This window comes from Martinezella sp. CNPSo 3732, from assembly GCF_057784515.1.
Map to the genome: position 1 here is coordinate 57,672 of NZ_JBXSOO010000009.1, position 115,343 is coordinate 173,014.

Sequence of the window (115,343 nt, forward strand, 5' to 3'; positions counted from 1 at the left end):
CCTTGGCGGTGACCTTGAAGGTCGGTTTGCGGGGATTGAGCATGACCGAGACGACGGCCGGCAACAGGTGCACCGTCTGGACGTATTCGTAGAGTTCGGAAATCCATGGCCAGCGGAACGATCCATAAAGATAGTTCTGCATCATCAGGTTCACGAGCATATAGGCAAGCGTATAGGCGAGGAACTCGCTGCCCGATGCCGTGAAGATCTCGAGATCGAAGAAGAGATAGAAGAGTGGCGCAAACAAGAAGATGACGCGCGGAAACGGAAACAACCAGAACAGCGTCGACGACATGTAGCAGAGCCGTTGCGGCAGCGTCAGGCCGCGCTTCAAGAGCGGGAAGCGGAAACGCAGGATCTGCATCATGCCCTGCGCCCAGCGGCTGCGCTGGCCGATGAAGCTTGCGAAAGTCGCCGGCTGTAGGCCGGCAATCAGCGGCTTGTCGACATAGATGCTGTTCCAGCCGGCACCATGCAGCGCAAGCGCGGTTTCGCAGTCTTCCGTGATGCTGATGCCGCTAAAGCCATTTTGCGATTGCAGCGCCTTGCGGCTGAGCACGGCGGCCGAACCGCAGAAGAAGGCGGCATTCCACTTGTCGAGACCGCGTTGGATGATGCCGTAGAACATTTCGTTCTCGCTCGGCATGCTGTCGAACGTGCGCAGATTGCGCTCCAGCGGATCCGGATTGATGAAGAAATGCGGGGTCTGAACCAGAAAGAGCTTCGGGTCGTCCTCGAAGTAGCCGACCGTTTCGCGCAGGAAATCACGCGCCGGCGCATGGTCGGCATCGAAAACGGCGATCAATTCGCCGTTTGAATGTTCGAGGCCGTTGTTGAGGTTGCCGGCCTTGGCATGCTCATTGCGATCGCGCGTCAGATATTCGACATCGAGATCGGCGCAAAGCCGCTTGAGCTCGTCATGGCGGGCGATTGCCGCCTGCGATTCCAAAATCTTCGTCGAATTGCGCTTCTGCAACGTGCCGCCATCGTCAAGCAGCCATACCCTCAGCTTGTCGGCCGGATAGTCCAACGCCTTGGCGGAGGCGAGCGTGTTGGCCAGAAGATTGGTGTCTTCATTATAGGACGGCACGAAGACATCGACGCTCGGGAAGTTCTTGGTTTCGGAAGCACGCTTGGTGCGCGGCGGCAGAGGCGTGGCGACGATGAAGAGGCTGAGCATCAGCATCGCCACGTTGTACATTTCGGCGAGATAGAGCAGCAGGCCGGGAATGAAGTTTTCCGGCTGATTGACGGGCGGCAGCGTATAGGACGTGCGCCAATAGACATAGCGCAGAACGATCGCCGTGCCGAAGGCGAGGGCCACCAGCCGCCAAGTTCCCTGACGCTTGAGGATTTTGATGATCGCCATCAGGGTAACGACTACCGTGCTGGCAATCAGCTGCGTTTGAAGGTTGACCGGCAAGGTGATCAGCACGATCCCGCATAGCGCTATCACGGCCCATATCAAGATGCTGCGTGCAGTCTGCATCGGTGTCCCTTCAAAGGTATTGCCAGACGCCATCCTGGCGCCCCCAAGCAGCGCCGCCTGCTAGCGGCACGCCTGAGATATGCCAGTTGCCCCGTTACAGTCCGGTAAAGGCACGACGATATTGCTTGCAGTATTTGCAGGTGGCGGCGCAGCCATCGAGCTTGCACCACCTGTACCATTCGTCTGCGATTGATCGGTCTGCCCATCCGGCAGCGGTACGCGCGGGCCGATCATCGGCGGCAGAGCTGGCGCCGCCTGTGGCTGGGGCTGTATCATGACCGGTCGGCGCACGACCGTAGGACGCGGTGCGACGGGGCGGTTCTGATAACCGATGCTGATGGGTGCGGTACGATAAGGGGTGGCGTCTGGATAGACCGGTTCGCCGGGCTTACCGAGGACGGCATCCGCGCCGCGCGGCGCGCCAAAAGGGTTGAGTGCGGCGCCGGCAAAATGGCCGGCAATCGTATAGCCATAGACCGTGCTCAACAGCTGGCGCTCGCTCGCGTGAGCGTCACAGAGCCGGATGCGCACCTGTACCATGCCGAAATTGCGCTGCTCCTGGGTTGGCGCAAAGCCGGCCTTCACCTGCTGCCAGGCGTAAAGACATGTATCGCCGGCCCGGCTCTGGCCCGAGGCATAGCCGAACGGGCCGTAATTGTTCTGGACGAAGGTTGCCGAGCGTGCGAGCCGAACGCCGGGTACTGCGGTCGCCATTTCGCGAGCGATCACACGGTCGCTGATCGTATCGAACGGCCGACTTCCGAGTCCGGGATTGGAACCCGTTAGTCCAAGAAACTGAACCTTGAGGAAGTTTTGGCCTGAGACGGAAGACGAGGTGGAAAGCGCGATCGTCTGCTCGACATCCTTGGCATGCCTGCGCTCGACCACGTTTATGATCGCCGGTCCGCCGGGTGGCGGAAAAGCCAGCGCCTTGTCGTTTGTGACCGTTTCCACGCCGATCGATTGGCGAACCTGGCCGGTTGTGGAGCAACCAGCGCCCATGCAGGCCAGTATCATCAACGCTATCGTCTTTGAAAAATGCATCTCTTAGATCGCGGCAATCCTGTGTGGTCACATTCATCGGCAAATTGCGCGACGATCGTTGGAATCAAGTCCTTGTATTCACTATAGCAAATAAAGGTGGTTATGGTTAACCGATGGTTAATTTTGGCCGATTGTGGTGCCGTAAGAGGCCAGAAATGCACATAGAATACGCCCCTCGCGCTGAATGCACGAAAGGCGATGCCTAATCGGAGATTAAGCTGCAACTTTAGGCCGCAAGCCTATGAATATCAGATCGATTTCTTTCTTCGAAATGCGATCTGGACGGCCCGGTTCAGCGCGACCGGGAGGACCGACATGTGATTCTCTCCGGCATATTCCTCAAAGGTGATTGTTCCTGTGGATGACGCCAGTTTGGCCCATCTTTCCGCCATGTCGCGGGCGAGTTCTATCGTGCGTGTTTCCTTTGCCCGTTCCTGTCGTTTTTGCTCTTCGGGGGTGCCTTTATGGAAGGGCGCGAGGATTTCGCCTTCATACTGGCCGGCGGAAAGATGCAGTTCCGTATCGAGCGGCTCTTTGTGTCTGTCGAGGAATTCTCTCTCCATCGAAAGAATAGCGGCATCTTCCCAGTAGATTGCCGGGCTTGCTGAAATCCAGCGGCTGAAGGCATCGGGCTTGTAAAACAGGGCGTACAGCGTGAACAGGCCGCCGAACGAGTGGCCGAAAAGCGTCTGGCGTGAGCGGTCGACCGGGACCTGCCGCCCTATCCACGGCTTGAGCTCGTTTTCGATGAGCGCCAGAAAACGTTCGCCGCCGCCGGTCTTCACATCCGGCGTATCGGGGAAAAATGGCGGATAGACGCGCCCGGGCGGTGGGCTCAAATCCCATGAGCGGCGGAGCGGGTCATATGGCTCGTCCGTGGGATAGCCGATGGCAACAATGACCCCTTCCGCGACATCGGTCCCGTTGGGATAGCTCGCCTGTACTTTCAGCGCGTCGACGGCGGTCGCAAAACAGGCGTTTCCGTCGGTCAGGTATAGGATCGGCCAACCCTCCGCCGGTGCCGGTTTGTCCGGGCGATAAAGAAAGATCCTGTGCGGATGATCGGCATTGTCAAACTTCAGGTCAATGAATGTGCAGCCGGGAAGGGTGGCCGGCGCCAGAATGGAAGCGGCATTGTGTGATGATGTATGAGACATGGCCTCTCCGGCTGACCGATTATGGGGCGCTGGAACAACACGCCGATATTTGCAGAAAGATGATTAAAACTCTCATATTATTGGTGGCGCCATCTGGCAAGCGGGCCAAAAGCTTTGCTAAGCGTAATTTCGGGTGTCTTCCGCAATCCGGTTTTCGGCCACCGGAGCCATTCTGCAACATGAGAGTGGAAACGAATAAAAAATATGACTCTTGTACTCATGTATTCTTGACGCCGGCTGCGCCTGCGAACTAATTTGCGCCATCTTTTTCCGAAACGGGCAGGCGCGAAGGGCTTATGAAGCAGAAATCCCATAACTATATCAGCAATTTGACACGAAAGAGGTTCCATCTTGCAAGCGGCGCCACCGCACTTGCGACAGTGTTTGCTTTAGGTGGAAATGCCTTCGCGCAAGATGCTGCGGCCGATGCGAACAATGGAAATGCCACCCAGCTTGCGCCGATCGTCGTCAGTGGCCAATCGAGTGACGCAAGCGACAATACGACCGTAGCGGCAAAGAAGAGCCAGGGCGCCACCAAGATCAATACGGCCCTCATCGAAACCCCTCGCTCGGTTTCGGTGGTGACCAGGAAGGAATTGGAAGAGCGCGGTGCGCAGGACATTACCGAGGCGGTGCGTTATTCGGCTGGCGTCCAGACCGGCTCCTATGGCTTCGATCCGCGTTTCGACCAGATCTATATTCGCGGCAATGATGTTACGACCGACGGCGATTACCGAGACGGGTTGCGGCAGCCCTACATGAATTATGCGATGTTCCGGACCGATCCCTACGCACTTGATCGCGTCGAGATCATCAAGGGGCCGGTGTCCGTGCTCTATGGCGCCGGATCGCCTGGTGGCATCGTCAACAAAATATCGAAACTGCCGACGGAAGAGACGATCCGAGAGGTCGGTGTTCTCTATGGAACGTCGGATCGTGCCCAGACGATGTTCGATTTTGGCGGCCGGGTCAATCAAGACGATGACAGCATGCTGTATCGCATTGTCGGCTTAGCGCGAAAGGGTGACACCAATTTCGATATCGGCGACGATCGTTATCTGATCCAGCCGTCCTTCACCTGGAAGCCGGACGATACGACGAAAATCACGATCTATGGCTCGGCGCAATCCACGGAAACGGATGCCAATGTCGGCGCAATGATCGGCCCCGACGGCAATGTTCTCGACTATCGCGACAGCGACCCGGATTACGATTATCAAAGGACCAAGCAGCAGCAGGTCGGCTATCAGTTCGAGCACGAGTTCGATGGCGGCTTCACCTTCCGCCAGAACCTTCGCTTCTCGCATCTTGATCTGAAGTCGCGCTATCTCAGCACCTACAGCTGGGTCGGAGACGTCGCCCAGCGCGGTGCGACCGCGATCGGCGACAAGATGAATGTCTTCCAGATCGACAACCAGCTTGAATCCAAATTCGATACCGGCCCGGCAGCCCACACCATGCTGTTTGGTCTCGACTACACCCGTATGAGCGATTCCTTCGCATACGGGATGGATGCGACGACCAGCCCCGCCTATGATTTCGATATAAGCAATCCGACCTATGGAGTATCGGGTCCGACGCCGGCCTATAATTTCAGCCGGGTTGACGCCAGCCTGCAGCAGTTCGGCGCCTACGCCATGGATCAGATCGAACTCGACAAGTGGCGCTTCACGCTCGGCGGCCGTCAGACCTGGGTGAAGCAGTCGACCGACACCACCATTGTCTCCACTGATACGACAACCAAAGACAGCTTCAACAAGAATGCATTTTCTTACCAGGCTGGTGCGCTCTATCTCTTCGACAATGGCATTGCACCCTTCACCAGCTATTCCACCTCCTTCAACCCGGTCACACAGCGGTCTGCTTCCGGCAGTATCCTCGATCCGACCAAGGGCGAACAATACGAACTTGGCGTAAAATACCAGCCGCCAGGCACCGACATTTTGCTTTCGGCCGTCGCCTATCATCTGGTGGAGAAGAACAAGCCGGTTCTCGTCGATCCGCTGTTGGGCATTTATGCCTCGCTCGGTGAAGTGACCAATAAGGGGATCGAACTGGAAGCCAGGGCAAACATCACCGATGGCTGGGATGTGGTTGCCGCCTATGCCTATAACCACTCCGAAATCACGCGTGGTGACAATGCCGGAAATGCACCGGCGGTGACGCCCCAAAACATTGCCAGCCTGTGGTCGAACTATACGTTCCAGGATGATTCGGCCGCAAAGGGCCTGACCGTCGGCGCCGGCATTCGCTATACCGGCGAGACCTATACCAGTACGGCCAACACCGACAAGAATGATGCAAGCGTCTACCTGGATGCGGCCGTGTCCTACGACTTCGGAGCGGTCGATCAGAAATATAAGGGCCTGATCGCATCCGTCGATGTCCGCAACATCGCCAACCGTCGCCTGACGGTCTGCAACGAGGGCTATTGCTACCTCGGACAGGGCCGCAACATCACGGCATCGTTGAAATATCGCTGGTAAGCCTACCGCGGGCGCTGCGTTTTGCGCGGCGCCCGCTCCGCCCGATAGCCTCCTTTCGTCGGCCGAATTCGACCTTACTGTAAGCAACGCTACCTTGCAGCCCGAGGCTATCGCGTAGGATATCCACATTCTTGCCGATGCGGCGATGAGGCTGTAGCCTGGCAGAAAATGTGCCCGACCATCCCATAGGAAGGTTCCGTATGGCCGAGGTCCTTTTGTTCCACCACGCACAGGGATTGACCCCGGGTGTGCGCGCGTTCGCTGATGTGTTGCGGGGCGCCGGTCACATCGTGCACACGCCTGACCTATTCGACGGGCGCACTTTCCAGAGCATCGAAGACGGGCTCGCTTATATCGAGGGGATTGGATTCGACGATATGCGGGAGCGCGGCGCCGGCGTTGCCGACGAGCTGCCTCCTGCGCTCGTCTACGCCGGGTTCTCGTTCGGCGTGCTACCTGCCCAGAAGCTGGCCCAGACACGGCGCGGAGCCCGAGGAGCTCTCTTCTTCCATTCCTGCCTGCCGATCAGTGGCGAATGGGCTTTCGGACCTTGGCCGGATGGAGTCCCTGTCCAGATTCACGGAATGGAAAACGATCTGATCTTCGTAGGCGAGGGTGATATCGATGCCGCCCGAGAGATTGTGGCGAAGGTCGAGGACGCGAAGCTTTTTCTTTATCCCGGCGATCAGCACTATTTCGCCGACAGCTCGCTCCCGTCGTATGATGCGGGTGCAACCGCACTGTTGACGAGCCGAGTGCTTGAGTTCCTGGATCGCGTCTGATCGAGGCCAGTGTTTTGGTTTGAGCTTGGTTCCTAAAAGAGGTCGTGCAGCACCACAAGCACACTGCCCGCTTTCGGCTAGCAAGCATCCCGTTTGCATATATGTCGCGCTCCGGGAGCGTCTGCTACGTCAGACTATGCTGTTCTGCGCCGCTTCATCAACAATATCAGCAGCAGCGGGGCGCCGACGAGGGCGGAAACCAGGCCGGCGGGCATCTGGTAGGGAAAGGCGATCATTCGGCCGAACCAGTCTGCGAGCACCATGAGGCCGCCGCCGGCGAGCGCCGCGCCGGTAAGCTGGGGTGCAGCGCGCCGCAGGCCAAGTTCGCGTGCCAGATGCGGCCCCATGAGGCCGATGAAGCTCAAAGGCCCGACGACGAGGGTAGCGGCTGCGGTCATGGCTGCGGCAAGCGCAAAGAGGCAGGCCCGCGCGAAGTTGACGCGAATGCCGATTGCCTGCGCCGCTTGGGTTCCAAGCGGCAGCAGGTCGAGCCAGCGATGGGCCAGAAAGGCAAGCGCAAGGCCTGTTATTGCCGCCATCATCGCAGAGGTTGCCTTTGGTGTATCAACGAGATAAGTCGATCCGCTCATCCACTGCATCACGATGATTGCGCGCGGATCGCCGCTCGCGGCCAGCACGCTGATGAAGGCATCCAGCATGGCACCGAGCGCGATGCCTGTCAGAAGTACCCGTTCCGGCGCGAAACCGGACCGGATGCCGAACAGGAAGATGGCGATGAGCACGGCGAAGGCGCCGATACCGCCGAAGCCCAGTTGAGCGGCCATGCCGGGAGCAGGCAGAAGAAAGAGAGCGGCGGTGACGCCGAGCGTGGCGCCTGCCGAAATACCCAGAACCTCCGGACTTGCCATCTCGTTGCCGCTGAGCCGCTGCAGGATAGCGCCCACGACGCCAAGCATGACACCCGCAGCAAAGGCGCCGACGATGCGAGGAAGACGATAGGGCAGCACGTCGGGCCAATGGAGATAGGCAAGCAGCGTCCATGTTCCATCCGGTGCGCGCCCGAAGAGGACCGCTGCGGCCAGGAGAAGGACGAGCGCCGGAACTGATGCAAGCAAGAGTACGCGCGGCGTATGCAAGGCGCGGTTCGCATTCTGAGAGGGAGACGGCGCGCTGCGCTGAACGGTCTTCAAACGCGGCAGCATCAGGAGTAGCAACGGCGCGCCCAAGAGCGCTGTGATGGCACCCGTCGGCAGGAAGGTCGAAGAGGCCCCGGAAAGCAGCACCAGGGCTTCATCGGTCAGCAGCAGCAATCCTGCGCCGATGAGAGGTGACCAGACGAGTTGGCTCTTCATCTGTCGGGCGCCGGCAAGCTGGGCGATGCGCGGCGCGATGAGGCCGATAAAGCCGATAACGCCCACGGCACTGGTGACGATCGCGGCAAGTGCAATTGCAATGCAAACGGCAGCAATGCGCGTGCGCTTGACCGATAGGCCAAGTCCGCTCGCGCCGCTATCGCCAAGTTCCATGAGTGCAAGCGGCCGCGCCATCAGCAAGGCCGCGGCAGACAGGATGGCGATTTTCGGGAGAAGGGATAGCGGAATGGTCCAGCTTTGCTGCGCCAGCGATCCGGCGCCCCAGATGAAAAGGCCGGAGAGATAGCGATCGTTCATCAAGATGAGAATGGCAGCAAGCGCTCCGCTCCAGACGCCGACGATCAAGCCGGCGAGCACCAGCGCCAACGGCGAAAAGCCGCGTCTTGCGCCGATCAGGAAGACGACTGCCGCCGCGGCGGCACTCCCGAACAGGGCAACTGCGTCGCGGCTGAGGCCCTGAAGAGCGGGAAAGGCAAGCATGACGGCAACAAGCGCAAGATTGGCGCCTGCGGAAATGCCAAGTGTGGAGGGCGAGGCAAGCGGATTGCGCAGCACCTGCTGCAGCAGGCTTCCCGACAGCGAGAGTGCGGTACCGGCCAGCAAAGCGGTGACGATTCTCGGGAGGGTCGAATAGACAAGCAGTAGGCGCTGCGGATCGTAACCTGCTCCCTGCTCGAACAAGCGTGAGAGATCGGGCGCCAGTTGATGCCAGGCAAGCAGGCTGGCGAGCGCGAACAGCGTCAGAGCCACGGCTGGAGCACCGAGGACGTTATTTGCTTCGGTGCGGATCATGCGAATGTTTCCAGATGGTCAAACAATATGCGCGCGAAACGCTGCGCCTCCTGCACCATGCCGAACATCAAGGTGCCCGGCAGCACTGATACCCGCCCGGCTCGGACAAAGGGAAGGCTGGTCCATAGCGGACTATCCTGCAGATTGTCGAGCACGTTGGGCGGAAGCAGCGGTTCGAATGCGATCAGACGCAAGCTTTGATCGAGCGTCGCCAATTGTTCCAGCCCGATCGTCTCGAAGCCCCAGTAATCGCCCGGCCTGGTCCAGGCGTTTTTGAGGCCGATCCTGGTCATGACGTTCTGGTAGAGGCCTGCGCCGCAATAGATGCGGGCATGGCGCCCGTCGACAAAATTGATGAGCGCCAAGGGCGGAGGGTTGAGCTTTTTGACGCGGTTTGCGCAGTCATCGAAGAATTGGTCCGACCGGGCAAGGAATTCTTCCGCCTGTCGCTGCCGGCCGATGGCGTCGGCCAGCCGACGCGTCGCCTCGATGGAGCGTGACAAAGCCTCGCCGCCTTCGGCATAGATCGTCAGTTCCAGGACCGGCGAAATTGCCTCCAGTTGCGGCTTCAAAGGCGCGAGATAGGGCGTGGTCAGGATCAGTGCCGGCTTGACGCTTGCCAGGACCTCAAGATTGATCTCGCTGGTGGTGCCGAGATCGATGACACCTCCAGGCATTTTCGGTTCGACGACCCATGTGTCCCAATCCGCAAGAGAGGCAATAGCGGCCGGCGTGACGCCGAGCGCCAGCAATGTCGAGGCCAGGCCATAATCGAGGGAAACGATCGGGCCGGATATAGTTTCTGCGGCTACTCCCACTTGCGGAATGGCAAAAAGTGCCGCCGCGGCAAGCAGCGTGCGCCGGGAAAGCATCAGGGTCTCGAAGCTGCTTTCAGATGACATAGGCAAGCGGCGTTCCATGCACGGGATGGGCGGTGACGCCCATATTGGTGCCGTAGATCGTATTGAGCGTTTCGGCCTTCATGAGGCTCGGCGACGGGCCTGCCGCAATGAGGCGCCCTTGCTTCAGCGCATGCAGATGATCGCAGAAATGTGCCGCGACATTGATATCGTGCAGAACGAGAATGACGCTCAGATCCTTCGTCCGGCAAAGCTCGCGCACCAGGCCGAGAATTTCCATCTGGTGGGCTATGTCGAGTGCCGATGTCGGCTCGTCGAGCAGCAGGCAGCGGCTGTCCTGAGCGACGAGCATGGCAATCCAGACACGCTGACGCTCGCCGCCGGAGAGCGTATCCACCATCCGGCCTGCCAGCGTATCGACATGCGTGAGCTTCATCGCGGTCTCGACTTTTTCCCGATCGATATCGGTGAACCGCCCGAGCGCGCCATGCCAGGGATAACGCCCGCAGGCGACAAGCTCCTCGACGGTCATGCCGGCAGCGGAACTGGTGTCCTGCGGCAGATAGGCGACGGCGCGGGCAAAGGTGCGCATGTCATAAGAACTGGCGGCCACGCCATCGAACAGGACGCGCCCGCCGGTCGGCTGAATCTGTCGGGCCAGCAGTTTGATCAGCGTGGATTTGCCGGAGCCGTTATGGCCGATCAGACCGGAAATCTCGCCCGCCTTGAAGCTGATATCGAGCGGGTGAAGAATGGTTTTGCCATCGACCTCGAAACGCAGGCCTTCCGTCGTGAAGACTGTTGCGTGATTGTGACCGTTTCCGGTGATCGTTTCGTCTTTCATGATCATTATCATTCCTGCTGAAGCATGCTCGCTTCGTGAAATTCCGATGGCCCGCAGCTGGCCGGGTTAGTTTAGCGAGGTCAATGGCTTGACGAAGAACAGGCACGGATCGCTTTCACGCCAGAGGGTCGGGAATATCTCGGCGCGGATGAAGCCGTTTCTATCGTAGAAGGCGCGGGTTTTTTCATATTGCGGTTCGTCCCTGCCGCGCGGCGCAAGCGTCTTGACCGTTAGGAGCTTGCAATCGGAAGAGCGGGCAAAGGTCTCGGCTGCGGCCAGCAATCGCCTGCCCACGCCGCTGCGATGGTGCCGGCGCCTGGTTGCTATCACAAGAATCTCCATGGCGGCCGGCGGATGGGCGCGCAGCGCAACGAAGCCGGCAACGGTATCCGCCTCGACGCAGCCGAACATCGGCAGGGTCTCCACGGCACCCGCGCAGGCTTCGATGACATCGGGGTCGGTAAACCAGTCGGTCAATTCCGACATGATGTCACGACAGATGACGCCTTTGGATTTGGTTATCTCGATGGCTTCCTGCATCTATTCTTCCCTTTCCTGGCGGTGGGGCGCGGCTCGCGGGGGATGGTGGCGAACCACCATCAGGCCCGTATCTCCCGCACCCGTGTTGTTCGGTTTCGTCTGTGGCCGCTGCCGGCGGCGCAAGCATGATCGGCCTCGAGCGAAATTGCGGCGAGACACCGCGAATGCGCCTCTCGCAGAAGGCCGCAAACGAGGGCGCAGGACACGCCAGCCTCCTTGGCAATGATGTTCTGAGGGATATCGTCGAAGTAATGCTCCTCGTAGAATTTTCGGGTTCTAGCGGGCATGGATTCGACCGTGCAGCGGAAGGCCTTATAGGCTTCGGCTTCGTGAAGGTGTTCCTCGGGACTTCCATAGGCGGAGGTATTGCCGCCGACTTCCTCTTCGACGAACAGGCCGCGCTCATATTGCCGGCGCCGCATATGATCGGTCGCCAGATTGCGCACCATGCGCATCACATAGGGCGTGGGAGCCGCTATATCCTCCTTCAGCGGCTTTGAGACCAGCTGCAGGAGAACTTCCTGCACGACATCCTCTGCCAAGCTCATGCAGCCGGTGATCCTGCGTGCGACGGAGAGGAGCTTCGGATAGGCATGAAGTGCTGTTTGGAGTTGCTCATTGGAAGTCGACTGCGAATGGTTGGCAATCATGTCGGGCTCTCGCTGAAATCCAAAGTTGCATTTCTGTGTGCCCCTCTTTTTGAGAGGGAACCTATAAAACATGACAATGATAGTCAAGATAGCGGAGTCGAAAAGTGAAGCATGTCCTAAATCGAGGCTTATCCGACTGATTTTATTTTAATTTTTTTGCCGATCTAGAAGAAAATCCCGCTTTTGTGATGCTGCCATTTTGGTCTTGCTGTAGCCCTTGATGTCGCGATAGCCCATTGAAAATCCCTGCTTTCTCCATTGCTGATCCGGCCGGAATGGATGAAAAATGCTTCGCCCGACATCTGACTTTTGCTTTCAAAGGTTGTATCTCCTGGCATCAATATCACGCTTTGCGGGTCGGCCAGAAAACCCTGGCCGAAGCATTTCAACGCAGCCTCTTTCTGGACCCAACAGGCGAGAAAAACATCGCGGCGATGTCGCTCATCCAATTGATGCACCTGATTGAGCTCTTGTTCGGAAAGGATCATCGGCATGATCTCGGAAGCCTCCTTCTCCGAAAATGCGTCGAGGCGCTCGATATCGATGCCGATGCGGCCGCCGCGACAGATCGCGAGCGCTACGTGGTCTTTCGTATGTGACAGATTGAAGTCGATGTCGGGGTAGTCACGCAGGTAGGGTCTGCCGGAAGGGGTAATCGCAAGACAAAGTGCTTGCGGGGCGCAGCCAAGCAGATTGGCGATAATGCTTCGGCACAGGACCCGTCCGGCAACGAAAAGACGCCGCGCTGAGCATGATCTGAATGCTGCGGCACGGCCTTTTTCTGCCTCGCTCAAAATCGAGTCCGGTACGGGAAGGCCGTCAGTCAGGTACAGGCTATGAAGCTCTACCTGCGCCGTCTCTTCCCCCGATTGGCCCGTCTTCACCTATTCCGCTGCCTGTCCCATGTGAGAGGGCAGGTTCGAGGGCTGTCCGTGCGTTTCCCACTGTACGATGGGATCGAGCTGATCGAGATCGAAATGCTGGCGGCCGAGCAACGCGTTGGCGATGACCGCGCTGCGCCATGCGGCAAGGCTGAGCTGCGGCTCGGCAATACCGTGGCTATGGCGTCCGGCATTGAGAACGAAGATGCGGTTGTCACGCGGCCCGTCCCATGCCAGCGAGAAGTCGCTTTCCAGCACCGGTTCACCGATGGAGTTGAGTTCGATGCGATTTTCGAGCGAATGCAGGAATTTCGGAAGCACAAAGCGATAGCCGGTTGCAAAGACGATCATGTCGACAACAAGCGTTTCGATGCTGTCATCGAAACCGTTGCGCATAGTCAGCGTGATTTCGGGACCATCCTGCTCGGCTGCGATGACGTTGCGGAAGGGGCGCAGCGATATGCCGTGATCGGGGTGGCCGCCTGCATCGAGCTTTCGCTCGTAGAGCCGGCGATAGAGCTTTTTCAAGGTGGAGGCGGAAACGCCGTCGCTCGCCAGCACCTGCCGGCGCGTGTGAGTGAGCCGAAGCTCCTCGGGCAGTCCGTGGAAGCGCTCCATATAGCCCGGCGTGAAGAGCTCATTGGTGAATGGCGTCGCATCGAGCGGCTCGAAATTTGGCCGGCGGCTGATCCAGTGAATGGACGAAACGGCGTTCAGGTCCAGGAGCGCATCGACGATCTCGGCGCCGCTTTGGCCGCCGCCGATAACGGCTAGACGGGGCGCTTTGATATCACCGATACGTTGCGTCGCTTCACTGCTATGGAAGGTCATGGATTTGGGCAGCTGTTCGGCCCAGGCCGGACGGGACGCAATCTTGCCGACGCCGACGGAAAGATTGCGGGCGCTGATAGCGCCATCGTCGGTGGCGATGGAGAAAAAACCGTCATTGGCATGGACCTCTCGGACGCTTGCGCCGAAGCGGAGCGAGGTCAGCCCGCGCGCGACCCATCCGAGATAGTCTGCGAATTCCTTGCGCGGAACGGCTTCATATTCCGCATTGAGAAACTGATAAAAACGTTTGTGCGCAACAAGATAGGAGAGAAAGCTCCAGCGGCTTGTCGGGTTGGTGGCCGTCACCAGATCCTTCAGAATGGATGTCTGCATTTCCGCGCCCGGCAGCATCATTCCCGGATGCCATGCGAAGGATGGGCGCCGCTCGAAGAAGCGGACGGAAAGTTGCGGTATGGAATCGAGCTGAGCGGCAAGGCTGAGGTTGAAGGGACCGATACCGGCCCCGGCGAGGTCGAGCACGTGCGATGTCATGATGCAGCTCCAGAATGATGTCGAAGAGGGGGTTACTTGACGGTGTCTTTGGATAGCGGCGCCGGCGCAAAGGCATGGTCGAGCCGCCGGGCGAAGCGCTGGTGGAAGGGCGTCTTGCCGATGATCGTCAAATGGTTTGTGCCTGTGACGATCTCGGATGCCGTGGCATTCGGTGAATAGCGTCGCCAGTCGATGACGTTGAGGGCGCGCGTGAGAGAATCCTCGGCCGCAAAGGCATGGATGCGGAAATCGGATTGCTCCAGGCGGTAGTTTCGGAAGATCATCGCATTGTCGATGAGGATCCAGAACGTATGCTCTTCCGAGCCGATATCGGGACCATCCGTCGGCAGTTTGACATTATGCTTGACGACATGGTGGAGGAACTGTTCGTAAACCTCCTCGTTCATGGCGGCGAACAGCCTTTTCCAATCCTCGCGCATCGGCGTGGTGGCAAGCCAGCTCTGTACGGCAGCATGAGTGCGATCTCGGATGCCGTCTTCGAAGCGCGGCATGATGCCGACGGTGAACTCCTCATCCATGTCGCAGACATCGACCATGCCGATCATGCGCAGATCGATGTCGTTGCCGAGCTGCCGGGCGGCTTCATAGGCGAGCAGCCCGCCCCACGACCAGCCGAGGAAGGCGCAAGGCCGGCCATTGGCCTTTTTGCGTACCGCTTCGGCGTAGCGCGCCGTGATATCTTCGACGCGGGTACTCAGCGTCTTGGTTTCTGTCAGCGAATAGCAGATGAAGCCGGTCGCCGGCTGTTCCGGGCCGAGATAGTCGACGAGCCGCATATATTCGCGTGTGCTGACAAGAAGGCCCGGGAAGCAATAGAGCACCGGCCGGTCGCCGTTGCGTCTGAGATAGACGACATCGACGCCGGCCTCGTCGCGGTTGCCGTCGATGGCGAGCGCAAGATCGCGCACGGTAGGGTGATTGAACATATCGGCGATCGACAGCGGCCATTCGGAATGGCGCATCTTCAGGCGCGAGACGATGCGCACGGCCATCAGAGACTGTCCGCCAATATCGAAGAAATTCTCCGTCACGCCGATATCGCCGATGTCGAGGATATCCTTCCAGACACCCAGGATCGCTTTTTCCTTGTCGTTGGCAGGTAGCGCCATTTCGCGTTCGATGCGCGGTGCGGGCAGGGCGGCACGATCGAGCTTGCTGTTCGGCCCCATCGGCAGCCTGTCGATCAGCATGATGGTCTGTGGCACCATGTAATCGGGCAGGGCCGTCATGGCGGTCCGGCGCAGCTCCGTTACACTGAGGCTTTCACCCTCGCGCGGCACCACATAGGCGACGAGCGAGCTGCGACCGCCTTCATTGTGCAGCAGGATGACGGCCTCCGCGACACGCTGATCGGAGCGCAGCACGGCTTCGATTTCGCCCGGCTCGATGCGGAAACCGCGCAATTTGATCTGGTGATCGACGCGGCCCGCGAATTCGACGATGCCGTCTTCGCGCCAGCGGCCGAGATCGCCTGACTTGTAGAGCCTGCCGCCTTGCGAGAAGGGATCGGGAATGAAGCGATCCGCCGTCAGCTCCGGTTGGCCGAGATAGCCGCGTGCCAGGCCGCTGCCGCCGATATAGATTTCGCCGATCACGCCGACCGGAACGGGCGCGAGGTCGGCATCGAGCACATAGATGCGCCGATCGCCCACGCCGCGCCCGATCGGCGCGACGGTCCCCTCGAAGCGGGTCCCGGCAGGGATCTTCCAGATCATCGGCGTCATGATCGTTTCGGTCGGGCCGTAGCCGTTGATCAACAGCTGCGCCTTTAAGTTCTCGGTGATCATATCGAACACCGCCTGCGACAGCGCCTCGCCGCCGAAGGAATAGAGCCGTAGCCGCGGGATTTCGGTGTTCTCGCCGGCATATTCCGCAAGGCCGCGGACATAGCTCGTCGGAAGGCTGGCATTGTTGACGCCGTGCCGCTTCATGGCCGCAAAGGCATCTTCGGGCGTGGCAAGCTTGTCCTGCGTCAGCACCACACCGCCGCCTGCCATCAGCGGCACCATCCAGCGCTCATGGCCGCCGTCCGAGGTGAAGGGAAGCACGGGATATTCGCAGGACTCCTCGCTCATTTCATAAATGCGCAGAGTCGCCTTGCAATGATGCGCAAGCGGACCGTGCTCGACCGCCACTCCCTTCGGCACGCCCGTCGAGCCCGACGTGTAGATCACATAGGCAAGCTGTTGTGGGGCAATGATCGTTGCCGGCGCGTCGGCGCTCTCCGTGGACAGGTCGATGACATCGAGATTGAGATAGGGTGTCGCGATATCGCTCGGCAGGTTGGCGATATGCTTTGCGCGGGAAATGACGAGCGAGAGGCCCGGGGCCGTTAGGATGTGACGATTGCGCGCTTCAGGATGATCCGGCTCGACCGGAGTGAATGCGCCGCCGGCCTTCAGCACGGCGAGAATGGCGATGATGGCGTCGATCGATTTTTCAAGGGCGATGGCAACGCGCTTTTCCGGGCCGATCCCCATCGCGATCAATCGATGAGCCAGCCGGTTGGCGGCAGCTTCGAGTTCGCCATGCGTCACGGATTTCTCACCCTGTGCGACGGCAAAGGCGTTCGGTCGCCGTCTCGCCTGTGCGGAGATGACCTCGTGGATAGGCGTGCCGTCGTCGGGCTCCGGTGCGTCGGGATAGGGTGCGGAAAGCCTGTCCAGCACTTCCGGTAACACGAAGGGAATATGTTTGACCTGCGTGCCAGGATTGGCATTCAACTGCGCAAGCGCAATGGCAAGATCGTCGGCGAAGCGTATGATCTGCTTTCGATCATGCTTCTGCGGGTCGAAGCCGATGCCGATACGCAGTTTGCCGACGGATGCCGGTGAAACGGTGACGACCAGATCGGCATCGCGGCGCGCCGGCGGCTCGACAGAGTTGCGCACCGCGATCTCATTCGAAGTCGCTTGCAGGAGACGCAGGGGCGGACGCACATCGAGGAGCGTCTTGACGAGGCCGGTGGTGTCGAAGGATTCGTCCCGTCTTATCAGCGCATCGGCAAGGGCCTCGAAGGGTAGGGATTGCCTGATAGCCGTATCGATTTCCTTGGCGAACGCGTTACGAACGTCCTTGAGCGTCATGGTGCCGCCAAGTTCCGGCGTCAGGATCAACACGTCCTCGCAGCGGGCGGCGACTTTCTGCCTTTCCGGACGTGTGACCAGGCCGATCCTTTGAGCGCCGTATCCGGTATGGCGTCGCAGGGCGATCCCGAGGGCGGCAAGCATGTCGTCGGAGGCGTCAGCGGACGACTGTGCCGGCACTTCAAGCATATGCTCGAACCAGGCCTCGTCGACCGCGTTCTTTCCCGCGGATGTTTGCGGCGGGAGTGACGCAATGTTCTCCTGAGCCGTCAGCCGCTGGAACCAGAAGTCGACCAGTTCCGGTGCCGCAAGGCGCGGTGCGCCATTGGCAATCATCCATGAAGCGGCGTCGGGCAGTACGGTCTCTGCGATATCCGCCGGGTCATGACCGTCGATGTTGTGAAGGAAATCCGTCGCAAGCAGGTCGAGCGCCGCAGCGTCGGCAAGGATGGCGTGGAGGGAGAATAGTGCGCCCACCACTCGCGCTTCTTGCGTCAGGAGAATGAAGCGGGCCGGATTGCCATCGGTAAGGTCGATCGGGCGGGCCTGTTCTGCCGTGGCAGCCGCGGTCAGCGCGTCGTCCAGGTTTTCGCCCGTAGTCAATTTCGTCTCGATGATCTCGACGAAACGGCCGTTCCTCAGGATCTGCTGGACGGCGCCGCCTGCCCGTGCCTCGAATTCCGAGGTGATGAGGGGATGTTGCCGTGAAAGCTTTGACAGGCTCTGATGCGCGACAGCAAGAGGGACGGGAGGAAACGCGATGGCGAGTATTTGTCGCCCGTAGACGACTTCGTTACCAGTCTCGGACAAGAGCCAGATACGTGACTGTGTCGGCGACAGGGAGCATTTGGCGAGATAATCCGTATCGTTTGCTGCCTTGGCGTTGCGATCGTGGATAGTCATTTCTTCGCCGCTCTCCCTGTATGTATTGAAATACATATCCAATCGATCGAAATACAATAACGTATACTTCTCAATATCTATAAGAGATATTAAGTTCAATCGATCGATATTCATGTCTTATGGCGTCGATAAACTCGAATGTTCCAAAAATTACGTCGACGTAGCTGCATAACGAATGGGGTTTCGGGAAATTCAGATGTTTTTCGAAAAATATTTTTTGGAAAATATTTTGAATTTTTACTGACGTCGTTCGTCACCGCAGAATTAGCGCTGTGTTTAGTCTGCAGTATCAACCGGCGTGGTTCCGAAGACATGGAGATGAAAGATGGATGCTTCCCTGGCGATCAGGAGCGATGGGACGGCGGAGAAATCCTTTGATCTGTGCCTGCCAGCTTCGGGCTTCGAGAGCAGCGCGCTTGCCTGCGGCCAGCCGCTCATCATATCGGCAGGGCATGCACCGGGGAGTTTCCGCGTCGAGCACTACGGGGTGAAGGTGGCCTCAGGTCATCTATCGGGTCCGGCCACCAATCTCCTCGTCTTCGATACAATCTCCACCGCGGTCCCGCCGCTTTCTGACGAGGATATCGTCAACGCCGTGTCGGAAGCCGTTCTGGCATGCAATCCGCATCTGATTTGCTTCGAGATCGCGCTTGCGGATGAGGATCTTGCAAGGCGACTGCTGGAAACCGGCGCGATCGAACGGCGCGGCGAGCGCCTGATCGTGCGGCCGGAATCCTTTTTCCAGCAGGCAAGATCCTGGCTCGGACGTGCGCCCAAGGCCTATCCGGAATTGCCGACCCTGACCAATGGTGCCCTTCATCCGCAGCGGCCGCCGAAGCCCGCCGGTCGTGTCTATAGCCGCTTCATTCCCTGGCTGAATACCCAGCTTGGCTTCCATGTCGCCGATATAGAGGCTGATCTTCCGCATTTCCATCGCTGGATGAACGATCCGAGGGTCGCCGCCATATGGGAAGATAGCGGCGATCTTTCCTATCATCGCGATTTCATCGCCGGTCGTCTTGCCGATCCCCGCACGCTGCCGCTAATCGGGACCTTCGGCGGCGTGCCCTTCGGTTACTTCGAACTCTATTGGGCGAAGGAAGACAGGATCGGACCGCATTACGACGCCGACGGCTATGACCGCGGCTGGCATGTGGCGATCGGCGAGGACGATTTCCGCGGGAAAGCCTTCGTCAGCGCCTGGCTTCCGTCGCTGATGCACTACATGTTCCTGGCCGATCCGCGCACGCGACGTATCGTCGGCGAACCGATTCATCATCACACCCAACAGATCCGCAATCTCGACCGTTCCGGCTTCGCCAAGGTCAAGCATATTCAGTTCCCGCACAAGAAGGCGCTGCTGGTCATGCTCCTGCGCGAGCGCTTCTTCATGGATCGGCTGCTGCTGCCGGATCTTACCGGCTTGCCCACTGAGGATGGGCAGCCTGTCCTTGGCTCGCTGGCGCGGGGCGCCTGATGAAAACAGCCGTCGATATGAACGATCCGCGCGTCAAGCGGCTCGTTCTGGCGGTCGCGCTTCCGGCCGTGGCAGGACTTGCCGCCAGTGCCGGCCATCATGCGATCAATGCGATCTTTCTGGGAGCGCTTGGTTCGGACGCGCTGGCGGGCACCAGTTTGGTTATGCCGCTGTTTCTGCTTGTCGCGGCCGCCGGTCAGGGGCTGGGTATCGGGCTTGCGACGCTGCTTGCGCGTCACCTTGGTGAAGGAAATCTCAAAGCTGCGGCCTCGGTTGCAACGACAGCGCTCGCGGCGACGATCCCGCTCGGTATTTTCTTGTCGATTCTGATCTATCTCGGCCTGCCGGATTTTGTCGGCGCACTCGGCGCCAGCGACAATCTCCTCGCTCCTGGGCTCGATTATGGGCAGCTGCTTGCTTTTGGTCTGACACTCGGGCTTTTGCAGGCTATCTGCGATTTCGTAGCGATCGCCGAGGGCAATTCACGCTTCTCGATGATCGTGCTGATCGCGAGCTTCGCCTTGAACGCGGTTCTCGACCCGGTCTTTATCTTCCTCTTCAAGCTCGGCGCGTCCGGCGCGGCCCTGGCGACCATTGTGTCGTCCATTGCAGCCCTTGCATGCTATGCCGTCTACTTTCTGCGCCGATGGGGAACGGTGAGCGTAACCGGCGGGGCGATATGCTGGCAACTGCTTTGGCCGATCGCGCGGATCGGCCTTCCCGCTGCTGCAACAAGCATTGTCACGGGCCTCGGCTTTCTGGTCCTGATGCGGGAGGCCGCTGTGCATGGCGGCGATAAAGGTGTCGCGGCAACGGCGATTGCCATCCGTCTGATGACCTTAGGACAGCTTCCGTTGTTCGGCTTTTGCCTCGGTGCCCAGAGTGTCGTCAGTCACGCCTTTGGCGCCGGCGATGCCGAGCGGCTTAAAGCCGTTATCCGGTTCATGCTGGCTGTGACGATACCGGTCGCATTGCTCTATTCTATTCTGCTGTTCTTGGCTGCCGAGCCGATCGCACGCCTGTTTACGGATAGCCAGGAGGTCGTGGATGAGGCCGTCGCCTGGCTCCGGTCTCTTTTTCCGATCTTTCCGCTTGCGGCCTTTCAATCCGTCCTGCTCGTCATGCTGCAATCGCGGGGCAGGGCGGGTCTGTCCGCGCTCGTGGGGCTTGCGCCGCAGGGCTATCTGCTGATCCCGCTTCTGCTCCTGCTGCCGCTTTGGATGGGCTTTGCCGGCGTTTCAGCCGCCGTGGCTACCGCTGCCATCCTTGCTGCCATGCTCGGCGGTTTTGTCTGCTGGCGGGAATGGCTCGCCATTCTGCCGGTCGATGCACCCGGCCGCCTTGCTGACCAATCGATACTTCACTCCTGACTCAAGAGGAACGCCATGAACGAGACGCCGAGATTCGATGCCTACCGCCACGCCATTCCAGACGCGCTGATGCCGCCGCGCGATGATCCCTTCGATGCCGCCGTGCCGCCGATCTATCAGACATCGCTCTTCCTGTTCGATAGTTACAAGGAGCTCGAGGACGTGTTCGCCGGGCGTTCGAAGAAGCCGATCTATTCGCGCGGCGACAATCCGACCGTGCGGCTTCTGGAGCGCAAGATCGCCGAGATGGAAGGTGCGGAAGAGGCACGCGCCTTTTCGAGCGGCATGGGTGCAATTGCTGCTGCAGTTCTCGCCTTCGTCGGACCCGGTGACCGTATCGTCACCGTGCGGCACGTCTATAGCGATGCTTTCCGCTTCTTCGAAAAAGTCCTGAAGCGCTTTGGCGTTGTCATCGACTATATCGACGGTACCGATACGCAAGCCATGCTTGCCGCGCTTCCGGGTGCCAAGCTTGCCTATCTCGAAAACCCGACCTCGATGGTTTTCGAGCTGCAGGATCTGACCGCGATCGCCGAAGCCGCTCGCCGCCATGACGTTATAACGATGGTCGATAATTCCTGGGCAACGCCGCTCTTTCAGAAGCCTCTCTCCGTCGGTATCGATATCGTCATTCACGCCGCCTCGAAATATCTCGGCGGACAGAGCGACACGGTGGCAGGTTTGGTTACTGGCTCGAAAGCGCATATTGGCCGGATCAACAGCGAAATCTATCCCTACACCGGAGCGAAGCTCGCGCCGTTCGAAGCATGGCTCGTCCTGCGTAATTTAGAGACACTGCCATTCCGCATGCGCCATCATCATGAAGCCGGGCTCGAAGTGGCGTCCTGGCTCGATGCCCATGCGGATGTGACCAACGTCATGCATCCGGCACTCGGCGATCATCTGGGAAAACGTACTTTCAGCGGCTTCGGTGGGCTGTTTTCCTTCGAGGTCTCGGACCACGTCGATGTGGCCGATTTCGTCGATGCGTTGCGCCTCATTCGCATCGGTGTCAGCTGGGGCGGACCGGAAAGCCTCGTGGTGCCGGCAAAGGCAGCACTCAGCATCTCGCCGGAGACCAACGTCTTCGCGCGCTTCGGTGTCAGCGACCGAACGATCCGCCTGAACGTCGGACTGCACTCAGCCAAGGAGATCATTGCCGATCTCGAGCAGGCCCTTGCCGCCGCGGGGCGCTAGCCAGCTGCAGCACTCTTGTATTCAGAAAGGGGTGGAGTGACACGGTCGCTCCACCCATACTATTATTCATTGTTGATCCATTCCCGCCCCGCCCTGACCCGATCGAGACAAGATGACCATCCCTTCCAACGAAACGCTGAGCGCGCTTGCCGCCGAATATGGAACGCCGCTCTGGATCTATGATGCTGCCGCGATCCGCCGCCGCATCGCGCAACTCTCCGCCTTCGACGTCATTCGCTATGCGCAGAAGGCCTGTTCGAACATTCATATCCTGAAAGAGATGCGCAAAGCAGGCGTGCGGGTCGATGCTGTTTCGCTTGGCGAGATCGAGCGGGCGATGCGGGCGGGTTTTTCTGCCGGCAATGCGTCGGGAGATGCGGAGATCGTCTTCACCGCCGACGTCTTCGACCGACCGACGTTGGAACGCGTCATTGCCGACAAGGTCGAGGTGAATATCGGTTCCATCGATATGCTGCATCAGCTGGGTGAGCGTTCGCCGGGGCATCGTGTGTGGCTGCGCATCAATCCCGGTTTCGGGCATGGCCACAGCAAAAAGACCAACACCGGCGGCGAAACCAGCAAGCACGGAATCTGGTTCGAGCAATTGCTGGAGGCCGTAGCGTTGACGCGGCAATATTCGCTGAAGCTCGTCGGGTTGCACATGCATATCGGTTCCGGCGTCGATTATGGGCACCTACAGCGTGTCTGCGGTGCGATGATCGGCTTCTGCCGAGCGCTGGATGTCGATATCGAGGCCATCTCGGCCGGCGGCGGTCTGTCTGTGCCGTACAGGGAAGGTGAGGAAGAGATCGACCCTGCTCATTACTTTTCGCTCTGGGACAAGGCCCGGCGCGAGATCGAGACTCATTTCGGCCATCCGATCCGACTGGAGATCGAGCCGGGCCGCTTCCTGACCGCCGATTCCGGCCTATTGCTTGCTGAAGTCAGGGCCGTCAAGATGATGGGCCGCAACCGCTTCGTCCTTGTCGATGCGGGTTTCAGCGATCTCGCCAGACCGGCCATGTATGGTAGCTACCATCACATCTCCGTCATTCCTGGCAAGACGCCTCGCGATGCTGCCGGAACACTCTTCCCAACCGTCGTCGCAGGCCCGCTTTGTGAATCGGGAGATGTTTTCACGCAGACGGACAATGGCACGGTAGAAACGCGCGATCTGCCCGAAACCCATGTCGGCGACTATCTCGTGTTTCATGGCGCCGGTGCTTACGGCGCAACCATGTCATCGAACTACAATAGCCGTCTCTATGCGCCAGAAGTGCTGATCGACGGCGAGACGCATCGATTGATCCGCAGGCGCCAGACATTGGATGAGCTGTTCGTGCTGGAAGCAATCTAGGCGCAGCCGATTTCAACGCGAAGGAAGAGACTCCACTTCGGCCAAGCAGGGGCTTTTCCGCGATTGCGAAATGAATATAGTGGCCACGTTCATGTGTCGTGTCCGACTGCTCTCTTATCATCTCTGGCCGCAAGGCGCGAAAGTTCTGCACCGCTATGCTGGCCTGGCTTGATCAGAAAACCGAAATCGTCGAACACGCCGTTCAATCCTCGCGATATTTCGAGCCGGCTCACGCAGCTTATTATAACGGGAAACCCGGCCAGCCGTTGAAGCTGATGCTGCAGGCGCGCAGCGACTTCCTGTCGATCTGGCGCCGCGCCGATTATCGCGAGCATGTGGCGGAGTTCAAGCTTCTGGGCCGCCAGCTCATCATCGTCAATTCGCCTGAAGCCATCCGTTATGTCGTGGCCAAACGCCATGAGAATTTCGAGCGTAAGACGCCGCAGATGCGCCGCGCGCTGGAATATCTTTTGGGCGACGGCTTGTTCATTTCCGACAAGGAAACCTGGAAACAACGTCGGCCGCTGGTCTCCGATATAGTGCATAAAAACCGCGTGCCGGCCTTTGGCGCGATCATGCAGAGCACAGCAAGCGAGCTTGCCGATAGATGGCAGAGCCTGGGTGAAGGCGCTGAAGTCAACGCCCTGTTCGAGATGGCGGGACTGACGGCGGAGATCATCTCTCGTAGCGTCTTCGGCAATGATCTTGGCGAGGAGAGCGCCAATGCGGTCACCGAAGGCTTTGCAAGCTACCAGTCGCTGGTCGATTCGGTCAATTTCGGCTATTTTCTAGGATTCGATGAGGGTTTGCCGATCATCAGGACGCCGAGCTTGAGCCGATCGGTGAAACGCATTCATCGGATCATCGATCAGGTGATAGAAGATCATGTGGCCGGCAAGGGTGACAACAGTTCCATGGTCGAACTGTTGATCCGTCGTCAGCAACGCAATCCCGAGCTGAAACTCGATGTGGTGGCGCTTCGCAACGAGGCTGCCACCATCTTTATGGCGGGCCACGAAACCACGGCGGCGACCCTGACCTGGGCCTGGTATCTGCTTGCAGGTGCGCCCTGGGTAGAGGAGGCGGTTCATGCGGAAATCGAGGCTGTCTGTGGCGATCTGGTCCCCTCGATCGATGATGTTGCAAAGCTCGACTGGTGCCGCGCGGTCATCGAAGAGACGTTGCGCCTCTATCCCCCGGTACCGATCCTGGCACGCCAGGCCGCCGAGCCGGACCAGATCGGCGACGTGAGGGTCCGCAAGGCGGCGCTAGTTCTGATCGTGCCATGGATCCTGCATCGTACGGAGTCGCTCTTCCCCGAGCCGCATCGCTTTTATCCGGAGCGTTTCCTCGGCGAGGCACGGCCGGCGCCCTACAGCTATATTCCCTTCGCCGCCGGCCCACGCGTATGCCCCGGTCTGCAATTCGGCCTCACCGAAGCGATCCTCTGCCTGGCGATCCTGGCCCAGCGTTTTCGCGTTCGGATCAGGGATGGGCATAAGGTCCAGCCACAATGCCGTCTGACGCTTCGTCCCCGTGACGGCATGCCCGTGACATTGCATAGGCGCCGGGGATGACGACCGAGACCGATAAAAAAGTCGTCGCCGGCAAGCGCAAGGCGTGGACCTATGAGCCTCCGAAAGCTCCGCCCCTTGCCGATTTCGCCGCTGGCCGGGACCGGCGCAAGGCATTTCTGCGCTATTGGCTTTACGAGAATGTCCACAACGCCATAGATCTCATCCTCTATTTTGCCTTCATGCTATTGCCGGCGAGCCTCTGCTCCGACCTTGGCGGTTGGCTCGGACGCATGCTGGCACCCCGCTTCCACAAGGGTGCTTACGCGCGCGCTACAGCCAATCTCAAGATGATAAGGCCCGAGCTTGGCGATGCAGAGATCGAGAAGCTTCTCAGGGCTTATGCCGATTCTCAAGGGCGGCAGATGGCGGAATATTCAGTCGTGCCGAGACTGGCACGGCGGCACGTCCGCATGATTGGCACCGAAGGATTAGTTGAGTGTTGCAGCAAAGGGCCGGTGATCTTCATCGCGCCCCATATTAGTAACTGGGAGGTACTCTGGCATTGCCTTCTCGACATGGGGCTCGACGTCACCATGAATTACGACCCGCCCAAACGCCGCTCACGCCATTATATCGTCAACCGGCTGCGCAAGGGGGCGGGCCTTGGAATCTTGAAACCCGGCCGCAGCTTCGTGCGCCCAGCCTTGAGAATCCTGGAGAACGGCGGCAATCTGCTGATGTTCTGTGACGAGGGTTTCAACGGGTACATCCGGGCGCCTTTTTTCGGAAGGCCCGCGCATCTTGAAGGCAATTATGCTCTCGTCGCCCGCATGGCGCGGAGGACGAATGCATTGATCTATCCGGTTTATATTGTTCGGGAGAAGGGTGCAGATTTCACGCTCCGAGTAATCGAGCCGTTCGTATGGCTCGAAGCAGAGGAAACGCAGGGTCAGCTCATTGAGGATGTAAATCGTTTGAACCAGATGATCGAACCGATTGTGCACAAATATCCGGAGCAATGGTATTTCGTGGACAACCGATTGCAATGAATGTCGCTGACGGAGAGGCATCGATCCAGTGAATCGGTTGCCTGTCGAACGGTCTCTCGACTAAGATGGTGCGCCTGCGTGGACGGGCACTTTGTCGTCCAGACCTAATTGGATGCTTTGCTCCGACGGACGTCATCATGTAGCCCCAGCCAAAGGATAGCGTTTCGCTATCTGCCGCAGCATGGGCATGCCTGACGCAGTACCCCCCTTGTCTGCCCAATCCAGGAAGGCGTGGATGCGGCGGGCGACCTTTTCGGGGTGGTGCTGGCTGATGTCGGCGATTCGATGGTCTAGAAAGGGATTGAGGAAGCGGTCGAGTGTCGTTGCGACATAGGCCTTCGCCTCATCGCTCATGCCGTTTGCGGCAAAGCCGGGCAGCACTTCGCTTTCATAGAGAGTATCGAGCCTGGCCCTTATGTCTTTGTCGGCCAGTATGGCGCGCACGGTTTCGTCCGCCGGCCGATTTTCGCGTTGCCAGATTTCGGCAAGGAAGGTGTGGCCCAGATTGAGGATATGCAGTTTCAGGCGCTCATAAGGGGCAAGATCGTCGGTCAGCACGATGCTTGCGTGGTGGCATGGTGCGCGAACACCCGGCGCGCGCTTGATCGCCCACAGCGCATAAGGTTCCGCGACGGCGCCGATCGGCTCAATCGGCTCGGAAACGATGCGATCGACCAGGGTCTCAGCGAAGGCGATGTGGCCGTCGAGCCACGTATAAAATTCAGCCGGCACATCGTTGAGCCGGGCGCAATCGATGACCGTCTGTTTCAGAACGCGGCCGTTGCCCGTCATCAGTTCGCAAGGAAGGATGACCATGGGGCGCCCGGTGGCTCGCCAGCGTCTGACGAGGAGCGCGGCAAGCTTGGCGGGGAAGGATCGCGGAACCTGATCGTTTGTGCCGAAGCGGTCTTCCTCCGGCCATATCTTGTAACCGGTTTCGCCGGTGTTGGAGATGACGAATTCGGTATCCTCGGCAAAGAGCCTTGACAGCTCCTCCCAGTGTTCGACTGCAGAGAGACCGCGATCGACGCTGGTGACCTGCACGGTGCGATCGACGGCATGCCCGTCCGACATGCCGCGGATGATGACGGGATAGCCTTCTGGATTGCCGAAGGCAGCAACGCGCCCGCTGCGGCTGCTGGCGCCTGAGACCTGAACGACGGCAATGGGGCCGGCATCCTGGCCGGATTGTCGTGCCTCGTGCACGAAGAATGCCGCATGCGCCTGCAAGAACCGGCTGGTGCCAAACTGGATGATCCGCGAGCTCACGCCACTTTCCTCCCATATTCGATGTTGATGAATAGGATCGTCTGGCTGAGGCAACATGCAACCTTCATACATCCGTCCAATTCTGTTTTTTATCCATAGAAAACAGCGAAACCTTGGGCAGTCAATGTTTTTATGCAGGTCGGGATGCAGCAGCAGTTCGAGGAGCGCGGACTCGATCGCATTCTTCGATTGCTTATTCAAGGAGCCATCATGCCTCGCTGTTGGCGTCAAATTGACGATGGGTTGGGTGCCGAGGGGCCGTCTGATCTCTCCCGCAGATACAGCAATCTCTGCCCTTGCACTCTCGACTGAGCTCCTTTTGTAAAATCGAAGAAAATATCACAAAAACTGTGATTTCGTCATTATTTGTTGTTATATTTGCGATTGAGGATGCTTTACTGCAAATGGCAACATCCACGCGATCTTAGCCGCCCATCATGACCCAGGGAAGAGTTGAATGGCACGTATCACCTTAAGGCAGTTACTCGATCACGCCGCTGAAAACGGCTACGGCGTTCCGGCTTTCAACATCAACAATATGGAACAGGCGCTTTCCATTATGGAAGCGGCCGATGCGGTCAACGCGCCCGTAATCATGCAGGCGTCGAGAGGCGCGAGAGCCTATGCCAACGATATCATGCTGAAACACATGATGGACGCAGTCGTGGAAATCTATCCGCATATCCCCGTCTGCGTGCATTTGGACCACGGCAATGATCCCTCGAGCTGCATGACGGCGATCCAGGCCGGCTTCACCTCGGTCATGATGGATGGATCTCTGAAGGCGGATGCCAAGACGCCGGCAGATTGGGACTACAATGTCGGCGTGACCAAGACGGTGACCGACATGGCGCATCTTGGCGGTATTTCCGTCGAGGGCGAGCTTGGCGTGCTCGGGTCGCTGGAAACCGGCATAGGCGAGGCTGAGGACGGTCATGGGGCGGAAGGCAAGCTGTCTCATGATCAGTTGCTTACCGACCCGGACGAGGCGGTGAAATTCGTGCGCGAGACCAAGGTGGACGCACTGGCGATCGCCATGGGCACTTCGCATGGCGCCTATAAGTTCACCCGCAAACCGGATGGCTCGGTGCTTGCGATGAGCTTGATCGAAGAGATCCATCGCAAGCTGCCCAATACCCACCTTGTCATGCATGGCTCCTCCTCGGTGCCTGAGGAATTGCAGGAGATCATCAACACATATGGCGGCCAGATGAAGCCGACCTGGGGCGTGCCGATCGAAGAGATCCAGCGCGGCATCAAGAATGGCGTGCGCAAGATCAACATCGATACCGATGGCCGCATGGCGATGACGGGTCAGATCCGCCGCGTGCTGCAGGAAGATCCGAGCGAGTTCGACCCTCGTAAATATATGAAGCCCGCCATGGCGGCGCTCACCAAGCTCTGCAAGGAGCGCTTCGAACAGTTTGGCACGGCCGGTCACGCTTTGCGCATCCAGCCGCTCTCCGTTGCCGAAATGGCCAAACGTTACAAGTCCGGTTCCCTCGACCCGGTTTTCTCCTGAATTAGATGATCAGCGCGCTGCCGGGCTTGCTGCACGGCGCACGCTTTCTTCGCTCAGGGTTTGACCGTGGAATTTCGATAGCGATGCAACGACATCGTCGATCTCCTTGGCCAGTCGCTGTGCGTCCCACTGCAGGGCTGCTGCGGCGATGGCGCCGATTTCGCGCAAGCCCTGGATCGTCAGCAGGCCCTCGATCGCCATGGTCGTACGCCGGAAGACGATGTCGGAGAGATGCACGACCATCTCCTGCCGCGCGATCCAATCGATCTCAAGCGCGCTATAACGCTGCGCGCCACTGATGCGCTGGCTGTCGCTATAGGTTGAAGGATAGGCGAGGATTGCCGCTGCCGTCGTACCGTATCGGCCGAGCAGCTCATCCGCTCTGCTGGCCTCGACGCCAGCCTTTGCCGCGACGGACTTGATCCACCTCGCACGCTCGTTGGCGTCTACCGGGAAATCTCGGCCGCCGCCGATCGCAAGCCGCTCCGTGGACGTCTTGCGGCGGATTTGAAGGCGAGCCAGCACGGTATCGGAAACCTCTTCGGCAAAGCCGCGGAATGTGGTCCATTTGCCGCCAACCAGCGAGATGATCGGGAAGGGGCGGCCTGGCTGCGGCTCGAAGACGGGTGCGGAGTGATCGCGGCTGATCAGGCCCGGCGACGAGGCGTCCGAGGCGGGCAGGGGGCGGATGCCGCTATAGCTGTAGGTTACCTGATCGCGGTCGAAGCGCAGGCTCGGCAGAAGTGACCTGACGCTGTCGATGAAATAGTCGATCTCCGGCTCTTCGCAGCGAACATTGTCTGGATCGTCGCAAGGAATATCGGTCGATCCCACAAGCACCTGGCCGAGATAGCCATAGACCAGACAGATGCGGCCATCATCAGCTTCGAAATAGATCATATGGCCGTTCAGGCTGCGCACCAGTTCCGGATGATCGAGCAGGATATGCGATCCCTTGGTGCCGCCGATCAGATGGGCCGGCGCACCGAGGGCAGCGTTGACGTGATCGATCCATGGGCCGGCAGCATTGACCACGAGCTTCGGCTTGACCGAAAAGGCATAGCCATCCGCACGCTGGAAGGTCAGCAGGCCATCGGCAGCGGAAACCAGCCGGGTCGAATTTGCCGCCAAGGAAGCCTTGTTCGCCTCCAGTCCGTCATTGACCAGTTCATAGACCAGCCGTTCCGGCCGGCTGATCTTGGCATCGTAATAGATACCGCCGGCGACGATCTCAGGCGTGACATGCGGCATTTCCTTCAGCGCCCGGCGCTTCAAAAGGAACCGGTGGCGCGGCATGACGCGGTTGCGCGAACCGAAGAAATCGTAAAGTGCGAGCCCGATCTTGATAAGCAAAGCGCCGCGGCTGCGCGGGGCGGTTGTCGAACCTGTCAACGTACGCAGGGCCGCCCAGATGCCGCGTGTCCATGAGAAGATCGGCACGAAGGTCGGCAGTGCTTCGACATAATGCGGGGCGTTCTTGAGCAGAAGGTTTCGCTCAAGTGCCGACTGTGCGACCAGGCCGAATTCGCCGGTTTCGAGATATTTGAGGCCACCATGGATCAGCCTGGATGGCGCTGCACTCGTTCCGGAGCCGAAATCCGATTTATCGATGATCAGGCAGTTGACGCCTTGCAGTGACAGATCGCGAAACAGCCCCGCGCCATTGACGCCCGCGCCGAGGATGACGACATCGATGTCTCCGTCTTGAAGTTGCGAGAAGCGTTGTTTCAGATCGGCGGCCATATCGGTCATAACATCATTGTCCTGGTGAACTGCCGCGATAGCCCTGGCTTCGCGACGCAAGTGGCGGTCTAGCCTTGGGAGTGCTGGGTTGAGAGATTGCCGATCCGCGGCCAGAGCGGCGTCATCGCTTCAGCGATGTCGCGGAAGAGGTCGTAGCGGATGCGGTAGTCTGCGCTGCGGGCGGGATCCGGAGAATAGGTTCGGGCGATCTTGCCGACATCGCGCGGATCGCTTTGCGGATCGGCATAGACGCCAATCCCGGCACCGGCGCAAAGGGCTGCCCCCCAGGCGGCGGCTTCATCGGTTTCCGTCACGGTAACGGGCATGCCGAGCACGTCGGCAAACATCTGCACGACGATCGGATTGCGCGAGACACCGCCTGCCAGCCTTGCCTGATTGAAGGAAAAACCGTCGCTTAGCGCATCGACATGGATCTTATGGTTGAAGGCAATGCCTTCCAGAACGGCGCGCAGCATGTCGCCGCGATCATGCCAGCCGCCAAGCCCGAAGAAGCTGGCGCTTGCCTTAGCGCCATAGGGCGAGCCGAAGAGATAGGGGTGGAACAGCGCGCTCGATGGTCGATTGAACGCTGCCTCGATCTCGGGACCGAGCACGGCATGGATCGACTGGTCCGCTGCTTCGGCGCTTGCAATTTCACTCGCGCAGAGCTTGTCGAGGAACCATTCATAATTCGCCGACGATGCAGGCGAGATCGACATATTGTTCCATTGGCCTGGTGTAATCGCATTGCGGCAGAACCAGCGGCCGTCGACGCGCGGTTCCGACGAGAGCGTCTCGTTGATCGAATAGGTGCCGGCGATGATGGCGACGACACCGGACGCATAGCCGCCGGCACCAAGGGCTGAGGCGGTCACGTCATGCAGACCGGCAACGACAGGCGTGCCTTCGGCAAGGCCGGTGCGCTCTGCGACGGCTTCTGTCACGTATCCTACGATTTCGTCGGATCGCGAGGCCCGCGGCAAAGCGCCGGTGATTTCATCGACCCCAAAGAGCCTTAGTGCATCCGGCGCATAATCCTGGGTCGTGACATTGGTAAACGACGTGCTCGCCTCGGTCCGGTCAGTGCCGGCAATGCCGGTCAGGCAGAAGCGCAGCCAGTCCTTGCAACTTAGGATATGGCCGATCTCAGCAAAGCGTTCGGGCTCATTGGCTTTAATCCATGCAAGCAAAGCCGATGGGGCCGAGACATGCGGCAACTGGCCGGTCAGCTTCAAAGATGCTTCGGCAACATGGCTCTCCAGCCATTGTTCGACGATTGATCCGGCGCGGCTGTCGAGCGAAAGAATGGCGCGTCCGAGCGGCTTCTTTGCCTTGTCGAGCAGATAGATGCCGTCGCCATGAGCGGTTGCGGCAATCGCCTGGATATCGCTTGCAGGGCGGTTGCTGAGCTTGATTGCCTCGGCAATGGCGTCGGCCGTCTGGTTCCAGAGTTCGTCCATGTCCCGCTCGACATGACGTGCCTTCGGCATGAACTGGGTCACCCGACGGCGCGCAACGGCAAGCGGCGTTCCGTCAATGTCGAAGATGACGGCTTTGGTGACGGTCAAACCGCTGTCAATTCCGAGCAGACTCGGCATTCCCGTGACTCCTGATCATGAACGAAAAGAGGTGGCCGTTGCCGGCTTCAGCCTCAGGACCGCTCCTTGTCGCCTTTGGCGACGACCACGTTGATATTCTTGTTGCGCATACGCTCCAGATGGGCGGCGGGTGTCTTCTCATCGACGATGACGACATCGAATTCGCTCAGATGCGCAAAACTATGCAGCGCCCGCCGTTCGAATTTCGTATGATCCATCAGCAAGATGCGCTTGGCGGCGCTTTCGAACATCGCGCGCTTGATATCGACGATCTCGGGCGACTGATGGAAAACCACGTCGTCGATGATGGCCGACATCGAGATGAAGGTCACATCCGCCCGCAAGCGATTGATTTCGTTGATCGTCATCCGCCCCATGAAGGCGTTGCACCAATTATAATATTGCCCGCCGAGCGCCAGAAGCGTCACGTCGTGCATGTCCTTCAGCGCATTCATCAGAGTTAGCGAATTGGTGATCGCCGTCAGCGGAACCTTGGCCGGCAGCTGCGACGCCATCTGCAGGACGGTGGTGGAATCATCGAGGAAAATTGCCTGGCCAGGCTCGATGAACTGCATGGCAGCCGCGGCGATCATCATCTTTTCGCTTGCCTGCCGGTTGGCGCGATAGACGTCGCTCGATTCGATCAGGCTGGTCGCTGCGGCCGATACGATGCCGCGCGTCTTGCGGAACAGGCCTCGGCTGACCAGTTCGTCGACATCGCGATGAGCCGTCATCAGGCTAATGCCGAAGCGATCGGTGAGATCCTCGATGCGCATCGAACCTTCCGCCATCACGGCTTCGGCGATCATCTGGCGCCTGGCGATCTGGCGCGAATGCCGGCTGTCGCTCGGCAGCTCGTCTTGCAGGAATGATACGGGGCTTGTCTTGTCTGTCACTTTGGCCTCTGACACTGAGCCTTGCGGAGATTAACTTGCTGCAGCGAACGTCACGCTATGGAAAAAAGTATAAAGAACAGTTCGCTATCAGGATTTCTGCAAGTTCTGTCTTATGTGCAGCCAGGGTGCCGCCCATTGCGGCCAAGGGATGGGGGCGCCGGTTTGCGGCGCCCCCAGATCATTACTCGGACAGAACGAAGGGTGCCGTGTACTTGTCGACATTATCCTTGGTGATCAGGATGCAATCGAAAAGCTGCTTTTCGCTCTTGGCACCGGTCTTGCCGGTCTTGATGAAGCTGTCGGCCTGCTTGACGGCTTCTTCGGAGAAGACGGCAACCGGCTGCAGAACAGTGTACTGAAGCTCACCGGCCTTGATGGCGGCAACAGCATCCGGCGAGCCGTCGAAGCCGCCGACCTTGACATTGGCAAGCTTGCCGGCTTCCTTGAGAGCGGCAATCGCACCAAGCGCCATTTCGTCATTGCCGGAGATCACGCCGGTAATGTCCGGGTGAGCCTGCAGTATCGACTGCATCTTGTTGTGGCCCTGAGTGCGGTCCCAGTTGGCGACTTCCTTGGCAACCTTCTTCAGGTCGGGATACTGGGTCAGGACGGTTTCGTAGCCGTTCGAGCGCGTAGCGGCATTGTTGTCGGAAGGCGAGCCGAAGAGTTCGGCATAATTGCCCTTGTCACCAACGGCTTCGACCCACTGCTGAGCGCCGATCGCTGCACCCTGGGCATTGTTGGAAACGAGCTGAGCCTTGGCAAGGCCTTCCTGGTTGATTTCAGCGTTGACGAGGAAGACCGGGATGCCAGCGGCAACAGCCTTCTTGACCGCGCCGACGGAACCGTCAGCGTTTGCCGGATCGAGGATGATGGCGACCGACTTGTTGGTGATGGCCGTGTCGATCAGGTTGCTTTCGGTGTTGGTGTCGCCCTTATGCGCACCGACTGTTGCCGTATAGCCGAGCTTCTCAGCGGTCGCTTTGGCGATATTGCCTTCCGTCAGCCAGTAGGGGTTGGACGGATCGTTGACGATGACGGTGATCTGGCCGGCGGCCCATGCGGCCCCAGTCAGAAGCGGTGCCACAGCAACTGCTGCCATGACGATGCGCAAGCCTTTTTTGAACATTAGTCTCTCTCCCTTTTGATGAGCTCTGGTAATGCCGGCGAACCGGCGGTCCTTTCTCCGATCGGTATCTCACCGACCGGGGACAAGTCTTGATGCAACGTCAGCCGGATTTGGTCCGACGTCCGTACTGGATGCTGTTCATGAGCACGGCGAGCACGATGACTGCGCCGGTAAAGACCGTCTGCCAGTAGGCCGAGACGCCGATGATGACGAGGCCATCCGCCAGAAAGCCGATGACGAATGCGCCAAGCATGGTGCCGCGCACCGTGCCGCGGCCGCCGGTCAATGCGGCACCGCCAATGACGACGGCGGCAATTGCGGTCAGCTCGTAGCTGGTGCCGGCGTTCGGGCCGGCCGAGGTCAGCTGCGAGGACAGGACGAGGCCGGCGATGGCTGCACAAATGCCCGAAAGCACATAGACTGCGATCTTGACCTGCTTGACCGGAACGCCGGAAAGATCGGCGGCGCGTTCGTTGCCGCCCGAGGCATAAAGCCAGCGGCCGAAGGCGGTGCGGCTGAGCACGATGCCACAGATTATCGCAAGCACGGCAAGGACGATGACGCCGATCGGAACGCCAGCGAGGCGATTGAAGCCCAGCCAGTTGAAACCGGTATTGCCGAGTTCGGGGCGGCCGCCGAGATTGTTGTAGGTCAGGCCGTTGGTCATCAGCAAGGCGATGCCGCGGGCGACATAGAGGACACCCAGCGAGGCGACGAAGGCTGGAACGCGCAGGTAGGCGATGAGCACGCCATTGACCGCACCAACCACGCCGCCGAGAATGCAGGTCAGCACGACGACGGCCCAGACCGGCGGATAGAGAATGACGCCGAAGCTCGACAGCGTGACGCCCTGCATCAGGAAACCGGCGATACAGCCGGCAAGGCCGAGTGTCGAGCCAACGGAAAGATCGATGCCGCCATTGAGGATGACCAGCAGCATGCCGATGGCAAGGATGCCGAAAATCGCCACATGCGAGGCCATGGTCAGGAAGTTGCTGAGCGAGAAGTAGTAGGGCGACAGGAAGGAGAAGACCGCGATGATGACGATCAGCGCAAAGAAGGCGCGTCCCTCCAGGATCAGCCGCACGAGACTGAAATTCCGCCGCTGTCCGTTGGATACTGGTTTCTTATCTGTAATGTTCGTGACTGACATAATCAGTGCTCCATGAATGCGGCTAGTGCCCGACCACTGCTTCGCCCGAGGCGGCCATGATCTTTTCCTTGGTGACATCAGGACCGAATTCGGCAGAAATCTTGCCGCGGTGCATGACGATGATGCGATGGGCGATGCTCAGGCACTCGGCGACTTCCGACGTCGAATAGATCACCGCCAGCCCCTCCTTGGCGCGCTCGGCGAGCAGCTTGAAGACCTCAGCCTTCGCGCCGATGTCGATACCGCGGCTCGGCTCATCGAGCAGGATCACGCGAGGATCGGTTGCCAGCATCTTGCCGATGACGACCTTCTGCTGGTTGCCGCCAGACAGCGAACCGATTGCCGCATCGCCGCCGTCGGTCTTGATATGAACCTTGCGGATGGAGTCGCTGACCAGCGACCGCTCGCGGCCGCTCGAGGTGAAAAGACCCTTGGTGAAAGCGCCGATGCTCGCAAGCGACAGGTTCGAGCCGACGGTCATCGTCTGAACGAGACCGTCGCGCTGGCGATCTTCCGGCACCAGCACCAGCCCCTGCGCGATGCGTCCGGCAATGGACAGACCGCCGACATCCGTGTTGCCGAGGAGGACGCGGCCGCCGCTCGACCGAAGCCGGCCCGCCACACATTCGAGCAGTTCGGTACGGCCGGCGCCCATCAGACCGTAGATGCAGACGATCTCGCCGGCGCGAACCGCAAGCGACAGACGGTCGACGGCGTTATATGCGGCGCCCGACGGACCGGGAACGGTGAGATTGTCGATCGTCAGCGCCACATCGCCCATTTTATGGCCTGCCGGCGGGCTGCCGAGGTCGAAATTATCGCCGACCATGTTGCGCACGATCCATTCAAGATTGATGTCCTTGCGTTCGGCATAGGCGGTCATGTTGCCGTCGCGTAGAACGACGGCGTGATGGGTGATCTGCAGCGCCTCTTCCAAATGATGCGAGATATAGACGATCGACACGCCGCGGTTCGTCAGGTCGCGAATGACCTTGAACAGGACTTCGACCTCGCTGGCGCTGAGCGCCGAGGTCGGCTCGTCCATGATCAAGATGCGAGAATTGACCGACAAGGCGCGAGCGATTTCGACGATCTGCTGCTGGCCGAGGCGCAGATCCTCGACGGGCGTGAGCGGATCGATATTTTCTTCCAGCTCCTCCATCAGCGCCCGGGTCTGGCGCTCTTCCTCGGCAAAATCGACCACGCCGCCCTTCATGATCTCGCGGCCCATGAAGATGTTGTCGCGGACGCTGAGGTTTGGCGCCAGGCTCAATTCCTGATGGATGATGGAAATGCCGCAGGCGCGCGCATGGGTGGAGGAGGCGAAGGAAATCGGTGCGCCATCGAGAATGATCTCGCCCGATGTCGGCTGGATGACGCCGGACAGGATCTTCATCAGCGTCGATTTGCCGGCGCCGTTTTCACCGAAAAGAGTGGTGACTTCGCCGCGGCGAATATCGAAATTGACACCCTTCAGCGCATGAACACTGCCATAGGATTTGGCGACGTTGCGGGCGGCGAGAACGACTTCGCCCGTGGTAGCGCCATTGTGCTGGACCTGGCTCATTTCACATCGACCTTTACCGGGGTGACGAGCCAGTTCTTGGGATTGATGAGCTTGAACACCCCAACGACCGTCGCCGTCTTGCCCGTCAGCTTCTCCGGATCCAGGCTGCCAAGCGTCGCCTTCTTCATCTCATTGTTGATGGCGGAGCCGGCATCCTGATATTCGATCTGATTGGTGAACTGGCCGAATTCGATCTTGCCGGTGGCATCGCGAAGATCGGTGCCGTTGATCGCGGGGCCTGTTTGTACCCGTATGGTGACGCCGTCAGGCAGGCCGTTGACCTTGAACTCGTTGAGATTGGCCTTGCGCTCGCCGAAGGTGCCGGTCAAGGAGACGGGAAGGACGGGTCCGGTGGTGGTGGCAACGCCGTATTTTGCGCCAGCGGCCTTCTTGTCGGCCAGAACCGCATTGGCGAGCGTCACCGCATCGACGGCGCGCTTTTCGACATCGGCCTGCACCTTCGGGAATTCTTCGGCGCCATAGGTCTCCGGCTGGAAACCTTGTTCGCGCACATCGTGCTCGGAGCCGATCTTGACCACCTTGGTATCGGCAGCGATGGCGCCGATGACGATCACCACCGCGGCGATGCCGGCGACGATCTTGAGCTTGGAGCCCGTCGGCTTGGCAGTTGCATATTGAGCTTGCGTATTCATGTTCAAACGACCTTGGGCATGTCAGCCGGAGTGCCTGATGGAGAAAGGGAGAAAAGTGCCGCGATCCGGCTTAACGGAAGCGGGGCTTGCGCGTTCGCGCCTTTGAGCGCTCCGCTTGGCTTCCGGCTGCGCCGTCACCGGAAAGGAAATTCAACATCAGGAGCCTCCTCAATGTGCGGACGGCTGTCTCCTCCAGTCGCCCATCTTGGGTTCACAATTGCCGCATCCATGCGACATTTGTGATATAAGTATGTTAATTTCTGCATTTTATATGTTATAAATATTTAAGCGTGTCAACCATGATTTAACAAACCCTTTATTCGACCGGCCTCCGTGGGCCTCAGCACTTCCAGCCTTTTCACACTCGAAGCTTTCGCTTTAGGGGCTTTATTCCGAGCTTAGCCGACCGGCATCATTTTGGTCGACTTGGCATTAAAGCTTTTTGATAATAAATTGATATATATAAGTATTGTAAGGAGATCGTGAGACGCCTCCCAACAGCCTCCCTGATTCGATCCGGGAGGGCTAGGTTGTTGATTCGTATTCCTCCAATGCGTTGCTGCAGTCCTTTCTTGCCACGGCCTACCCTTCAATCACATCCATTTTATATGAAAAAAATTACAACACCAGAAAAATATTACTGTAACAACGATATGATTATGTTATAAAGCCGCGAGCTGATTGATGGGTCGCAGCTATGCTTGGGATCCATTGCGTGGCTGATGTCGGGTGCGCGCCGGTGCTTCGTTCGCGATCCTTCCCTTGGAGTGGGGAGTACGATGGCGACGATAGATGCGACCTGGCGTAGAATTATGCCCTTGGCCGCGTGAGGAGGAATGAAAATGTTTGTGATGGTTGCCGATGCTCCTGCCGCAGGGTGTCGTATGGTGGAGCTGGCGTGCAATGTCTAAAGGCGACAGGATCATCATCGGGATCGATGCGGGTACCTCGGTTTTGAAGGCGGTTGCCTTCGAGCTGTCCGGGCGGCAGATCGCTTCAGCTTCAGCGCGCAATCGCTATGAGACGGGAGAAGACGGATCGGTCACCCAATCGCTCGGCCAGACGTGGTCGGATTGTCTCAGTGCATTGCGCGGCCTTGGTGAGAAGGTCGGCAATCTTGCCGCCCGAACGGCAGCGATCGCGGTTACCGGCCAAGGCGACGGCACCTGGCTTGTCGGCTCCGGCAATGCTCCGGTCGGCGATGCCTGGCTGTGGCTTGACGCCCGCGCGGCACCGACCGTCACGCGCCTGAGCGCCGCGGCCGGCAACCGCGCCCGTTTCGAGGCGACGGGCACGGGGCTCAATACCTGCCAGCAGGGTGCGCAGCTCGCCCATATGGAACGCTTCATGCCCGAGCTTCTCGATCGGGCCGAGACGGCGCTGCATTGCAAGGACTGGCTCTACCTGAATCTCACCGGCATACGGGCAACCGATCCATCGGAAGCGAGCTTCACCTTCGGTAATTTCCGCAATCGGCAATATGATCCTGTTGTCATCGATGCGCTCGGCCTTGCCCGCCGGCGCTCGCTTCTGCCCGAGATTGTCGACGGAACCGAGATCAGCCACCCTCTGACGGAGGCCGCGGCCAAGGCCGCCGGTTTACGTGCCGGAACGCCGGTCTGCCTGGGTTACGTCGATATGGTCATGACCGCACTTGGCGCCGGCGTTCGCACTGGCGGCCAGAACGCCGCCTGCTCGACGATCGGATCGACCGGCGTACATATGCGCGCCAAGGCCGTGCCCGATGTCCAACTCAACGAAGAGGGGACGGGATATGTCATCGCCTTGCCGATCCCCGGTATCGTCACCCAGGTTCAGACGAACATGGGCGCAACCATCAATATCGATTGGATTCTCAAGGTTGCGGCGGATTTGATGTCCGCAGGCGGCAGCGAGGTTTCCTATTCCGACCTTATTCCGCGCATCGATGCCTGGTTTGCCGAATCGCGTCCGACGAACCTTCTCTATCATCCCTATATTTCCGAGGCCGGCGAGCGCGGTCCCTTTGTCAATGCACATGCGCGTGCCGGCTTTACCGGACTTTCGACCCGGCACGGCTTTACCGACATGCTGAGGGCCGTGGTCGAGGGGCTCGGCATGGCAACGCGCGATTGCTACGCGGCCATGGGCGACATGCCTTCGGAGCTGCGCATCACCGGAGGGGCTGCTCGCTCGCGTGCGCTGCGTGGTTCGCTGTCGGCCGCCGTCAAGGCGCCGGTGCGCATTTCCGACCGCGAGGAGGCGGGGGCTGCCGGTGTCGCGATGATGGCCGCCGTCGCGATCGGCGCCTATCCGGACATGGACAGCTGCATTGTCGACTGGGTGACGCCGTTGCTGGGCGAGGCCGAGGCGCCCGATCCCGCAAATGTCGAACGCTATGACCGCCTGTTCGATGCCTACAAGGACGTGCGTCAGGCGCTCGCGCCCGCCTGGGACAAGCTGGCCTGGCACTAGCCGATACAAAGGCGGCGGGCGAGCGCCGCTCTTGAAGATTGAATTGATGATGCCCACAGCATTCGAACAAGGGCATCCTTAGGAGCATGACATGATGGAACCGGAAATCTTTGATCTTTTCGTGATCGGCGGAGGCATCAATGGTGCCGGTATTGCGCGCGATGCAGCCGGCCGCGGCCTTTCGGTTATCATGTGCGAGAAGGGGGATCTCGCTGAGGGTACGTCCTCGCGCTCCGGCAAGCTGGTGCATGGCGGCCTGCGCTATCTTGAATATTACGAATTCCGCCTGGTACGTGAAGCCCTGATCGAGCGCGAGGTGCTGCTCAATTCGGCAAGCCACATCATCTGGCCGATGCGCTTCGTACTGCCGCATAGCCCGACGGATCGTCCCGCATGGCTGGTGCGTCTTGGCCTCTTCCTCTACGATCATCTCGGCGGCCGCAAGAAGCTACCGGGTACCCGCTCGCTCGATCTTCATCGCGATCCGGAAGGGGCGCCGATCCTGGACCAATATTCCAAGGGTTTCGAATATTCCGACTGTTGGGTCGATGATGCCCGACTCGTCATTCTCAACGCTCTCGATGCTTCCGCCAAGGGCGCGCGGATACTGACGCGCACGGTTTGCGTCAGCGCGCGACGCGATCAGGGGAACTGGGTCGTCCAGATGCGCGACGAGCGCTCCGGCGAGGTGCGGACCGTCCGCGCCCGCGTGCTGGTCAATGCTGCCGGCCCCTGGGTCAACGACATTATCGGCCGTGTCGTCGGCTCGAACAGCCAGCGCAGTGTCCGGCTCGTCAAGGGCAGCCACATCATCGTTCCGAAATTCTGGGCCGGCCAGCAGGCCTATCTCGTCCAGAACCACGACAAGCGCGTGATCTTCATCAACCCTTATGAAGGTGACAAGGCGCTGATCGGCACGACCGACATTCCCTACGAAGGCAAGCCGGAAGAGGTGAAGGCCGACGAGAAGGAAATCGATTATCTGATCACGGCGGTCAATCGCTACTTCAAGGAGAAGCTGCGCAGGTCCGACGTGCTCGAGAGTTTCTCCGGCGTCCGCCCGCTGTTCGACGATGGCAAGGGCAACCCGTCTGCTGTCACGCGCGACTATGTCTTCGATCTCGACGAGACTGGCGGTGCGCCGCTCCTGAGCGTCTTCGGCGGCAAGATCACCACCTTCCGCAAGCTTTCCGAGCACGCGATGCAGCGGCTTGCAAAATTCTTTCCGAAGATGGGCGGCGACTGGACGCGGGGTGCCACGCTTCCGGGCGGCGAGATTCCGAATGGCGATTACGTTGCCTTTGCCGATACCCTGCGGGCGGCCTATCCCTGGATGCCGCGAGCGCTCGTCAATCACTACGGCCATCTTTATGGCGCCCGCACCAGGCAGATCGTCGGCAATGCGACGTCGCTCGCAGAACTCGGTCGCCATTTCGGCGGCAATCTCTATGAGGCTGAGGTTCGCTATCTCGTGGCTTCTGAATGGGCGCAGGCGGCCGAAGACGTGCTGATGCGCCGCACCAAGGAGGGTCTGCGCATGACGGCCGAAGAGAAGGCGGATTTCGCGGCATGGTTCGACGCCGAGTTGGCGCTGGCCGCCTGACCCAACAGACCTTGCCGGGAGACCTAAAATGCCCTTGACGCTTTCACTCAACACCAACCCGCTTGTCAATCGCTTTGCCGAGCCGGCCGACCTGATCGAGACGGTTGCGCGCGATCTGCGCATCCGCGATCTGCAGTTGACGCATGAATTCATCAATCCGAGCTGGCAGGCGCCGGTCATTCGCCGGCTGACGCGGGACATGCAGGCGGCATTGAAGCGCACCGGCGTTCGCGTAACCTCAGGCATGACCGGTCCCTATGGCCGTCTCAACCATTTCGGCCATCCCGACAAGGATGTCCGCCGCTATTATGTCGACTGGTTCAAGACCTTTGCCGATATCACCGCAGATCTCGGCGGTCATTCCGTCGGCACGCAGTTCGCAATCTTCACTTACAAGGATTATGACGACCAGGTCCGGCGCGAGGAGTTGATCGAGATCGCGATCGAGTGTTGGGACGAGGTGGCCGAACATGCCCGGGCTGCCGGCCTCTCCTACATCTTCTGGGAGCCGATGAGCATCGGCCGCGAATTCGGCGAGACGATCGATGCCTGCCTTTCCCTGCAGGACAGGCTGACGAAGGCGCCGTTCGCCATTCCGATGTGGATGATGGCCGACATCGATCACGGCGATGTCACCTCGGCCAATCCCGACGATTATGATCCCTATGCCTGGGCGCGCGCCGTGCCGAAGGTATCTCCGATCATCCATATCAAGCAGAGCCTGATGGACAAGGGCGGGCACCGTCCCTTCACGGCGGAGTTCAATGCCAAAGGCCGCATCCAGCCCGAACCATTGCTCAAGGCGTTTGCCGAAGGTGGTGCCAAGGACAACGAAATCTGCCTGGAATTGTCGTTCAAGGAGCGTGAGCCCAACGATCGTCAGGTTCTCGCGCAGATCGCCGAAAGTATTGCCTTCTGGGCGCCTCATATCGACACGGGCGCCAACGACTTGCATATCTAGCCGGTGGAGCGGCCGAGTCCCGATTCATCAGGCACCAAATTCTTTCGAGGAGGTAGCCGGATCGGAGCGTTATGGCCGGAGAGAGCAGGCGAGGGAATATGCGGAACGAAGTGAAAAGGAACGGACGATGACGGATGCGGATGCTTCGCTCGCCGTGCGGGCGGCATGGTTGCACTATGCCGGCGGATTGACCCAGTCCGAAGTGGCAAAGCGTCTCGGCGTTCCCTCGGTAAAGGCACATCGCCTGATCGCGCGCGCGGTTGCCGAAGGCGTCGTCAAGGTGACGATCGACGGCGATATCGTCGAATGCGTCGAACTTGAGGCGCAGCTTTCGGCACGCTTCGGGCTACAATATTGCGAGGTCGCGCCCGATCTCGGCGAGGAAGGCTTCGAGTTTCGCGCGCTCGGCCAGGCGGGCGCCGGCTTCCTGCGGCGTGAGATCGAAGGCGGCAGCAACAAGGTAATCGGCCTCGGCCACGGGCGAACGCTCTCCTCTGCCGTGCATCACATGGCGCGCGTCAGCGCCAAGGACTTACGCTTCGTCTCGCTGCTCGGCGGGCTTACCAGAAACTACGCAGCCAACCCCTATGACGTCATGCATCGCATCGCGGAGAAGACCGGCATGCAATCGCATGTGATGCCGGTACCGTTCTTCGCCAATACCCGCGAAGACCGCGACGTGCTGCTTGCCCAGCGCGGCGTGAAGGAAGTCTTCGATCTTGCAAACGGCGCCGATCTTAAGCTGGTCGGTCTCGGCACGGTCGACACCGATGCGCAGCTCGTCTTGTCGGGGATGGTGGAGCCGAAGGAGATCAAGGAGATCACTGCGGCCGGTGGCGTCGGCGAAATTCTCGGCCATTTCTTCGATGCCGACGGCAATATCCTTGAGACCACGCTGACGTCTCGCACATTGTCTGCCTCCTTGCCGCGCACGAAGAGCGAGCGGCTGGTGGCACTATCAGGCGGATTACCGAAGGTCGAGGCCATCCGCGCGGTCCTAAAGAGCCGCTGTCTCTACGGGTTGATCACGGACGAGAAAACAGCGCAGGCACTGTTGAAGAGCGAGGAGTGATACTGCCTGTGAGAACATGAATTTACCTCAATGTAACAATAAAAATGTTGAATTGTTAGATCTTGATGTTATATTTCTCGAAGTTCCATTTCGGACCAACGGTCGGAGTGCAAGGTGAAACGGGAAGAGCGCCAGCAATCGATCATCAATCTGCTCATCGAGCATAAGACCGTCGATCTCGACGATCTGGCGGATCGGTTCGTCGTATCGAAGATGACGATCCACCGCGATCTCGATGATCTCGAGCAGGCCGGCGTGCTGCGCAAGGTTCGCGGCGGCGCGACCATCGATGCCGGCACGCAGTTCGAAAGCGATTTCCGTTTCCGCGAGCGCCAGGGCCATGACGAAAAGCTCGCCATGGCGCGCGCTGCACTCGATCTGGTCGAGCCCGGCATGACCGTCATGATCAATGACGGGTCCATGGCCGCCGTTTTAGGCGAGATGCTGTTGCAGAAGCGGCCGCTGACGCTCATCACTAACAATGCCGCGATCATAGACCGCATGAAGAACGAAAGCGGCATTACGCTGATCGCGCTCGGCGGCGTCTATTCCGCGAAGTTCAACGCCTTTCTCGGCGTCGTCACCGAGGAGGCGCTGTCGCGGCTGAGGGCCGATATCGCCTTCCTGTCGACGCCAGCCGTTTCCGGTAGGCTCGCCTATCATATGGACGACAACGTCGTGCGCACGAAGCGGGCGATGATTGCGTCGGCGGCAAAAAGCTGCCTCCTCGTCAGCCATCAGCGCATTGGGCATACGGCCCTGCATGTGATGGCCGATCTGAGCGATTTCGATGCCGTGATTACCGATCACATGCCTGACGCCGCCATTGTCGAGCAATTTCGCCGCGACGGCATCGCCCTTACCATCGCCTCGAACCAGGATATGACATGACAGAGAAGCCTCGCTATTGGATCGGCACGAGCTGGAAGATGAACAAGACGCTGGCGGAGGCACGCGCTTTCGCCGAGGCGCTGCGTGTTGCCGATACCCTGCGCGATGATCGCATTCAGCGTTTCATCATTCCGCCGTTCACGGCCGTGCGCGAGGTCAAGTCGATCCTGTCGGAAAGCTCCGTGAAGGTCGGTGCCCAAAACATGCATTGGGCCGATCAGGGTGCCTGGACGGGGGAAATCTCGCCGCTGATGCTGAAGGATTGCAATCTCGACATTGTCGAGCTCGGCCATTCGGAGCGTCGCGAGTATTTTGGCGAGACCAACGAAACCGTCGGTCTCAAGACCGAGGCGGCTGTCCGTCATGGCCTGATCCCGCTGATTTGCATCGGTGAGACGCTGGCTGATCGCGAAAGCGGCCGTGCAACGGAGATCCTAAGCGAGCAGGTCGTCGGTGCTCTGTCGAAGCTCTCCGACGCCCAGAAGCAGACTGAAATCCTGCTGGCCTACGAGCCGGTCTGGGCGATCGGCGAAAAGGGGATCCCCGCCGAGCCTTCCTATGCCGATGCGCGCCAGGCCGAGATCATTGCGATCGCGCAAAAGGTGCTCGGCCGAAAGATTCCATGCCTCTACGGCGGATCCGTCAATCCGCAAAACTGTGAAGAACTCATATCCTGCCCGAATGTAGACGGGCTTTTCATCGGCCGCTCCGCCTGGAACGTCGAAGGCTATCTCGACATCCTCGCCAAGTGCGCCGCCAAACTCTGAGGAGACATATCATGAAGCTTGCTATTGCTGGTGACAGCGCCGGTGAAGGTCTCGCCAAGATTCTCGCCGATCATCTGAAGGAGCGTTTCGAGGTGAGCGAAGTCTCGCGCACCGATGAAGGCCCCGATGCGTTTTACGCCAATCTCGCTGACCGCGTCGCCTCCGGCGTCATCGACGGCACCTATGACAAGGCGATCCTCGTCTGCGGCACCGGCATCGGCGTCTGCATCTCGGCCAACAAGGTGCCGGGCATTCGTGCTGCTTTGACCCATGACACCTATTCGGCAGAACGCGCAGCGCTCTCGAACAACGCCCAGATCATCACCATGGGCGCCCGCGTCATCGGCACCGAACTCGCCAAAGCAATCGCCGACGCCTTCCTGGCGCAGACCTTTGACGAGAACGGCCGTTCGGCCGGTAACGTCAAGGCCATGAACGAGGTCGATGCGAAGTACAACGCCCGTTAAGGGTGATTTCAAGTGAGGTCATGCCACGCGGATGGCCGTCTCCCAGCCGGATCGAGCTCAAACGACAGGCGAAGGCGCTTAAAGCGCCTTCGCCTGATTGGTTTCGTCATCCGGTGAGGAGATTGTGGATCGCGATAGGCGAGTTGCCTTGTCACAGCCTGTCAGGCAGCTGGTGCCAGTGATTGCGTGGCCGCCTGGTGGCGCGCCCAGGCGATACCGTCTTCGAGCGAGGTCGCGCGGTAGGCGAGATCGGTGCCACCGGAAAATGCCGCCATGAACCGACGTATCTTGCCGTAGCTATTGTCCAGCACGGCATGCGGGCGTCCAAGCAGGATCGAGCAGATGTGGACATGCAGCCGGTCTGTGACGATCGCGCGCCCGCGGGAGATCTGGCGGATGCCGCGCCGCAACCGGTTATGCGCGGCAGCGTCGAGTTTGCGCAGCCGTATCTCGGCCGGCTTGAGGGCGAGCAAAGCCGTTGCCGCACCAAACGCCTTGGAGATGCGTACACGCTTGGCGGATTCGGTCGTCCAATCCTCTTTCGGAATATCAGGATAGGCCGAAAGGTTGGCATCTCCGACCTTCTCGAGATCCGATCTCAACATGGCAAGGACGTCAAACTCCGGTTCATCCGGCCGGATCGGACCGATGCTGAAGGCCATGTCCGGGCAAAGGCGCACCTCGCAATCGAAGTGCTTATGGGCAAACTCTTTCGATTCTTCGTCGCGCACCAGCAATACGAAATGCTTATGGCGTCCGATGACGCGGGCGCTTTCCTCGATCCGTGCTTGGGACTTGTAATGGATGGATTGCGGGAACTGGATCACCTGCCGATTGGGGAATCGTTCCAGAACCCGTTCGCGAAAGTCCTGATGCGCATCCCAGATGTCGCCGAAATTGCCGCCGCCATGAATGAAGATCGGGCCGGTCGGCATGGTGCGCTCGAGTTGCTCGGGCGAGAAGTCATCGATTCGCGAGACATAGGTCGGCCGCTTGCCATATCGCCGGTTGAGATAGGCCATTTCGCCGAGCCAAATGGCTGAGTCACCGCAATTGCGGATGTCAGGAAAATCGAGGATCGCCAGCGGCTCATCTTTGCTGATGTAATCCTTCAGGCAATCGTGGATCATGTTGTCCAGTTTCGCGATCAGCTGTTGATTTGATTGTAACGTCATTTCCCCATTCCCCCGTTTAGATGACAGGTCAGTCTCCGGCCGACATCGGCCGCGCGTTTTCAGGCAGGAAGAAGTCTCGGCAGCACTTTGCCGAGTATGTTTCGAACCTCCGTTTCCGGGCCGGCCGGCCGCCTCATCAACGTCCACAGCAGGAGCGTCGAACCGCAATAGAGCAGGCCGCCAAGCAGGATCAGGATGGCGAGGTGCGTCACGAGCACGAGCTTGTCGTCCGTGTAGGCAAGATGGCTCGAGGCGAGCGACACGCCTGCTGCCATCACGGCGACGCTTGCAAGTGCCCGAAGGTTCACCGTCAATTGCTTGGCGACGCTGATGCCGGTGAAGCGCCGCACGAGCATCATGTTGACGGCCGTGCTGAATAGGCCGGTGAATACCCGGCCGGCGATGACGCCTGGAAGTCCGTAGAGGATCAGACCACCGATCATGATCGGCACGCGCAGGCAGAACATCTGCGTGTCCCGGACGAAGAGCACACGCGTCTCGCCCTTCGCCATGCCGAGCGGCTGCACCAGCGAGCCCAGTGTCTGGAGTGCAAAGACGGAGGCCAGCGACTGGATGATGAAGATGACAGGCGCCCATTTGTCGCCGAGCGCGAGCCTCACCAACGGATCGGCGGTCACGGCAACCCCGATGCCGGCTGGAAGGGCGACGGCGGCAACCAGCGCCTGCACGCGCTGATAAGCGGCAGCGAGCCTGCCTGGATCGTTGTGAATGCCAGCAAAAGCCGGATAGATGGTCTGGGTAAGGGGCGCGGTCGCCTCCCGCGTCGGCATCATGGCGAGGTTGCTGCCGACCGAATAATAGCCGAGCTGGATGCCGCCAAGCATCTTGCCGACAAGCAGATAGTCGAAGCGCCAGTTGAGCGTGCTGACGATCTGGCCTGCGGTCAGCCAGGCGGAGAAGGAGAAGAACTCCCGCATATGCTGGAAAGTGATCCTGGGCCGGAACGGCAGCACAAGATAGGAGACGATGACATTCGTCGCCTGGCTGATCAGCGTGCCGACGATTAGTGCCCAATAGCTTTGATAGATGACGGCGATCGCAACCGAGGCGACGAAGCCCGCGAACTTCTGCGAAACGGCGAGCACGAACTCCTGCCAGAAGATCAGATCGCGCTGCAGCATGATGCGCCGCGGATTTGTAAGGCCGCCCATCAGCATGCTGATTCCAAGAGCGAACATGACACCCGTCAGCCTCGGCTCATTGAACAGGGCGGCCGCCGGATAGGCAAAGATCGCAAACAGGATGCAGATCGCCAGCCCGCGTGCGGCATTCAGCGTCCAGGCAGCACTGAAATGGGATTCATCCGGTGCATCGTGGCGGATCAGCGCCTCGGAAAGGGAAAGCTCGGTAACAGTCGTGACGATCATGAGGATCGTCATGCCCAAAGCAACCACGCCGAAGTCGGCGGGCGCCAGATAGCGGGCCAGTACGAAGGTGCTGAGGGTTGCAAGCCCGTTCACGATGGTTCGAGACAGGCTTAACCACATGCTTCCCTTGACGAGCCGTCCCGTGATGCTGCTCATGCGATACTGAAGTCCCACTGCGCTATGAGGCGACCTCTTAACCGCACGAATATTCCTTGCCATAACAGCGTCTTAACCGCTGGAATGGCTGCACAGGATTATACAGGATCATATGGTCGCTATGGATGGGGCGGACCCCGGCGTATGAGCGGGAACTAGTTCAGCGAATCCTTAAGTCAACATTTCCAATTCATTTTCACGTCAGTTTTAGTTCATTTTCGCATCATTTTCTTTGCGGTGCAGCATTTGCCCTTCATAGGACCAAAATTGGTAAGGTTGATGCTGAGAAACGCCCCCTCTCTGCAGGCACGAAGGCTTCGCTTTAGATTGCTCACAGCGCCGGAGGACGCAAAAGCCCGGGCGATGAGAAACCGCCCGGGCTTCTTGTCTGCGCGTTAAGCCGAAGGGGCTTTATTTGCCGCTTCTGGTCGCGAGCCACTGCTTGAATTCGACATTCGTGTCTGTCTGGATGGCGCCGACGCCGGCGTCAACGAGTGCTCCCCATACGCCTTCAGGGTCGCTAAGCGCCCGGCTATCGTTGAAGTCGAGATTGTAGGAGACATCGAGCGTATTGATCCAGAGCCGGATATTTTGACGCTCCAGTTCCTCGCGCCCGGCGGCAAGATCGGCAATGTCGGTAAATTTCACTTCGACCATCGGCGCCTTGAGCGGTTCGATCATTCTGAGGTCTTCGATGAATTTTCCGGGCCGGACAGGAAACATCGGCATATGCGGGATCGAGCCGAACCAATCGGCGTCCAGCACCGGGAAACGGCCGCTTTGCGGCTCGACATCCGACTTGATGATGACGTGATCCTCAGCACCCAGCCGCCGCACTGCAGCGATAACCTGCGGCAGTTCGCGGGGGAATTTCGTGTCGATATTGACGAAGACGCGTCCGCGCGCCTCCTCCAGCGCTTCTTCGAGCGTGGGAACGCGTTCATCCGTCAATGCTGCCATCTCTCCGCCGGCGCCGGTGCGCAGTCGGGCCGCGCGGATTGTGGCAAAGCTGCTCGCTCCGACGACACCCCCGGCGGAGGTGGTGCGGTCCAGCGTCTTGTCGTGAATGACGACGAGATGGCCGTCGGCAGTCGCCTGTGTGTCGATTTCGACGAATTCCACGCCAAGCTCGGCTGCCGCACGGATTGCCGCCAATGAATTTTCGGGAGCTGCCGACCAAAGCCCACGATGGGCAATCGTCAGAATGTTTGGATTGGACCGGGAGAGGAGGTCGTAAATATCGGCATTGCGGGTTGAGGGCGAGATGGCGGTCTGGCTATGCATGAGAAAAGCTTTCGTGAGCTGTCGGTTTTCAGGCGGAATGAGCGGATGCGAGGTTTGATGTCGAATGTGAACACCAATGGCTATGGCCGACGCGGTGTATTGGCGCCGATCGCTGCTATGGCTATTAATACACATAAAGTGTAATATTTATGACGAGCAGCCGCGAGTAGGTGGGGATTCGGATTGTGCCCGGACAGGCGAGCGGCTAGGTCGGAATCATAGTATCGGGATTGCAGTCATGGCAGCGCTGGAAAAATCCCCACTGGCAAGCGAGAACGAGCGCCTCATTCTCGATATTGTCCGCAGCTGCGAGCCGATCCCGCGCGCGACCATTACTGCCTATACCAATTTGACGCAGCAATCCGTGCATCGTCTCGTCGAGGCGCTAATGGCTCGCGGCTTGCTTCGCGCCGGTGCGCCGTTCAAGGGCGCACGCGGGCAGCCGAGCCCGACGATCGAATTGGAACGGCAGGCGGTCTATTCGGTCGGTATTTCCGTCAATACCGATGCCGTGACGCTGTCGCTCGCCGATTTCGGCTGCGACGTCGTCGATCAGGAGGTGTTGGGGGGCGTGCCCGCCGATCGCAAGGCAACGCTGGCAATCCTTGCCGAGAAACTGGGGTCGATCCTGGCGCGCCGTGAAATATCGCGTGCAAATCTCATCGGACTTGGCTTTGCCATGTCGGGCTTCTTTGTCGGCGATGATCGTCGCTTCAATGCTCCGGAGCCGCTGCGCGACTGGTCTTTAGTCGATCTGCAGCCGGAGCTCGAGCAAGTGTTCGCATTGCCGGCCTGGTTGGAAAACAACGCAACGACGGGCGCAATCGGTGAGAGCCTGCGCGGTGTGGGGCGCTGGTGCAAGACCTTCGCATACCTGTCCTTCAATTATGGATTTGGCGGCGGTCTTGTTCTGGAGGGAAGGCCTTATTTGGGCTTCCACGGCAATGCTGGGGAATTCAGCGTCATCTACGATCCGGACGAAATGCTGCGCCGGCCAGCTTTGCAATATCTCATCGCCACATTGCGGGAGAGGGGCGTCGAGATAGGCTCCATCGAGGAACTGAAACAGAATTTCGACCCTTCCTGGCCCGGCGTCGAGAGCTGGCTTTCCGAGACCATGCCGATGCTCGACCGTCTGATCGCCGCGCTTGCCGGGGTGATCGATCCGCAAGCCATTGTCTTCGGTGGCCAGTTGCCGCCCGAGCTTGGACGAATGATGATCGCGCGCGCCCGCCTACCGTCGCAGCGTCCGCACCGTTATGGCGCCGCACCGCCGGGACCGCGGCTGGTTCTCAGCGAAACCAAAGGTGACGCCAGCGCGATCGGCGCGGCTCTGCTGCCGTTGAAGTTCCGGTATTTCTTGTGAGCGTGCCGAGCGCCTGTCATGCGGGATTACCGGATGACACCGGTATTTGCCAGCTTTCCGGCAAGTCGGTAAAATAACCCCACGAGGCCCAGGAGAGATCATCTCTGTTGCTTGGTCGCGTCGCCAGCCGCCATTCCGGGGGATCGGGGAAACCGTGCCAAATCAGCCGCATCAAAAGCATGTCCTCACCGTCGCACGTCGCATAAAATTCGGCATCTAAGCTGCGAAGGTCGCTTGCTTCAATGCCGAATACCGAATGGTCGGCATTGAATATGGAAGCCCAGATAATCGTCTTTGCAGCTCTCTTCTGAAATCCAGCCAACTGTAAGTCCGCCACCTCGTCGGGGGCATCCCATGGGTCAGCTTCCCAATCGTTCGACGTCGAGTTCATGCGATCCAATTGCTTCATAGACTGTCCATTCGATCCGCTTCTCGGCCTTGAGAGGCGATAGTCTATGGCGACATGACGTGGTCTGCCAGCAAAGCTTCTCTCATTGTCGTTCCCCTGTGCAGATGCCGCCAAATACGCCTGTTGGCAAACGGATCAAATTCGCCCAGAGCACGGAAACGGTTGGTCGACGGATTTCAGTTCCGCATCATCCACGGTTCAGTGCTTTGTCAGAACCGCTTGCTAATGCACGGCCCATATTTTCTGGACGACCGTATTGGCGCGTAAAACTGCAATCATTGTCGGCAACGGAAAGCTGGAACGCGATATCGCCGGTATCGTGGACGAGGCGCAATTCGTCATGCGTTTCAATGAGCCGGTCCTTTCCGGAGGCATGAGCGGCGAGCGCACTGACATGATCATGCTGGCCGCCTCGAGCAAGATCTTGTATCGGCGGCTTTTGGATCCAAGTTTCATGGATAACGCCGCGCTCAAGGCCGCAAAGGTCTTCATGCTGGCCTATCACCCCGATATCATCCGCAAATATCACCCCCGACCCAACATCTTCCAGCGTCTGCAGGGTCGAAAGGCTGACTGGACGATGCAGGCAATCGAGTTGCTGGGCAGGGCCGGCAAGGAGATCCGCATCATGCCACCGCAGACCTATATGGATGGCTGCGGCGAGCTCCGCATTTCCGGGCGTCACATGCACAAGGTCTTTCCCAGCACCGGCTTCCTTGGCATCCGTTATGTCCTCGCAAGGTTTCCCGCGTCCGAATGGGACATCAAGCTATGCGGCTTCAGCTGGGAAGGGTGGAAGCGGCATGATTGGCAGAGCGAGCGCAGCTGGGTCGAAAACAAGATTGCCAATGATCGCGTCAGCCTGATCGCCTGATCAAACCGGTGTTCTTCATGGATAAAGTCTGGCGGCTTACTGGCTATTGTCGCTGCCGAGCAGCCCACGAAGCTCCGGCAATTTGTCGTTGACCAGCCAGCCATAATAATTTTCTTCCGGCAGTTTCTTACTGCCCGAAGCATCCGCCGCTTGCCGCAAGGCAGCCGCACGGCGGCGCGGTTGGCCGACATTGTAAAGCGTCGCGGTCAGGCCGGGATTGTCGGTGATGTCGAAGCCTTCCGCACGATAGGCGTCGATGGCATCCTTTACGATGGCGGCGATATAGATCACGCTGCGATCGGGGTCCATGATGTCGCGATAGATCGCCTGCGGATCGTCGACGGACAGCTTCGGCAGGCCGCTGGTCGCATGGACGAGATCGGTGACTTCAAGGGCGGTCAAAGGGCTGATCTGTCCAAGGCCGAAGGTCTGGCCGGCAAAGAAAGGCTGGAAGAAGGCGCGCTGGAACGTCATGTTTTCGTAAGCGACGCCGTCGACGACCTTGCCTCGGAAATTCTTGTCCCAGGTCTCGTCACGGCATTCCCACAATTCGGCGCTGCCGGTGAAGGCATTGCAATGGGCGAATTCCGGCTTCTTCAGGAAGGCCTGGACCGTCACGTCCTTGTAGGCGAACTTGAAATCGGACTGCGAATAGGCGAGCGCCTTGACGTAGTAGGACTTCACCCTGTTGACGATCGTGATGTTGTAGGTGTGTTCGCCGACAAGGGCGCCAACGATGTGGATGGGGTCGATCTGATAGGTCTGCCCGGCCTTCCTGATCGAGGCCATCAGCTCCTTATCGTCGCGAAGCACGCCGATGATCTTCTGATATTTCTCGTCGTAGGTGGTGTTGAAGGCCTTAGCCCGCAGTACCGAGGTATTGGGTATGGGCGGCTGAACGCTGTTGCGATTGCCTGGCGGCACGCGCACGAGCTCACGCGCAGAAACCGCGTTCGTCAATGCAAAGATAAAAAGAAGACCGAGTGCCGGGAGTATCGACAGGCGTGTTCGCATTCGCAAAGTGGCTTTCCAAAAATATTCCCCTGCGCGGGACGATCTTGATACGCGATCGCTATCCGAAGGCAAGAGCGCAAGCTTCTTCCGTCTCACGAATCACAATAAACTTCGATCAAAGCAGCTCTCGGCTGTAGAGGCATAGGGGATGTGGCCGTCCAGGGTTGCGTTCCGTGGTCCGGGCTTTCGAAAGGATGTCGATGCAACATCTCGTGATCGCAGGGAGCATCTTGCTTGCAGCGGCCCCCGGCGAAGCCTTGCCGACGATGGCGGATGTTCCGGCGCTGGCCAAGGCGGCGGTCGCGCGGCGCATAGAGGTGCCGCCCTCAGCCATCCATATTCTGGCAGCCAAGCCAAGCGAACGAATGCCGGGCTTCGTCGTTTGCGGCCGTGTCGATACGGGAACCATAACTGACGGCGCCGGCGCGGAAGGCGGAGAACGCTTCTTCGTCGTCATTCCCGGCAATTTTGCCATCCTGGACCAGGACGGCAAAGGTCTGGTCGACAGCTATTGGGCCGCCAATCACTGCGAGTGAGACGCCAGTGCCTTGCTGATCATGGCAAGCTCTTCGGGTGTGCGACCGGATTCCAGCCGAACCCAATCGTTCGGATTATCGGCCGTTTGACGCTTGATGAAAGTGTAGCCCGTTCCGCTCCAGTTTTTAACTGCATCGGTGAGATTGTCTAGGATGAGGTCGCCGTCATTCGTGCGCGCCATCAGGACAAGATGTCCCTCGTTATGGGTGTCGAGGACGACTGTCAGCAGCAGAGCAGATCGTGGCCAACCTGCTTCGACGAGCAATTTCTTCTTTAAGAGAACATAGTCATTGCAGTTGCCGGCACCGTCATCGGGATAGGTCCACCAGTTGATGATGCCGAGCTTGTAGATGCCGTAATGATCGTTGTCGCCGACACCCTCGATCTCATGATTGACGAGACTGTTGATCTGCTGCAGCTGCTCCCAGCGGTCATGATCGAGATCCGCGAACTCCACGCTCTTTTGGCCGGCCACGCATTCGGCTGGCTGCGCCTTACAGAAGCTCGTCCAGCCGACGGGCACGCTCGCTTCCGTCACCTCACGCGCAAACTGATGTGCGTGTGCCGCGGCGGTATTGGCCACGGGTTTTGCCGTTGTCGCTGTCGAAAACAGCAGGCCGGCGACGAAGAGAAAGCTTGCAGCGACGAGAAGTGAACGCATACTCGGCTCCATGAGTTGGGCTCATGAAATCCGACGCGGTCAAATTTATTCGGAAAAAGATTATTCGCATTTTATCGAACCGGCGCTTTTGACCGGTACGGCAATCGAGGACGTCCATTCCTGTGCCGAACTTATGATTTCTGATCGGTTACGAAGCGTGCCCATAGCGGGTACGACCGGAATGTCGGCAAAAAAGATATGGAATTTCATTCACATATCCCACTATCGGAAGAACATCTGGCGTGTTTATGATTTGTTTGTCTTAAATGCGAATCTCCATCGCGGATGGACGATGGAACAGCCACGGAATTGCTCGGGAGGCCTTTATGATCGACGATATTCTCGACCGGATGACGCTTGAAGAACAGGCTTCGCTGCTGTCCGGCGCTGATTTCTGGACCACGGTGCCGGTCGAGCGCCTTGGTGTCCCGAAGATCAAGATCACGGATGGGCCGAACGGAGCCCGTGGTGCCGGCTCGCTGGTTGCCGGCGTCAATGCGGCCTGTTTTCCCGTCGCGATCGCGCTTGGTGCGACATGGAATCCGGCCCTTGTCGAACGAATGGGCGTGGCACTCGCCGGCCAGGCCAAGAGCAAGGGCGCCTCGGTGCTGTTGGCGCCGACGGTCAACATTCACCGCTCCGGCCTGAATGGCCGCAATTTCGAATGCTATTCGGAAGATCCGACACTGACGGCCGCGCTTGCCGTTGCCTATATCCAGGGTGTGCAAAGCCAGGGTATTGCCGCCACGATCAAGCATTTTGCAGGCAACGAATCCGAGATCGAGCGCCAGACGATGTCGTCGGATATCGACGAGCGTGCTCTTCGCGAAATCTATCTGCCGCCGTTCGAGCAGGCCGTGAAGAAGGCCGGCGTCATGGCCGTCATGTCCTCCTATAACAGGCTGAACGGCACCTATACGAGCGAGCATCCTTGGCTGCTGACCAAAGTCTTGCGACAGGAGTGGGGTTTCGACGGCATCGTCATGTCGGACTGGTTCGGTTCGCATTCGACGGCGGCGACCATCAATGCCGGGCTCGATCTCGAAATGCCCGGTCCGACGCGCGATCGTGGCGAAAAGCTGGTGGCGGCGGTGCACAATGGCGAGGTCAAGCCGGAAACGGTGCGCGAAGCCGCCCGCCGCATTCTGACATTGCTTGAGCGGGTCGGCGCCTTCGAGAAGACGCCCGATTTGAGCGAACACGCGCTTGATCTGCCTGAGGATCGCGCGCTGATCCGCAAGCTCGGAGCCGAGGGTTCCGTGCTCTTGAAGAATGACGGCATTCTGCCGCTGCAGAAGGCAGGCCTTGGGCATGTGGCTGTTATCGGGCCGAATGCCGCCGAAGCCCGGGTCATGGGCGGCGGCAGCGCCCAGATCGCCGCCCACTACAGGGTCAGCCCCTTGGAAGGCATCCGGCAGGCACTGTCGAATGCCAACAGCATTCACCATGCCGTCGGCTGCCGCAACAATCGCCTGATCAGCGTCTTCGCCGGCGAGATGCAGGTGGACTATTTTAAAGGCCGCAAGCTTGCAGGACCGGTGATCGCCACCGAAACGGCAAGCAAGGGCGAATTCTTCTGGTTCGACCTGCCATCTTCGGAACTCGATCCCAATGAGTTCTCCGCCCGCATGACAGCCTCCTATATGCCGACGGAGAGCGGCGAGCATGTATTCGGCATGACGAATGCAGGCCTTGCCAGGCTCTTTGTCGACGGCAAGCTCGTCGTGAATGGCTATGACGGCTGGGCTCGAGGAGACAATTATTTCGGCACGGCCAATGCCGAGCAGCGGCAAAGCATCCATCTGGAAGCCGGACAGAGCTACAAGGTGGTGGTGGAGTATTGCTCTTCCGCGACGACCGAGGAGGGGATCAATCTGACGGCGGTACGCTTCGGCGTGGAGAAGCCGCTCGGTGAAGAGGCCATGCTGGATGCCGTTGAGAAGGCAAGGAATGCGGATGTCGTTCTGCTCTTTGTAGGCCGCGAGGGCGAATGGGATACGGAAGGCCTTGATCTGCCCGACATGCGTCTGCCGGGCCGGCAAGAGGAATTGATCGACCGGGTGGCGGCCGCCAATGCCAATACGATTGTCGTGCTGCAGACCGGTGGCCCCATCGAGATGCCGTGGCTCGACAAGGTGCGGGCCGTGTTGCAGATGTGGTATCCCGGCCAGGAACTCGGCCACGCCGTTGCCGATGTGCTCTGCGGCGATGTCGAGCCCGGCGGGCGCCTGCCGCAGACCTTTCCGAAACACCTGTCGGATAATTCCGCAATCGTTGGCGACGCATCCGTCTATCCTGGCAAGGACGGGCATGTGCGCTACGCCGAGGGCGTTTTCGTCGGATATCGCCATCACGACACGCGCGATATCGAGCCCTTGTTTCCCTTCGGCTTCGGTCTTGGCTATACGCGATTTTCTTGGGGCGAGGCGCAGGCTTCGGCAACAAGGATGGGCGCGGAGGGTGTCACCGTAACGGTCGAGGTCACCAATACCGGCGATAGAACCGGTTCCGAACTCGTGCAGCTTTACGTGCGGGCGCTTGCTTCCACTATCGAGCGGCCGGACAAGGAGTTGCGCGCCTTTGCCAAGCTTCGGCTGATGCCGGGTGAAAAAGGCATCGCCTCGCTTGTCGTTCGTCCGCGCGATCTGAGCTATTTCGACGAGCGGATCGGAGCATTTCGAGCCATCGCCGGTCGCTATGAGTTTCTCGTGGCCGCCAACGCCCTCGATATCCGCTCAGCTGTGACGGTCGAGCTTGCAAGCGAATGGATCGGCGAGGTTTCGGATCGTTCGATCTGATATTGCGAACGGCAGCAGCTGACGAAATCGAGCATAAAAAAGGAGGGCGCAGGTCTGCGCCCACAATTGCCGTAGATATCGCCTCGACGCGGGGTGGAATTTCCTAGCGACGGCGCATGCGATGGGGCGGAAGCCGGCCGGAAAAAGCCGATGCCTCGTCGTCCTCTGCCGATGCTTCTACTTGAAAGATTTGCCCGACGGGCTTCGGCCGGCCGAGGAAGAAGCCCTGCGCCTCGTCGCAGCCCTCGACCCGGAGGATTTCGAGCTGATGGTTGGTCTCGACGCCTTCCGCGAGCACAGGGATATCCAGGCTCTTGCCGAGCGTGAGCACGGCGCGAACGATCGCCTTTGCCTGAATGCTGTGATCCACTTCGCTCATGAACGAGCGATCGAGCTTGATCTTGTCGAAGGGGAAGGAGCGGAGCGTATCGAGCGACGAATATCCTGTTCCGAAATCGTCGATGGCAACGGTCACGCCAAGAGCCCGGATTTGCCGCAGCACATGCAGTGTTCGGCTCTTGTCCGCAATGATGGTGGATTCGGTAATTTCCAGCTCCAATCTCGACGGCGACAGGCCGGTTTCGAGAAGGATCGTGTGGACGAGCTTGGCAAGGTCGGCGTGAGCGAACTGTACGGGCGAAAGGTTGACGGCGATCTTGTAGGGTTGGTCCCATGATGCCGCCTCCTTGCAGGCGGTGCGCAATACCCATTCGCCGATGACAAGGATCGTACCGCTTTCTTCGGCAATGGGGATGAATTCCGAAGGGGGCACCGAGCCACGCTCGGGATGATGCCAGCGGACGAGGACTTCGTAGCCGCAGATCTGCCCGGTGCGAACGGAGGTCTGCACCTGATAGTGCAGGTCGAGCTGGTCCAGCTCGACAGCGCGGCGCAGGTCCTGCGCGAGCGTATGGCGGGCACGGGCCGCTTCATCCATCTTGGATTCATAAAAGCAGACGGCGCGGCCAATATCGGCTTTGGCGCGATACATCGCGAGATCGGCATTGCTGACGAGACGCTCCTGGTCGACGCCATCGTCGGGGTAGACGGCGACACCGATGCTGGCGCCTGTCACCGTCTCGAAATCGTCGATCCGGATGGGCTCAAACAGGACTTTCTCCAGCCGGGCTACGAAATCCAGCAGCTCGCTTTGTTCGCGAAAGCGCTTAGCGGCCGCGAACTCGTCACCACCGACACGGGCGACGAACTCGCCGTCCCTGACGAGGCGCAGCAGGCGGCGTCCGATCGCCTTCAGTGCCTGGTCGCCGGCCTTATGTCCTCGCAGGTCGTTGATTTCCTTGAAGCGATCGAGGTCGATACCGATGACTGCAAGCTTTACGCCGTCTTCCTTGGCATGTCCCATCTCGCGCTGCAGATGGTCGGCGAAACTGCTGCGGTTGGGCAGGCCCGTCAGCAGGTCGTTGAGGGCCATATGCTGAAGCTTCTCGATGGATTCGCGCGAGGCGCGCTCGTCGATCATGTAGCTTGCCACGCCTGTACCGATAATAAGCAATCCGCCGCCGGCAACGGCAACCGCCATGGCCTTCAGTGCATAGGTGTCCGCGATCGCAGCGCCAGTTGCAAGCGGCGTGACCGATACGGCCGTCATTGCTGTAAAGTGAAGCGAGACCACAGCGATGACGAAGAGAGCGAGTCCGGCGGCCGGGGAGAACTGCCAAGGCCGGCGTACCGCCTGATTGAGGGCAAGCGCTGCAAAAATCACGGAAAGGGCGATGGAGCCGACAACATAACCCTGATTCCATTCAACGATGCCATCGACGTGGTAAGCCAGCATACCGGTATAGTGCATGGTGCTGATGGCAAGGCCGACGACGGCTCCGCCGAATTCCGGTGCGATGCGCGGCAGGCGCGACAAGGCGGTCGCAAAACCGCCGGCACAGCCGATGGCGGCCAAAAGAAAGGAGGCCATCGTCAGGATGGGATCGAAGGTGACCGGCGCGCCGACCTCATAGGCCAGCATGGCAATGAAATGCGTGCACCAGATCGACGAACCGGCAGCCACGGCGGTCAGGAAGATCCAGCCGCCACGTTGAAAGTCGCGCGTTTTTTCGGCTCGTCGGAGCAGGTTCAGGGTGATCCATCCGCCGCTGACGCAGACGAACGCTGCGAGAAGAACGAGCCACAGATTGTGTTCCGTGAAGATGCAGGAAAGAACGCGCACGCAAAGATCCCAACTATAGCTATCAGGGCGCCATGCTTAACATGGGCAGCTGAACCCGACATCGATGGCTGCTGCTTTCACAGGTAAACACTGAAAATCAAGTAAAGATACTTTGCGCGAAATTGCAATTTCTGCAACCGCCGGCTTCGTGCCGGCTAGGTGTCTTCTTTGTGAAGTATCTGATTGTGCGCGTCTTTCTCGTTTGTGGATGCGAGAATTCATCGCCTTCGATTTCCACCCAGTGATTGCATTGTCCACGGATATATTACGAATTCTTGGTAAATTTCTCCTGAATATTGTAAGTATAAATGGGAAACCCTCTCTTATGAGAATCTCAATATTTATTGAATATAATATACATAAGTATATTTGAAAGTGATAATACTTTCGTTTGACGAATGTTTTGATGCTGCAACTTTAAATGTAGAGAGCTTGCTTGTGAAGAGATTTACAATTTCGCCAAAGTCGCTCGATGTCGTGCGCACGATCGCGGGACGGCTGTTTCTGGACCGATCGGGCAATTTCGGGATCACCACGGCATTGATTGCCGTTCCGTTGATCGCGGTGGGAGGCTTGGCGCTCGATGTCACCAATGCGATGCTCGTCAGAACGGAATTGCAAAACGCCGCCGATGCGGCTGCGGTCGGTGCAATCGCAGATTCATCTCCGGCGGTTGCGGCTGCCATGGCCATGACGAGCGACGGCACCATCAATATCGGTCAAAGCGATGCCAACAAGCTTTTTCTCGGCCAGGCGTCGAGCGATCTCCAGAACATACCGGTCAGCGTCAGCGCGGCGGTAACGCGCACGGGAAATATCGTCTCATCGACGGTCAATTTTTCCACGAACGTGCCGACGACGCTGAGCCAGGTTATCGGAAAAACATCCATCCCCGTCAGCGGTTCGGCATCCGCGCAGTATCAGACGGCGAATTTCATGGATTTCTATATGCTGCTGGACAATACACCTTCCATGGGTATTGTCGCGACCTTGGACGATATCAAAACGATGGTGTCGAAGACGCCCGATAGCTGCGCCTTTGCATGCCATATTCAAAATTCAACGAACGACTATTACAATCTTGCGAAGAATGTACTGAAGATCAATACGCGTATCGACGTCGTCCGCCAGGCAACGCAGTCGCTGACCGATACTGCCGTGCACAACCGAGTAACACCTGATCAATACAGAATGGCCGTCTATACCTTCGGTCCCGACGCCGACCATATTGGCTTGACCAACGTATCGCCGCTCTTATCCGATATGACGCAGGTTAGCAAAGCCACCAGTGCGGTAGACCTGATGGCTGTTCCCAAACAAGGCTATAACAACGACCAGGATACGAGTTTCGATACGATGCTGACGCAGCTCGCGCCGATCATCGGCAACGGCGGCAGCGGAAAAACCAGCTCCGATCGTCAGAAGGTTCTCTTCCTTGTCACTGACGGCGTCGGCGACAGCAACAAGCCCACCACTTGTACCAAGCCGACCACCGGCGGGCGCTGTCAGGAGCCGCTCGACACTACCTTCTGTCAGCCGTTGAAAAACCAGAACATCAAGATCGCAATCCTCTATACGACCTATTTTCCCCTGCCGACAAATGGCTGGTACAACCAATGGATCGCACCGTTCCAATCGCAAATCGGCACCAATTTGCAGACTTGCGCCTCACCTGGCCTCTATTTCGAGGTGAGCCCGACACAAGGCATCACCGACGCAATGAACGCCTTGTTCCTCAAGGTCATTCGTACGCCGCGCATTACAAGCTGACAGCCAAGCATTGAATTGTCTGGGCAATGAAGGCCGAAGCGGTTTGGCGTTTCACGGAACCGCCAAACCGCTTCATCACTGTGTTCGTAAATTCGGACGGAAAGCTGCCGCGCACTTATTCCGGAGTTGCTCTAAGTCAAGGCCAGCGACTTGAGCAGGCCGACGATCTTCTGGCGGGTCCTCACATCCTTGATCTTTGCAAAGGCTCGGTTGAGCTCGATACCTTCTTCGGACGAAATGAAGCCGACGAGGTCGTTGCGGATCACTCTTGCTTCCTCGGTCGAAAGAGGATTGTCGAAGACTGCATTATCGAAGAAGTGCGAGATCGGGACACTAAGACAGTCGGCAACATGTTGCAGTCGACTTGCGCCGACACGATTGGCGCCTTTTTCGTATTTCTGAACCTGCTGAAAGGTCAGGCCTAGTTTTTCGGCAAGTGCCGATTGGCTCATGCCCAGCAGGCGCCGTTGCGCGCGGATGCGTTTGCCGACTTCGATATCGATGGGGCTTGGCTGCTTTCTCTTCGAAATATCTTGCACGAGTTCCTCTTTCAGACGGGGAAGCTGCCACTCGAACCGACGGGAGGTGAGGATGAATGCCCCGACCCCCGCGCGCCTCTCATTGGCGAGCTTTCCGTCTATGACTGCCGGGTGAGGTGGGAGACGGCAATCGCGATTCACCTGGATCACGATCCAGCGCTGCATTTCATGCGTATTCGGTACAATGGCTGCGCGATTTGACCATTCGTTAGCATGTCGAAGGAAAGCAAATGGCGCTTTTTGCCCAGACGAGGGGCCGACTCAGCGATTGAGCTGTCGCACCGTGTCGATGAAAGCCCTGAGCTTCGGGGCCAGCTCGGCACGACGCGGAAAGTAGAGAAAAAGGCCTGCTTCCGTTACAGCATAGTCGCTTAGAAGGTGGACAAGCCTGCCGGATGCGATCTCCGCCTTCACCAGCGGTTCGAAGACATAGGCCAATCCCACGCCTGCAATGGCCAACTCTATAGCCGAATGCGATTCGGTGACGATCGCCTGGCCATTCACCGCCACCGCGACATCCCGCCCATCCTCGACGAATTCCCACTGATAGAGGCCTCCGGAGCGGAGCAGGCGGTAGCCGATACAATTGTGGTCGGAGAGATCCGCAAGCGTGTTTGGACGCCCGAAACGCCCGATATATGCGGGCGAGGCGACGACGACGGATCGGAAAGGAGGGGTCAGGCGAACGGCAACCATGTCCTGCGCGATCATTTCGCCGACGCGAATGCCGGCGTCGAAACCCTCGGAGATGATATCGGTCAGCCTTTCATCGGAGAAGATTTCCACTTCGACTTCGGGATAGCGTTCGGCCATCGCTGCGATCACGCGGGTGAGTGCCAGCGGCAGGCTGATGCGCGATGCGTTGATTCGCAACAGGCCGCTTGGTCTGCCCTTGACGGCCTTGATGCGCTCGATGCGGTCGTGAATGTCCTGCAGCGCTGGAGTAATGGTGCCGATCAGGCTCCTGCCGGCCTCGGTCAACGCCACACTGCGCGTCGTGCGGGCAAAGAGGGGTTGGCCGAGCCGTTCTTCCACGAGCCGAACGGCGTGGCTAACGGCCGATGCGCTCATACCCAGTTCGCTTGCCGCGGCGGCAAATCCTCCGCGGCGGGCGACGGCGGCGACTATGGGCAAATGTGTCAGCAGATCGCGATCCATTGCTGCACCATATCGCATAATGCATGCGAATTATATGGCCTTATCGAATGGCTCGAAAACAGCGACTCTGGGCGCATCACACATTGCCGGGCCGGTCGTCGAGACGCCGGGTTAGCTAAAGAGGAGCATAGCGATGAGCATGGAATTTTATACGCTGGGCAATAGCGGATTGAAGGTAACACGGCTCGCCCTTGGCACCATGACCTTCGGAACGGAATGGGGTTGGGGGGCAGACAAGGAGACGGCACGGGCGATCTTCAATGGCTATGTCGATGCCGGCGGCAATTTCTTCGACACGGCCGATGCCTATACGGGCGGAACGTCTGAGGCTTGGCTCGGTGAGTTCATCGCCGAGCGTGGCTTTCGCGACGACGCCGTCATCGCAACCAAGTTCACCATGAATCTTACCGCCCAAACGCCGAATGCTGCCGGCAATGGCCGTAAGAATATCCTGCGGGCCGTCGAAGGGTCGTTGAAACGGCTCAACACGGATTACCTCGATCTCTATCTCATGCATTGCTGGGATCGCCTGACGCCGCCCGAGGAGGTGATGCGAACCTTCGATGACCTCGTCCGCTCCGGCAAGGTGCGGCATGTCGGCTTGTCCGATGTTCCGGCATGGTACGCCAGCAGAGCCCAGGCGGTCGCCGAACATCGCGGCTACGAGCCGATCTCCGCACTTCAGCTCGAATATTCGCTGGTCGAACGCAACATCGAAAATGAATTCGTGCCGTTCGGAACGCGTTACGGCGCCGGCATCATGGCCTGGAGCCCGCTTGCGAGCGGTCTGCTGAGTGGCAAATATCGGCCGAGCAGTGAGGGGCAGACCGCCGGCCGGCTCGAAACCGTGCGTGGTACGACCAATCCAGGCTTCCAGAAATTCAACGAGCGCAACTGGGCGATCGTAGCCGAGCTGGAGAAGGTGGCGACCGAGCTCTGCCGCAGCATGGCGCAGGTGGCCGTCAATTGGGCGATGACCCAACCTGGCCTTGCCTCGATCATCATCGGTGCCACGAAACTGGAACAGTTAAAGGACAATCTTGGTGCCCTTGAGTTCACGATACCGAACGAACTACGGCGGCGCCTGAACGAGGTCAGCGCCCTGCAGGCGACTTTCCCCTATTCCTTCTTCGGGTCCGAGATCCAGGGCAGCCTGACGGGCGGCCAAACGGTCGGCAGCAAGCCGGCAGGTTACTATCCCGATCTGAATATTTCGGGGAAGTTTGCGGGTGTCAGCTGACGGCCTCGCGAAAGACGCAGCGTGCCGGTAGGCGCCGGCGCGTTGCGTTGCCATGAAATGTTGCGGAGTGCCTTGTTTCCTCCCGGTTCTGCTGCTACGGAGCCGGCCGCGGCTTTGAAGAGCCATGAAATCCGGTCGCAGCCCACCCGGTCAAAACAAGGGATCATACATTATGAAGACTATCGTGATCTGCTCCGGCGGATTGGACTCTGTTTCGCTCGCCCATAAGGTCGCGGCCGAACATCACCTTATCGGACTCGTCTCCTTCGACTACGGCCAGCGACATCGCAAGGAGCTGGAATTCGCCAGCGCCTGCGCCAAGCGTCTCAGTGTGCCGCATGAGATCATCGACATCACCGCCATCGGCAAGCATTTGACCGGATCGGCTCTGACGGATGATGTCGAGGTGCCGGACGGGCACTATGCCGAGGAAACCATGAAGGCGACGGTCGTGCCGAACCGTAACGCGATCATGCTGGCGATCGCCTTCGGGCTTGCGGCGGCGCAGAAGGCGGATGCCGTTGCCGTTGCGGTTCATGGCGGCGATCATTTCATCTATCCCGACTGTCGCCCGGGTTTCATCGACGCCTTCCAGCAGATGCAGAACCAAGCACTCGACGGCTATGCCAGCGTTTCACTCTACGCGCCCTATGTGACGATTTCCAAGGCGGATATCGTTGCCGATGGCGCCCGGCATAAAACCCCCTTTGCCGAAACCTGGTCCTGCTACAAGGGCGGAGAGCGCCATTGCGGCCGCTGCGGCACCTGTGTGGAGCGGCGCGAAGCCTTCCATCTCGCCGGTATCGCAGATCCCACGGAATATGACGATGCCGATTTCTGGGTTGCCGCGACATCGGGCTTTTCGGCCGAAGAGGTGAAGTGATGTATCGCATCACCAAGGAATTCCATTTCTCCGCCTCGCATCAACTCTCGCATCTGCCCGATGATCATCAGTGCGCGCGCATGCACGGGCATAATTACATTGTCGTGGTGGAGCTCTCGGCCGCCGAACTAGATCAGAATGGCTTCGTGCGAGACTATCATGAGCTACAGCCGTTAAAGCGTTATATCGATGAAACCTTCGATCATCGTCATCTAAACGATGTCTTCGGACACGATCGCGTCACATCCGAATATCTCGCCAAGCATTTCTACGACTGGTGCAAGGAACGATTGCCGGAAGCATCCGCTGTGCGGGTCAGCGAGACGCCGAAGACCTGGGCGGAATACCGGCCATGAGCGAAGCGCGCATTCGCGTCAGCGAGATCTTCGGGCCGACGATCCAGGGCGAGGGGATCCTGATCGGCCTTCCGACGATTTTCGTTCGCACCGGCGGCTGCGACTATCGCTGTTCCTGGTGCGATACGCTGCATGCCGTCGACAGCGATTATCGCGATCAATGGCGGCCGATGTCGGTCGATGAAATCTGGCAGGAGGTGACGAGGCTTTCCGGTGACAAGCCGCTCACCATCTCGCTCTCCGGCGGCAATCCCGCGATCCACCCGCTCGGCCCGCTGATTGCGCGCGGTCATGCGGAGGGATATCGCTTCGCGCTGGAGACTCAAGGGAGCCTGGCCAAGGAGTGGTTTGCCGAACTCGATGTGCTGGTGCTCAGTCCGAAGCCGCCTTCGAGTGGCATGACGACGAACTGGATGGCCTTCGACGACTGTCTGCGCATGGCAGGCGACGGACCGCAAATCGCTTTGAAGATCGTCATATTCGACGATCTCGATTATAAATATGCGCAGGAAGCGGCCGCTCGCTATCCTCAATTGCCCGTCTATCTGCAACCCGGCAATCACACGCCGCCGCCAGCCGATGCGGAAGATGCCATTGTCGATATTGACGGCATCGTCGAGCGGATGCGCTGGCTCGTGGAAAAGGTCGGCAATGATCGATGGTTCGAGGCGAGGGTGCTGCCGCAACTGCATGTGATCATCTGGGGAAACAGGCGCGGCGTTTGAGCAACCGCAATCGGGCCATAGCGTGCCTGCGCCATCCGTCGACATCCGAAACTCGCATTTGGTGGCCGAAGCCGGCAAAGCCGCATCGGCCCTATGTCATGGGTTTTTGTCGTGATCGTCGTTGTCGCCGGTCTTTCGCGCCGCCGGTTTGAGTTCGGCATCGAAAATCCCGGCAAGCGTCTTCAGGATCTGCAGGACGCCCGGATGATCGCAGGTATAATATCTGAACTGCGCCTGACGGCGCACTTTCACGATACCGGAATGATGGAGGCGGGTCAGATGCTGGCTGAGCGCCGATTGCGATATTCCCAGCTTCTTGGCCAGGCTGTTCACATCTTCCTCATGGCCGGATAGATGAATACAGACCTCCAGGCGCTTGGGATTGGAGAGCTGGCTGAGAAGATCTGCATGATAGATGAGACGCTCGTCTTCTGTGGACTGATCTGAGTACATCGCGCGGCCAATCGTTGGTGTTACACTATAGAGCCGCCAGCATCGCGAGACTATAAACGCAAAAGTTGCAAAATTATGGTCTAAATTATTGCAAAAACGTTGCGCCTTCGCGGAGCAAACGGCCCTCCCACTTAAGGCTGATCGCAATTGATCAACCCTTCCTCAGCCGACAACTAGGGTCCTATTGTATTTTGGGAATATGTCCCTCCGTTCGATTTGCAATGAATCTGTAACAAAATTGAACGAACTGCCTTGTTTTTGTCCGGCTTTTGACATCGCACTGCTAATTAAACGGTCTATCTTCTGCGATAACGAACAGGAGGTAACCATGACCCAAAGGGACTTGACGATCGCCGAAGTTCTCAAAGATCCGCTGATCCGCCAGGTCATGCGCGCAGATCGCATATCCGTAACGCGGATGGCGGACCTGCTGCAGGATGCTGCACGCAGGCAAGAACGCGCCTTATCCGCCAATCTCGCGTCGATCACGCATGCGGCGGTATGTTCCGTACCGCAAGCCGACTTGCGCTGACATCCCATCATCCGACAGCGACAATCGCCAGATGATCCCGGCGATTGTCGCTGCAGCATTTCCTTTTATAAACCTCTCTACCGGTGTCCATGCAGCGCAGGATCGCTGGCTTTTTTTGGGCCTCGATAAGACTGCCCCAGTTGCTGCGCCGCTCTACGGATCGCTTCGTAATGCGGTCCCAGCCTGGCGTTAAAGTGCGCCGCTTCTGTTGAGCGAGATCGAATAGACGCTGGTCGTCGCCGTCATGAACAGCTTGTGCTTGCCGCGCCCGCCGAAGCAAAGGTTGGACACTGTTTCCGGTACCAGGATCTTGCCCATGAGATGGCCGTCGGGCGCGATGCAATGCACGCCGTCGGCTGCCGAAGACCAGAGATTGCCGTCGCTGTCGAAGCGCATGCCGTCAGCACAGCCCGGCGAAATCGCATGAAATACCTCGCCGCCGGAGAGCTGCCAGTTTTCGCCGACGTTGAAGACCCGGATATGTTGCGGATCGTTGCCATGCATGCGACCAGTATCAGCGACATAAAGCTTCGTCTCGTCAGGACTGAAGGCAAGCCCGTTCGGGCAATTGAAATCTGTCAGCACGGCCCGCATGGAGCCGTCGGGATCGACGCGATAGACATTGCAGGGCAGCTCCTGCTCACTCCTGTATCCTTCGTAGTCCGTCGCGATGCCGTAGTGGGGATCGGTGAACCAGATGGCGCCGTCAGAAGCAACGATCACGTCGTTGGGTGAATTCAGGCGCTTGCCCTGGTAGCGATCCGCGATGACCGTGATGGAGCCGTCATATTCGGTGCGCGTGACGCGTCTGCCGCCATGCTCACAGCTGACGAGCCGGCCTTGCCGGTCACGGCTATGGCCGTTCGAAAAATTCGAAGGCTCGCGAAAGACGCTGGTGCCGAGCCCCGGTATCCAGCGCATGATGCGGTTGTTGGGAATATCGGAGAAAAGCAGGCAGTTCAGATCTCCGAACCAGACTGGGCCTTCCACCCAGTCGAAACCGGTGGCGATCTGCTTGACGGGAGCATTGCCAAGAACAAATTTCCCAAAGGCCGGGTCGATGATTTCGAAGAACGACATTGTGACAATACCTCCCGTAGTGCTAAATCGCGCATTGATCTGTTATCGATAACATATCTCAATGAGTCCGCAATGAGGAGGATAGTGCATGAGCCACGTTCTGACGTCGAGCGTCTTGAGTGACGAAGGTGTGATGACCTTGTTGAACGCCGCCATTTCAGCGGCGACCGCGATGGGCCAGCCACAATGCATCGTCATCGTCGATCAATCCGGCGTGACGCTCGGCTGCTTCCGCATGCGCGGTTCGCGTTTTCAGTCGCTGAAAAGCGCCACTGCCAAGGCCCAGACGGCTGCTTCGATTGGCGGCGCCAGCCATTCGCTGCCGGAACATGCGCGCGTGCCGCTGGCAATCGCGACTCATGGCGGTATGACGGGTTTGCGCGGGGGCTTGCCAATCCGTGTCGGCGGCACGCTTGTCGGCGGTATCGGTGTCGGTTCGGGGTCCGGCGAGCAAGACGAGCAAGTTGCCCGCGCCGCCCTCAACGCGATCGGCGCCGATCTTGATTGAACGAATGGTCGCGAAATCCATCTTCACTTTCGATCGAGTGGATTTCGCGCCGCTTCCGTTCAGCTGAAGGCGATCTGCGCCTTCATGGCCTGGCTTCGATCGGACGCGATCTCGAAAGCGCCGATCGCGTCGGCAAGCGGTACCGTGTGGGTAATGAGCGGCCGTACGTCGATGAGGCGCTTGCGCATCAGATCGACGCCGACGGCAAACTCCTCGTGAAAGCGGAAGGAACCCCTAAGTTCCAGCTCCTTGGCCGTGATCGCCAACATTGGCAAGCTCATGTCGCCGCCGATACCAAGCTGGACGATGATCCCTCGCGGTCTCAGCGCGGCAATGCCGCCGGCGAGGGCAGCTGCAGCGCCCGAGCATTCGTAGAGCACATCGAAAGTGCCCTTGTCGGCGGAATAGGCGGCAAGCGCTTCGGGCTCGTCCTTCGTATTGATGACCCTGTCGGCACCCGCTTGCCTGGCAAGCGACAAGGTGAAATCCGAAAGGTCGGTCGCCACGATCTCGACGGCACCTGCGCGGCGTGCGGCCAGGATCGAGAGGACGCCGATCGGACCGCAGCCGGTCACGAGAACGCGTTTGCCGAGCATCTCGCCCGCCCGGCGCGTGGCATGCAAGGTCACGGCCAAAGGTTCCGCCATGGCCGCTTCACCCGCGGTTAGGCCATCGGCCGGCACGCATTGGATGGCATCGGCCACCAGCGTCTCGCGGAAGGCACCCTGGATGTGCGGGAACGGCATGGCGCTGCCATAGAAGCGCATGTTGAGGCATTGATTGGGCAATCCCTGCAGGCAGTAGCGGCAGGCTCGGCAGGGGCGCGAGGGGGAAACGGCAACAAGCTGGCCGACCTCGAGCCCCTGCACGCCCGGGCCGAGCGCGGTTACCGTCGCACTGACCTCGTGCCCGAGGATCATCGGTTCCTTCAGACGCACGGTGCCGAAGCCGCCGTGATGATAATAATGCAGATCGCTGCCGCAGACGCCGCCGGTTGCGAGCCTCAGCTTCACTTCTCCCGCACCCGGTTCTTCCTCAGGATAATCCTCGATCCGCACATCCTTGGCGGCGTGGGCGATGATGGCCTTCATGTCTTCCTCCTCAAAGAACGGGTGTCGGCAGCGCCCGGCCGGCGAAATGAGCGACGAGATTGTTGCGAACCAGCTGACCCATGGCCTTGCGCGTCTCAACCGTGCCGGAGGCATGGTGGGGCTGCAGCAGCACATTGTCGAGTGTCAGGAAGCGCGGATTGAGCTTTGGCTCGCCTTCGAAGACGTCAAGGGCTGCCGATCCGAGCCTGCCGGTTTCCAACGCGTCGAGTAGTGCCTCTTCGTCTATATTGGACGCGCGGGAGATGTTGATCAACATCCCTTCCGGGCCAAGCGCCTCGATCACCTTATGACCGACAATATGCCGCGTTGCCGCTGAAGCTGCGAGCGTGACGAACAGGAAATCCGATTGTGTCGCGAGCTCGACGGGATCGGCGACAAAGGTCATGTCTGATGCGTAAGATTTCGCCTCGACGTCCGAATAGGCAATCTGCATATCGAAGCCCTTTAGGCGCTTGGCGACCTCGAAACCGATGCGGCCGAGGCCGAGCACGCCGGCACGCCGTCCCCAGACGCGGCGTTTGAGGGGATAAAGCCCCTTCTCGGCCCAGCTGCCGTCACGCACCCACGTTTCGGCACCGATCATGCCGCGCGACAGGCAGAGCATCATCGCGATTCCCAAATCCGCGACATCATTGGTCAGGACGTCGGGCGTGTTGGTGACACGAATGCCGCGCTCGCGGCAGGCTTGCAAATCAACGGCATCGAAGCCCACGCCATAGACCGAAATGATCTCCAGTTTGGGGCAGGCCTCGATCATGGCGCGGTTGGCACCGAGTTCGCCGCGTGTCGCAATACCCCTGACCGATGGTCCGACCTCGGCGAGCAATTTGTCCTTGTCGGCAGCCTCGAAATAGCGATGAACCTGAAACGCTGCGTCGAGCGGCTCTTGATCCCATTGCGGGTAGGGGCCAATCTGCAGGATCGGTGGCTTGTTCATCTTATGCATCCTCCCTTGACATCAAATGTTATCGATAACATAAACGGGGGAGGCGACCAATGTCGAGTAAAAAAACGGAGGAAACGATGTCTCTCGGTCTTTTCGATCTGAAAGGGCGGCGCGCCCTAGTGACGGGTTCTTCCCAAGGTATCGGGCTTGCGCTCGCAAAGGGCCTGGCGGCTGCCGGCGCTGAGTTGGTGCTCAACGGGCGCGACAAGGAAAAGCTTGTCAAGGCGGCTGACGGTTTCGCGGGCAAGGTGCATGTGTTGCCGTTCGACGCCACCGATCATGACGCCTCGCGTCAGGCCGTCGATGCCTTCGAGGCGGATATCGGGGCGATCGATATTCTCGTCAACAATGCCGGCATGCAGTTTCGCACGCCGCTGGAGGATTTTCCCGCCGATGCCTTCGAGCGGCTGCTGCGGACGAACATCTCGAGCGTCTTCAATGTCGGCCAGGCGGTCGCCCGTCACATGATCAAGCGCGGCGCCGGAAAGATCATCAATATCGCCAGCGTGCAGACGGCGCTGGCGCGTCCCTCGATTGCTCCCTACACGGCAACCAAGGGTGCCGTTGGCAATCTCACCAAGGGCATGGCGACGGATTGGGCGAAGTACGGGCTGCAATGCAACGCCATCGCGCCAGGCTATTTCGACACGCCGTTGAACGCAGCTCTCGTTGCCGATGCCGATTTCTCGGCGTGGCTGGAAAAGCGTACGCCGGCCGGCCGGTGGGGTCGTGTCGATGAATTGGTCGGCGCCTGCATCTTCCTCGCTTCCGATGCCTCCTCCTTCGTCAACGGTCATGTGCTCTATGTCGACGGCGGCATCACGGCTTCGCTTTGATGGCGCTTTGCCGTGCCGCTTCGTCATCATGGGTGTCAGCGGCTGTGGGAAGTCGTCGGTCGGGTCGGCGCTGGCCGCTCGCCTTGGAGGCATCTATGCCGATGGTGATGATCTTCATCCTACGGCAAACGTCGCCAAGATGAGTGCCGGCATACCGTTGACCGACGCCGATCGCTGGCCTTGGCTCGACGAAGTCGGTCAATACCTGGCTTTGGCGCAGGATACGGCACTGATCGGATGTTCGGCGCTGAAACGCATCTATCGCGACCGGATCCGTGAGGTCGTCGGTGCGCCCGTTTCCTTTATCCATCTGGCCGGTTCAAAGGAAACGATCCTGAGGCGTCTGCAGGCAAGGCGCGATCACTTCATGCCTACAGCTTTGCTCGGCAGTCAATTTGCCGCGCTCGAGCTGCCAGGCACCGACGAGCAGGCGATCACCGTCGATATCGATCAGCCGCTGGATCAAGTCGTAGCGGCCATCATCATTGCATTGGAGGAGACGCAATCATGAGCAACAAGGTGGCGCTGATCGGCGCCGGCGCAATGGGCGGAGCGATCGGCGCCCGCCTGACGGAGACCGGCAATGAGTTGACGGTCTTCGATCTCGACAAGGAGAAGGTTGCGGTGCTGACTGCAAAAGGCGCTACGGCAGCGCCGAGTGCAGCGGCAGCGGCTGCCGTTTCTGATTTTATCGTCCTCAGTCTCAATTCGCCGAAGATCGTCCATGCCGCTGTTTTCGGACCCGAAGGTGTTGCCGCGGGTGCAAGAGCGGGCACGCTGATCATCGATATGTCGTCGATCGATCCCGATGCCACCAAGGCACTTGCTACTCAAGCGGCAGAAAAGGGGCTGCGCTGGGTGGATAGCCCACTATCCGGCGGAGCACCGAAGGCCCTGATCGGGCAGTTGACGCTGATGGCCGGTGGCAGCGAGCAGGACGTCGCGGATGCGCATCAGGTCCTGCGCCATGTGGCCTCGAACTATACGCATATGGGTCCTGTCGGTGCTGGCCAGACCACGAAGCTCATCAATCAGGTTCTTTGCGCGTTGAACTTCCTTGCGGTCGCGGAAGCAACGCAACTGGCGCTCGATGCCGGCGTCGATGCCGCGAAAATCCCGCAGGCGCTGAAGGGCGGGCGGGCCGACAGCGCCATTCTGCAGGAATATATGTCGCGCTACGTCGCCAGGGATTATCGCCGCACCGGCCGCATCGACAATATGGTCAAGGATCTGAACGGTGCTCAGGATCTCGCCCGCAGGACCAATACCGCCATGCCACTGACGGCGGTCTGCGCCGAGATACACCGCATGCTGACGGCTTCCGGGCTTGGCGGCGAGGATCAGGCGGTACTGATGGAATTCTTCAAGGGGCCGAACAAGGAGATCGCCGGATGATTACCCGATACGCATTATTCGAGGGCAAGGTCAAAGACGGGGAGGCGGAGGCGTTTCGAACGGCCGTCATGGAAACCATTCTGCCGAAGTGGAAGCAGTTTCCGGGTGCCCTCGACGTGCGGGTGACCTTTGCCGAGGCGCGCGATGAAGGCGCCCCGGAGTTCCCGATGATTTTGGCCGTGAACTATCCGGATATGGCCGCCGTGGAGAAAGCTCTTGCGAGCCCGGTGCGCACCGAGGCACGTGCGGCGACGGAAGCGGTGCTCTCGCGCTTTTTCGAGGGGCGCATCCATCATCATGTGACGCTCGCCCATGAGTTTGAGCTGTAGACTGCCATCGCAGGACGCTTTCGGATGCGCAGCGGCAGTGGCGTCTTGCTCGCATGGCGGGATAGCTGAAAGCGCCTCTTGCCATTCTGGGAGGAGGCATACTACTCTGATGGTAACGATAACATAGGCCATTGATGAGTAACGATCGCAAAACGCCGACCATGGCAGACATAGCCCGCGTCATGGGAGTTTCTCCCATGACCGTGTCGCGTGCTTTCAAGGCCGATAGCCTGGTCAGCCCGGAGACGCGCGAGGCGATCCTGCGAACGGCGGAGGAGTTGGGCTATGTCTTTGACAGCACGGCGTCCAACCTGCGTTCGCAAAAGTCCGGCTTTGTTGCTGTCACCATTCCTTCCATTAACAATGCCAACTTCGCCGATACGGTTGGCGGCCTCTCGGACACCTTGTCCAAGCGGGACATGCAGATCCTGCTTGGTTACACGAACTACGATGTCGAAGAGGAGGAGCGGCTGATCGAGCAGCTGCTGCGCCGCAAGCCGCAGGCGATCGTCGTGACCGGCGGCACGCATACGGAGCGAGCGCGTAAACTTCTGCAGACCGTCGCGATCCCGGTGATCGAGACCTGGGATATCCCGACCGATCCGATCGGCCACTATGTCGGCTTTTCCAACAGGGCCGTCATGCGCGATATGGTCGATCATTTCGTCGCGCTCGGCTGTCGCCGCATCGCGTTCATCGGTGGTGATGTCCAGCGAGATTCGCGCGGCAGCGAACGCCGGCTCGGCTTCATTGCTGCCATGCAGGCGCATGGGCTCGACGCTACCAGGCTGATCGCAGCCGGATCGCCGCCGATCTCGATGCGGGAGGGCGCCAATGCCATGGCGAAGCTGATCGAGCTCTATCCCGATACGGAAGCCGTCGTCTGCGTCTCGGATCTCGCCGCCTATGGTGCACTCACCGAATGTCGGCGGCTAGGAATTCCGGTGCCGGAACGCTTTTCCATCGGCGGTTTCGGCAATTATGAAATCGGCGAGGTCTGCGTGCCGACCTTGACGACGATCAACGCCTTCGCGCGTGAGATCGGCGAGCGGACTGCGCAACTGATCCTGGATATTCTCGATGGCACGCAGCCGGTTCCCGATGTCAGGATTTTGCCTGAACTGATTGCGCGCGATAGCAGCCGCCAGGCTTAGTGCTGTTGTCGAATGACGTGGCCCGGCCTTAAGCCAGGCCACCTCCCGTTACTGGTATCACTTACCCCAGATCTTCTTATACTCGTCCTTGTAACCGTTGTCCGGATCGAAGGTGTTCTTCGGACCACCGTCGGATTGGATATTGTCTGCCGTCACGACATGCAGCGGCGAGAGATAGCCGGACCATTTTTCGCCGGCGAAGGCACGATTGAGCTCGTCCACCAGCTGCCAGCCCTGGAGATTAAGGGGTTCGGCAACCGTGACCTTCTGGAATTGACCGGCGCGGATGCGCTCGTAGGCCGATTGCGAACCGTCGCCGGCGGCGACATTGATCGGCGCATCGGTGCCGCCCTTGCCGGCCGAGGCAAGCGAAGGACCCATGAAGTCGAAATAAAGGTCGTTGATCGCAAGCGAATGCGTCCAGCTGTCACCGTATTTCTGCAGGAGGGATGTCGTGAGCTGCGGCATGCGCTGTGATGTCTCGGCGATCGGCGTATCGACATATTCGAGCACCTTGCCGCCCAGCCTTTCGATCTCCTGCTTCATCTTGTCCGCCTTGGCAATGGCGATCGCATAGGTGGAGTCGGTGAAGATGATGACGCCCGGCTTGCCCTTGGCATCGACGAATGCCCAATCGGCGGCGGCTTTCGAGACTTCCATGGCGTCGGTGCTGACATTGGCAAAAAGACCGTTCTTGTCATCCGGGCCGATGGTCGGGCCGGCATGCCAGGCGACCAGTGGGATCTTGGCGGCCTTTGCCTGTTCCAGTGCCGGGGCCTGTTCGACAGCATCGAAGCCATCGATGATGATGCCGGCAGGCTGCAAGGCTATCGCCTGGCCGAAAGCTGCCGTGCGGCCGCCGATGGAACCAGCGCCATCGAGAACCTTCACCTCCCAACCGATCGCCTTTGCCGCTTCCTCGACACCGTTGCTGACGCCCAGAATGCCGCCGTTCTTAAGATCGCCTGCTAACACGACGATGGTCTTACCTGCCTGCGCCTTCGGCCCCGTGGTCGGTCCGTCCCATTTGGTGACGGGCGTCGCATATTTGTCGACGACGGCCTTCGCATCCGCCAACGGATCGGCATAGGCCTGGCCGGCACATAGCACCAGGACCGCTGTCGTGGCCTGCAGGAATTGTCTACGATTCATGTCTTCTCCTCCCTTTGGACATTCGAACTTCAGATAATTTTCACTTTTCCGCCGGCTTGGCGGAAAGTTGCGGTGCCTGGGCCGGCGCCATGCGTCCGGCATGACTGCGGCGGCGCTGCGCGTAACCGGCAATGCCGATGGCAACCAGCAAGGTGACGCCGTTGAAAAGGGGCTCGACATAGAAGGAGCCGCCGAACTGCTGGATGCCGGCAATGCCGACGGCGAGGATGATGACGCCGATCATCGTGCCCCAGACGTTGACGCGGCCGGGCTTGATGGTGGTCGATCCGAGGAAGGCGCCAACCAGTGCTGGCAGAAGATATTCAAGCCCGACGCTTGCCTGACCGATGCGCAGCTTGGAGGCGAGCAGGACGCCGGCGATGGCGGCAAGCGTTCCCGAGGTGACGAAGGCGCCGATGACGAAGCGGCGGACGGGAATGCCGTTGAGCGCGGCCGCTTTCGGATTGGCGCCGATTGCATAGATGTAGCGGCCAATCGGCAGATATTCGAGGACGATCCACATGACGAAGGCAAGTGCCAGAACGTAGATGCCGGTGATCGGCAGGCCGAAGACCATCGTGCCGTTCAGCGCATAAAATCCTTGCGGCAACATGCCCACAACCTGCCGCCCGCCGGTATGCCAGAGCGCGATGGCGTAGAGGACCGTGCCCGTGCCGAGCGTTGCGATGAAGCTGTCGATCTTGGCGATCTCCACCAGAAGACCGTTCAGGAAGCCGGTGAGCGCACCAAGCGCGATGACGATCAGGACGGCAACCGGCCAGGGCAGCCCGAACATCGTCTGAAGGCTGATCGCCAGCACGTGCCAGAGCACGATGCCATAGCCGATCGTCAGGTCGATGCGCCCTGCCGCCATCGGGATCATGGCCGCGAGCGACAGGATGGCGATGATCGTCTTGTCGGAAATGATCGAACGCAGGTTGAGCATGGTCGGAAACGTCTGCGGCAACAGAATAGAGAAAAGCAGGATCAGGAAGACCGTCAGGATGACGAGGCCATAGACAGGCAGCAGGCGTTGGATCTTCTGGCCGAAGCTCATGGCCGAAAGCTCGGCGCGGGTCGGCTCAAGCGCGTTGGATTCGATCGATTGCATAGTGTTCTCCTCCGATTCAGGCCGCTTCGGATGCAGATGCGGCGGCGATGACCGCCGGTGTTGTGAGGTCGGCACCGCTGAGTTCGCGCACGATCCTCCCGCGCGAAAACACAAGGGCACGATGGCAGATGTGAGCGATTTCCTCGAAATCCGTGGAGACGACGAGCACGGCAAGGCCTGCCTCGACCGCCTCGGCGATCAGGCGATAAATGTCGGCCTTGGCGCCGACATCGACGCCGGCAGTCGGATCCTCGGCGATCAGCAATTTGCGGCCCGTCGCCAGCCATCGTCCCACGACGACCTTCTGCTGATTGCCGCCGGATAGGGCTTCGATGGCAAGGCTCTGATCGTTGGGCCTGAGGCCGACACGGTTGCCGAGGGAATAGGCGGCTTCAGCTTCGCTGCGCGGAGACAGGAACGAAAACAGGCTTCTGCCGGAAGCACCGGGATTGAGGAAGGTATTTTCGCGCAGGCTGAGTGACATGGCGACGGATTCTTCGGTGCGGTCGCGGGCGATCAGTCCGATTCCCGAGGCCATTGCCGCAACAGTGCTGGAAAGATCGGGTGTCGCCTCATTCAAGCGAACGCTGCCGTGTGACGGCTCGCAGCCGAAGAGTGCGCGTCCGATCAGTTCCTGGCCGGCACCGCGCAGGCCAACGAGACCGAGCAGTTCGCCCTGTCTGATATCGAAGGACACGGGTCCTGCGCCGCGGCAAGAAAGCTCTTTTACGGAAACGATGACAGGGCCTGCGCTTCTTTCCGCCTTGACGAACAGCTGATCCGCTTTGCGCCCTACGATCATGCGGATGAGCTCATCCGGCGTCGTCTCGGAGACTGGCTTCTGGCCGACCAGCTGACCGTCACGCAAGACGGCAACGCGGTCGGCGATACGGAAGATCTCGTCGAGCCGGTGCGAGACGTAGATCATCGCCACGCCGCGCTCTTTCAGCGGGCGGATGGCGGCAAAAAGCTTCTCGACCTCATCGGCGGGCAGGCTGGCGGTGGGTTCATCAAGCACCAACACATCCGCTTCGACGGCCAGCGCGCGGGCGATGGCGACCAGCGACTTTTCCGTGCGGGTCAGCTCCTGGACGCGGGTCGACGGATCGAAATCGCAGCCGACGAGCTTCAGTGCCTCGGCGGTACGCCGCTCCGTGGCGCGCCAGTCGATCAATTTGCCGCGCAGGGAATAGCCCTGCGCAAGCCCGACATTCTCGCCCACCGTCATCCATTCGATCAGTCCGAGATCCTGATGGATGAAGGCGACCGGCTGGCGCTGGTTGGGTTGTGGCGGGCGGTGATGATAGGGCTTGCCGCGAAACAGGATCTGCCCGCCATCCGGCTTGTAGATGCCAGCCAATGTCTTGATGAGCGTCGATTTGCCCGCGCCATTCTCCCCGAGAAGCGCGAGAATTTCGCCGCGCTGCAGGTCGAGAGATACATTCGACAGCGCGCGTGTTCCGCCAAATTCCTTGGTGATATCGGAAAATTCGAGCAGCTTTCCGTCGTCCATCCTGCTCCTCCCAAAGCTTCGATAGGAGGAGGCTATGTTATCGATAACATTCCGTCAAGAGGCTCAAAGGTGCCTGAGGAATGCCGGGGGCACTTGGCGCCGACTTGTACCAAAGTTGACGTATTAACCGAGAAATTGGTTTATGTATAAAATATATTCCTGAAGGTCGGATCATATTATGAAATAATATAAGTATAATCAAAATGTATATAGCCATGATATGCTTATATATCCATATGGTTGCAATTGTAATATTTATTGTCTAGCGAATTGATTTTGTTTATCATCCGCGATTAGTTCAGGCGGGGATGTGAGCGGTGATTTACTTTCAGGGATATAATTGAAGTCTGAAAGATGATCCGCTGCTGCAGCACATAAGAGGATTATTTGACCTACGCGACGCTCTCGGCGTTCAAAGTCGATAAGGCCGATGCCGAGGAGATGACGGCGCATTATGCGAGAACCCTGTTTCCCGCCATTGTCGAGCCTCTCAATGGCCGCGGCACAATTTCGGTGGCGGATCGTCACTACACGATCGGTTCCTGCAGCATCTGGCGTGGCAAATGTCATTCCGGCATGAGCGTCAAATTGTCCGGCGGTCCCGATTCCTACGGCCTTTATCTGCCGACCGCTGGCAAGATGCTGATCGACACGGAGGGGCGGCAGCTGGAGTCGCTGCCGGGCAGGGGCCTGCTGGCCGATATGGCATCTTTTGACCATCTGACATTGTTCGAACAGCGCGGCCATATGGGTATCGCATTCGAAAAGCCGGCTATGGTCCGGCAGCTCAGCGAATTGCTTGACGCACCGGTTCGAGATGATCTGAAATTTACCAGCCCGGTCGATCTGATGTCGGGGCGAGGGATGCAGATCGCAGCGCTTGCAAATCTCATTTGGCAGGATCTCGCGGCAGGCGGCGCGGAACGATCCTCGGCCGCATTCATCGAAAGCCTCCTGCAGACGATGATGATCGCTTTGCTTGAAACCGTCCCCCACAACTATTCGGCACAATTGCTGCGACCGGCGTCACCGGCCATCCCGAGGCAGTTGAAACGCGCAATGGAATATATGCATGCCAACGCCGGCGCAGACATCAGGATGGCCGATATTGCTCGGGAGACCGGAACGAGCGTACGGTCCTTGCAGGCGGCGTTTCAGCAGTTCAAGAACACAACGCCTCTTGGCTACTTGCGGAACATACGGCTGCAAGGTGCACGCAAAAGCCTGATGGATTCGGGCCCTTCGCGGCTGGTTGCCGACGTCGCACGCGATTGGGGATTTTCTCATATGGGCCGCTTCGCAGCGCTTTACCATCAATCCTTCGGCGAGATGCCGTCCGAGACCGTCAGGCAACCTCGGCGCGGGAATGAATAGCGCTGTGATCGGTTTGCGCGAGGAAGCAAGGACCCGCAAAGGTAGAAGATTTCGACGAAAAAATTGTTATGCGCGCCTTATAGAAGTGGCGTCGGCGGAAGCAGGATGACACGCTCGAATTGCAATGAGGTTCGCGCGTTTTCTTTCTGTATTGCCTATCGATGCGGTCGTCCATGATTCGCGTCGGCGCTGATATTTCGGTGCAGGACAGCCTCTCAACCGCCATTGAAGAAGCCGCGTTTTGGCGCTCGGGACCGCAATCGGTTGCCATTTGGACACAATGGTAAACAACCGAACTGTCACAATTCATTATTTATTAGCTCCGCATATTGCCTCCCGCCTTATGGTTGATATTTCTCCCTGGCTTCTAACATCCGAAGGAGATTCCGGAATGCGGAAATGGGCGGCGATTTTACCCTTGGTTGTCCTCAGCGCCTGTGCAGGGCCGTCTGATGGGCCAAGCGCGCTCAATATCCGCAATGCGAGGATGCCCGATACGCAGCGGAAGATTCCGGTCGTGCCGCTCTCCGAAGCTCCGATGGGTGCACAGGTTGTTGCACCGTCCTATTCGCCCACCGATCAGGGGCTTACGAGCCTGCGCTCTGGCGGCTTTTCGGATGCCCGTCTGCGTCCGGGCGACGTATTCGACGTAACGGTGCTGGATACCGGCGAGGATGGATTGCTGTCTGCCACGCAGAGCAAATCGCTCAATCTCGGCCGCTTCACCGTGGATTCCCGCGGTTTCGTCACCATGCCCTATGTCGGCAAACAGCGCGTCATCGATTCGACCCCGGAAGGGTTGCAGTCGAAGATCGTCACGGCCCTCAAAGGCTCATCGGTCAACCCTCAGGCCGTCGTGACGGTCGTCGACAAGCCATCCAGCGCCGTAACGGTCGATGGCAAGGTTCGTTCTGCCGGCCGCTTCCCGTTGACGGCGCGCGGAGAGCGCGTGCTTGACGTCCTCGCCCTTGCCGGCGGTGCATCCTCCGCACCGGCCAACACGACCGTGACGCTGACCCGAGGATCGCAAAGGGCGAGCGCGCCGCTGGATCGCATCCTTCAGGATAGCAAGCAGAACGTGCGCCTCCTGCCGGGCGATCAGCTGTTCGTCAATGGTACGTCGCAGACCTTCACGGCACTTGGCGCCTTCAAGAGCGTCGGCGAGTTCCCGCTGGAACCCGGCCAGACCACCTTGGCGCAGGCGCTTGCCCGCGCTGGCGGCATGCTCGATGACCGCGCGGACTCCCGCAACTTCTATCTTTTCCGGAACCAGAAGATCTATTCGCAGGTTGCGTCGAGCCAAACCAAGAGTGCCGGTGCGCCGACTGTCGTTTCGGTCAAGCCGGTCATCTACAGCGTCAACCTTAAGCAAGTCTCAAATTTCGTGCTGATGCAGCAGTTCAAGATGCAGGATGGCGACACGATTTTCGCCAGCAATGCCGACACGGTCGATTTTGCCAAGCTGTTGACCGTCTATCAGAAGAGCGCGCCGACGGCTGCCGCCCCGCTGCCGGGCAGTTCATCGGCGAACTGACGGGGTTCGAACTAGACTGTTTCTATCAAAGCAAGGGCCGCCACTGTGTTTGGCGGCCTCCGGGAAGGAGCGGGCTCTGCCAGACGCCGGGCGGCTGCCTTTATCGCGGCAATCGATTGTCCGGTCTCGTGGCAATGTTCCAGAAGCAGGTTCATGACGCGTCCGGCCGAAAAGAGATCGGCGCTGAATTGCATGGCGGCATCGCCTGAGACTTCTGGCGCGGTGAAGCCTGGCGTTACCGCCTTGGCGATATCGAGATCGCTGTATCGGCCTCCGCACTCGACCGTCGTGCCGAAATCGGCGATTTTCAGCTGGTTGAGATCACCATTTCCAAGCAGAAGATTGGCCGGCGAAATATCTCCATGGACATAACCGGCCTGATGGATCGCACTCAGTCCGACGAGCATGGATTTCGCCGCCGCCCGGACATCCGCCGCCGACAGTGAACCTTCCGCCAATCGTTCCGACAAGGATGGCCCGACCCATTCCATGATGAACGCCGGGCGCCCATCGGACAGACGGATGGCGCACTGGGCAGAGGCAAGGTCGCTACAGCGAAGCGTCATGCCGATGCTTGCCTCACGCAGCAACAGGGCTTTGGCGGTTGCCTCGCTTGATCGATCCGCCGGGATGGTTTTCATGGCGTGGAGCGTGCCGAGATCGCGATGGCGCAATCGACTGATTTCCGTCCGTTCGCTATTGTGCGTAACCGCCTCGACGAGAAAGGTATTGGCGATGAAAGCCGGCTCACTATCGGGCAGGGAAGGCAGGCGCCGGTCCAATGCATCGCGCAATCGATCGATCAGCAAATCGCGCATTCCCTTCGGCCGTTCGACGTCGCCATCATGGGTGAGAAGATGCTGCAGCTCAGCAAAGCTGGCCGCAATCCTTTTCATACCCTCGTCGTTCGTATCGCCACTCATGTCGCGCCGATGACGATCGCGCTGACATTCTCGCGGCAGTTCGCGATGAGCGCTTCCTGGATCAGCGCCGCGGCCGCTTGTTCCAGCGGCGTCTCGATCAGGATTTCGGCGATGACGCGATCGGTAAGCGTGCGCGAAAGCGGACCGCTTGCAAGCAGGAGCCGGTCGCCGGTTTGAAGCCGGTCGCCAATGGCTTCCGAGACAAATTGATCCTTCAGCCCCAGGGCTCGGCCAAGCGTTCGCCGCAACCCTATGTCGATATGGTCATGGGTCAACAGCCGCATCATCCCATCGCGAAGCAGATAGCAGCGTGCATCTCCCGCCCATATCGCTGCAAACTCGCCATCCAGCACTATTGCGGTTACGACGCTGGCGACAGGAGGCTCGCGTTCGGCGGTGGCGGCCTTGGCGCGCAGGATCGCATGGGCATGGCTGAGCTTGCTCTTGATATCCTGTACCAGCAGCTGCAGCGCTTCACGCTGCGGAATGCCGGCGAGGATTCCCGTGGTGATTCGCGCCGCCTCGATGGCGCCGATGCCATCGCCGACGCCATCCGCAATAGCGTAGAGATGCGGTGCTGCACTTACAAGGAGTGCATCGGCATTCATTGATAGACGTGTTCCGGCGTGGCTGGCATGGCTGTGTGCTATCACAAATTCCAGCGACGCCGCCTTCGGTGTTTGCGGCGCCTCGATCGGAGTGGAGGCAACAACCGGGTGCGCTGGCGGTTCCGCAGTCTCAGCCGCCTTGTGAACGTCTGCCGTGACAAGCCTGACGAAATCCTGCGCCGTAGGGGCAGTTACGGTACGAAATCCCTTGCCGTGGCGGGTACCGGGATTGATGCGCCACCATAGAGACGCAGGCGCCGAGGTATTGCCGATGGTCGCGAGCTGTGTCGTCGTCGATTGCTTGTCGATGAATGGCGGGCGAAGCCGCTTGATGCCCTCGACGAAACGTTGCATCTCAAAATCGGCTTTGTCAGAGGTCTCCGCCAAGGCTTCGGCAGCGGTAAACCAGCTATCGTCTTCGCACAGATCACGCAGCTGTCCGGAGAAGCGCTGCAATTGAGCGGCGATAATCAGAGGAAAACTTCGGCCGACGCGGTCACGGCTCGGCAGAAGGACGCCTGCGACAGCAGACGGCGCCCAGACGCCCTTGCCGACGACGAAGCGCCAGGCGGTCGTCGCATGAAACAGCTGGCGCCAATCCGATCCCAATGTTGCTTCCAGTGCGATCAGGCCATTGTGAACCCATTGGTCGAGTTCGCTCTGGAGACGCGAGCCGAGCGCGGCGGAAACGAAATCTCCATGCGTCGGCAACTTTCCGAAAAAGCCGATCGTGTCGGCTTGCATCGGCGATTGAGTGCGGGCGAGCGGTTCGTTCATTGGCGGACCGTCAGAATTGCGCCGGGCAGCTGAAATCGGACAATGCCTGCAGCCGGAAGGGATTGAGCACCGAACCGAACTGCACGTCGAATTCGGCTTCTCGGCCTTGGTCTTCAAATCTCGCCCGGAAGAGATCGGGAGCCTGAACCGTCACCTCGGCGGCATCGAACAAGCGGAAAGGCGACCAGTCTCCGCTTTGGGCTATAGCCGGCTGGAAGTCTCCGGGAAAGAACCTGACTTCGGATTGGCTGTCCGTGGTGGCTGCCGGCCAGGCGATCGATTTCGGCACTACTCGGCTGCGATTATAGAAAACACGCTCGCCCGCGATGGCTATCATTACGGCATTGGCCGAATCCGATAGCGTTACGGGCTTAACATTGATCGATATCGCCGGCTTCTCACTGCCGGCCGGAAAGAAAGCGTGCTCGATCTTGCTGGCATTTTCAAACTGGGCGATAGCTTGACTGGGAATGCTGTCACCGCCGAACGTGCCTCGCCAGCCCCACGGTTGGGCGCTCGTGTCCACAAATGCGTCAAGCCGGTTTTTGAAGAAAGACTGAAACAGACCTTGCGGTCCGAACAATCGGACGAAATCCGCCATGGCGATATCCTGGCTGGATTTTCGGTCGAACGGGTAGCGACCGGTAACGATGCGAGCGCAGAGATCCGCACCCTCAGCAGCCCAAAGGTCGTTGATGCGAGCGCGGGCTGTCTTGACCGCCAGCGAGCCGATATCGGCGGCAACCGCCACCATCCATGCATCGGCAGGTGCCGGCAGCCCGCGGGCTTGCTGTAGCAAATCCTGATTGGCATTGGCGAGCTGGCCACCGGCGTCGAAGACGCGCGCCACTTCTGCCGTCGAGTTCGCTGCGCGTGACAACTGGCCATAGATATTCTGGAGGATCGGCTGGAGACTCTGAATCTGGGAGCGCGGCTTGTCGCTGCCATTGGCCTTACCGTCCTGGGACGTCGGTTGCGCATTGGCGGCATTCGCCTCGAGCGCGGCCCGCAACGGACCGTAAGGATCGGGCGCGCTGACCGCGCCTGTGGTGGCGGCAGTCAGTGCTGCATCCGGAATATCGTCAAGCGCGGCAATTTCGGCGCCTGCCGCAGGCCGCAGGTCGGTGGCGGCTGCTATGGATTTCAGCGCCATCTCCACGGGGCTTGGATTGGCCGCCAGGATGCGCGCCGTCTCGGTGGCATCGGCAAGATTGCTCGACGGGCGTACCTGAAGGTCGGCCAGCAACGAAGACCATTGCTGCTGGAATGCGTCGAAATAAAGCTGCAGTGTCGCCTGGGAAATCGCGTCCGCGGTCATTCCCGAAGGAGCCGCACCGCTGTCGCCGCGAACCCATTGCTCCTTGAGCGCTTCCGAGGCTGCGGTCGTGACCATCGGCAGCACCACGTCACGATAACCTTTGCCTGTGAAAATTCCCGGAATGCCCTCCCGCAGCGTTGATTTAGATTTGCGTTGGAAAATCTGGGCTCCGAGCGGACCCAATGCGTCGGTAGGGAGCCAGGGATCAAGCTGGCGAGCCTGCCGGGAATGGATGAGGATATCATAGGCTCGGGCTGCAAGACTTTGCGAGTGGATCGTTTCCCGTGCCTTGGCAATCAGGGCATTGTCAAGCTCGATTGCGGGCAGGCTGCCCGCTGCCATGGCCTCTACGTGGGCAGCCAGCGCTTTGCGCGTGGCCGAGCGCCCTTCACCGGGGTAAAGTGCTGCAAACATGTCTTCCGATTGCTGCGAGACGAAATCCCTGTCGGATGGCCCCAATCCACCCAGCATGCCGTACAGTTTCAAGGCGTCGAAAGTCTTCTGAACGTCTGATGTCTGCTTAAGCTCATTTTGAAGTGCCACGAGCATGCGAGGCAGAAGAAGCGCGTTCAAGGCGCGCTGATAGGCTCCGCGTTGACGGCTGGCGATCTTATCCCCCTGGTCGAGGCCGAAACTCGTCGGCCAGACGCGCGCCTCGTCGAAGCCGCTGGTGACTGCGCGCAGATTGTCGAGCGCCGGCAGGATCCGCAGGAAATCCGCATCGGTCACGTCGCGGACTTGAATGCCGCTTGCGAGTTTCTCGTAGTTGTCGATGCGCCGCTCGGCTGCGGCGATCGCGCGCGAGTTCTGAAAATAGGTTGCCGTCCAGCCGGTGAAGACGATCGCAAGAGCGATGGCGGCAGCGCCATAGGCGATCCGCCTGATCATGGCTTGCCTGCCGGACAGGCGCCTGTCACGAGCAACCAGCGACGCTTCGCCGAAGATCACCTCCTTGAACAGGCGCGACAGGAAATAGCTGCGCCGGGTGCGCGGAGTATCCGTCCCACGGCTCTGTGTGCCGGAGGCGAAATAGACGCCGCGAACGAGGGGGGATTCGATGAGGCTGGAAGATGCGCAGAGCTCGGTCAACAACTCCTGCAGACGCTCTCCCAAGGAGGCAAGCTCTGCCGGGAAACGGAAAATGCGGCCGCGAACCTCAACATTCGGCTCCTGCTGCAGGCGTTCGATCAGCATGGCATCGACCCGCTGCTGCAACAGCGCGAATTCTTCCATGAAACGCTCAGGCAGATTCTCGCCCTTATAGCTTTCGTCGAGATTAAAGGTCGTGCCCCAGACCTGCTCACGGTCGGTTTTGGCAAGACCATCGAAGAACTCGACAAAGCCGGTCAAGAGATCGGCCTTCGTCAGGACGACATAGACGGGCACGCGCGCATGCAGGAACTCGTCGAGCTCCGACAAGCGTTTGCGAATGGAACGCACTTCCTCAAGCTGTACCTCGTGATCACGGCCGAGAAGGTCGCCGATCGAGAGGGTGACGAGCGCGCCGTTGATCGGTTGCGAGCGGCGGTATTTGCGCAAGAGCCCGAGAAAGCCTTCCCATCCCGCCTTGGATGCACCGTTCAAATCGTCCTGCGTGGTGTATCGGCCGGCGGTGTCGATCAGGATCGCCTCGTCGGCAAACCACCAATTGCAGTTGCGGGTGCCGCCAGCGCCCTGCACGGAATTGCTTCCCATCGCATCGCCGAGCGGGAACTTCAGCCCCGAATTGGTCAGCGCCGTCGTCTTTCCCGATCCCGGCGCGCCGAAGATGACGTACCAGGGCAGTTCGTAGATATAGCCGAAACGCTTCTTGCTGATACGGCGCAGAAGGAGCAGGGCTTCTTTCAGACGGCTATGAATTTCGCCCACTTCCGCCTGTTGGCTGGCGGCATCGTCGGCAATGCCGTCCACCAGCGCCTTGTCGCGCCTGCGGGCGCGCAGCGTTGTTACCAGCAGATAGATTAGCCAGCCGGCAATGATAACGCCGATCGCGATCATCCGTGCAGTGGCGCTCGCCAGCGGCTTGAAGCTGCCATAGCCGGCCATATAGCCATAGAACCAGATAACGACGCAGATCGCCGCAACCCAGATCAATGATATGAAGCGCTGGCCGAGGAGGCCGGCATAGGCCGAAACGTACGAGCGAAGCGTATAAAACGCGCCAAGCGGATTCATCGGGCTCCTCCCGTCGTCGCAGATGTCGCCGGTGCATTCGCACTTGGCGTTTGCGGCGTTGCTTGCGGATTAAGGGCGGCATCGCCGAGGCGTTGTGTCGGATCGGTCAGCACCAGGATCTCCGTCCGGCGGTTAGCCTCGCGTCCTTCCGCCGTGTCGTTGCTTGCGAGCGGATCGCTGTCGGCGCGCCCCTCGGTCAGGATGGCATCTTTGCCGGTATAGGCAGCAAGGATATCGCCGACGGCGCGGGCCCGGGCCTCGGAAAGGTGCCAGTTCGACGGGAACTGAGCTGTGCGGATCGGCACATTATCGGTATAACCGACGACGACTGCGCGGAATTTTTCCGAAGCCAACGCTCCGCCGATACGCTGAAGGAGATCGCGGAATTTATCGCTGACTTCGGCGCTGCCCGTGTCGAACAGGCCGGAATTGTTGATGCGCACCAGCAGCCTGCCATTGGAATTCGATAGCGTGACCAGCTTGCGGTCGACTTCCGGCTGCAGGAAGGCGAGCAGATTGTCGAGCGGCGTCGGTTGCGCCTTGACCGGAGGCGGTGTCTCCGGCTGCTTCCTCACAGGCGGCGGCGTTTGTGCGACTTCTTTCGGCTTGGGCGCGTCGATCAGAACGCTCGGCATATCGCGCGGCGGCAGATTGGCCAGGCGCTCGAATGTTGCGTCGGAGGCGTTGTTGAGCGACAGCGTGAAGAACATGTAGCCGAGCGCAAACAGAAGCGCGAGGACGGAAAGGATCGTCCAAAGCGCAACAGCCGTGCGCAACGGTTTGTGGCGCGCCGAAACGCCGCGCCAATGCGGCGATAGCTCGCGTTCGAAAACCCCATATTGGCCCAACAAGGTCTTATAGAGGCTGTCACGGATGCGCCCGAGTTCCAGCGATCCACGCGGCGAAACGCGCGTGCGGCCTTCGAAGGCGAGCGACAGGCAGAGATAGATGAGAAGCAGCAGGTCCTTGTTGGTGCCCGGGCTCTGCTGGAAATGATCGAGTAGATCGAAAACCCGATCGCCGCCGGTTACGTCCATGTGGAAGGTCGAGACCAGGCCGGATCGCGCCCAGCCGGCGCGCACGCCCCAAGGCTTGCTTAAAACGACATCGTCGATCGTCGCACAGATGACATAGTGCGCCGCGCGTGCCCGTTCCGGGCTGATGCGCGCGCTTGCAAGATCGCGCTCGTAACGTCCGACCGCGTCGATCGTCACGCGCCTGAGTTCGGCAATGTCGGGCTGTTCTTCGGCGTTGCGCAGGCTGTGGGCGAGATTGAGCAATGGTGCGGCGGAACGCACGATGGTTGGAACATCATCACCGCCGAAACGAAAGCCGCGGATCAAGGCATCGACGGACCAGCCGCCGGCTGCATTGCCCGATTTGTCGTTTGGCTGCTTATCCAGCTCTTCATCGAGAATATCGGCCATCTTGCGGGCGGCTTCGTTCTTGCGCGCGCCGTCCTCGGTCAGCTCGATGATTGTTGGCAGCTCGTGCCAGGGTGTTGAGCGCGTTGTGTTCATTCTCTGAGAGCCCACAGTTCCATCTCAAGGCCAGGGAAGTCGCCCGCAAGATGCAGCGCGATCGCACCGGAGGTATCAAGCTGTTTCCAAAGCGGATTCTTCGTATCGAGTTCGAAGTAGATCGTGCCGGACCGGTACGGCAACTGCCGCGGCAATACGGGAAGCGGCCGGACGGGAATGCCGGGCAGCGCGACATTGACGAGCTCGGCAATCCGCTCCACAGGTCCGATCTTGATCTGCGCGGGCAGCTTGCGTCGCACATCCTCGGCCGACATCTCGGCGCGAACCGCAAGCACGAAGCCGGCATCCTTGAGCAACGAACGGTCGTTGATGGTCCCGACGCGCACGTCGTGACGGCGTTCGATGAGTTCGATTGCAACGGCTGCCTGCTCGAGCACTGCGGAAAGAGACGCGCGCAGATCGTTGAAAACAGCTGCAAATGTCGCTTTCAGATCATCATGGCGATAGGGCGGAAAGTCGCTGGCGCGCTTGCGGTCAGTGGTGAAAGTGGCAAGCTCGCCTGCGAGCTGGATGCATTCCTCATAAAAGCTTATCGGATGCATGCGCGAAGCATTTGCCGCAATGTGGCGTAGCATGGGGTCGGCGCGATTGAGAATATGCAGCAGAAAATAATCGCCCACTTCCGCAGTGCCGCGTACCGCGGGATCGCCGATGCGTTCGGCGATCGCCTCGGCCCGGTGGCGGACGATGCCGAGCAATTCGGTGATGAGTTCGTTCAGCCGCGCTTCGGCCGCACAATTCAGCGAAGGGGCGATGTAGTCCGGATCGAGAATGACCGCCCGGTCAGAGCGAACCTCGATGATGCGGGCAAGGCCGATAAGATCATAGCCGGCGAGTTCGTCACCGGTCTTGAGATAACGCAGGCTCAGGCGGCCAACATCGATCGGCGCCATGAAGTCGGTCTCCAGATTGGCATCCGGTGCCTCATATTGCGAGGCGGTGATGCGCACGCTGTTGCGCATGGCGCTGCCGTTCATGGCGACATCGGCTCTGCCAGGCTGACGGCTGGGCAGGGCCAGATAGACGATAGCGTTCTTCGTTGAATCGTCGAGTTCCAAAGGGGGCGGTAGATCCGCATCAACAGGCGCTTCGAAAGGCGTGCCGTCGGGCAGGATGCCGCGCAGGTTCGACAGTGCAAACTGGCCGATCGCGAGCGCGCTGCGATCGATGCCGATCTCTGCAATGCCCCAGGGGTAAGGCGCAAGCCCTCGCGCGGTCGTTCGGACCAGCCGCTCCGTCCAGCGGTCGGCCTGCTGAAAATGCTGCACGCGAAGGAACATACCCTCGCTCCAAGCCACGCGATTTTCGTTCTTCATCGGGTGTTGCCCGTCCTCTCTGCCAAACTGGTGGTATCGTCTTCATCGCGGCCATCGGCGGAGGCGCTGAACGCCTCGGCCAGCAGATCACGGACTGAAATGCTTTTGCCGCCCCTTTCGAATTGCGCGCGGTAGGCCTTCCAATAATCGCCGTCGCCGCGCCAAAGCGCCTTGCGTCGGGAAGCATCGACATGCGTCTCGACCATACGAGGCTCGAACATCCGGTTGGCCTCACGAACGAGGTTTTCAAGGCCGGCGTTAAGTGTGGATTGCCTCGAAATGAGCGACCGAAGGCGATCGGCGAGTTGCTCCGTCCGTTCGCGGCTGAACAGCGAAGCGGATGAGTGAGTCCGGCTGTCTTCAATTCCGAAGATGGACGCTTCGTCGTCGAGTGTCTGCTCCAGTGTCGAGACGAGCGCTTCAAGCTGTCGCAATGGATCGAATTGCAGCGCAAAGCTCGTATCGTCCGCGCCTTGATCCGCATCGTCGGCGACACGCATATCGTTGGCCGGGATGATCGCTTTGGCAGTCTCGGCCGCCTCCGATCCGGAACTGCGGGCAACGGCCACGGAAACATGTGTCGCTGCGCCGTGTTCCAGCTGGCTGCCCAGCTCGAATTCTGAGTTCCAATCGTCCGGAAGTACCGGCTTGATGCCGTTGACATCGGGCGGGCCATTCCAGCCGACATCGACGTTCCTGCTTGGCGACTTGCGCTTTTTTGACGATTGCGGCAGCGCTCCAATCCAGTCGTCGCCGCTGCGCTGGCCGAGCACGCCAGTTGCGGCGCTGCCGCCGGGCGCGACGTCGGCCAGGATGGACGAGATCGTCATGGTTTCATCGCTGAGACGGAGGTCGTCTGCCGGATCCTCGATATCGCGGTCGGCTTCCCCGGTGATGACGACGTTGAAGGCGATATTGCCGAATGCGATTTTGGATTTATCCGCAAGCCTTGCCGTCTCGCCTTCCAGAATGGTTATACCGTCCACACGAGTTCCATTGGCGCTCTGGTCGCGCAGGAGGAAGCCGGCACGATCGCGTTCGATCACGCAGTGAACCTTCGAGATCGACCGCTGTTGATCGGTAACCTGCCAGTCGCAATCCGGCGACCGCCCAAGCGTGCGCTTGCCACGCTCGAAGAACCATCCTTTGCTGGAACCTTCGCCAGATGTTTGCCGCAGTTCAAGCCGCATGCAGGCCTCCCTGGTCGGATTGCCCTTGCGCCTTACGTGGCTCTGCGACGATGGCATCGCCGCTGTCGCGGTCGGCCATGGCAACGCGTGCCCAGCTGTTCCATCCAAGCCTCGGCGGGTCACCGCTTTCGCCGAGCCGGCAGAAGGGGATATACTCCTTCTTCAGAACCACTTGAATGTCGAACTCGAGCGAGGGATCGACATAAAGCCGCGTCAGGGCAAACAGCGCATCGATATTGGCGCTGCCCGGGGACAGAGATCGGTAATCCTCATAGTCGACAGGCCCGATCACGACGCGAAAGCTGCCGCCGAAATCATGGATTGCAGCACCCGCCATTGAATTGATGCCGAGCTGCACACCTTGCGGCTGCCCCATGCGGCTGCGCTCGCTTTCGGGAATGGTAAGCCATCTGCCCTTGAACAATTCGATCGCGACCGGCAGCCCGCTGAACTCCTGCAGCATGGCCTGCAGGTTGACCGCATTGCGGGTCCGTGCCGCAAAGAAACCGGAAAATCTGAGGACCAGCTCGTCGTCGGGGCGAACCTTTTCCTTCAGCCGCGCCGTGCCGAAGCCCGCCAGCGAGAACAGCGTCTTGATGAAGGCATTGCCGTTCCTGTCCGGGCTCCATCGCAGCCGCCGGGCAAGGCGATATTTCTCGCTTGCATCGACGAAGAGCTCGGCGAGGCGGCTTGTGAAGAGATCGAAGAAGCTCGAGAGGCCATGAGCCCGATTGCGCTGTTCGCGGATGACCAGCTCGTTGTAACTTGGGGGCATTGCGCCAAGCGGGCCGAGCAAGCCAGCCATGCTGGCCTTGACCGATCCTGTCGCGCCCTTCCTCTTGAAATCGCTGACGGCAAGCGGAACCGGCGAAACGCCGACGGGTGAGGACACTGTCAAATGATCGCCAGCTGCGTGCTGGGCAACGCGAAACGCCGTCGACGGTTCGAAACGACCGGGGTCGCGTTCGAGCAGCGCAGCAAGCATTTCGCTATTACTTGGCCGGAACTGGTCCATCGCTTGCGATCACCTCTTCGTCACAACAAGGGCCGTTCAGCGGCGCGGGCCGGCCAGACAGCTATTGGTTTCGATTGCCCCTTCATCGAGATGGAAAGGCGGGTGAAACTGTTGATCGAGGTGTAAAGCCCGAAGAACCGGTCGAGGACACCGCCGAAGAGATAAGCCGAGGGCCTGTCGATGGCGGCCGGATCGAATTCCAGCCGGATATCTGTGCCCGTCACCATCCCGCCGCTGCCAAGTCGCGTCATCGAGCTTTTGGCTTCGACCTGAACGAGAGCGTCGGCAAGCAGCCTGGTTTCGCGGCTGTCTCTGAAGGCATAGAGCGCCAGAATATCCTTCAGCGCGGCACCATCATTGTCGAAGATGGAAAGATGATTGAGCTGGAGATGCGACATGAGCCGCCAGTTGCGTCCTTGCTGCTCATTCATCCGCACCGACGGCGTAGGCGCCATCAAGGCTTCGACCGAGCCGACGGCTTCGCTGCCAGAGGCCAGCTGCAGATAGGGGTGACCGCCGCCAAAAGGCAGTTGCTCCGGCAGTTCGCGGTTGAGGCACAGCGCGTCGATGCTGGCGATCTTGTCGAGGGGACCGCTTGCCCGGCGGGCACGGTCTACGAAGGTGATTTCCATATCCGAGGTATGGTCGTCGGCATCGAAACGGCGCGTGCACTGCCAGAAAAGCGATGAAGCTCCGCCTTTCAGGCTGCGGCCGAAGAAGGGTTGGCACTGTTCCTCCTCCCCGGTGCGCGCGGATACGACCACTTTCTCGATCGCATAGATCTCACGCGTCTTCTGCCGCCTGGCGTCCGGTAGCACGCGATATTCCGTGCGTGTGCCGTCGAGCGCAATCGGTTCGCAGTTTTGGCGAAACAGGTTGACGATCGGAGTGGCGTTCAAGACGAAATCACGGGCGGAAATGGCGCGCTCCAGCTTGGTGCTGGTTTCATCGAGATAGATGAAGATTTCCAGCGTTTCGCCGCGCCAGGCCTTCAGGCCAACGATATCGATGAACAGGAATTTCTGCGGCAAGGCAAAGAATTCCGTCAGCAGACGATAGCCGGTAAAGCTCGAGCTTGGATAGGGCAGGATCGCTTCATCCGGCTCGAAACCCACAGCCTGCAATGCCTTGGCCGGCAGCATGATCGGGGCACGGTCGTCGGCGTGGTGGGCAAGAGCAACGCCGAGCGTGTGATTGACGATAAGCTCGTGGATGGCGACGGCCTGCTGCCAGGACGAACCGATATGAAGCCGCAGCCTGTCGAGGCCGATCTCACTGAGAGGCTTGTTGGCATCCCGCGCCCGGATCGACAGGCGCAGACAACCGGCAGCACCTGTATAAGGAGACGGCGGCGCGCTGATCGGGTGGCCGGTCAGCGAAGCCGAGACGATCTCGATCGGCGCGACCTGCGTATCCTGTGTCGTACGGAAACGGCAGCTCTCGCCGCCGATCGGCTCTGCGAAGATTTCGGTGTGACGCGGCACGATCTGGACGGATGCCAATGTGCTGCTTGGCGTGAAGCGCACGATGCTCATCGAGGGCAGCGGCGCCAGATAATGCGGATAGAGCGTTTCCAGCAGCCCGTCCGTCAATTCCGGAAATTCGTCGTCGAGCTTCTGGCGCACGCGGGCCGCCGAATAGGCAAAGCTCTGGATGAGGCGCTCGACATGCGGATCGTCCGCGACCTCGCCGGTAACGCGCAGACGGCCGGCAATTTTTGGGAAGGCATCGGCAAAACGCGCGGCACGCCGACGGATCGCGGCCAGTTCGTCATTATACCGCTGCAGGAAGCCATCAGCCATTATTGGCCTCCACGAGGAAGCGCTGCGTCGAGGGATCGATCGTCGATTCAAAACTGATCGGCGGCATTCCCTCATGCACGCGGAATGTCGCGTGGATGCGTAGCCTCAGCGCGCGCTCGCCGCTCCCGCGGCTTCGGAGAATGCTCACCTGCACGTCGGAAAGCCGTGTTTCGAACAGCGCGATGCGTCGCTCGATCAAACGAGCGAGACGGCTCTTGGCTTCATCGGTGACGAGGTTTGCCGAGACCATGCCATCGACGCCGAAGGACACCAGCGCATCACCCAGTTCATCGTAGATCGCGGGCGGTGCGGTCGGGCGGCGGCGCGTGTTGAGCAGAGCCTCAAGATCGCGGCGAATGCATTCGCGCAGTTCGCGCAGCTGTTCGGCCGGTGTCAGCGGCGGATCCTGGAGGCGATCGGGATCCTCGTCGATCAGTCGATCGATAATCGACCTCGCGACGATCCTTTCCCGCGGCCTATAGCGCTCCAACGGATCAGCCATGCGCGGCACGCCTCGTCTCGGCAGAGGTTGGAGCGACTTCGAGCGACTTCAGATCGTGGAAGGAAACCAGATCGTCGCCCGCCAGGAAACATTTCTGGCCGCGGCCCGTCGTAATGCCTGTCGCCTCGTCGACCCATTCGGTCTCGCGGCCAAGCAGCAGCTTGGCGCCTGTCGTGCCGTGATAGATCGCAGGCAGGAGCACGGGGGCGCTTGCACCGTCCACGAGTTCGAGCTCGGCCCTGCGGAAGGCGAGATCGCGGGGGCGGGCGATCGGTTCGATACGGAGGGTCGCAATCCTGGAAAAGTCGATCCACAGATAGGAGCCGCCGGTCATGATGACTTCGAGAGCATGCGGAATGCGATCATCAAGATCGCGAAGGTCCGAAACGAGCTTGCCATTCCACCGCATCGACCGTTCGCCTCTGATCTCCTCCAGGGATTGCAATGCCGCGGCCGCATCCGAAGCATGGTCGCGGTGGGCGATCGCTATCTTCAGTGCCGCTTGGTCGAGGGCTGTCGGTCCATTCGGGAAGTCCGGAGCGGCCGCCGCGTCAAACCAGGCCGAACGCGCCGCCATCGCCCGCAGTTGATTGCGCAGCATGGCGAAGCCCATCATATCTTCCGGCGCGAATGTCGTCGCAAGGTTGCACTGCGCGTCGGCGCGAGCGTAGTCGCCGGCGAGGATCAAGAGATCGATCAGAATATGCCTGCCGTCCTTATCCGTCGGCGCTGCTTTGACATGTGCCTTCGCCTGCTCGATCGCATCATCGAGCGCGTTTTCGCTAAGAGCTTCGGCGATCTTGGCGGAGAGCGTCATGCAGACATCCTTTGCGGCGGATTGGCGGAGTGGGAGAACGCATAAGTCGCATTCGCTGTCTCCGCGATGAGATGAAAACTTGTCGAGACGTCGTCGAGCTGAAAATGCGGTTGCAGCCGCACATTGCAGGCGAACATGCCGGGCTTGCCGGGAATTTCATCGACGTTGATGCCAGCCGAACGCAGCGGGAAACGCGTGCGCAGCGACAGGTCGGCGTCGTCATTGCCGAGCGTATAGGTCGACAGCCAGTCATTCAATTTGCGTTCGATCGATGTTCTATCGGCCAATTTGCCGATGTCATCGCGCATGATGACCTTGAGGTAGTGCGAGAAGCGCGAGGCGCAGAGCACATACTGCAGCATCGCCGCGATGCGGGCATTCTGCCGGGCGTGCTCGCTTGAATAATGGGGCGGAGCATGCAGCGACTGATTGGAATTGAAGATCGCCGAGGAAGAGAGGTAGGTGGTCGCTACGGGCACGATACCGAGTTCACAGAGCTGCTGCTCTTGCCCGCTGGTCAGCCGTATCTCGACGGGAGCCTGCTGCGACAACCCGTTGCTTTCGATGCCGAGATCATAGGGCGCAAGTTCCTCCGTGCTCAGCATGCCGCCATCGATCGTATCCTGCGTCACGCCGCGAATATCGGCGAACCAGCCGGATTCGATGAAATTGCGGATGACGATCATCGCGAAGGCGAAGGCGCCATTGCCCCAAAGCAGGGTGCTGCCGTCGGCAGCGATGCTTTCGCGGAACGGGAACCGATCGTCGCGCCTACGGGAAAACGCCTGATAGGGCGCACGCATCAGGATGCGCGGGGCGACCAGGCCCAAAAAACGGGAATCCTCTCGGGCACGGAGCCCGTTCCAGCGGATGCGGGTGGGATCATAGGCAAGCCAGGAAAAATCCTGGACGCGATTGAGCTCGTCAAAATCTTGCAGGCCGATGGCCTGTGGTGCCGCGGCGGCTACGAACGGGCAGAAAGCAGCAGCGGCGGCCATGCCGATCTGCGTGAGCGCGCCGACCGTATCCCCGCCGGTCCGATCTTGTGGAGAAAGCTCGTAGTCGCCGATCAGCAGACCGAAGGGCTCTCCACCGGGCATGCCGAACTCGCGGCTGTAGATCAGCTCGAAGAGATGGCTCTGGTCGAAATCCGTCGTCCGCTCGAGATGCCGCGTCAATTGCGCCCAGCTGACGCTGAGGATCTTGACTTTCACTTCTTCCGATCGGCCGGTGTGGCGCATAAGCATGGCAAGCCCGCGCCACCGCGATTCCATTGCCTGGAACTCGGGGTGGTGCAGGATGGCATTGACCTGCCTGTTGAGCGCATCGTCGATCATGGCGATCACGCGATGCACCTGACGCGGCCAGGCTGCTCTCGGTTCCGTCGTTGTCGCGGTCATGGCGCTGACTAAAGGTGCGCGGCGAGGAGATCGCCGCGCTACCTCTCCTAGTTCTTGCTCGGAATACGGGCGACCATGCGGAGCGAAGTGGTCAGCTCTTCCATCTGCAGCCAGGGGCGCATCCAGGCGACGGCGTTGTAGGAGCCCGGCTTGCCCGGAACTTCCTGGACGGTCACCTTGGCATCGCGCAGCGGATATTTGGCGCGGGATTCCTCGCCGGCATCGTCATTGGCGTTGACGTAGTTGGCGATCCAGCGGTTGAGCCAGTTTTCGCAGTCCTGCGCTTCCATGAAGGAGCCGATCTTGTCGCGGCCCATGACCTTCAGATAATGGGCGAAACGCGAGGTAGCCATCATGTAGGGTAGGCGCGCGGATACCGCGGCGTTGGCCGTCGCTTCGGGCTTGTCGTAAAGCTTCGGCTTATGCGTCGTCTGTGCGCCGAAGAACACGGCATAGTCGGTGTTCTTGTAGTGGCAGAGCGGCAGGAAACCGAGCTTGCCGAGCTCGGCGTCGCGACGGTCGGTAATGCCGACTTCGGTCGGGCACTTGAGGTCGAGGTCGCCATCGTCGCTCGAGAAGATGTGCATCGGCAGGTTTTCGACCTTGCCGCCGTTTTCCGCGCCGCGGATCGCCGTGCACCAGCCGCTCTGGGCAAAGGCATCCGTCAGCCGTGTTCCCATCACGTAGGCTGCATTCATCCAGCAGTAGGCGTTGTGGTCGAGCTCGCCGGTCTTCGAATGATCGGTTTCGTCGAAAGCAAAGTCGTCGATGGGATTGGTCTTCGGGCCATAGGGCATTCGGGCAAGCACGCGGGGAAGGGCGAGCGTGACGAAGCGCGAATCCTCGCTTTCGCGCAGGCTGCGCCACTTGGCGTATTCGACCGTTTCGAAGATCTTTTCCAGGTCGCGCGGGCGGGCAAGCTCGCGATAGTCGTCAAAGCCGAACATGCGCGGGCTGGCAGCCGAAATGAACGGCGCGAAGGCCGCGGCCGCAATCGACGAAATCGACTGTAGCGTCTGCACGTCGTCGAAGGAATTGTCGAATTCATAGTCACCGATCAGCGCGCCCATGGGTTCGCCACCCGGCGTGCCGAACTCGTCTTCGTAGATCGACTTGAAGAGTCGCGACTGGTCGAACTCCACAGCCTTTGCGAGATCCTTGGAGATGTCGCGCTTGGAGGCGTTCAGCACACGGATCTTCAGATTGACGCTGGTTTCGCTGTTCTTGACGAGATATTGCAGGCCGCGCCAGCTGCCTTCCAGCTTGGCGAATTCAGGTGACTGCATGATCGCGGCAAGCTGACGCGAGATTTTCCGGTCAAGCTCGGCAATCGCCTTGTTGAGCGTGACGGTCAGGTTGCGGTCATAGGTGACCGTGCCCTTCAACGCCTGGTCGGTCAGCGTTCTCAAGAGATCCTGGGCACGATCGGGTTCGGTTTGCCGGGTTGCGGCCACGATCTGCGACAGCAGATTTTCCTCAGGCGCAAACTCGGCCTCTTTGGTCTTCAGTTGGCTTTCAGCGCTCATTTTTCGATCCTTGCGGAAAATGCGGGCGATATCGTTGGAGCTTGAAATCCGTCGCTACCGGCCGCTTGAAACGGGTTTGGGCGATCGGCAGTGGCTGATCGCCGACGACGATCAGCTTGCGGCGGGCTTTTCGGCCAATCCGAGCTCCGACATCAGCTTGGACAAATCGGCCTTGTTCTGTAGGACGTCTTCGAGCAGTCGCTCCAACTCTTCCGAGCGATCCGCCTTGCTCATGAGGTCGCGAAGCTGGTTGCGCGCATCGAGAAGCGCCTTGAGCGCCGGGACCTGGCTGACGACGGAGCCGGGCTCGAAATCTTGCATGCTTTCGAATTTCAGGGAGACGGGAAGCTGCGAGCCGTCGCCCTCGAGCGTGTTTTCGACCGAGATGTTCAGGCCCGGCGTCATGCGGCGCATCACGTCGTCGAAATTGTCGCGGTCGATCTGAACGAACTTGCGCTCGCCGAACGGTTTCAGCGGTTGTGTCGGATTGCCCGAGAAATCGCCGAGAACGCCGACGACGAACGGCAATTCCTTCACGACCATGGCGCCTTCGGTTTCCACTTCGTACTTGATGTGGACCCTGGGCTTGCGCACTCGCTCCAGCTTTTCGTGAACACTCGCCATAAAATCTCTCCTTCAATGCCAGCGGCAAATTCGCTCTTCACATGTGGCGCAACTCGACTTTGGAAAGGGCCGGTTGCAAAAAGTTCGAAAGATCGGTTGTATTTCTCACCCGCTCTTGTTCGATTTCAGCTGAATGCCGGCCGCCGTCAGCACGGCATTGCGCGCCTGCTGTTCGGGCAGTAATTCGGCCAGTAGTTCTGAAAAATCCATTCGGCCGCGCCTGACCATCGTCTCGATCGACATCGAGATCGGCGAGTGCGGTTCGGTGCGGCGGAAGTAACGCGCGACGGCAAGCAACAGCTCGAAGGCTTCCTCGCGCGAGCCGATCTGTTCGGCGCTCAAGGGCCGGGGACGGCCTTGCGTCTGCTCGCCCGCACCCTCCTGCTGTTGGGGCTCCGCCACGCTCTCAATTGTCTGCGATTCGATGCCAGCAAGAGTGCGCAGCGCCAAAACAGCCTCCTGCAGGACGTTGTGCGTATTGGAACTCGGCGGCGCCATCGGTCCGCACCGCTCGTTCAGAACGGACACGAGCCGGTCAAAAGCGGCAAGGCAACCATTGACCATTTCGAGATGCGAACTCATCGCGGCCATACCGGCTTCAAGGGCCGCCTGACTCAGCTCGTCACGCCGTTTCACCTCGTTGGGACGTTGCGACAATTGAAAATCCCAGAGGGAAAACTGGCCGAATTTCGCGCCCGGAACGAGTGGCGACAGCCTGATCGCCTGGATGATGGTTCCCTCGCCGCCTATGCCATTGAGACCGGAAAGCGGCGCGAGGCGCTCTTCGATATCGTCAGCGCCGACGGAATGAAATTTCTCCCAATGCTTGTCCAAAAGCGACGCGATTGCATAGTAGACATCCCGCAACCCTTCGAAACCGCGCAGACGTAATTCCGCCTCAGCCAGCCACGCTAATACTTCGAGATCCTTACTTTTCGAAGAAATAATCTGCAATCCGAGATTGCTAACATCTGTCCAAAGCGGAGAAAGGCCAATATTTTCGCCTGGCGATATACCTCGTTCTGCAGCGCGAGCCTGGTTTCTTGCATCCTTTATTCTATAGTATATTTCGCGCGTAGAAGTATTGTCGCGAACATTTTCTCCGCATGGCGCGTTTTCTTCGAGTGGAGTTTCTATGTCGCGAACGTTCAGCAGGGGATTAACTCCATATCATGAACTACATCATTAGAGGGCGTGATAGTTAGGTCGATATATTCCTTTGTCAACCATGTCTATTCTGCAACAGAATTATGACGATCCCAATTTTTGACCACATGAAAAAATCTTTGTAGTCCATCTGGACGTGTGGGAATAACCGCCCTAGTTGTTGCCGCGATTTGGAGGGTGTAGTTGAAATGAAACCACAAGGAGGAAACTTCTAGGTGTCGAACATCGATCTCAATCGTCTGATCAGAACGCTTGAGCCCGCATTGCGCGTCGGTCTCGAGGCTGCGGCGTCGCTCGCAGCACGTGATCGTCATGCAAATGTCGATGTCGCACATTGGATACTATCATTGCTGGATGTATCTGAAGTTTGCTCTTTGTTTGAAGAACTTAGCGTTCCCTCTGCGGCGCTCCGCACGGAGCTTGATAGCGCCATCGCAGACTTGCCGAGGGGCGATGGTGCCGCGTTGGTGCTCTCTCAAAACTTGCTTGCTCTGATGCGCGAGGCGTGGCTTGTCGCGTCGCTTCAATGTGGGCGGAACAGCATCACCCTCGCGGATCTTCTGACCGCGCTGAGCGATGACCAGTCGCTGCGAATCATGGCGCGAGGCATGGCACCTTCGCTGCGTAACATTGATCGCACCACGCTCGAAAAAAAGTTGAATGCGGTTTCCACTGCGAACGGCGCATCCTCGCCGTCACAGAATTCCGAAGCCGCTACCGCTGCCGGTGAGAATGAATTCCTGCGCCTGTACACGCGGGATATGACGGCGGATGCAAGGCTCGGTCGTGTTGATCCGGTCATCGGTCGTGATCGTGAGCTGCGCCAGGTCATCGATATCCTCATGCGCCGCCGTCAGAACAATCCGATGCTGGTCGGCGAGGCAGGTGTCGGCAAGACTGCCGTTGCCGAGGCGCTGGCACTGGAGATTGCCGCCGGCAACGTGCCGGATATGCTGAAGCCGGTACGGATTCTCCTTCTGGATCTCAGCCTGCTGCAGGCTGGCGCCGGTGTGAAAGGCGAATTCGAGCGTCGCTTGCACGGCGTTGTCGCGGCCGTGCGGGCCTCTGTGGAACCGATCATCCTGTTTATCGACGAGGCGCATGGTCTGATCGGTGCCGGCGGACAGGCTGGGCAGGGCGACGCCGCCAATATTTTGAAGCCGGCGCTGGCGCGCGGTGAGCTCAGGACGATCGCGGCGACAACCTGGAGCGAATACAAACGCTACATCGAGAAGGATGCGGCGCTAACCCGACGCTTCCAGGTCGTTCAGGTGCTCGAGCCCGACGAAGAAACGGCAATCCGCATGTTGCGCGGTGTGGTTGGCAGCTTCAAGGCACATCACAAGGTGCGCATTCGCGACGAGGCGCTGGCGGCCGCAGTTCGCCTTTCGGCTCGCTATATTCCGGCGCGGCAATTGCCCGACAAGGCAATCAGCCTCATTGATACCGCAGCAGCCGCTGTCTCTCTGGCGCGCCAGACCGTTCCTGAAGCGCTGAAAGGATTGCGCAACGAGCAGGAGATGCTGGAGGTCGAAGCCGCCGCACTTTCCGCCGAGCCGCCAACATCGGATATCCTCGAGCGCCTTGCCGTCATCAAGAGCGAAAAGCACGAAGTGGCAAGCGAGATCGAGCGGTTGCAGGCCAAGCTCGATGCTGAAATCAGGCTGTCGGCCGAAGCCGATCGCATCGAAGCCACGCTCGCCGATCCCAATGCTCCGCAAGCCGAAGATGGCGCTCGCCCGCGCGGTGACAATGTCGCTCTCTTCCCGCCCAACGGCTCGTCCGTTGACGTCGCTCGCGCAGCCCTCATGCAGGCCGAGCGCAGCCTTGCCGACGTTGCCGGTGAAACGCCGCTGGTGCCGCGCGTGGTCGACAAGGAAGTGATCGCCGGGATCGTTGCGCGCTGGACCGGCATTCCAGTCGGCAAACTGCTGTCCGATCAGGTCGAGACCGTCAAGACGCTCGATGCAAGGCTGAAGGAGCGTGTGCTCGGACAGGATAATGCAATCGCGCGGATTTCGGCCGCGATGCGGTCTGCACGCGCCGGCCTTTCCGATCCGCGCCGCCCGCCTGCCGTCTTCCTGCTCGTCGGCATGTCAGGAACCGGGAAGACCGAGACGGCGCTTTCGCTGGCCGATCTTCTTTATGGCGGCAGCCAGTATCTGACGACCATCAACATGTCCGAGTTCAAGGAGGAGCATAAGGTTTCGCTGCTGCTCGGATCGCCGCCCGGCTATGTCGGCTATGGCGAGGGGGGCGTGTTGACCGAGGCTGTCCGCCGTCGCCCCTATGGGGTGTTGCTACTGGATGAGATCGACAAGGCGCATCCGGGCGTCCAGGAAGTGTTTTACCAGGTTTTCGACAAGGGAACGCTGCGTGACGGCGAAGGCCGCGACATCGATTTCAAGAACACCACGATCGTGATGACCGCAAATACCGGCTCGGAACTCCTGGCAGCCCTGGCAGCCGATCCGGAAACCATGCCTGAGGGCGAGGCGCTGGAAGCACTGCTGCTTCCCGAATTGCAGAAGCACTTCAAGCCCGCCTTTGTCGGCCGCACGACCGTTCTGCCCTTCATGCCGTTGAATGGCGAGACGCTGAGCGGGATCGTCGACATTCAGATCGGCCGCATCCGTGATCGCGTCGCCGCCTCCTATGGCACGAGCGTTTCGCTTGCTTCCGAAGCCCGCGAGGCGCTGGTCGGCCGCGCCAAGGCGAGCGAGATGGGCGCGCGTGCCATCGAAACCATGATTGGCCGCGATCTTCTGCCAGAGCTTTCGACCTTTTTCCTCGATGCGGTTGCGACGGGGCGCAAGGTTGGCGGCATCACCATCAGCTTTCACGATCACCGCTTTCTCATCGAGGAGAATCCGGTGGGCGATCATGAATTCGCTGGCCCCGAGGAAGGCGGCACGGCGAATAAAGCAGCCCCGGACGAACACAGCGCCCGGATGCGGCATTAGACGGAAGGGTAACCCCGCCCTGCAGCGACAGGGCGAATTCAAATCTCAACAGGAGAGTTCAGAGCATGCCGATTTATCTGCAGATCGACGGAATTCAGGGCGATGCAACCCACGAGCAGCACAAGAAGTGGATGGATATCGAAGTCATCCACTGGAATGTTTCGCGTAACATGAAGACGTCAGCCGGTTCGGCTGCGAACCGCGAAGCTTCCGAGCCGACCGTTTCGGAAGTTATCCTGACCAAGGTCAGCGATTCCTCGTCGACGAAGCTGTTCCAGGAAGCATGCTCGGGCCGCACCGGCAAGCAGGCCGTGATTCATCTGGTAACGACCGGCAACCCGGGCGACACCTACATTGAGTACACGCTCACCAACACGCTGATCGCCAGCTACTCGGTCGATTCCAACGGCGACCGCCCGGTCGAAACGATCAAGCTCAACTTCACCAAGATGGAAGTGAAGTACACGCCTTACGACGACTCGCAGACCCCGCAGTCGCCGATGATTGCGTCTTACGATCTGGCAACCACCAAGGCTGCCTAACATTAGCATCGCATTCCGGCGCGTTGGCATCAGCGCGCCGGAATCGTGTCCGGTACCAGATCGCTGTGGTGGCAGCGATTGTCATGTGCCGGCAAACGCCCATTAATCGAGGTCGCCATGGTAGATTTTTCAGTTTCGTCGCCGGCGCTGCAGATGGAGCCGGTCAAGCAGGCCGATCTTCCGCCCGTTCGCCGTGCGGGCCGCGGCCCATCCTATGATTATTTTTCCTATCAGAGCGGTCCGCGCGAATTCGCGGCACGCGGCCAGGCCGTGGGTGCCGCCGCATCGCTTTTCCGGATGTTCTCCGAAAAAGCCAACGAGATGTCGCTGACGCATTGGCTCCAGAGATGGCTGCGCAACAATGAAGCGCACATCATCCGCGAAATGGATACCAACCATCATTCGGTGTTCGTTGCGCAATTCAATTATTCCGTCAGCGATGGCGAAACGCGCGTCCTGATGGCGCGCGGCGCCTATCTGCTCGGGACGGTGCCGAACCGCGCCGATATCGGCAAGATCCTGACCCCGCAGGTACTCTATGGCCCGGGCATGCACGAGACGTTGCCGAACGGCACCCTGTTCCAAATCGTCTATCTGGTTGGCGGTCGCAAACAGCAGATCGGCAGTACCGGCACCGTAGGGTCGGGAAGCTCACTGGTAGGATAAGCGCAGATGAACGATCAGCCCTCGGCCAATGATTTCATCCAGGCAACCCGAAATCTGAGGGTTTCCTCACCGCTTGGAACGGACCAGCTCCTGCCGGAGCGAGTGATGATCACGGAAGGCGTTTCGTCGCTTTTCGACATCCGACTCTCCGTCCGCGCCAAGCGTGAAGTCATCAAGCCGGAGGAGCTGATCGGTCGACTGATCGATATATCCCTGGAAGTCCAGCAGGATGAAGACGGTGGAGATGGCGTTCGCCGCCCGTTCAACGGCCTGGTCACCGCACTTCAGGAAGGACCGCCAATTACGCGCGGGCTGCGTTCCTACTCGATGGTGATTAAGCCGCAGATGTGGCTGCTGTCGCAGCGCTCGGACTGCCGCATCTGGATGGACAAGACCAGCATCGATATCGTCGAGACGCTGTTTTCCGAACACGGCATTCCGGCTCCGGATGTTTCCGGTGTCGTGACGCCACCGCCACCGCAGCATTATTCCGTGCAGTGGAACGAGACGGATCTGGATTACCTGACCCGCCGCTTCGAGGAAGATGGTCTCTTTTACTGGTTTTCGCATGAGGAGGGCAGCCACCGGCTGCATGTTGCCGACGGTGCCAACTCATGGGCCGGCCCGTCTCCTTCTGCGCAGGGAGAGGGGCGTGTGCGCCTTGCCCAAGGCTCGACAGACCGCAATCATATCAGCGATTGGACGAAGCATTACGCCTATGTTCCAGGCCAGCGCGCCGGCGCGGACTGGAATTTCGAGACGCCGCAGATGGTGCCGGGCACAACCACGCCTTCGCTGGTGCAGATGCCGGGGGCGATGAAGCGGGAGCTTTACGAGTATCCAGCCCGCATTTCCTCCGTGGCTGAGGCAGAGCGGGCGCAGAAGCTGCGCATGCAGGCAAGCGAGGCCGATCACAATCGTGTCTTGGGACGATCGTCATCGCGCATATTGGAGGCCGGCCGGCGGTTCACGCCCTATGAGGTGGCGCATCCCGAACATGTCTATGAAGAACATGTGATCATTCGCGCCACCCATTATGCGGTCGATCCCTCCTATGAAACCAATGCGGATCAGCCGGAATATATCAACGAATTCGAAGCCGTGCCGTCACGCGTCGCGATGACGCCGCATCGCAAGACCGAACGGCCACGCATCCGCGGCACGCAGGTGGCGATCGTTGCCGGCCCCTCCGGAGAAGAAATCCATCCGGACCAGTATGGCCGCATCAAGCTCTGGTATCCCTGGGACCGCCGCGCCAAGAAGGATGGATCTGATACCTGCTGGGTGCGCGTCGCCCAGAGCTGGGCTGGCGGCACATGGGGCGGCCAGGTCATCCCCCGCATCGGCATGGAAGTCATGGTCGCCTTCATCGACGGCGATCCGGACCGGCCGCTGGTGACGGGCGTGGTGCCGAACCCGAGCAACGGCGTGCCCTACGACCTTCCCGCCAACAAGACCCGCATGGTCCTGCGCTCCAATACGCATAAGGGCACCGGCTTCAACGAGATGACCTTCGAGGACGATGCCGGCCGCGAGAACATGTTCTTCCACGCGCAGAAGGACCAGACGACGCGCGTACGCAACGACCGCACCAAACGCGTCGACCGCCACGAGATCGCCTCCATCGGCGGCAATCGCGCCGTCGAGGTGAGCGGCAACCAGAAGCACGAGATCGGCGGCTCCGTGAATACGGTGGTCGGCGGTACGGGGCCGATGGCCATGGCGCTGATGGGTGCGGTGCAGGGACTTTCGGGGCAGACGGCCGGATTGCTTTCACAGGCAGGTCAGATCGCGGGCGGGGGTGGGGAGGGACTTGCTGCATTCGCCGGCACTATTGCCTCCTCCGCCTTGGGCTTCCTTGGATTGGGTGGGCTTGGCAGCCGAGACGGCGTGGTCTCGGGGCCAAATCCGAGGGCGGATGCAGGAACGAATCTATCTGGTTCCGGCAGTGGGTTGGGCGAAGCGGCAAGCAGCCTCTTTCCACTTCCGGGCATCATGAACACCGTCGTCGGGTCGTTCAAATCGGACACCATCGGCATTGCAAGAGCCGAGCAGATCGGCGTCAGCAAGGTTACGCATGTCGGTCAGACGTCACTCGAAAAGGTCGGAAAATTCAAGAAAGTGATCGTGGGCGACGAATTCGTCATAGAATGCGGCGCGTCCAAATTCATCATGCGCCAGGACGGCACAGTCATCATCCTGGGGACGCATTTCAACTTCACCGCATCCGGGCCGACGCAGATCAACGGCAAAGTCGTCGATCTCAACAAGCCCGGCGGCGGCTTCGCCGAAGCTTCGCCGACATCGTCTGATACGACAGCACAGGGCTGAGGCGCCATGTCGGTCGACAATCGCACACCTTTTCCGGCACTCGCTTTCCGGCAATATAATTTGGCGGGGGATTTGCTAGGGGTTGTTGTCGCCAGAGGCACGTTCAAACTGGCAAGTGACGGTCCGCTGGTCTTAGACGACAATCAGCAACCATTGGTCATGTCGGATGTCTATGACGGCGATCCGCATGAGACACCGCAGATGGCCTGCACCGATCTGGCGCCATTCAAGCCAGGTACGGATGTAACTTTTGTCGGAGCTGCCTTTGCGCCAGGCCGCGTCGAGGCGTCTTCCTGGACCTGCGGCCTGAAAGTTGGGTCCGTGCAGAAGCGCCTGCGCGTCCATGGGCCTCGTGTCTGGCGGGCGAAGACTCGCAAGACGTGGCGTGGACTGATCGACAAGGAGAAAGAGGATGCGCTTGACGGGTGGGATCTGACCACGGGAGAGCCTGTGACTTATGTGCCCATTGATTGGCGATTAGCGTTCGGCGGCAGGATCGAGAACGGCGAGATATTCGAACGGAACCCCCTTGGGATCGGGCTTGTCGATCAGGACCAATACCGTGAAAGATCGGAATGGCCGGCGCCGCAGATTGAGGATGCAAACGAACCGGTTCGCTCCGTCGACGATAGGCCGGCGCCGGCAGGTCTTGGTCCGCTTTCGCCATTCTGGGAGGATCGGATACGGAAAGCCGGAACCTATGACGAAGCCTGGCTAAACGAAAGGCATCCTCTGCTCCCCCATGACTTCGATTTCTCCTTCTGGCAGGCCGCGCATCCGGACTTGGTGGCAAATCCCTGGCTGCGGGGCGACGAAGCCTTTGAGCTGGATCACCTCCTGCCGGGATTAGAGATGTTCCATGGCCGCCTGCCTGGCGTTGGTCTTCAGATTGAAATCGATCGGGGTACAGGCCCGGCGCGTGGCCCCATGGTGCTCGACGGCGTCCATTTCGACATGAGGCCCGGTGTGGGGCGCGTTTTCCTGACCTGGCGGATCGGCTTTCCCTGGCCGGAGCGTCGCGGGCTGCCCAGGATGACTGCTGTCAATCTTTCTGAAGGTGTCAGCTAATGGCCGGCAATCAGCCTGCAGAAGCGCCCCCAGAGCCAGAGCCTCTGGAGTATGTACGGATCGATCCCAATAGTAGTTTGCTGTTGGACAACGGCAAGCAAGCCACGAAAGGCCCTCGAATAAGCCCTACGGCAGCCGTTCCACCGCCCCCGGAATTCATTCCCGATGACAGCTCCGCGATTGCGGTTTGCCTGTCGCCGGATGTTTGTCGTTCACCAACTGCACCCGTGCCCTACATGGTATGGGGCAAGGCCGACGATAAACAGAATTACTCCCCGGATGTGAAATCCAACGGGAAGGTTATCAAGCGCTCTAATTCACAATTCACAGCGACTTATGGAGATCAGCCTGGAACGGGACTGGGTGTAAAATCAGGCACCGTGGGAAATGTCGTAACGCCGGTGACCTCGTCTAACATCGTGCGAGCAAACGGCGTACCGGTACAGCGTCATACAGATCGTTGCACATTGAACAATGGCAACTGCCCTGGCGAGTATGTTTATGTTCAGTCGACCGAGACTGACAAGGCGCCGGATGCCACGGATAAACAGAACCAGAGCTCCGGGAAGACGCAGGACACACGTAGCACCGGCGAAAAATTTGCCGATGGTTTTACCGAAAACGCCAGCGAAACCTGGGACGGTGTCAAGAAAGTCAGCTCAAATCTCTGGGACGGTACGAAGAATCTGGCGTCCGACCTTTGGAATGATCCTGGCGGGACGGTCGCCGCGGGCGCTGAAAGTGTCAAGGATGGCGCAGTCGGGGCCGCTAATTGGACCGCCGAAGTTGGGCAGAACCTATATGACAACCCGGGTGCAACTCTGGCCCGAGGATGGGATAATACTACCAACACCGCGAGTTCAATATGGCATGGTGTGGCTGACCCTTACAGCGAAGCCTATGCAAAGGGTGGTCTGGCACAGGCCGCTGGTCATGGTACTTTTGACGTTGTAAAATTAGCTGTGGAAGCTCTCGCGACCAAAGGTGCTGTCACGGTTGCTGGCAAAACGGCTTCTGTTGGGGCTAGCGTTTTCGCGAAAGCTCATCGCGCGGAAGAAGTTGCGGAAACGGTAAATGATGCGCGGCGTATTGAGGGGAAGATTGAAGACGGCGCACAGGGTGCGAGGAGTACGAAGTTAGACCCAGAGAAATCGCCGAAAAAGAAGCTCTCGAAAGAAGAGTACGATAAACTTAGAAAGAAGACGCCATCTCAGGCTATGCGAGATAAGGTCAATGAGGGACAGCCCGTTGCCACGCCCGAGAATCCAGTTGATGATCCTTGGCTGCCGGGCAAACAACGTACTGGACCCTTGGAGGCAGATCATATTGTTTCCATGAAAAATATCACTGAGATGGACGGATTTGCAGATTTGAGCACTGAGAATCAGCTTAAAGTCCTAAATAATCCTGATAACTTCACAGGGCTTAGCAAATCGGCAAACTCCTCAAAGGGGGCGAAGTCCTTCGAAGACTGGATTTATTATGGGCAAGGCGACGATAGAATCGCGGTTAATTCGACTCTTCGGCAGCAAATGATCGAGCGCTCAAACCAAATTAGGCCTCAGTTGCAGCAGCAAATTAACGATCTATCTTCTGGAAGATAAGCACCATTCATGAGGTTTTGAATGAACGACACCTATCTTTCACGCTTTTGGGGGAGTGATTATCAGGTCATTCTCAATGTGGCAGATATCGGCCGTTCGCTGCCGCCTTTTTGGGTGGACATTGCGACTGCGGATCAAAGCCGGAGATTGGAGGCCTTTAGGGCGCTTGTGCGCCAAGTCTTCATTCATATGCCAGAAACGAGCAGTCTTCTTCTGGAGAGAACGACCGATGCCTATCTCGTCAAAGTACGAGACGATGTGGCGCTAGTTGCCGACCGGCAGGCGGACGATCAGGTCTTATCATACAGGGGATTTGCACCGACTGATAAATCCATGTTCGGAGGAAGCGTTGGGGCTTTCTACAAAGCGCTCGACGGCTTCTGCGACTTCCATTCTATGGGCGGTTTACTCCCAGAAAGAGAAATCCGTCCGATAGGCAAGGATGGCAACGAGTATTGGACGGAGCCTTCCTCGAAACTATTCGAGACGGTCAAATCGAAGGACTATTTTCACATATTCAACAGCGGTGGAAAGGGGCAGGGCTATATCAGCCTTCACAGCACCCTCGTTGATGACCCGGAGGGATTGCTTCTCTGGGTTGATGATGACGAGCCCATGACGAACATGGACTTCTGGGATCTTTTCGACAATTGGACCTCCATAGCAATGGAAGACAATTAATCGACGCGGTGTTTTCGAAGCAATCGGAATCAAGCCGCCTTGAGTGGAAGAATTTTACCCTGGAAGCGATAAATCAATTACGGGAGTGGATCAAAGAGAGGAGCAATAGCAGAAACACACAAGGCGAGGCGATCTTTGTCAGATGCACGCAGACTTATGATCCACCGGTTGACACCGATCCCGTGTCCGGGTCGCTGCGAAGCCAGCAAAGGCCAATTCAATTAGCCTTTGACGCTAGCTCCCCCGAAGGTCAGCAATTGCTGAAGCAATTTATGGCTGATGCGTTGAAGGAAGCGCCCCAAATACCAAAACCGCCAATCTCATCATCATCGAGAGCCGTCTCTGTCCTCGAGCGGCTTGGGATGTTTGGCAAGGTCGTCGGGAAAATTGCTGGTCCGCTTGCAATCGTCACTGGCGGAACCGATGAGTTGGACAATGCAATTCTCGCGAATAACGCCGCCGAGGCTGAGCTAAAGAACATTCATCCCATGGGAGCGGATGAAAACGCGCTTTATGATCAGACAAAGAAGCGCATTGCCGATCACATTTACAGCAGGTACGGCACCTTTGTCGGAGCCGATGAAGACTACATTGCCAAAGAACGCAATTATCTCAAAACCATTCTGAAGATCGAGAGATCGAAGAAGCTCGAATTGGCGATGAAGCAGGGCGTGCGGGTCGACACCTCGGATAAAGACGAGTGGCCCTGTGTCGTCGGCCCATACAAGTATGTCAATATGGTCTGCCCGGGTGAGGCGCACCATATCATTCGCGATATGGTCTATCGTCTTGGCTCGGCTCCAAATAGCGAGGCGGAAAAAAACTCCACCGAAGGGCGGATACCAAATTCGCCCGCTTATAATGAAGGACAGGCGATTTGCCTTTCGGAAGGGATGCACCGTACAGATGACGATGCAGTACACTCGTCTCTCAATCCGGCGCTTACGGCGCTGGGAAAGACTTACAATCCACAAGGGACCGCGCCACTTGGGAAAATCAGGGACGAGGCGCACAAGGCTTAGATCAGGTAGAAAGCCTTCCAGAAAAATGTAGGAAAATGGCGAAGCAAGCTGCTGACATGCAAGTAGCAGGCAAAAGGGAACAGCCTGGTCGCACGACAATGCGTCCGCCCAAAATGCCGCGAAATGAAGACGTGATCAAAGTCCTTAACGCAGGGAATATCCGTGATGAAGCCCTTCGACCCATATCGCCTCTATGCCGCCGTTGCCTTGGATCGGAGCACGTTCGCGATCAGCTTCAGCAACAAGGACTATGAGGACATGTACTCATACGTGCTCGTTTATGAGGGGCAATTCGAGCAACCGTGGACGCGATTCGATATGCCGCGCAATATTACCGGCCTGACGGCGCAGCGTGGTTCCGACGGACGACCAGTCGTCCACGCGCTCAGTGACGAGGGAGACGTCTATACCCTGCCTGCTGGCAATCAGAAGCCCTCGAAACTCAAGATCGGCGGTGCGGGCGTCTATTCTGAAGACGCGACCGACCTGGGATACGTCAATGCGATGACGCAGATTGACGATACGTTTCTCGTTACCGGTCATCACTCGCAACTCTACCGAATCGCCGACGACCGCTGGGACTGGTTCCATAAGGACAAGCTGCCTCGAGCGCCCGAAACCTATGACTATCTGAATTTCGGATGCCTGACAGGTACGACGGATACTGACCTATATATGAGCGTCAGCTATTATCCGAAGAATGAGAGGCGGAAGCTTACCGAGGAAGAAAATGCCCGCCATCAAGAACTCGTAAAACAGGGGCGTTACGAAGAGGCATTGGATCTGGAAGAGGCCGCTAAGAAAGCTCCAACACGCGTTATTGAGGGCCGGCTTTACCACTGGGATGGCCAGGATTGGCAGGTTGTCGCCATGCCTCGATCTGGAAAATTCTATCCAGAACCGGCAACGCTCGCCGATATCTTCATTGAGAGCAAAGACAAAGTCTGGGCCGTCGGCGACAATGGTGTGATTCTGGTCGGGAACGCCGACCGTGGATTTCAGGACGTTTCTTTCAAAGGAGATAGTGAAAAGCTCATTTCGATCACCAAGTTCAAAGACCGCATGGTGCTCGCCTCAGACTATGGCCTTCATTGGTTCGACGGACATCTTTTGTCTCCTCTCAAGCCAGTCCTTGATCCGACAGTCAACAAGAACATTCCGACGCCCATCAAAGTTCAGACCGTCGATGATATGCTTTATTACTTCGACGCAAAACACGGTGTGCATAGCTTCGATGGCGAGCGCTGGACCGAAATCGACATTCCATCGGAACTACTGCAGCGTGATTTCAAAGGTTTGTCATCGAAACCGTGAGAAAACTCTCTGTGTAGGTCCATGCGCTGGCGTAAAGGGAGGTACCCATGGGGACGCCTCATGTGACGAAATGGAGTTCCATAAATATCCGGCCGGTGTTTTCTCAAGCGACGGAAACTTTAACCAAGGCTGATATATTGGACGATGAGGACAACTTCGAAGAGCTTTATGGCGAATGGAATCCGAAGCTCTGCGGTGCAGCCATGGCCGACGATGGTCGCTATTTCGCGGCTCTTGTTGGCGGTCCGCGTTGGGACGATCCCTATACCATTATCCTAATGCGTGACGTTGTCGGACAAACCTTCTCTCGCTCAGACGTTCGACGGGAGCTCCGTGATATCCAAGTGCTGCCTGCGACGGATAAGGATGGCGCGCCGTCCTATGTGGCGATCAGCCTCAACGGCGACATATATGTTGTGGGTCCTCAAGGGTCGGAACATTCAGTCATTCCAGGCACCCGGGCCGAATCTGAGGCTGCGCCGGACATCGAATTCAACTCGATCCTTCCATTTGACAATCGTTGGTTAGTGGCAGGCAGTGACGGTTTTCTGAAGCTCGGCAAGGATGCGCTCTGGGAAGAGGCGGCCCCGCCCTTGAAATCGGAGTATCCCTACCGGGAGCCGAAATGGTCGATTCTTGGAGTCAGCGGCGAGGGCGATATTTTCGTGGCTGCAACTCAGGCCGCGGATACACGGTATTTTAATCTCTATCCCGGCCATCCCCTCTATCGCAAGGACATGACGGGAGATGAAGTGCTCGCGCTTCAGAGAAAGCTGTCGGCCGAGCGAAATGCCTTTCCGCAACTGACGACGCTCTTCAGCGGCAAACCTGATGCGTGGAAACAGCATAAATTGCCGCAGCGTATAGCCAGTGCAATATCCGACTACCCGTATGTCGCGAGTTTCGTAAGCGGAGTGAACGGTAGTGACTACGTCATAGGTTCGGACGGACTTGTAATGGAGGGTGTCCCTCCAAGAGGTCTTTCGGAGATTTCGTCAGTTCCCGATCGAGAAAAAAACTTTTTTGGCGGGGCGTTCTGGCAAGGCAACTTAGTTCTTATCGCTGATTCCGAAATATTCCAATTTGATGGTCATCTCGCGAAGACCTTCGCACCGAAGGTAAAGATCAAGCTAGGGTCTCAGAGAGTTCAGCCGTCTGCTGTCTTTTCCCGCAATGAAAGGCTCTATGTCTTCGACTACGGTCTTCGTTACTTCATTTTTGACGGCCAAGAATGGGTGCAACGCGATATACCGGCGGATCTGTCACAGCGACCTTTTAAAGGGAGTAGATAGAGGCAGCGGCGTCGGTGCCGGGGGAGCGAATTCAAAATAATGAGCGAGAAGCTAAAGATCGAATTTACCCGCGCCTGCGCTCGGTCCGAAAATATCGTGATTGTCAACGCAGTGCAGGAGATATCAGACACTTATGATCCCGATTGCCGAATTTACCGCTTTGAGCATGACGGTAAAGTTGGCGAACAATGGTATTATGACAGCTTTAATTTCCACATGCAGGACATAACGTTGTTCCGCAATCCGGATATCGATGATGCGACTGACTATCTGACCTACATGTCTTCGGAGGGCGACGTATACCACGCATGGTGGAAGGGCAATTTTCGCGAGAAAATAAAAGGGGCTGGGACTTGGGTCGATGACGCCAAGGGCTATGTCGCATGTTTGCTATCTCACAGATAGGAAATAGGCTTTATGCGGCGGGGGATGGCGGGCAATTCTACGTGCGCCATGGGCGAGACGGCTGGCGTTTTGTGACGGAGAGCTTGCTCTTCGATCCTGTGAAGTATCGAGAGCAACGCAAAAATCGTCCGAAGACGGATGATCCGGATTATTTGTCCTGGTTGATGGAATCCAAGAAAAGCAAGCCGCGCAACGTTTTATTTAATGGTGTCAAAGGTATCGACGAAGACGCGATCTATTTATGTGGAGAAGAGGGTACCAAACCAATTCTATGCTTCTGGGATGGCGATACGCTTCATGAACTGAATACCCACCTTTCGGAGGCAGCTCTCACCGGCATATATATAGAGAGCCCTGACAGCATCTGGATCTGTGGTCGAGAAGGCGTATTGCTGCACGGCAGCTATGCTCGCGGCTTTACGCCGGTTTCATTGCGATCGCAGCATAATCTTTTTCATATGACTGCACCCTATCGAGGCAAATTGGTCTTGCCATCGAGCACGCGTCCGGGCGGGCTCTTCGAGGTCGATCCGAAGACTTCTGACCTGAAAAGATTTTCTCCGTCGTTGCCGAAATTGCGTGGCGACTACATCTTTTACGCGGGCTGCATTGGCAATATTCTCTGGGTTGTCGGTCAGAAGGACATTTTCCGTTTCGATGGAGCCGAGTGGGAACGGATCGAACATCCAGATCTCTGGAGTATTTGCCGGAAACGGCGGCGCTACGGGGACACATTCGAAAGGCGAGCAATAGCGTGAGAATGTTATCCCGAGCGCGCGCAGCATCCGAGGATGTGCTTTCCATTGTCGCGGTGGTGGAGAATTCCGAAGTCTACCAACCAGACGCACGAGCTTATCAATATCGCCATCAAGCCGATCTTGGTGAATATTGGTATTACGAAAATTTCCCGCTTAGCGTTCAGGATGTCGTCTATTTTACCGACCACAATTCATCTCAGTCTTATTTTGTCCTATTATCAGCGGAAGGCGACGTTTATCACTTCGCATCGCCTGATAGATTCCAGGAGCGGATTGTCGGTGCAGGCACAACGGCGGACGATTCCAAATTCTACGGCAAGATGTTGAAAATCTCCCAGATTGGTGAGCGGCTTTACGCTTGCGGCGCCGGCGGGCAGGTTTACGTGCGTCACGGCCGCGATGACTGGCGAATGCTATCTGACGCGGTGCTGAATGATCCTGAAGCAAAGAAGCGGTTGTTGGAGAGTGGCCCTAGCTTGGGGCAGCCCGGCTGGAAAGAATGGATAATCCAGAAAGCTCTCAATCCAGGTACGCGAGAGGTAGTCTTC

96 protein-coding genes (2 of these 96 cut by a window edge) are annotated in these 115,343 nt (G+C 59.1%); 47 read left to right on the plus strand and 49 right to left on the minus strand.

Annotated features, from left to right (window positions below):
• From bcsA to AC13RM_RS16825, 3 genes are all read right to left on the minus strand, one after another.
• On the minus strand, positions 1-1,489 hold the 5' portion of the coding sequence (bcsA, locus tag AC13RM_RS16815; protein WP_285175008.1) for a UDP-forming cellulose synthase catalytic subunit. Its footprint begins 701 nt before the window's first position; the window shows 1,489 of its 2,190 coding nt (coding positions 1-1,489); it begins with the start codon at positions 1,487-1,489; the stop codon falls past the left edge of the window.
• A 60-nt stretch (positions 1,490-1,549) separates the two neighbouring features.
• Positions 1,550-2,533 (minus strand): cellulose biosynthesis protein BcsN, encoded by a 984-nt coding sequence (gene bcsN, locus AC13RM_RS16820; protein ID WP_374820361.1) that lies wholly within the window; start codon positions 2,531-2,533, stop codon positions 1,550-1,552.
• Between the two features lie 248 nt (positions 2,534-2,781).
• Positions 2,782-3,690, minus strand: coding sequence for an alpha/beta hydrolase (locus tag AC13RM_RS16825; protein ID WP_113228851.1), 909 nt, complete (start codon positions 3,688-3,690; stop codon positions 2,782-2,784).
• A gap of 296 nt (positions 3,691-3,986) precedes the next feature.
• Here AC13RM_RS16825 and AC13RM_RS16830 point away from each other — a divergent pair, with 296 nt between their 5' ends.
• Both AC13RM_RS16830 and AC13RM_RS16835 read left to right on the plus strand, forming a co-directional pair.
• Positions 3,987-6,176, plus strand: coding sequence for a TonB-dependent siderophore receptor (locus tag AC13RM_RS16830; RefSeq protein ID WP_374820363.1), 2,190 nt, complete (start codon positions 3,987-3,989; stop codon positions 6,174-6,176).
• A 200-nt stretch (positions 6,177-6,376) separates the two neighbouring features.
• A complete protein-coding gene (locus AC13RM_RS16835) occupies positions 6,377-6,958 on the plus strand; it encodes a dienelactone hydrolase family protein (RefSeq protein WP_374820365.1) in 582 nt (193 codons plus the stop codon).
• Positions 6,959-7,092: 134 nt separating this feature from the next.
• Here the strand turns inward: AC13RM_RS16835 and fhuB are convergent, their stop codons facing one another.
• The 8 genes from fhuB to AC13RM_RS16875 form a co-directional block, all read right to left on the minus strand.
• Complete coding sequence (gene fhuB, locus AC13RM_RS16840) at positions 7,093-9,084, minus strand: Fe(3+)-hydroxamate ABC transporter permease FhuB (RefSeq protein WP_374820367.1); 1,992 nt, start codon at positions 9,082-9,084, stop codon at positions 7,093-7,095.
• Positions 9,081-9,986, minus strand: coding sequence for an iron-siderophore ABC transporter substrate-binding protein (locus AC13RM_RS16845; RefSeq protein WP_374820369.1), 906 nt, complete (start codon positions 9,984-9,986; stop codon positions 9,081-9,083). The genes fhuB and AC13RM_RS16845 overlap by 4 nt, the downstream gene beginning before the upstream one ends.
• A complete protein-coding gene (locus AC13RM_RS16850; RefSeq protein ID WP_208409221.1) occupies positions 9,976-10,788 on the minus strand; it encodes an ATP-binding cassette domain-containing protein in 813 nt (270 codons plus the stop codon). The genes AC13RM_RS16845 and AC13RM_RS16850 overlap by 11 nt, the downstream gene beginning before the upstream one ends.
• A gap of 66 nt (positions 10,789-10,854) precedes the next feature.
• Complete coding sequence (locus AC13RM_RS16855; RefSeq protein ID WP_374820371.1) at positions 10,855-11,328, minus strand: GNAT family N-acetyltransferase; 474 nt, start codon at positions 11,326-11,328, stop codon at positions 10,855-10,857.
• 59 nt (positions 11,329-11,387) lie between these two features.
• On the minus strand, positions 11,388-11,978 hold the full coding sequence (locus AC13RM_RS16860) for a sigma-70 family RNA polymerase sigma factor (RefSeq protein WP_374820373.1): 591 nt from the start codon (positions 11,976-11,978) through the stop codon (positions 11,388-11,390).
• A 164-nt stretch (positions 11,979-12,142) separates the two neighbouring features.
• The gene (locus AC13RM_RS16865) at positions 12,143-12,862 is read right to left on the minus strand and encodes a 4'-phosphopantetheinyl transferase family protein (RefSeq protein WP_374820375.1); all 720 of its coding nucleotides are present in this window, start codon (positions 12,860-12,862) and stop codon (positions 12,143-12,145) included.
• Positions 12,863-14,182 carry a lysine N(6)-hydroxylase/L-ornithine N(5)-oxygenase family protein gene (locus AC13RM_RS16870; RefSeq protein ID WP_374820377.1) on the minus strand — a complete coding sequence of 440 codons (1,320 nt, stop codon included), beginning with the start codon at positions 14,180-14,182 and terminating at the stop codon, positions 12,863-12,865.
• Positions 14,183-14,214: 32 nt separating this feature from the next.
• Entirely contained in the window at positions 14,215-18,192 is a 3,978-nt protein-coding gene (locus tag AC13RM_RS16875) for an amino acid adenylation domain-containing protein (protein ID WP_374820379.1), read from the minus strand.
• A gap of 325 nt (positions 18,193-18,517) precedes the next feature.
• Between AC13RM_RS16875 and AC13RM_RS16880 the strand changes: the two genes are divergently transcribed.
• The 6 genes from AC13RM_RS16880 (at position 18,518) to AC13RM_RS16905 (ending at position 26,159) form a co-directional block, all read left to right on the plus strand.
• A complete protein-coding gene (locus tag AC13RM_RS16880) occupies positions 18,518-19,669 on the plus strand; it encodes a GNAT family N-acetyltransferase (protein ID WP_374820381.1) in 1,152 nt (383 codons plus the stop codon).
• Positions 19,669-21,039: an MATE family efflux transporter gene (locus AC13RM_RS16885; RefSeq protein WP_374820383.1), complete on the plus strand. Its 1,371-nt coding sequence runs from the start codon at positions 19,669-19,671 to the stop codon at positions 21,037-21,039. Before AC13RM_RS16880 ends, AC13RM_RS16885 begins: the two co-directional genes overlap by 1 nt.
• Before the next feature lie 15 nt (positions 21,040-21,054).
• The gene (locus AC13RM_RS16890) at positions 21,055-22,236 is read left to right on the plus strand and encodes a PLP-dependent transferase (protein WP_374820385.1); all 1,182 of its coding nucleotides are present in this window, start codon (positions 21,055-21,057) and stop codon (positions 22,234-22,236) included.
• A gap of 112 nt (positions 22,237-22,348) precedes the next feature.
• Positions 22,349-23,593: a diaminopimelate decarboxylase gene (gene lysA / locus AC13RM_RS16895; RefSeq protein WP_374820387.1), complete on the plus strand. Its 1,245-nt coding sequence runs from the start codon at positions 22,349-22,351 to the stop codon at positions 23,591-23,593.
• A 155-nt stretch (positions 23,594-23,748) separates the two neighbouring features.
• Positions 23,749-25,170, plus strand: a complete 1,422-nt coding sequence (locus AC13RM_RS16900; RefSeq protein WP_374820389.1) for a cytochrome P450 — start codon at positions 23,749-23,751, stop codon at positions 25,168-25,170.
• A 116-nt stretch (positions 25,171-25,286) separates the two neighbouring features.
• Entirely contained in the window at positions 25,287-26,159 is an 873-nt protein-coding gene (locus AC13RM_RS16905) for a lysophospholipid acyltransferase family protein (RefSeq protein ID WP_488555342.1), read from the plus strand.
• A gap of 135 nt (positions 26,160-26,294) precedes the next feature.
• On the opposite strand, the gene AC13RM_RS16910 is transcribed toward AC13RM_RS16905, so the two are convergent.
• Positions 26,295-27,428 carry a mannitol dehydrogenase family protein gene (locus tag AC13RM_RS16910; protein ID WP_488555319.1) on the minus strand — a complete coding sequence of 378 codons (1,134 nt, stop codon included), beginning with the start codon at positions 27,426-27,428 and terminating at the stop codon, positions 26,295-26,297.
• Between the two features lie 457 nt (positions 27,429-27,885).
• Here AC13RM_RS16910 and fba point away from each other — a divergent pair, with 457 nt between their 5' ends.
• Positions 27,886-28,950, plus strand: a complete 1,065-nt coding sequence (fba, locus tag AC13RM_RS16915; protein ID WP_488555320.1) for a class II fructose-bisphosphate aldolase — start codon at positions 27,886-27,888, stop codon at positions 28,948-28,950.
• A 9-nt stretch (positions 28,951-28,959) separates the two neighbouring features.
• On the opposite strand, the gene AC13RM_RS16920 is transcribed toward fba, so the two are convergent.
• The 7 genes from AC13RM_RS16920 to AC13RM_RS16950 form a co-directional block, all read right to left on the minus strand.
• Positions 28,960-30,702 (minus strand): glycerol-3-phosphate dehydrogenase/oxidase, encoded by a 1,743-nt coding sequence (locus AC13RM_RS16920; RefSeq protein ID WP_488555321.1) that lies wholly within the window; start codon positions 30,700-30,702, stop codon positions 28,960-28,962.
• A 59-nt stretch (positions 30,703-30,761) separates the two neighbouring features.
• On the minus strand, positions 30,762-32,291 hold the full coding sequence (locus AC13RM_RS16925) for an FGGY-family carbohydrate kinase (protein ID WP_488555322.1): 1,530 nt from the start codon (positions 32,289-32,291) through the stop codon (positions 30,762-30,764).
• 53 nt (positions 32,292-32,344) lie between these two features.
• Complete coding sequence (locus AC13RM_RS16930) at positions 32,345-33,100, minus strand: DeoR/GlpR family DNA-binding transcription regulator (RefSeq protein WP_488555343.1); 756 nt, start codon at positions 33,098-33,100, stop codon at positions 32,345-32,347.
• Positions 33,101-33,368: 268 nt separating this feature from the next.
• Positions 33,369-34,316 carry a D-ribose ABC transporter substrate-binding protein gene (locus tag AC13RM_RS16935; RefSeq protein WP_069615621.1) on the minus strand — a complete coding sequence of 316 codons (948 nt, stop codon included), beginning with the start codon at positions 34,314-34,316 and terminating at the stop codon, positions 33,369-33,371.
• Between the two features lie 100 nt (positions 34,317-34,416).
• A complete protein-coding gene (locus AC13RM_RS16940; protein ID WP_041678207.1) occupies positions 34,417-35,469 on the minus strand; it encodes an ABC transporter permease in 1,053 nt (350 codons plus the stop codon).
• A gap of 22 nt (positions 35,470-35,491) precedes the next feature.
• Positions 35,492-37,036 (minus strand): sugar ABC transporter ATP-binding protein, encoded by a 1,545-nt coding sequence (locus AC13RM_RS16945; RefSeq protein WP_488555323.1) that lies wholly within the window; start codon positions 37,034-37,036, stop codon positions 35,492-35,494.
• Positions 37,033-37,689 (minus strand): DUF2291 domain-containing protein, encoded by a 657-nt coding sequence (locus AC13RM_RS16950; protein WP_488555324.1) that lies wholly within the window; start codon positions 37,687-37,689, stop codon positions 37,033-37,035. The genes AC13RM_RS16945 and AC13RM_RS16950 overlap by 4 nt, the downstream gene beginning before the upstream one ends.
• 903 nt (positions 37,690-38,592) lie before the next feature.
• On the opposite strand from AC13RM_RS16950, the gene AC13RM_RS16955 reads away from it, so the two are divergent.
• The 7 genes from AC13RM_RS16955 (at position 38,593) to derI (ending at position 45,904) form a co-directional block, all read left to right on the plus strand.
• Positions 38,593-40,143 (plus strand): FGGY-family carbohydrate kinase, encoded by a 1,551-nt coding sequence (locus AC13RM_RS16955; RefSeq protein ID WP_374820408.1) that lies wholly within the window; start codon positions 38,593-38,595, stop codon positions 40,141-40,143.
• A 91-nt stretch (positions 40,144-40,234) separates the two neighbouring features.
• The gene (locus AC13RM_RS16960; RefSeq protein ID WP_374820410.1) at positions 40,235-41,746 is read left to right on the plus strand and encodes a glycerol-3-phosphate dehydrogenase; all 1,512 of its coding nucleotides are present in this window, start codon (positions 40,235-40,237) and stop codon (positions 41,744-41,746) included.
• 28 nt (positions 41,747-41,774) lie between these two features.
• Positions 41,775-42,707 (plus strand): sugar phosphate isomerase/epimerase family protein, encoded by a 933-nt coding sequence (locus tag AC13RM_RS16965; RefSeq protein WP_374820412.1) that lies wholly within the window; start codon positions 41,775-41,777, stop codon positions 42,705-42,707.
• 127 nt (positions 42,708-42,834) lie between these two features.
• Positions 42,835-43,779: a sugar-binding transcriptional regulator gene (locus AC13RM_RS16970; RefSeq protein WP_113233205.1), complete on the plus strand. Its 945-nt coding sequence runs from the start codon at positions 42,835-42,837 to the stop codon at positions 43,777-43,779.
• A 114-nt stretch (positions 43,780-43,893) separates the two neighbouring features.
• Positions 43,894-44,670 (plus strand): DeoR/GlpR family DNA-binding transcription regulator, encoded by a 777-nt coding sequence (locus AC13RM_RS16975; protein ID WP_374820414.1) that lies wholly within the window; start codon positions 43,894-43,896, stop codon positions 44,668-44,670.
• Complete coding sequence (locus tag AC13RM_RS16980) at positions 44,667-45,437, plus strand: triose-phosphate isomerase (protein WP_113233207.1); 771 nt, start codon at positions 44,667-44,669, stop codon at positions 45,435-45,437. Before AC13RM_RS16975 ends, AC13RM_RS16980 begins: the two co-directional genes overlap by 4 nt.
• Before the next feature lie 11 nt (positions 45,438-45,448).
• Positions 45,449-45,904 (plus strand): D-erythrulose-4-phosphate isomerase, encoded by a 456-nt coding sequence (derI, locus tag AC13RM_RS16985; RefSeq protein WP_113233208.1) that lies wholly within the window; start codon positions 45,449-45,451, stop codon positions 45,902-45,904.
• Between the two features lie 161 nt (positions 45,905-46,065).
• On the opposite strand, the gene AC13RM_RS16990 is transcribed toward derI, so the two are convergent.
• From AC13RM_RS16990 to AC13RM_RS17000, 3 genes are all read right to left on the minus strand, one after another.
• A complete protein-coding gene (locus tag AC13RM_RS16990) occupies positions 46,066-47,079 on the minus strand; it encodes a polysaccharide pyruvyl transferase family protein (RefSeq protein WP_374820416.1) in 1,014 nt (337 codons plus the stop codon).
• 59 nt (positions 47,080-47,138) lie between these two features.
• Positions 47,139-48,623, minus strand: a complete 1,485-nt coding sequence (locus tag AC13RM_RS16995) for a lipopolysaccharide biosynthesis protein (RefSeq protein ID WP_374820418.1) — start codon at positions 48,621-48,623, stop codon at positions 47,139-47,141.
• 411 nt (positions 48,624-49,034) lie between these two features.
• Positions 49,035-49,907: a glycerophosphodiester phosphodiesterase family protein gene (locus AC13RM_RS17000; RefSeq protein ID WP_374820420.1), complete on the minus strand. Its 873-nt coding sequence runs from the start codon at positions 49,905-49,907 to the stop codon at positions 49,035-49,037.
• A 238-nt stretch (positions 49,908-50,145) separates the two neighbouring features.
• Between AC13RM_RS17000 and AC13RM_RS17005 the strand changes: the two genes are divergently transcribed.
• Positions 50,146-51,273, plus strand: coding sequence for an ROK family protein (locus AC13RM_RS17005; protein WP_374820422.1), 1,128 nt, complete (start codon positions 50,146-50,148; stop codon positions 51,271-51,273).
• A gap of 16 nt (positions 51,274-51,289) precedes the next feature.
• On the opposite strand, the gene AC13RM_RS17010 is transcribed toward AC13RM_RS17005, so the two are convergent.
• Complete coding sequence (locus AC13RM_RS17010; protein ID WP_374820423.1) at positions 51,290-51,682, minus strand: hypothetical protein; 393 nt, start codon at positions 51,680-51,682, stop codon at positions 51,290-51,292.
• 256 nt (positions 51,683-51,938) lie between these two features.
• Between AC13RM_RS17010 and AC13RM_RS17015 the strand changes: the two genes are divergently transcribed.
• Positions 51,939-52,556 (plus strand): glycosyltransferase family 29 protein, encoded by a 618-nt coding sequence (locus tag AC13RM_RS17015; protein ID WP_374820425.1) that lies wholly within the window; start codon positions 51,939-51,941, stop codon positions 52,554-52,556.
• Positions 52,557-52,592: 36 nt separating this feature from the next.
• On the opposite strand, the gene AC13RM_RS17020 is transcribed toward AC13RM_RS17015, so the two are convergent.
• Complete coding sequence (locus AC13RM_RS17020) at positions 52,593-53,570, minus strand: DUF1402 family protein (protein WP_374820427.1); 978 nt, start codon at positions 53,568-53,570, stop codon at positions 52,593-52,595.
• A gap of 200 nt (positions 53,571-53,770) precedes the next feature.
• Here AC13RM_RS17020 and AC13RM_RS17025 point away from each other — a divergent pair, with 200 nt between their 5' ends.
• Positions 53,771-54,106 (plus strand): hypothetical protein, encoded by a 336-nt coding sequence (locus tag AC13RM_RS17025; RefSeq protein ID WP_440480188.1) that lies wholly within the window; start codon positions 53,771-53,773, stop codon positions 54,104-54,106.
• Here the strand turns inward: AC13RM_RS17025 and AC13RM_RS17030 are convergent.
• Positions 54,094-54,768 carry a transglutaminase-like cysteine peptidase gene (locus AC13RM_RS17030; RefSeq protein WP_440480189.1) on the minus strand — a complete coding sequence of 225 codons (675 nt, stop codon included), beginning with the start codon at positions 54,766-54,768 and terminating at the stop codon, positions 54,094-54,096. The genes AC13RM_RS17025 and AC13RM_RS17030 overlap by 13 nt on opposite strands.
• Positions 54,769-55,094: 326 nt before the next feature.
• Here AC13RM_RS17030 and AC13RM_RS17035 point away from each other — a divergent pair, with 326 nt between their 5' ends.
• The gene (locus AC13RM_RS17035; protein WP_440480190.1) at positions 55,095-57,566 is read left to right on the plus strand and encodes a glycoside hydrolase family 3 C-terminal domain-containing protein; all 2,472 of its coding nucleotides are present in this window, start codon (positions 55,095-55,097) and stop codon (positions 57,564-57,566) included.
• Positions 57,567-57,669: 103 nt separating this feature from the next.
• On the opposite strand, the gene AC13RM_RS17040 is transcribed toward AC13RM_RS17035, so the two are convergent.
• Positions 57,670-59,748 (minus strand): putative bifunctional diguanylate cyclase/phosphodiesterase, encoded by a 2,079-nt coding sequence (locus tag AC13RM_RS17040; protein WP_374820435.1) that lies wholly within the window; start codon positions 59,746-59,748, stop codon positions 57,670-57,672.
• Between the two features lie 477 nt (positions 59,749-60,225).
• Between AC13RM_RS17040 and AC13RM_RS17045 the strand changes: the two genes are divergently transcribed.
• Positions 60,226-61,518 (plus strand): TadE/TadG family type IV pilus assembly protein, encoded by a 1,293-nt coding sequence (locus tag AC13RM_RS17045; RefSeq protein WP_440480224.1) that lies wholly within the window; start codon positions 60,226-60,228, stop codon positions 61,516-61,518.
• 131 nt (positions 61,519-61,649) lie between these two features.
• Here AC13RM_RS17045 and AC13RM_RS17050 read toward each other — a convergent pair whose 3' ends face one another.
• On the minus strand, positions 61,650-62,057 hold the full coding sequence (locus AC13RM_RS17050) for a helix-turn-helix domain-containing protein (protein WP_374820437.1): 408 nt from the start codon (positions 62,055-62,057) through the stop codon (positions 61,650-61,652).
• Positions 62,058-62,318: 261 nt separating this feature from the next.
• Positions 62,319-63,215 carry a LysR family transcriptional regulator gene (locus AC13RM_RS17055; RefSeq protein ID WP_374820438.1) on the minus strand — a complete coding sequence of 299 codons (897 nt, stop codon included), beginning with the start codon at positions 63,213-63,215 and terminating at the stop codon, positions 62,319-62,321.
• 133 nt (positions 63,216-63,348) lie between these two features.
• Between AC13RM_RS17055 and AC13RM_RS17060 the strand changes: the two genes are divergently transcribed.
• The 4 genes from AC13RM_RS17060 (at position 63,349) to queE (ending at position 66,419) form a co-directional block, all read left to right on the plus strand.
• Positions 63,349-64,455, plus strand: coding sequence for an aldo/keto reductase (locus AC13RM_RS17060; protein ID WP_488555325.1), 1,107 nt, complete (start codon positions 63,349-63,351; stop codon positions 64,453-64,455).
• 172 nt (positions 64,456-64,627) lie between these two features.
• The gene (gene queC / locus AC13RM_RS17065) at positions 64,628-65,338 is read left to right on the plus strand and encodes a 7-cyano-7-deazaguanine synthase QueC (RefSeq protein ID WP_440480193.1); all 711 of its coding nucleotides are present in this window, start codon (positions 64,628-64,630) and stop codon (positions 65,336-65,338) included.
• A complete protein-coding gene (gene queD, locus AC13RM_RS17070; RefSeq protein ID WP_069615598.1) occupies positions 65,338-65,694 on the plus strand; it encodes a 6-carboxytetrahydropterin synthase QueD in 357 nt (118 codons plus the stop codon). Before queC ends, queD begins: the two co-directional genes overlap by 1 nt.
• The gene (gene queE, locus AC13RM_RS17075) at positions 65,691-66,419 is read left to right on the plus strand and encodes a 7-carboxy-7-deazaguanine synthase QueE (RefSeq protein WP_374820444.1); all 729 of its coding nucleotides are present in this window, start codon (positions 65,691-65,693) and stop codon (positions 66,417-66,419) included. Before queD ends, queE begins: the two co-directional genes overlap by 4 nt.
• A 96-nt stretch (positions 66,420-66,515) precedes the next feature.
• On the opposite strand, the gene nrcR is transcribed toward queE, so the two are convergent.
• Entirely contained in the window at positions 66,516-66,872 is a 357-nt protein-coding gene (nrcR, locus tag AC13RM_RS17080) for a transcriptional regulator NrcR (protein WP_374820446.1), read from the minus strand.
• Between the two features lie 328 nt (positions 66,873-67,200).
• On the opposite strand from nrcR, the gene AC13RM_RS17085 reads away from it, so the two are divergent.
• Positions 67,201-67,404: a hypothetical protein gene (locus AC13RM_RS17085; RefSeq protein WP_374820448.1), complete on the plus strand. Its 204-nt coding sequence runs from the start codon at positions 67,201-67,203 to the stop codon at positions 67,402-67,404.
• Between the two features lie 189 nt (positions 67,405-67,593).
• Here the strand turns inward: AC13RM_RS17085 and AC13RM_RS17090 are convergent, their stop codons facing one another.
• Positions 67,594-68,484: an SMP-30/gluconolactonase/LRE family protein gene (locus tag AC13RM_RS17090; protein WP_374820450.1), complete on the minus strand. Its 891-nt coding sequence runs from the start codon at positions 68,482-68,484 to the stop codon at positions 67,594-67,596.
• 88 nt (positions 68,485-68,572) lie between these two features.
• On the opposite strand from AC13RM_RS17090, the gene AC13RM_RS17095 reads away from it, so the two are divergent.
• Entirely contained in the window at positions 68,573-68,992 is a 420-nt protein-coding gene (locus AC13RM_RS17095) for a GlcG/HbpS family heme-binding protein (protein ID WP_113233228.1), read from the plus strand.
• A gap of 59 nt (positions 68,993-69,051) precedes the next feature.
• On the opposite strand, the gene AC13RM_RS17100 is transcribed toward AC13RM_RS17095, so the two are convergent.
• Positions 69,052-70,083 carry an L-idonate 5-dehydrogenase gene (locus tag AC13RM_RS17100; protein ID WP_374820452.1) on the minus strand — a complete coding sequence of 344 codons (1,032 nt, stop codon included), beginning with the start codon at positions 70,081-70,083 and terminating at the stop codon, positions 69,052-69,054.
• A gap of 10 nt (positions 70,084-70,093) precedes the next feature.
• Positions 70,094-71,041 carry a 2-hydroxyacid dehydrogenase gene (locus AC13RM_RS17105; protein WP_374820454.1) on the minus strand — a complete coding sequence of 316 codons (948 nt, stop codon included), beginning with the start codon at positions 71,039-71,041 and terminating at the stop codon, positions 70,094-70,096.
• Between the two features lie 86 nt (positions 71,042-71,127).
• Between AC13RM_RS17105 and AC13RM_RS17110 the strand changes: the two genes are divergently transcribed.
• The 5 genes from AC13RM_RS17110 (at position 71,128) to AC13RM_RS17130 (ending at position 74,764) form a co-directional block, all read left to right on the plus strand.
• Positions 71,128-71,886, plus strand: coding sequence for an SDR family oxidoreductase (locus AC13RM_RS17110; protein ID WP_374820551.1), 759 nt, complete (start codon positions 71,128-71,130; stop codon positions 71,884-71,886).
• Entirely contained in the window at positions 71,855-72,397 is a 543-nt protein-coding gene (locus AC13RM_RS17115) for a gluconokinase (protein WP_488555326.1), read from the plus strand. Before AC13RM_RS17110 ends, AC13RM_RS17115 begins: the two co-directional genes overlap by 32 nt.
• Entirely contained in the window at positions 72,394-73,281 is an 888-nt protein-coding gene (locus AC13RM_RS17120) for an NAD(P)-dependent oxidoreductase (protein WP_374820458.1), read from the plus strand. Before AC13RM_RS17115 ends, AC13RM_RS17120 begins: the two co-directional genes overlap by 4 nt.
• Entirely contained in the window at positions 73,278-73,610 is a 333-nt protein-coding gene (locus AC13RM_RS17125; RefSeq protein WP_095436432.1) for a hypothetical protein, read from the plus strand. Before AC13RM_RS17120 ends, AC13RM_RS17125 begins: the two co-directional genes overlap by 4 nt.
• Before the next feature lie 134 nt (positions 73,611-73,744).
• Entirely contained in the window at positions 73,745-74,764 is a 1,020-nt protein-coding gene (locus AC13RM_RS17130; RefSeq protein WP_132720096.1) for a LacI family DNA-binding transcriptional regulator, read from the plus strand.
• 57 nt (positions 74,765-74,821) lie between these two features.
• Here AC13RM_RS17130 and AC13RM_RS17135 read toward each other — a convergent pair whose 3' ends face one another.
• Genes AC13RM_RS17135 through AC13RM_RS17145 form a run of 3 tightly spaced genes read right to left on the minus strand, consistent with a single transcriptional unit; the run spans position 74,822 to position 78,540 of the window.
• Positions 74,822-75,916 carry an ABC transporter substrate-binding protein gene (locus tag AC13RM_RS17135; RefSeq protein ID WP_488555327.1) on the minus strand — a complete coding sequence of 365 codons (1,095 nt, stop codon included), beginning with the start codon at positions 75,914-75,916 and terminating at the stop codon, positions 74,822-74,824.
• 40 nt (positions 75,917-75,956) lie between these two features.
• A complete protein-coding gene (locus AC13RM_RS17140; RefSeq protein ID WP_075855867.1) occupies positions 75,957-77,027 on the minus strand; it encodes an ABC transporter permease in 1,071 nt (356 codons plus the stop codon).
• A 16-nt stretch (positions 77,028-77,043) separates the two neighbouring features.
• Entirely contained in the window at positions 77,044-78,540 is a 1,497-nt protein-coding gene (locus AC13RM_RS17145) for a sugar ABC transporter ATP-binding protein (RefSeq protein WP_488555328.1), read from the minus strand.
• A gap of 387 nt (positions 78,541-78,927) precedes the next feature.
• Between AC13RM_RS17145 and AC13RM_RS17150 the strand changes: the two genes are divergently transcribed.
• Together AC13RM_RS17150 and AC13RM_RS17155 are read left to right on the plus strand one after the other, a co-directional pair.
• Positions 78,928-79,914: an AraC family transcriptional regulator gene (locus AC13RM_RS17150; protein ID WP_488555329.1), complete on the plus strand. Its 987-nt coding sequence runs from the start codon at positions 78,928-78,930 to the stop codon at positions 79,912-79,914.
• Between the two features lie 391 nt (positions 79,915-80,305).
• Positions 80,306-81,448, plus strand: coding sequence for a polysaccharide biosynthesis/export family protein (locus AC13RM_RS17155; RefSeq protein WP_488555330.1), 1,143 nt, complete (start codon positions 80,306-80,308; stop codon positions 81,446-81,448).
• Between the two features lie 11 nt (positions 81,449-81,459).
• On the opposite strand, the gene AC13RM_RS17160 is transcribed toward AC13RM_RS17155, so the two are convergent.
• The 14 genes from AC13RM_RS17160 to tssA all read right to left on the minus strand — a co-directional run bounded on the left by AC13RM_RS17160 (position 81,460) and on the right by tssA (position 100,134).
• Positions 81,460-82,344: a protein kinase domain-containing protein gene (locus AC13RM_RS17160; protein WP_440480205.1), complete on the minus strand. Its 885-nt coding sequence runs from the start codon at positions 82,342-82,344 to the stop codon at positions 81,460-81,462.
• Positions 82,345-82,367: 23 nt separating this feature from the next.
• A complete protein-coding gene (gene tagF / locus AC13RM_RS17165) occupies positions 82,368-83,756 on the minus strand; it encodes a type VI secretion system-associated protein TagF (RefSeq protein WP_440480206.1) in 1,389 nt (462 codons plus the stop codon).
• 10 nt (positions 83,757-83,766) lie between these two features.
• Positions 83,767-87,249, minus strand: a complete 3,483-nt coding sequence (gene tssM / locus AC13RM_RS17170) for a type VI secretion system membrane subunit TssM (RefSeq protein ID WP_440480207.1) — start codon at positions 87,247-87,249, stop codon at positions 83,767-83,769.
• Positions 87,246-88,769 carry a type VI secretion system protein TssL, long form gene (gene tssL / locus AC13RM_RS17175; protein WP_374820479.1) on the minus strand — a complete coding sequence of 508 codons (1,524 nt, stop codon included), beginning with the start codon at positions 88,767-88,769 and terminating at the stop codon, positions 87,246-87,248. The genes tssM and tssL overlap by 4 nt, the downstream gene beginning before the upstream one ends.
• On the minus strand, positions 88,766-90,106 hold the full coding sequence (gene tssK, locus AC13RM_RS17180; RefSeq protein ID WP_374820481.1) for a type VI secretion system baseplate subunit TssK: 1,341 nt from the start codon (positions 90,104-90,106) through the stop codon (positions 88,766-88,768). The genes tssL and tssK overlap by 4 nt, the downstream gene beginning before the upstream one ends.
• Positions 90,103-91,296 (minus strand): FHA domain-containing protein, encoded by a 1,194-nt coding sequence (locus tag AC13RM_RS17185; protein WP_374820483.1) that lies wholly within the window; start codon positions 91,294-91,296, stop codon positions 90,103-90,105. The genes tssK and AC13RM_RS17185 overlap by 4 nt, the downstream gene beginning before the upstream one ends.
• The gene (gene tssG, locus AC13RM_RS17190) at positions 91,286-92,311 is read right to left on the minus strand and encodes a type VI secretion system baseplate subunit TssG (RefSeq protein WP_440480208.1); all 1,026 of its coding nucleotides are present in this window, start codon (positions 92,309-92,311) and stop codon (positions 91,286-91,288) included. The genes AC13RM_RS17185 and tssG overlap by 11 nt, the downstream gene beginning before the upstream one ends.
• Before the next feature lie 20 nt (positions 92,312-92,331).
• On the minus strand, positions 92,332-94,113 hold the full coding sequence (tssF, locus tag AC13RM_RS17195; protein ID WP_374820487.1) for a type VI secretion system baseplate subunit TssF: 1,782 nt from the start codon (positions 94,111-94,113) through the stop codon (positions 92,332-92,334).
• Complete coding sequence (gene tssE / locus AC13RM_RS17200; RefSeq protein WP_285175216.1) at positions 94,106-94,615, minus strand: type VI secretion system baseplate subunit TssE; 510 nt, start codon at positions 94,613-94,615, stop codon at positions 94,106-94,108. Before tssE ends, tssF begins: the two co-directional genes overlap by 8 nt.
• Complete coding sequence (locus AC13RM_RS17205) at positions 94,608-95,432, minus strand: type VI secretion system accessory protein TagJ (protein WP_374820490.1); 825 nt, start codon at positions 95,430-95,432, stop codon at positions 94,608-94,610. Before AC13RM_RS17205 ends, tssE begins: the two co-directional genes overlap by 8 nt.
• Positions 95,429-96,832, minus strand: a complete 1,404-nt coding sequence (gene tssC, locus AC13RM_RS17210; RefSeq protein WP_488555331.1) for a type VI secretion system contractile sheath large subunit — start codon at positions 96,830-96,832, stop codon at positions 95,429-95,431. The genes AC13RM_RS17205 and tssC (AC13RM_RS17210) overlap by 4 nt, the downstream gene beginning before the upstream one ends.
• Before the next feature lie 47 nt (positions 96,833-96,879).
• Positions 96,880-98,358 carry a type VI secretion system contractile sheath large subunit gene (tssC, locus tag AC13RM_RS17215; RefSeq protein WP_488555332.1) on the minus strand — a complete coding sequence of 493 codons (1,479 nt, stop codon included), beginning with the start codon at positions 98,356-98,358 and terminating at the stop codon, positions 96,880-96,882.
• A gap of 111 nt (positions 98,359-98,469) precedes the next feature.
• The gene (gene tssB / locus AC13RM_RS17220; RefSeq protein WP_075855889.1) at positions 98,470-98,982 is read right to left on the minus strand and encodes a type VI secretion system contractile sheath small subunit; all 513 of its coding nucleotides are present in this window, start codon (positions 98,980-98,982) and stop codon (positions 98,470-98,472) included.
• Positions 98,983-99,087: 105 nt separating this feature from the next.
• Positions 99,088-100,134: a type VI secretion system protein TssA gene (gene tssA / locus AC13RM_RS17225; protein WP_488555344.1), complete on the minus strand. Its 1,047-nt coding sequence runs from the start codon at positions 100,132-100,134 to the stop codon at positions 99,088-99,090.
• A gap of 230 nt (positions 100,135-100,364) precedes the next feature.
• On the opposite strand from tssA, the gene tssH reads away from it, so the two are divergent.
• From tssH to AC13RM_RS17290, 13 genes are all read left to right on the plus strand, one after another.
• Positions 100,365-103,112: a type VI secretion system ATPase TssH gene (gene tssH, locus AC13RM_RS17230; RefSeq protein WP_285175238.1), complete on the plus strand. Its 2,748-nt coding sequence runs from the start codon at positions 100,365-100,367 to the stop codon at positions 103,110-103,112.
• Between the two features lie 65 nt (positions 103,113-103,177).
• Positions 103,178-103,654: an Hcp family type VI secretion system effector gene (locus AC13RM_RS17235; RefSeq protein WP_069613675.1), complete on the plus strand. Its 477-nt coding sequence runs from the start codon at positions 103,178-103,180 to the stop codon at positions 103,652-103,654.
• Positions 103,655-103,771: 117 nt separating this feature from the next.
• Positions 103,772-104,320 (plus strand): hypothetical protein, encoded by a 549-nt coding sequence (locus AC13RM_RS17240; protein ID WP_374820499.1) that lies wholly within the window; start codon positions 103,772-103,774, stop codon positions 104,318-104,320.
• Positions 104,321-104,326: 6 nt separating this feature from the next.
• Positions 104,327-106,651: a type VI secretion system tip protein TssI/VgrG gene (gene tssI / locus AC13RM_RS17245; RefSeq protein WP_374820501.1), complete on the plus strand. Its 2,325-nt coding sequence runs from the start codon at positions 104,327-104,329 to the stop codon at positions 106,649-106,651.
• A 6-nt stretch (positions 106,652-106,657) separates the two neighbouring features.
• Positions 106,658-107,719, plus strand: a complete 1,062-nt coding sequence (locus AC13RM_RS17250; RefSeq protein ID WP_374820503.1) for a DUF2169 family type VI secretion system accessory protein — start codon at positions 106,658-106,660, stop codon at positions 107,717-107,719.
• Positions 107,719-109,323, plus strand: coding sequence for a DUF4150 domain-containing protein (locus tag AC13RM_RS17255; protein WP_374820505.1), 1,605 nt, complete (start codon positions 107,719-107,721; stop codon positions 109,321-109,323). Before AC13RM_RS17250 ends, AC13RM_RS17255 begins: the two co-directional genes overlap by 1 nt.
• Positions 109,324-109,344: 21 nt before the next feature.
• On the plus strand, positions 109,345-110,004 hold the full coding sequence (locus AC13RM_RS17260) for a hypothetical protein (protein WP_374820507.1): 660 nt from the start codon (positions 109,345-109,347) through the stop codon (positions 110,002-110,004).
• The gene (locus AC13RM_RS17265; protein ID WP_374820508.1) at positions 109,974-111,026 is read left to right on the plus strand and encodes a hypothetical protein; all 1,053 of its coding nucleotides are present in this window, start codon (positions 109,974-109,976) and stop codon (positions 111,024-111,026) included. The genes AC13RM_RS17260 and AC13RM_RS17265 overlap by 31 nt, the downstream gene beginning before the upstream one ends.
• A gap of 165 nt (positions 111,027-111,191) precedes the next feature.
• Complete coding sequence (locus AC13RM_RS17270) at positions 111,192-112,340, plus strand: hypothetical protein (protein ID WP_374820509.1); 1,149 nt, start codon at positions 111,192-111,194, stop codon at positions 112,338-112,340.
• A gap of 47 nt (positions 112,341-112,387) precedes the next feature.
• Complete coding sequence (locus tag AC13RM_RS17275; RefSeq protein ID WP_374820511.1) at positions 112,388-113,632, plus strand: hypothetical protein; 1,245 nt, start codon at positions 112,388-112,390, stop codon at positions 113,630-113,632.
• 39 nt (positions 113,633-113,671) lie between these two features.
• Positions 113,672-114,037, plus strand: coding sequence for a hypothetical protein (locus AC13RM_RS17280; RefSeq protein ID WP_374820513.1), 366 nt, complete (start codon positions 113,672-113,674; stop codon positions 114,035-114,037).
• A complete protein-coding gene (locus tag AC13RM_RS17285; protein ID WP_374820515.1) occupies positions 114,016-114,795 on the plus strand; it encodes a hypothetical protein in 780 nt (259 codons plus the stop codon). Before AC13RM_RS17280 ends, AC13RM_RS17285 begins: the two co-directional genes overlap by 22 nt.
• Before the next feature lie 35 nt (positions 114,796-114,830).
• Positions 114,831-115,343 carry the beginning of a hypothetical protein gene (locus AC13RM_RS17290; RefSeq protein ID WP_374820517.1) on the plus strand. Its footprint extends 519 nt past the window's final position, so only the first 513 of its 1,032 coding nucleotides appear in the window; it begins with the start codon at positions 114,831-114,833; the stop codon falls past the right edge of the window.

Coding starts and splice junctions, on each gene's coding strand:
- bcsN (WP_374820361.1), bottom strand. CDS start 2,533: ATGCATTTTTCAAAGACGATAGCGTTGATGATACTGGCCTGCATGGGC.
- AC13RM_RS16825 (WP_113228851.1), bottom strand. CDS start 3,690: ATGTCTCATACATCATCACACAATGCCGCTTCCATTCTGGCGCCGGCC.
- AC13RM_RS16830 (WP_374820363.1), top strand. CDS start 3,987: ATGAAGCAGAAATCCCATAACTATATCAGCAATTTGACACGAAAGAGG.
- AC13RM_RS16835 (WP_374820365.1), top strand. CDS start 6,377: ATGGCCGAGGTCCTTTTGTTCCACCACGCACAGGGATTGACCCCGGGT.
- fhuB (WP_374820367.1), bottom strand. CDS start 9,084: ATGATCCGCACCGAAGCAAATAACGTCCTCGGTGCTCCAGCCGTGGCT.
- AC13RM_RS16845 (WP_374820369.1), bottom strand. CDS start 9,986: ATGTCATCTGAAAGCAGCTTCGAGACCCTGATGCTTTCCCGGCGCACG.
- AC13RM_RS16850 (WP_208409221.1), bottom strand. CDS start 10,788: ATGAAAGACGAAACGATCACCGGAAACGGTCACAATCACGCAACAGTC.
- AC13RM_RS16855 (WP_374820371.1), bottom strand. CDS start 11,328: ATGCAGGAAGCCATCGAGATAACCAAATCCAAAGGCGTCATCTGTCGT.
- AC13RM_RS16860 (WP_374820373.1), bottom strand. CDS start 11,978: ATGATTGCCAACCATTCGCAGTCGACTTCCAATGAGCAACTCCAAACA.
- AC13RM_RS16870 (WP_374820377.1), bottom strand. CDS start 14,182: ATGACATCGCACGTGCTCGACCTCGCCGGGGCCGGTATCGGTCCCTTC.
- AC13RM_RS16875 (WP_374820379.1), bottom strand. CDS start 18,192: ATGACTATCCACGATCGCAACGCCAAGGCAGCAAACGATACGGATTAT.
- AC13RM_RS16880 (WP_374820381.1), top strand. CDS start 18,518: ATGGATGCTTCCCTGGCGATCAGGAGCGATGGGACGGCGGAGAAATCC.
- AC13RM_RS16885 (WP_374820383.1), top strand. CDS start 19,669: ATGAAAACAGCCGTCGATATGAACGATCCGCGCGTCAAGCGGCTCGTT.
- AC13RM_RS16890 (WP_374820385.1), top strand. CDS start 21,055: ATGAACGAGACGCCGAGATTCGATGCCTACCGCCACGCCATTCCAGAC.
- lysA (WP_374820387.1), top strand. CDS start 22,349: ATGACCATCCCTTCCAACGAAACGCTGAGCGCGCTTGCCGCCGAATAT.
- AC13RM_RS16900 (WP_374820389.1), top strand. CDS start 23,749: ATGCTGGCCTGGCTTGATCAGAAAACCGAAATCGTCGAACACGCCGTT.
- fba (WP_488555320.1), top strand. CDS start 27,886: ATGGCACGTATCACCTTAAGGCAGTTACTCGATCACGCCGCTGAAAAC.
- AC13RM_RS16920 (WP_488555321.1), bottom strand. CDS start 30,702: ATGACCGATATGGCCGCCGATCTGAAACAACGCTTCTCGCAACTTCAA.
- AC13RM_RS16925 (WP_488555322.1), bottom strand. CDS start 32,291: ATGCCGAGTCTGCTCGGAATTGACAGCGGTTTGACCGTCACCAAAGCC.
- AC13RM_RS16930 (WP_488555343.1), bottom strand. CDS start 33,100: ATGATCGCCGAAGCCGTGATGGCGGAAGGTTCGATGCGCATCGAGGAT.
- AC13RM_RS16935 (WP_069615621.1), bottom strand. CDS start 34,316: ATGTTCAAAAAAGGCTTGCGCATCGTCATGGCAGCAGTTGCTGTGGCA.
- AC13RM_RS16940 (WP_041678207.1), bottom strand. CDS start 35,469: ATGTCAGTCACGAACATTACAGATAAGAAACCAGTATCCAACGGACAG.
- AC13RM_RS16945 (WP_488555323.1), bottom strand. CDS start 37,036: ATGAGCCAGGTCCAGCACAATGGCGCTACCACGGGCGAAGTCGTTCTC.
- AC13RM_RS16950 (WP_488555324.1), bottom strand. CDS start 37,689: ATGAATACGCAAGCTCAATATGCAACTGCCAAGCCGACGGGCTCCAAG.
- AC13RM_RS16955 (WP_374820408.1), top strand. CDS start 38,593: ATGTCTAAAGGCGACAGGATCATCATCGGGATCGATGCGGGTACCTCG.
- AC13RM_RS16960 (WP_374820410.1), top strand. CDS start 40,235: ATGATGGAACCGGAAATCTTTGATCTTTTCGTGATCGGCGGAGGCATC.
- AC13RM_RS16965 (WP_374820412.1), top strand. CDS start 41,775: ATGCCCTTGACGCTTTCACTCAACACCAACCCGCTTGTCAATCGCTTT.
- AC13RM_RS16970 (WP_113233205.1), top strand. CDS start 42,835: ATGACGGATGCGGATGCTTCGCTCGCCGTGCGGGCGGCATGGTTGCAC.
- AC13RM_RS16980 (WP_113233207.1), top strand. CDS start 44,667: ATGACAGAGAAGCCTCGCTATTGGATCGGCACGAGCTGGAAGATGAAC.
- derI (WP_113233208.1), top strand. CDS start 45,449: ATGAAGCTTGCTATTGCTGGTGACAGCGCCGGTGAAGGTCTCGCCAAG.
- AC13RM_RS16990 (WP_374820416.1), bottom strand. CDS start 47,079: ATGACGTTACAATCAAATCAACAGCTGATCGCGAAACTGGACAACATG.
- AC13RM_RS16995 (WP_374820418.1), bottom strand. CDS start 48,623: ATGAGCAGCATCACGGGACGGCTCGTCAAGGGAAGCATGTGGTTAAGC.
- AC13RM_RS17000 (WP_374820420.1), bottom strand. CDS start 49,907: ATGCATAGCCAGACCGCCATCTCGCCCTCAACCCGCAATGCCGATATT.
- AC13RM_RS17005 (WP_374820422.1), top strand. CDS start 50,146: ATGGCAGCGCTGGAAAAATCCCCACTGGCAAGCGAGAACGAGCGCCTC.
- AC13RM_RS17010 (WP_374820423.1), bottom strand. CDS start 51,682: ATGAAGCAATTGGATCGCATGAACTCGACGTCGAACGATTGGGAAGCT.
- AC13RM_RS17020 (WP_374820427.1), bottom strand. CDS start 53,570: ATGCGAACACGCCTGTCGATACTCCCGGCACTCGGTCTTCTTTTTATC.
- AC13RM_RS17025 (WP_440480188.1), top strand. CDS start 53,771: ATGCAACATCTCGTGATCGCAGGGAGCATCTTGCTTGCAGCGGCCCCC.
- AC13RM_RS17030 (WP_440480189.1), bottom strand. CDS start 54,768: ATGCGTTCACTTCTCGTCGCTGCAAGCTTTCTCTTCGTCGCCGGCCTG.
- AC13RM_RS17035 (WP_440480190.1), top strand. CDS start 55,095: ATGATCGACGATATTCTCGACCGGATGACGCTTGAAGAACAGGCTTCG.
- AC13RM_RS17055 (WP_374820438.1), bottom strand. CDS start 63,215: ATGGATCGCGATCTGCTGACACATTTGCCCATAGTCGCCGCCGTCGCC.
- AC13RM_RS17060 (WP_488555325.1), top strand. CDS start 63,349: ATGAGCATGGAATTTTATACGCTGGGCAATAGCGGATTGAAGGTAACA.
- queC (WP_440480193.1), top strand. CDS start 64,628: ATGAAGACTATCGTGATCTGCTCCGGCGGATTGGACTCTGTTTCGCTC.
- queD (WP_069615598.1), top strand. CDS start 65,338: ATGTATCGCATCACCAAGGAATTCCATTTCTCCGCCTCGCATCAACTC.
- queE (WP_374820444.1), top strand. CDS start 65,691: ATGAGCGAAGCGCGCATTCGCGTCAGCGAGATCTTCGGGCCGACGATC.
- nrcR (WP_374820446.1), bottom strand. CDS start 66,872: ATGTACTCAGATCAGTCCACAGAAGACGAGCGTCTCATCTATCATGCA.
- AC13RM_RS17085 (WP_374820448.1), top strand. CDS start 67,201: ATGACCCAAAGGGACTTGACGATCGCCGAAGTTCTCAAAGATCCGCTG.
- AC13RM_RS17090 (WP_374820450.1), bottom strand. CDS start 68,484: ATGTCGTTCTTCGAAATCATCGACCCGGCCTTTGGGAAATTTGTTCTT.
- AC13RM_RS17095 (WP_113233228.1), top strand. CDS start 68,573: ATGAGCCACGTTCTGACGTCGAGCGTCTTGAGTGACGAAGGTGTGATG.
- AC13RM_RS17100 (WP_374820452.1), bottom strand. CDS start 70,083: ATGAAGGCCATCATCGCCCACGCCGCCAAGGATGTGCGGATCGAGGAT.
- AC13RM_RS17105 (WP_374820454.1), bottom strand. CDS start 71,041: ATGAACAAGCCACCGATCCTGCAGATTGGCCCCTACCCGCAATGGGAT.
- AC13RM_RS17110 (WP_374820551.1), top strand. CDS start 71,128: ATGTCTCTCGGTCTTTTCGATCTGAAAGGGCGGCGCGCCCTAGTGACG.
- AC13RM_RS17115 (WP_488555326.1), top strand. CDS start 71,855: ATGTCGACGGCGGCATCACGGCTTCGCTTTGATGGCGCTTTGCCGTGC.
- AC13RM_RS17120 (WP_374820458.1), top strand. CDS start 72,394: ATGAGCAACAAGGTGGCGCTGATCGGCGCCGGCGCAATGGGCGGAGCG.
- AC13RM_RS17125 (WP_095436432.1), top strand. CDS start 73,278: ATGATTACCCGATACGCATTATTCGAGGGCAAGGTCAAAGACGGGGAG.
- AC13RM_RS17130 (WP_132720096.1), top strand. CDS start 73,745: ATGAGTAACGATCGCAAAACGCCGACCATGGCAGACATAGCCCGCGTC.
- AC13RM_RS17135 (WP_488555327.1), bottom strand. CDS start 75,916: ATGAATCGTAGACAATTCCTGCAGGCCACGACAGCGGTCCTGGTGCTA.
- AC13RM_RS17140 (WP_075855867.1), bottom strand. CDS start 77,027: ATGCAATCGATCGAATCCAACGCGCTTGAGCCGACCCGCGCCGAGCTT.
- AC13RM_RS17145 (WP_488555328.1), bottom strand. CDS start 78,540: ATGGACGACGGAAAGCTGCTCGAATTTTCCGATATCACCAAGGAATTT.
- AC13RM_RS17155 (WP_488555330.1), top strand. CDS start 80,306: ATGCGGAAATGGGCGGCGATTTTACCCTTGGTTGTCCTCAGCGCCTGT.
- AC13RM_RS17160 (WP_440480205.1), bottom strand. CDS start 82,344: ATGAAAAGGATTGCGGCCAGCTTTGCTGAGCTGCAGCATCTTCTCACC.
- tagF (WP_440480206.1), bottom strand. CDS start 83,756: ATGAACGAACCGCTCGCCCGCACTCAATCGCCGATGCAAGCCGACACG.
- tssM (WP_440480207.1), bottom strand. CDS start 87,249: ATGAATCCGCTTGGCGCGTTTTATACGCTTCGCTCGTACGTTTCGGCC.
- tssL (WP_374820479.1), bottom strand. CDS start 88,769: ATGAACACAACGCGCTCAACACCCTGGCACGAGCTGCCAACAATCATC.
- tssK (WP_374820481.1), bottom strand. CDS start 90,106: ATGAAGAACGAAAATCGCGTGGCTTGGAGCGAGGGTATGTTCCTTCGC.
- AC13RM_RS17185 (WP_374820483.1), bottom strand. CDS start 91,296: ATGCGGCTTGAACTGCGGCAAACATCTGGCGAAGGTTCCAGCAAAGGA.
- tssG (WP_440480208.1), bottom strand. CDS start 92,311: ATGGACCAGTTCCGGCCAAGTAATAGCGAAATGCTTGCTGCGCTGCTC.
- tssF (WP_374820487.1), bottom strand. CDS start 94,113: ATGGCTGATGGCTTCCTGCAGCGGTATAATGACGAACTGGCCGCGATC.
- tssE (WP_285175216.1), bottom strand. CDS start 94,615: ATGGCTGATCCGTTGGAGCGCTATAGGCCGCGGGAAAGGATCGTCGCG.
- AC13RM_RS17205 (WP_374820490.1), bottom strand. CDS start 95,432: ATGACGCTCTCCGCCAAGATCGCCGAAGCTCTTAGCGAAAACGCGCTC.
- tssC (WP_488555331.1), bottom strand. CDS start 96,832: ATGACCGCGACAACGACGGAACCGAGAGCAGCCTGGCCGCGTCAGGTG.
- tssC (WP_488555332.1), bottom strand. CDS start 98,358: ATGAGCGCTGAAAGCCAACTGAAGACCAAAGAGGCCGAGTTTGCGCCT.
- tssB (WP_075855889.1), bottom strand. CDS start 98,982: ATGGCGAGTGTTCACGAAAAGCTGGAGCGAGTGCGCAAGCCCAGGGTC.
- AC13RM_RS17235 (WP_069613675.1), top strand. CDS start 103,178: ATGCCGATTTATCTGCAGATCGACGGAATTCAGGGCGATGCAACCCAC.
- AC13RM_RS17240 (WP_374820499.1), top strand. CDS start 103,772: ATGGTAGATTTTTCAGTTTCGTCGCCGGCGCTGCAGATGGAGCCGGTC.
- tssI (WP_374820501.1), top strand. CDS start 104,327: ATGAACGATCAGCCCTCGGCCAATGATTTCATCCAGGCAACCCGAAAT.
- AC13RM_RS17250 (WP_374820503.1), top strand. CDS start 106,658: ATGTCGGTCGACAATCGCACACCTTTTCCGGCACTCGCTTTCCGGCAA.
- AC13RM_RS17255 (WP_374820505.1), top strand. CDS start 107,719: ATGGCCGGCAATCAGCCTGCAGAAGCGCCCCCAGAGCCAGAGCCTCTG.
- AC13RM_RS17260 (WP_374820507.1), top strand. CDS start 109,345: ATGAACGACACCTATCTTTCACGCTTTTGGGGGAGTGATTATCAGGTC.
- AC13RM_RS17270 (WP_374820509.1), top strand. CDS start 111,192: ATGAAGCCCTTCGACCCATATCGCCTCTATGCCGCCGTTGCCTTGGAT.
- AC13RM_RS17275 (WP_374820511.1), top strand. CDS start 112,388: ATGGGGACGCCTCATGTGACGAAATGGAGTTCCATAAATATCCGGCCG.
- AC13RM_RS17280 (WP_374820513.1), top strand. CDS start 113,672: ATGAGCGAGAAGCTAAAGATCGAATTTACCCGCGCCTGCGCTCGGTCC.
- AC13RM_RS17285 (WP_374820515.1), top strand. CDS start 114,016: ATGTTTGCTATCTCACAGATAGGAAATAGGCTTTATGCGGCGGGGGAT.